Here is a 113,017-nt window from a genome sequence, read left to right as displayed (position 1 = left end):
CTCGCGCAACAACCTCGCCGGCGCCTACCAGAGGGTGGGGCGGTCGGATGAGGCGATTGGCCTGTACCAGCGCACTCTGGCCGATCGTGAGCGGGTGCTCGGCTCGGACCATCCCGACACCCTGATCTCGCGCAACAACCTCGCCGCCGCCTACCAGAGGGTGGGGCGGTTGGACGAGGCGATTGGCCTGCACCAGCGCACTCTGGCCGACTGTGAGCGGGTGCTCGGCTCGGACCATCCCGACACCCTGATCTCGCGCAACAACCTCGCTTACGCCTACCGAGCGGTGGGCCGGCGAAGAAATTGGTTGTTCAAGCTCTGGCGCGCTCTTGGTCTGAGCCGAGACAGTAAGTGACAGCAATCCCGGCAGAAGCTGAGCCAGCCAGAGCCAGCCGAGCGCCCCTTCGGCACCTACGGTGAGCCGAGGGAACCACGCCCGACTGTGGCCAAGATCGTGACTCTTAATGCGCTGGTTCGGTGTGAGTGCTTCGGTCGAGGATCTACTGATCCGGCTTGCTTCGATGGGGACCACCCGGGGACCACACGTCCTGCCGGTACGCCCACGGGCAGCGCCCCAGCCGACGCCTCGCACATGGGCAGATCGTGGCTGACGTGCGCGAACGTCTAACGCGGCGTCCTGGGGGTCAAGGGGTCGTCGGTTCGAATCCGGCCGTCCCGACGCAGGTGAAGGGCCATCTCGGAAGATCGAGACGGCCCCCTTGTCGTACCTGGGTGACTGACTGAGTGACTACGCCTCGGCGTCGAAGATCCGGTCCATGACGACTGCGCCGCCCAGGAGCACCGGCCGAAGTTGATGCCGGTAGACGCTCTCGGTGACAGTCGTACCGGAGTGGCCGCAGAGGTCCGCGATCTGTTCAAGGCTCATGCCACTGTCCGTGCGACCTTGCGCCGAACGAGGGCTTGACCGGTGGCACCCGGCGGACCCGGCCGGAGGCGGTGACCTGTTCCACCGCAGGCAGGCCGAGAGCGTGGGCGCGGGCGCGCAGGTGGCGGGTGATGGCGATGGTGGTGCGGCGCCACAGCTCGGGGGCGGCGTGGTTCCACACGACCTGGGCGTCATGGTCGTAGCAGTCCAGGCACAACGGCTGCCCGAGCCGGGGATCGTCGTCCTCGTGCCGCGCCCAGCAGACCGTGGGCTGGCCGTGCTGGCAGGGTCGGGCGGTGGGGTCGGTGGCGCGGCGGGGGTGGCAGGGTTCGGCCCGGCAGTCGCAGCGGCGGCGGTTGCCGCAGGTGTGCCGCTTCACGATGCGGGTGTGCACGGTGCCGAACGACGGGGCGGTGAAGGTCGGGAACACCGCCGGATGCCCGGCGACCGTGGCGGGGACGCCCTTGCCGCCGGCGAGGCCGGCACGCAGGAGCTGGTAGGCGTCGCGTTGATACGTGCGCGCGCAGGACGGGCAGACCGGGTGGCGGCGGTTGCCGCACGGCTTGTAAATCTCCCCGTCCGGCATGTCCTCGGTCCTAGCGGCCGACAGGAGTTGCCCGGTGGCCCGGTCGATGGTGGCGACCTCACCGGCCAGGCGGATCGGGTGGGAGCATCCCGCGGCTGCCTTCACGTGATCCAGCCAGTCGAACACCCGCGGATCGGTGGCGCGCAGGAAGGCGGACTCGTCCCAGCCGCTGCTGTCAGTTGCCGTGGCGATCGCCAACGCGCTACAGATCTCCGTCGGCGAGCTGGCCGGCATCCCGAGCCACCGGGTCAACCTCTCCGGCATTTGGTGGGCGTCGTGGCAGACGTCCAAGGATGGCGAGGAGGTGATCACCGCCCAAGAAGTGCAGTTCCGCCAAGAGGGCGAGTTGATCCAGCTTCAGACCGTCACCCGTGGCATCGACGTGGAGGACGGCGGTTACCACTGGCGGGGCGAACTCCGCCTGTGGGACAACGAAATTCTGATGGGCTGGTACACGGCGAACGACGGCTCCGTCCGGTCCAAGGGAACGATGTACTTCGTGCTCCACCCGCACGGACAGGAGATGACCGGTCGCTGGGTCGGGCTGAGCTACGACGGGAAGATCGTCAGCGGCTTCGGCGGCATGGCGCACAGCGAGCAGGAAGCACGCTCCATCATCGACAAACTCAAGAGCCAGGAGAGCGGCAGTGACTGACGTAGTCGAGGTGATCATCACCGGCCCAGACGCAGAATGGCTTGCCGCCTTCACTCGTCGCTTGGTCGACGACCGTCTTGCCGCCTGCGGGCACAACGTCGCTCCGATCCGCTCGATTTACCGCTGGCAGGGCAGCGTGCACGACGAGCCGGAGGCCCGGGTGGCACTGCACACCCGTGCGAGCCTGGTCGAGGCCATCACGGCACGCGTTAACGAGGAACACCCCTACGAGGTGCCCTGCGTCATCGCCCTGCCCGTGGCGGACGGTAACCCCGCCTACCTGCAATGGGTCTTGGACGAGACCACGGCGTAGGCCCCGGAGCGAGCCGTTAACCGGCCGGCTGCCGGCGGTGTCGGGTCTCAGGACCTGCGTGACAGATCGGTCTCAGAACGTGGGTGACACGTCCGGCTAGAAGATCTAAAGGTCCTGGGTCCAGACGCCCGCCGGATGGTCGTCGGGGCGGTTCCAGAGTTGAGGCTGACGTCGATGGAGTTGCTCGTCGCTGTTGTCGTGCCAATGAAAGCGGCCCTGCCGATCGGGCCAGACGACTTGCAGGAAGGGGATGGGCGGCCGGCGGTAGAAGGCGATGGCGCGACCGAAGAACGCCTTGTACCAGCGGTAGTCGATCGACTTGAGATGGACCTGGTATCCCTTGATGACATCGTCGCGTGCCTGCTCGGCCTCCAGGGAGACGCCGTCGCTTGCCTTGTCTCCCAGCTCGTTGAGGCACGTCTGCGCTAGCTCAACATCCAGGCCGAACATGGCGAGTTCCGGCATCCGGTGCGTGTGCCAGAGTCCGATCGTGTAGGCCCAGCCAGGTCCCTTGTCGTCCTCAGGAATCGTCATGACGCTCCAGCCGTGCTGCTGGACGTGCCTGATCGTGGTCAGTTCCATCGGGTGCCGCTCGTCGGAGTCGCCGTAGTCGTGGCAGAGGATGCAGCGGCAGGGCGACCCGGCTTGATTCACGCCGCGATCGTACGGGCTGCCCTCGTGGCATAGGTGTCACGGAGGTCCTGAGACCGATCTGTCACGCAGGTCCCGAGACCGGACAGCCGGCTGCCGGCGAGGTGGTGAGAACTTTCTGTACGTCTTCAAGGCGGCCCTGAACGGGCCGCACGCGCCGCCGCCAGGGCGCGCGTCCGTCGCTCCGCTGGCGCTCCGACTCCGGCCACGCAACACGCCCGGCGGCTGGCGCGGAAGCGGAAAGCCCAAGGGCCGCCGCAGAACGACAGGCCGTCAACTGGTGGGGTGGTGGGCCGGCAGTCGGCCGGGCCGCGCGGCCAGCACCGCGCGGGGCGTAGGGGAGCGCACGCCGGCCGCGTCGGCGAGCTGACGGCGGTCGCGGGGTTGCGGTTACTGCGCCTCCGGCGGGGGCGCTCCGGCTCCAGGATGGTCGGGGCTGCGTCGGCGGGTCGCGGCCCGTGGGTGGTTGCGGTAGGCCATCCCGCCTGCCATCGACCCGGGCAAGCCGAGCAGACCACCGCCCGACCCGCCAGCGTCCGAACCTGCGTCAAGGTCCGCTTGAGGTGGCGGACCGGGCGGCGGCCCGCTCCCCAGAAGGGCGGGTCGGCGGCAGACAGTGAGGATGGTGGGGTGGGTCGCCGGGTTGGTCTGACTCACCGGCAGACCGACGTTGTTGTCCTGATCCCGATTCGTCGGCCGGCTCGGTGGCTCCGGGGAGCTGCATGTCACCGGTCAGGCGTCGTGACCTGATAGGAGCTTGTGCGAGAGGCGCCCACCACTGTGTTGTCCGCTCGCTTGACCGGTGACGTGTCCACGTGTTCTCGACGCGACCGAGAAGGGCGGACCTCACCAGCATGGCAGCCAAGAAGCGAGTTCTCATCGGTGGTGTCGACACCCACCGCGACACCCACCACGCCGCCATCATCGACAGCACCGGCGGGTTCCTGGCCGACGCCGAGTTCCCCGCGAACACTGCCGGTTACGCGGATCTGTGGTCGGGCGTGACCAGATCCCAGCGGAACGGCAAGCCCACATGGATCGGCTCGTGCATCCGGCGATTGTGCCAACCAACTCGGAGACATGCGAGATCAATTAGGCGACCCCGCCGCCACGAACCGCGCAACGCATCAAGTGAAGCCACCGTGTAACGCATCAAGCGGAGTCGGACAGCCGGCTGCCAGCGGAATGGACGCTCCTATTTCCGTCATGTGGTTGAGGTGAACTGATCGTCCGTGGGTGAGTAGATGATCAAGGGGTGCTGCGGGCTGTTCTCCGGTGTGAGGCGCACCGGCTTTCCGAGCTGGCGTCCGAGGCTGCGCATGAAGGAGCAGAGGATGTCCAGTTGGTGCTGACCTTGCAGCTCGGTGCGGTCGAAGTCGAACTCGACTTCGTCTTCACTGAAGAAGTGGGTGTTGACCATGACGTGGGGCGCTGGCCAGATGTGCATGGTGACGGCCGCCTCGGAGCGGCGGCGGGCGAAGATGTCGGTGACCTGCTGCGGGAGTGGCAGGGGCTGGCCCTCGGCCGTGAGGTCGAACCGCCATCCCTGGGAGCGCACGAGGTCGATCACCCGCTGCCAGTCGTCTTCATTGGCGTCGAGGACGTAGGCGTCGAGCAACGAGCCGTCGGGCTCGAACCATTCGGCGACGTCGTCCCAGGTCAGTTCGCGCACTTGGACATGATCGTCCCTGCGGAGGCTTCAGGCACGCTCAATTCGGGCGGCCAGCTGTGAGCAGCCGGTAGGTGTCTCGGGCGATGTAGCGCTTCAGGCAGCGCATGATCTCGGTCTTGGTCTTGCCCTCTGCGGTGCGGCGGGTGACGTAGTCCTTGGTGGGTTGGTGGCAGCGCATGCGGACGAGGGTGATGCGCCAGAGGGCGCGGTTGGCGTCGCGGTCGCCGCCACGGTGTAGGCGGTGGCGGTCGGTGCGGTTTCAGCCGGGTGATGCACCGGTCGGCCGCGGCCGGGAGAGTACGGTCCATGGACGCAGCAGCGGTCAGGTCAGTGGTGCGGTAGTAGGTGGCGGCGGCGGTGAATTCGGGGGCGGAAGCTTCCAGCAGGCCGGCCAGGCGTTTGAGCGTGGCCTCGATGACGTTGACGGCATGCTCGTGGCTCGCCTTGGCGACGTTGTACGCCTCTCCGCCGGTTCCCGCCTCGGCGTACCGGCGGAAGTAGTCACGGATCTCGCCAACGTCTCCGGCCGCCCGGGCGACCTGCCGCGCGAAGCCCGCCAGAGCCGCAGGCTCCACGACGAGGGTCACTGCGCCACCTGCGACACGATGACGGTGCCAACTAAGCCCACCACGGCAAGCACAACTGCGCCGATGAGCAGGTACCGAGCGAAAGGCTGCCGCCGTACGACGTAGGTGCTCACACCGAGCACTCCACCGACGATGGACACTGACATGGGCACGAGTGCAGCGGGTTCGGCATCGCCGGTCAGCATCATCCAGCCCGACACCACCCCAAAAAGATCGCGACGTTCGCGATGGAGGTACGCAGGTTCCGGAAGGCCGAGTGTTGCAGGCGGCCCACCGCCTCGCTGTACTCCTCAACCGCCCTCGCGCGTTCCTCCTCGGACACCGGCCGCCGCTTCAACCGGCCACCACCCCGCACCCTGCGACTCATGCCGGCGAAGATACCAACGACGATCATGAGATCGCTGCCCTGCGTAATGTTCGATCATTGACAGCAACGCCGACGACAACGGTTCGGACAGCGCCGGCCGAAGCAGGCTGCGTCTGAACGATGCCCGAAGGGAGCAACAAAGCACCGACGGGGAGCGCCACCCACACAGAACCGCACCTAGCCGCTCCAAGGGTGCGAAGAGCCTTGCCGCGGGGGCGGACCTTCCGCACAGGGCGTGTGAGCGAGGCGTCAGGACTCTGTGGAGCGGCTGCACCAGCGAGCAAGGACGTACCTTCGCGGACCGCGATACTACGTGCGGGACGAGGCTAGTGGAGCGGTCAAGTTCTGCAGCCGACGGTAGCCCTTGCCTCGATCGCCCGTGTCCGCTCGGTGCCTCTGCTGTAAGCACGCTATTTCTCGGGCGAAACTTTGCCAGGTACCAGGTCATCCCTTGCTGCCGCCCTGAACCCCAAGATCTTTTCTACCCAATGCTCGTCGTCATAGGCCGCTCCGGCGATCACCTCATCAACGAACGTCAGCACTGATGAGGCGCGATGACGAACCGGTTGTGCGCCGATTAGCTGGATCATCGAGAACGCATCGAACAGGTCATTTCTCAATTGCGTAAGATTGGTGCCGAGGGCATCCGCAGGCTCGGTATCGCGTGCCCTCATTAGCATTCCCTGGCGAGCCTTGCCTGCGGCAACAGCAAACGTCCCGTATGCTTCTCGTCGCTCACGATGCCAACGAAGCTGGTCTTCTCGGTGCTCCGTGTCCCTGCGGAGCCGGATCTCGTGTTCGCGGGCCGCGGCAGCCTCGTCGCGCTGATACGCCAAGGTCTTGCTCGTATTGCGCATGGCAAAGATTAGGCCGCCTAGACCGACAGTCGTCGACCCCAATGCGGAAACCATGCCTGCGATGAAGGTGGCGGTTGGCTGGTCCATGCTGGCGCATCATCCTCGCAGCATGGGCTGCAGCAACCACCTTATCGGGTAATTGACTCAAAATCTCAGAGGGCCGCTGGCCATTGCACGTAGCCTCGGCCGGCGTATGCCTCCGCCGAGATCAACCAGTCCATGTCCCGAGCCGCCACTCGGGCCATGCTTCCGGGTGGCCTTTCTGATTCGGCCAGAGACTAGCGACCTCGGCGGTGTAGTCCTGCCCGGCATCATCTTTCGCCAGGATCCGGACATCGATCATCTCTGCCGTTCTGCGGTTCGCTAGTACAACCCGCTCATCCTGCTGCCACCCATTGCGGGTCCCACTGATCCCCATACTCAGCCTGCCGCACGTCGTTGGCGTGGAGGCAGTCGGACTACCCCTAGCGCCGCACCGCTTCCGCTCCTCGCCGCTGTGCGGCTGCGGGCGCGTTCTAGCCGGGGTCGACAGACCGCCCGGGCGGCACCCGCACCGTCTGTCGAGGCGAGTGCCACCCGAGTTGCCGGGACGACGGTGGCCGGCGGGCACGACGTCGCCTCTGTTCGGGGCTGGCCAGCCAACGACACACCCCCGTGAAGTGTCGGTGACGACCAGCATTCGAGCGGTGCGCCGGCTGCGTACCGCACAGCGGGCGTTGTCTTCATCGATCCTCAAACCACCCTTGGTAGGCACCGGTGCGTACCAGGCGGTGGCCTTGAGCACGGGGGCGGCAGCACGAATGCCGGACGGTCCCCTGCGAGTCGCCCTACCCGAACAATGCCCGCAGACCCGCCCGTCGTACAGGCGCTGGGTGATGGCGATTCGGTGGAGATTGATAAGTTTTTCGTTATGGATCGTCAGTGTGTTGACGGGCGGCTACAACCCCGGTTCCCATCCGCCTCGCGTGAACCCAGCCTTCATCAACTGCGGCTGTTCCTGGTCCTGGCCGAGGAGTTGCATTTCGGTCGGGCCGCCCAACGACTCTTCCTGAGCCAGCCGGCCCTCAGCCAGCAGATCCGCGCACTGGAGGACCGGCTCGATGTCCACCTGCTGCACCGTTCCTCCCGCCAGGTGCAGCTCACCCCTGCGGGTCAGGCTCTGCTACCCAAGGCACGCGACTCGGTCGACGCCATGACCCGGCTACAAGACCTCGCCGCCGCGTACTCTCGGACGACCCAGGGCAAGCTGCGGATCGGAGCCATCGGCGGGGAGGCCTTCATGCCCTACGCGACCGCCATCCTCACCGAGTTGTCCACCCAGCACCCCGGGATCACCGTCGAGATCCGCTCGGTCCACTTCGTCGAGCAGGTCTACGCCTTACCCCGGGGCGACGTGGACGCGGCGTTCCTACGTCCGCCGCTGCCGCCAGGGCTACGGAGCCTGCACCTGTCGACTGAGCCCCGGGTCGCCTGCGTGCCCGCTGACGATCCGCTGGTGACGCAGGCGCCGTTGACCCTGGCGCAGATGTCTGACCGGGTGATGGTCGACGTCCCGATCCCGGAACTACGACAGTGGTGGGACTTCTGGACGGTCAACCCTCGCCCCGACGGCAGTGCCGTCCGGTACGGGCCGATGGCCGGGGACATGGAAGCGCTGCTGTCGGCGGTCGCTCGTGGCCAGGCCATCGCCTTCCTGCCCGCCGAAGCCCGCCACGCCTACACCCGTCGGGGCGTCGCCTACGTCGATGTCATCGACCTACCGCCGTCCACAGCGGCCCTGGCCTGGCTCCCTCGCGGCGACAACCCTGCCCTCACCGCCCTGCTCCAGGCCGCACGCACCGTGGTAGGCCGTGCTGACCATGATTGGGGGGCGAGGGGCCGGCCTGATTCTGCCTTGTCCAGCGAGGGGTGACTGGTACAGCATCCCGACCGCCCGGACCCGATGTCAGGGCGGGTTCTTGACCGGCCGCCGTCTCAGTCCGGTGACGGATCGAGTAGCCGCCAAATCCGGCGGCTCGCTCATGTCGGCCGAGTGCCCCTGCCGCAGGCAGATTCACCTCCACCCGTTCGGTCATGGGAGAGACCGTAACCCCAGTTGATCACCTGCGTATCGTCCTGATTGCGACGGTGACTATCCTTCAGCGATGCTGACGCAGCGCCTGGCGGTGATCTGGTGACGACGTACCGGCGTCGCGGGCATTGGCGGACCGGTTCGGGCGGCACTCGGCACTGGGTGAGCACTCACAAGGTGAACCGTTCGTCTGGTGGGTCCTCCGCGTCGCTTCGGCGGAGCTACGCGAGACCATCCTTCACAGCGTCAGCGACGCCACCGCGAGGCCCCGCGAGCACCTCTAGCAGCGTGGTGGGGTGGATCAGCCCGAATGCTCGCTGCCCGATCTGCGGCGCGGCGGTCTACTTCTACGCCAATGAGCTCGGTAGCCGCGTCTTCTTCGATGACCTGGGGCCGCCGTGGCCCAAGCATCCGTGCACTGACAATCCCATGCGGCAGGTGACGACGGTCACTGGTCGCCGGGCACCCCACGTCCGTGACTTCAGTGTCGGACAGCGCCCGGGCGATCTGCGCGACCGTCGATGGAAGACGCACGTGGTCGACGGCGTCACGATCGAGGGCGGGCAGTCGCGGATCACTCTCGAGCCGCTGGGTAAGTCCGGGCGGAAGCCCACTTGGACTGTGTCGCGGCCGTTGCCCCTGCGGGCGGGCGACCTCGTGTTCGTGAGGGCACGGCAGATGTCGTATTTTGACACCGGCACGTGCGAACCCGTGGTCGTCGAGGATGCCGGGCGGCCCCCTGCGATCGCTCAGCGGCTGATCACCGAACGGGACAGGCAGCACGTCCTGGCGACGCTCATGCTGCGAGTGGCCGCAGGGGAGCTGAGAACCGACGAATTGGCGGACGTGAAGGTCGCCGTTCAGGCCGCCCGAACTCGCGGCGAGCTGGCCGATGCACTCAAGATCAAAGCCGAGGACCTGAAGGTCGCGCCGCCTCGCCCTGGCGACCCGTGGCTCCTCGCGATCGCGTTCGTGCTCATGGTCGGGGCGACCAGCACCGCCGAGGGTGGACGCTCCTTCCTGATGATGCTTCCCGGACTCCTGCTCATGGCGACGGCGGTCTACCGCCTCAACCCGGACATGAAACGTGGGCCCCGGGTCGTCCTCGCTGTGATGGCAGCCCTAGTGGCGATCTGTCCCGCCGGTGCGCTCGGCGGTGCGATCCAGGTCGAGATCCTCCACCACTGACCGCGAACCGGGCCGGTCGATCTCCTCTATCGCCAGCCCGCCGGCTTCTTTCGGCAGCACCCCCTGCGAGGCCACCGCTGCTAGTCTTCGCCCGCCTGCGTGAGTGGGCAAGGTTGTGGCGGGTGGTCGGGTCCGAGGCCCGTGTTGTCGGGGCGAGTCCTGCTGACGGTCGGGTACCAACAGGGCGCGGTGCCGCGACCGGACGCACGGACAAGCCGGCTCCACACACCTAGTAGCTGATCAAAACCGGTCCCGCGCCCCGGCGTTAGCCTGCGGGCGCGGGACTGCGCGGTGTGGTGACGACGGGTGGCCGAGCGAGGGCTCGACCACCCGTGCCCGGTCAGGGAACCAGGACCACCTTGCCGCCGGCGTGGCCGCTGTCGCTGAGCCGGTGCGCGTCGGTGGCCTGGGAGAACGGGTAGACCGCGGCGACGGCGGTCTGCACCTCGCCTGCAACCAACTGGTCGGCGAAGGTGGCGAGATCGTCGGCGGAGCGCTCGTCCGGGCCGGCGGCGAAGACGACGCCGAGGCGGTAGGCCTCGGGATCGGCGAGGGTGATGATGCGGTCAGTGCCGCCGCGCAGCTCGATCGAGTCGGGGAGCACGCCCTTGCCGGCCGCGTCGAGCACCGCGTCGACGCCGTTCGGGGCGAGGGCGCGTACCCGGTCGACCAGGCCCGGGCCGTAGACGGTCGGCAGGGCGCCGAGGGCGCGTACCCGATCCTGGTTCTTCTCGCCGGCGGTGGCGATCACCGTGACGCCACGGGAGACGGCGACCTGCACGGCGACCTGGCCCACGGCGCCGCTCGCGCCGTGTACGAGCAGGGTCTCTCCGGCCGCGACCTTGAGCTGGTCGAGTACGCGGTTGGTGGTCTCCACCGCCACCGGCAGGGTCACCGCCGCCGGGAAGTCCAGGCCGTCGGGGAGCCGGGCGTAGGTGGTGGCAAGGGCGTACTCGGCGTATGAGCCGGTCGGCGGGTCGGCCCAGCCGAAGACCCGGTCGCCGACGGCGAGGCCGGTCACCCCGTCGCCGAGCGCGTCCACCGTCCCGGCCAGTTCGATGCCGGGTACGGCGGGGAGCGGCGTGGGGAAGACGGCCTGCATCGCGCCGCTGCGGATCTTGCCATCGACGGGGTTGACGCCGGCGGCGCGGACCTTCACCCGGATCTGGCCCGGTCCGGGCTCGGGAAGCGGCACCTCGGCGATGTGCAGTACCTCGGGGTCGCCGAACGTGTCGAACGTGATTGCCTTCATCGCTGTCTCCTCAGACCTTCGTGAGAGTGGGGTAGTCGGTGTATCCCCGGTGGTCGCCGCCGTAGGCGGTGCTGTAGTCGGGGACGTTGAAGGGGCCGCCGGCCCGTAGCCGGTCGGGTAGGTCGGGGTTGGCAAGGTAGAGCGCGCCGAAGGAGACCAGATCGGTGGCGCCGGTCTCGACGAGCTTCAGCGCCTGGTGCGCGGTGTAGGCGCCCGGGGTGTACGGGTTGAGGATCAGCGGCCCGTTCCACCGCTGCCGCAACTGGCCGGTGAACTCCGTGTCCGGCCCCTCAGCCACGTGCAGGTAGGCCAGGCCGAACGGATTCAGCCTGTCGAGCAGGGCCAGGTAGGTCTCCCGGTGCCCCTCCTCCACGATGTCGTTGTAGGGGTTGGCCGGGGAGATCCGCAGCCCGACCCGGTCGCCGCCGATCACGTCGGCGACGGCCCTGGCGACCTCGACGGTGAGCCGGACGCGCCCGGCGATGCTGCCGCCCCAGTCGTCGTCGCGCCGGTTGGCGTTGGTGGAGAGGAACTGGTGCAGCAGGTAGCCGTTGGCGCCGTGCAGTTCAACCCCGTCGAAGCCCGCGGCGATGGCGTTCCGGGCTGCCGACGCGAAGTCCTCGATGGTCTGTGTGATGCCGGCGCGGTCCAGCGGCCGCGGGGTGACGAACTCCTTCGGGCCGCCGGGTGTGAACACGGTGCCGGCCGCCTTCACCGCAGACGGGCCGACCGGCGTCAGCTCCTGCTCGTAGAGGCTGGGGTGGCCGATCCGGCCGGTGTGCATGAGCTGCGCGAAGATCAGGCCGGCCCGTTCGTGTACCGCGGTGGTCACCGGCCGCCAGGCCGCGACCTGCTCGGCGCTGTGCAGGCCTGGGGTGTTCGGGTAGCCCTGCCCGACCGGCGAGGGCTGCACACCCTCGGTGATCATCAATCCGGCGCCGGCGCGCTGGGCATAGTAGTCCGCCATCAGCTCGGTCGGGCCGGCCCCGGGCCCGTACGCCCGGCTGCGCGTCATCGGGGCCAGCACCACCCGCGTGCGGGCCGTGTAGCGGCCGATGCTGACCGGTTCGAATGCTCCAGGCATGTCCCGTCTCCCTCGTACTGAAATTAGCTGTCCTGCACAGGTAAATGCGCGGGAGCCGGTCTGTTATTTCGGAGGAGTAGGTGACGGACACCACACCTGCCCTGAACAGGTAATCTGGCAGCGTGAGGGCAGAGGATGTGCCGATCGAGCGGCGGCGGCCGGGTGCCGCAGTGGGCGGGCCGATCAGCCACGCCATCTTCCGGCTGGCCCGGACGCACCGGATGCTCGCCGGTCAACTGCTCCGCGAGGTCGGGCTCCACCCCGGCCAGGAACTGCTGATGATGCGACTGTGGGAGTCGGGGCCGCAGCGCCAGACCGACCTCGCCGACGAGTTCGACACCGACTCGGCCAGCATGACCCGCACCGTGCAGCGCCTCGAACGGGCCGGCTACGTACGCCGCGTCCCGGACCCCGACGACCGCCGCGCCACCCGCGTCGAACCCACCCCGGCCAGCCTCGTCCTGCGCAAGCAGGTCGAGCGCATCTGGGCAGACCTCGAACGCCGTACGGTCGGCGAGATGACCCCCGACGAACAGCGCGAAGCACTCCGGGTCGTGCACCGGCTGGAGGACAACCTCACGGCGCCCGAGCCGGACCACGAGCCCAGCTCCGGTCGCTAGCCGCCTCGCGTCCACGTCAGCCTGGCGTGGCGGTACACCGCCACGGAGGTCCCGACCGGGCGAGCGGGATCGCCAACCTCGGGTGACGGCTCGCGCCCGACCGCGACCGGTCGCTCCGCCGCTCGGCTGGCGCCGGCGAACTCCCTGCCGCGGACAGCCCTCGACCGGCCCAGGGCGTCGGAACGGACACCCCATTGCGGCATTGTTATCGGTCGATTAACGTCCGGTCGTTGCCGCTCACCAGGGCGGACATTGCTTGGGAGGAAACGTGACACGAACGCGTCCAGTCCTCGCCGTGGCGGGTGCGGCCGCGGCGGCCCTCGCGGCCACCACCGCGCTGACCGTCCCGGCGTCGGCGGCTCCCGCGCCGTCACCGGCACCCGCCGACAGCTCGACGAACCAGTACATCGTGAAGTTCACCGCCGGCGCCGACCGCGGCGGGGCCCTGCGCCAACTCGGCGGACGCTTCGGAGTCAGCCTCACCGAGACCCGCCGGCTGGCGACCGGCGCGCACGTCGTCCGGGCCAGCGCCCGCACCTCGGGCCTCCTGCAGGCGCTCGCCGCACGCGGCGACGTCGAGTACGCCGAGCCGGACACTCCCATGTACGCGCTGTCGACGCCGAACGACCCCAGTTACCCCGCCCAGTGGCACTACTACGAGACGACCGCCGGCATCAACGGGCCGGCCGCCTGGGACACCACCACCGGCAGCGGGGTCGTCGTCGCGGTGCTGGACACCGGGCGCACGGCGCACCCCGACCTGGACACCAACACCGTCGCCGGGTACGACTTCATCAGTAGCTCGACCAACGCGCGCGACGGGAACGGCCGTGACGCGAACCCGCAGGACGAGGGCGACTGGAACGCCACCGCCGGTGAGTGCGGCACCGGTTCGAAGGTGAGCAACTCCAGCTGGCACGGCACCCACGTGGCCGGCACCATCGCCGCGGTCAGCAACAACGGCGTCGGGGTGGCCGGGGTGGCGCCCACCGCGAAGGTGCAGCATGTCCGCGTCCTCGGCAAGTGCGGCGGCACCACGTCCGACATCGCCGACGCGATCGTCTGGGCCTCCGGTGGCTCGGTCTCGGGCATCCCGGCCAACACGACGCCGGCGAAGGTCATCAACATGAGTCTGGGCGGCAGCGGTGCGTGCAGCCGGACGTACCAGAACGCCATCACCTCCGCGGTGCGCCGCGGCACGACGGTGGTGGTCTCGGCCGGCAACAGCAATGCCGACGCCAGGGGCTTCAGCCCGGCGAGCTGCACCAACGTCGTCACGGTGGGTGCGCTCGACCGGGACGGCAACCGTGCCTTCTACTCCAACTACGGCACCAGTGTGGACGTGTCCGCGCCCGGTGGCGAGGTACGCCTGGAGACCGATCCCGCGGGTTCCCGGACCACCCCCGAGAACGGGGTGCTGTCCACCATGAACGCCGGTACGACCACGCCCGGCAGCCCCAGCTACACGGCGTACATGGGCACCAGCATGTCGGCGCCGCACGTGGCCGGGATCGCGGCGCTCATGCTCGCCAAGACGCCAACCCTGACCCCGGCGGGCGTCGAGTCGGCCCTCAAGGCCAACGCCCGAGCCATCCCGGGGACCTGTTCCGGCGGCTGTGGTGCCGGTCTGACCGACGCGGCGGCCACCGTCGGGGCCGTCTGACCCGGCAGATCTCCGCGTCGTGGACCTCGCCATGACGTGGGGCCAACGCTGACACGAGGACCCGTACCTGCGCACGGGCAGGACCTGATGTCACAGCAGGCGAAGGGGAGACCGGTCGACGGCCGGCCTCCTCTTCGCCAGCTGTTTGCCAGGGGGGGGCAGGCGGCCTGCCCCATCGACGGAAACGCCCGCCTGCAAACTGACAGATCCGGCACCACGGGGAGGCAGAGGAGGTGGGGCGGCGTGTAGAGGAAGTGCCGGCTGCCTTCAGCTGGTGGGCCGCTCCATCCGCTCGACCCACTGGGCCCGCCAGGCCGGTGGTTCCCAGGGCTCCCCGAAGTAAATCCGCTCGCGGACGACCTTGCCGTCGCGGAACTCCATGATCCCGACGGCCATCATGGGCCGGTCGTCGTACCGGATGGTGTACTCGTTGACCCACAGATTCCCGCAGCCGATGGTCCGGTGCAGTTGGAACTCCTGTCGGGCGGGGTAGCGGGACCGGAAGGCGGTGATGTTGGCCCTGCCGCGCAGGCGCTCGCCGCCCTGGGGCCACTCGACCACCGCGTCGTCGGCGTAGATCTCGGACGCGCGGGCGATGTCGTCTCCCGGCCCGCCGCCGGGTGCGCTGACGTTGGAGGCCGCGAAGTGGGCTTTGATCATTGCCCGTGCGACGGTCTCGTCCATAGCTCAACCTTCCGTCCGAACGGAGGTTTGCCTGTCGACCTGCGTATCTGGACGCTAGCACCGGCGCGAGCCGCCGGGTGCCGGACGACGCGGACGCACCCTGCCGGACCGGGGTCAGGGCCAGGTCGTCGCCCCGGAGTCGAAGACCTCCGGCGCGCTCGCCACGGGCAGCACGCAGACCAGGTGCCCGCCCGGCACCCGCAGGACGTGACAGTCCCGCCACCGGGCCACCTGTGTGGCGCCGAGGGCGACCAGCCGTGCCGTCTCGGCCGCCACGTCGTCGGTCTCGAAGTCGAGGTGGAAGCGGGGCGCGTCGTCGACGGCCTGCACGGCGGTGACCAGTCCGGGCAGGGCGCCGTGGAGGTCGACGAACTGGGGATGCTCCGGGTCGGCCTCGGCGGGGACGCCGAGCGCGGCCGACCAGAAGGCCGCCGCCCGGGCGGCCTCCGCGCGCGGGGCGTCGATCAGGACGGCGTGGACGCGGCTGCGATGCATGCCGCGCAAGCTAGTGCCTCCGCCGGCTCGGCGCATCCGGACGCAGGGGCGCCGGTCGCGGCCAGGGGGGAACGCCGACCGCGATCGTGCCGTCCCAGCCCCCACCTCAGCCGTGGTGCTGGGCGCGGAGCCGGTCGGCGAGTTCGCGTACGGCGGCGGCGAACCGCTCGTCCGACTCGCACGGCCAGTGCCCCTGCACCGGAGGTGGGACGCTGTCGCTCGGGGGCGCCAGCAGGTCTTCCGGGTCCCGTAACCGGCGGTCGACCTGCCCGCTCGGGTCGGCGTGCGCCGGCGGGTCGCCGGGCCGGTGCGCGGCGAATATCCAGCCCCCGATGGGGTCGGTCTCCCGCCACAGGTTCAGCCAGCGCCAGTCGAGCCGCTCGCCCACCTCGTGCAGCACGTCCCGGCCCAGGTAGGCGGGGAAGAGGCGGGCGTACAGGCGGTCGAGGGGGGAGCCGTAGGTCAGCAGCGCGACCCGTGCTTGCACCTGGGGCGGCAGTTGCAGCACCGTGGCGGCCAGCAGCACCGAGCCGTGGCTGTGCCCGGTGAGCAGGACGCCGCGGTGCCGCTCGGCCAGGTAGCAGATCCGCTTCGCCAGCTCCGGCACCGCCCGTTCGGCGTAACAGGGCGGCGCGAACGGGTGGGCCGCCCGGGGCCAGAACGTGCCCAGGTCCCAGACCACACCGACGTACCGGCGGAACTCCGCCGTCCGGTAGGCGAAGAGGCCGCCCACCACCAGGGCGACGACGACGCCGGCGATGAGGTAGCTGCCGATGGTGAGCCCGAAGTTCACGAACCCGCCCGGCACTCCCAGCAGACGCTCGGCCAGCGGGCTGGGCTGCAGGCCGAACAACCCCAGCAGCCCCGTGACCAGGCCGAGGGCGGTAAGGCAGGCGTACGCGAGGGCCAGCGGGCCGAGCCACTCGGTGAACCGGGCCCGCGCGATCATCTTCTCGATGCGGCGGATCCGTTCAGCGGCCTGCGGTGGGGCGTCCGGGAAGTCCCGGGCGACGATCTCCGCCGCCGCCCGGCGGCGCGCCCGCCGGGAGAGCAGGGTCAGCGCCGCCACGATCAGCACCGCCACGATCGTGGTCAGGAAGAAGGTGAACAGCGCCCACTTGTAGGCCAGCGGCGGGTCCGCCAGGTCGTTCGCGCGTCCCGTGATCGCCCGCCGGTTGAGGAAGTAGGCCGTCCGGTACACCAACTCGGCGGAGAACGCTCCGGACAGACCGACCGCGAAGGCCGCGATGACCGGCGCGCCGAGGCCGTGCAGCAGCGCCGGTCGGCGCTCCCGGTCTGCGCTGCGCCACAGGGCCAGCACGGCCAGCACGGCCAGCAGCACCATCTGGCTGAGGAAGGCCCAGCCGACGATGCGGCCGTACCCGGGCAGCCCGTCGGACGCCGGCCACCGGCTCCGGTCCAGCACGACGACGCCGAGGGCCGTCACCGTCAGGGCGCAGGCCACCGCCCGCAGCCAGGTGGCCAGCCGGTCGACGGTACGGGCGGTGCCCGCCCGTTCGAGCAGGTCGGGCGCGCAGAGCAGGGCCGCGCAGGCGATCAGCACGAGTACGGCGAGGCCGGCCAGGGCGAGCGTCACGACCGACGGATCGGTGGCGCCGTGCGCGGCGAGCAGGGTCAGGTCGAGCATCGCGAACGCGGCGGCGATGTGGATCGCCCGCAGCCGGCCCACCATCGGCATGGCGTCCCACTGGCCGACGGCGCTGAGCCGGTCGCCCTCCGGCCCGCCCACCTGCATCCGAAAGGCGTCGTACGAGCGGCCGGGGCGGGCGCCCAGCAGCCAGACCAGTACGACCGCGGCGATCGGCAGCAGGGCCAGCACCGCCAGGCGCAGGCCCACCGGTCGACCGCCGAGCCAGGACAGCCAGGCGCGGCCCATCAGGCAGCGCGACGAGTCCATGCACTTCCAGGCGATCAGGTCGAGGGCGACGCCGGCGGCGGAGAGGACGTACAGCACGGTGAGGTTGAGCCCGAGGAGCCGGCACAGCACCTTGACGCCCGAGCCGGGCCCCCGCCGGGCCGGGCGCATCCAGATCGCCACGTTGCTCAGCATGAACGGCAGCAGGAAGACCAGGGACAGCGTCCGGGTGGCGGTGCCCGAGGGCAGGTCGCTCCACCGGTACGCCTCCAGCACCACGCCGCCCGGCCCGGTGCTGTCCGGATAGCCCGGTCGGGGCCGGTAGAAGCCGCCGCTGCGGTCGCCGGCCACCTGGTGGGCGTGCGGGCGGTCGAGCACCTGTTCGGCGGCCGCGCCCGAGACCCCGTGGACCCGCAGTTCGATGACGTCGTCCGGCGGGTCCTGCTTCCCGGACGGCGGTGAGGTGTCCGACATCGGCCTGCGACCCCCGGCGGCGCGGCCAGCAGCTCGGGACGGTTGCCGGACGGACGGGCCGCACCGGCACCGGCTGGCGCGGGGGAGTACCCGTGCAGCGGGCCGTCAACCAGGGCGCTCGTCGCATCCTCCCGGTCCGCCGGGGACCCGTGAACCGCGCCTTGCCGCAGCTCAGCGGTACTAGCGTGGATGGTTGGTACGCCGGGCCAGCGGGAGCCGACGGCTTGAGACACACGGCTCGCCTCGATGTCGGCGCCGGTCCCGACGCCGGGTGCCGGCCACCACGAGAACCGGGAGCTGACGTGCACGAACTGTTGGAGCAGGTCATCGCCGCGCACGGCGGCATGCAGCGGTGGAACGAGCTGACCTCGGTCAGCGCGCGGGTGCGGGGCGGCGGCGCGCTGTGGGGCCTCAAGGGCCAGGAGGGCGTGCTGGACGACGTGGTGACGCAGGCCGAGCTGCACCGTCAGGTCGCCCGCACCACCCCGTTCGGCCGGCCCGACCTGCGCAGCGTCGTCACTTCGGATCGCGTCGTGATCGAGACCGGGACGGGCGAGGTGGTCGAGGAACGGGACCGGCCGAGGGACTCCTTCGCGGGCCACGAGATCGCCACCCCGTGGGACCGCCTGCACCTGGCGTACTTCAACGGGTACGCGATGTGGAACTACCTGACCGAGCCGTTCCTGCTCGCCGCCCCCGGGTACCGCATCGAGGAGCTGGCACCGCACCACGAGGACGGCGAGGTCTGGCGAGCCCTGCGGGTGGTGTTCCCGGACGAGGTGGCGACGCACAGCCGGGAGCAGACCTACTACGTCGACGCGGAGGGGCACGTCCGCCGGCACGACTACGTGCCGGAGGTGTTCGGCCCGGGTGCGCCCGTCGCCGCCAACTACAGCTTCGACCCCCGCGGGTACGACGGCATCCTCGTCGCGACCCGCCGCCTGGTCTACCTGACCGATGCCGAGCGCCGCCCCGACAAGAGCACGGTGATCGTCTCGATCGATCTGCAGGACGTCCGGTTCCAGTGACCCGCGCAGCCCTCCCGGTGACGTCACGACCGTCCCGGCGCCGGGTCTGCTGGTAGTCTCGGCGGCCGGTGATCGGAGCAGGGGGCCAGACATGGCGGGTGACGACGACATCTCCGGGTGAGACCGGACGTGTGCGGCCACCGGCAGGCGCGCGGCAAGCGCCCCGCCGCCGGCAGGCCGTGCCCTCGTCGACCACTGCCCGCCCGGGCGGCTCTGGCACGCCCGCATCACCGTCGAGGTTCCTCTCATGTCCGACGCGTACATCGTCTGTTCCCATTTGTCGTTCTCATGGCCGGACGACACCCCGGTCTTCACCGGCCTGTCGTTCACCGTCGCCGGTGGTCGTACGGGTCTCGTCGCCCCGAACGGCGCCGGCAAGAGCACCCTGCTCAAGCTGATCGCGGGCCAGTGCCGGCCCACCGCAGGCTCGGTGACCGTCACCGGGGTGCTCGGCTACCTCCCGCAGAGCCTGCCGCTGGCCGGTGACCTGTCCGTCGCCGAGGTGCTGGGGGTCGCCCCCGCGCTGCGGGCCCTGCACGCGATCGAGGCCGGCGACGCGAGCGAGGAGCACTTCACCACGATCGGCAACGACTGGGACGTCGAGGAGCGCAGCCGCGCCCAGCTCGACCGGCTCGGCCTCGCCGACGTCACCCTGGCCCGCCGCCTGGACACCCTCAGCGGCGGCCAGGTCGTCTCGCTCGGCCTCGCCGCGCAGCTGTTGAAGCGCCCCGACGTCCTGCTGCTCGACGAGCCCACCAACAACCTCGACCTCGACGCCCGGCGCGTGCTCTACGACCTGCTCGACGATTGGTCGGGCTGCCTGCTGCTGGTCAGCCACGACCGGGCGCTGCTGGACCGGATGGACCGCATCCTCGAACTCGACCGGGGCGAGGTCCGCTCCTACGGCGGCAACTTCACCGCGTACGCCGAGGCGGTGCGGGTCGCGCAGGAGGTCGCCGAGCGCAACGTCCGCCACGCCGAACAGGAGGTCAAGCGGGAGAAGCGGGAGATGCAGCAGGCCCGCGAGCGGGCCGAACGGCGGGCCGGCAACGCCAGCCGCAACCTGAAGAGCGCCGGGCTGCCGAAGATCTTCGCCGGGACGATGAAGCGGGGCGCCCAGGAGTCGGCGGGCCGGGCCGGTGAGACGCACGCCGCCCGGGTCAGCCAGGCGCGGGCCCGGCTCGACGAGGCCGGTCGCGCGCTCCGCGACGAGCAGCGGATCGTGCTGGACCTGCCCGGCACGAACGTTCCCGCCGGACGCACCGTCTTCCTCGGTGAGCGGATGCAGGTCCGCTACGACGACCGGGCGCTGTTCGCCGGCGACGGTGCCGACCTGATGATCCGGGGGCCCGAGCGGATCGCGTTGACCGGGCCCAACGGCGCCGGCAAGTCCACCCTGCTCCGCCTGGTCCAGGGTGACCTGGAACCGGAGGGCGGGCAGGTGCGGCGGGCCGACGGGCGAATCGCGTACCTGTCGCAGCGGCTGGACCTGCTGGACCTCGATCGCACGGTGGCGGAGAACCTGGCCGCGTTCGCGCCCGGGACACCCGAGGCGGAGCGGATGAACCTGCTCGCCCGGTTCCTGTTCCGGGGCTCGCGCATCCACCTGCCGGTCGGGGTGCTCTCCGGTGGGGAGCGGCTGCGCGCCACCCTGGTCTGCGTGCTGTGCGCCGAGCCCGCGCCGCAACTGCTGCTGCTCGACGAACCGACCAACAACCTCGACCTGGTCAGCGTCGCCCAGTTGGAGAGCGCGCTCGCCGCGTACCAGGGGGCGTTCGTGGTGGTCAGCCACGACGAGCGGTTCCTCGCCGAGATCGGGGTCAACCGCTGGTTGCGGCTCGCCGAGGGGCGGCTGCGGGAGATCGGGGCGCCCGAGGCCGACTGACGCGCTCACCCGGCGCGCCGGCCGATCCTCGGCGGCGGGCGTGCCGGGTCAGCGGCGGGCTCACCAGGGGACGGGCCGGCCGTCCCGGAAGAAGCCGCCGGTGGGGCCGTCGTCCGGCAGGTCGACGGCCCACAGCACGCCGGCCGCGCCCTCGGCGACCGGGCGGCCGCCCCGGCCGCCCATGTCGGTGGCGACCCAGCCCGGGCAGACGGAGTTGACCAGGATGCCGTCGGATGCGAGCTGGGCCGCGAAGAGCCGGGTGACCGCGTTCAGCGCGGCCTTCGAGATGGCGTACGCCGGGGTGCCGGCGCCCATGGTGCTCAGCGAGCCGGCGCCGCTGGAGACGTTGACGATCCGCCGCCCCGGGGCCCGGTGGCGCATCAGCGGCAGCACTGCCTGGCACACCCTCAGCGCCCCGAGCGCGTTGACCTCGAAGGCCTCCCGGACGACGGCCACGTCGGCGCCGGCCGGGTCCTGGCCGGTGTCGTAGTGGATGCCGGCGCGCATTCCCGGCGGTGTGGAACCCGCAAATGCGGGAAGGCCCAGCCGTTACGTGGCGCGGGGGTGCGACGGCGGCGGGAGGGACATGGGCGCCAGGACGTTCGTGGTGGTCGGTGGCACCGGTGGGCCGGGGTCGTCGGCGGCCCGCCCGCTGGTGTGCCCGGACGATCGCCACGTCCGCGGTGAGCGCGTGCCGCGCGCGGACGGGCGGTGGTGACGGCGGGAGGCGACCCCGCCGAGCGTCCGGTCTCGGCGTGGGCGCCGTTGCGCACGGCCGTCTACCGCAACCTGTGGCTGGCCCTGCTCGCGGCGAACGTCGGCACCTGGATGCAGAGCGTCGGCGCCCAGTGGCTGCTGATCGACGAGCCGAACGCCGCGACGCTGGTCGCCCTGGTGCAGACCGCAGGCCTGCTGCCGGTGCTCCTGCTGGCCCTGCCGGCCGGCGCGCTGGCCGACGCCTTCGACCGTCGGCACCTGCTGATCTGGGTGCAGCTCTTCCTGGTCGTGGTGGCCGTCGCGCTCGCCCTGCTCACCGCGACCGGCCGGATGCCACCGGCGCTGCTGCTCACCCTCACCTTCGCCTTCGGCGTGGGACAGGCGCTCACCCTGCCGGCCTGGACGGCGGTGATCCCGGAGCTGGTGCCGCGGGAGCAGGTGCGGGCGGCCTCCGCGCTCGGCTCGATCAGCGTGAACGTGGCCCGGGCCGTCGGACCGGCCGTGGCCGGCGTGCTGATCGCCCGGACCGGTGTCGCGCCGGTCTTCGCCCTCAACGCGGCGGCGTTCCTGGTCTTCGCGCTGGCCCTGGCCCGGTGGCGGCCCGGCAACGCGCGCGCCGTCGAGGTGCCCGAGCGGTTCACCGCCGCGCTGCGCGCCGGGGGCCGGTACGTGCGGCACTCGCCGATCGTCCGTCGGCTGCTCCGGCGCGCGCTGGTCTTCCTGGTGCCGGCCAGCGCGCTGTGGGCGCTGCTGCCGCTGGTCGCCAGCCGGCGGCTGGGCATGGACTCCAGCGGGTACGGCCTGCTGCTCGCCGTTGTCGGGGTGGGTGCCATCGTGGGTGGGCTGCTGATGCCGTGGATCCGTACCCGGATGTCGGCCAACCAGTTCCTGCTGGTGGCCGGCGCGCTGTTCGGTGGAACCCTGCTGGTGGTCGGCTCGGCGCGGGCGGTCCCGGTGGTGCTCCTCGCCCTGCTGCCGGCCGGGTTGGCCTGGGTGACCGTGCTGGTCAACGTCAACGCCGAGATGCAACTGTTCCTGCCCGGCTGGGTGCGCGCCCGGGGTCTGGCCGTCTACCAGGTCGTCTTCGCCGGTGGGCAGGCGGTGGGGGCGCTCGTCTGGGGCCTGGTGTCGGACATGGCGGGCCTGTCGACCGCCTTCGTCGCGGCCGGCGCGTTGATGCTGGTCGGCGCCGTGACCAGTCAGATCTGGCCGCTGCCGGAGCTGCGGGGTATGGACGGGGACCCGGCCACCTACTGGCCCCGGCTGGAGCTGGCCCACGAGCCGGACCCCCGGGTGGGCCCGGTGCTGGTGGTGGTGACCTACATCGTCCGGCCCGAACGCGGGCGGCAGTTCCTGGACGCGATGGACCAGGTCCGGGGGTCGCGGCAGCGCACCGGGGCGATGCGGTGGGGGCTGTTCCGGGAGGGCGAGGCCCCGGACCGCTTCGTCGAGGTCTACCTGGTGCCCTCCTGGGACGAGCACCTGCGCCAGCACGGCGGCCGGCTGACCGGCGCCGACCAGGCGGCCGAGGAACGGGCCCGGGAACTCGCCGACGGCGCGCCGGAGGTGCGCCACCTGCTGCCGGCCGCCGCCGGACCGACCGGCTCCGATCATCCGGAAGCGGGCTGAACGAACCCGCCCCACGCGGAGGGGCGGGGCCGCACGCGACGGCGGGCCGGCGGCCGGGAACCGGCCACCGACCCGCCAATCGGGCGCCCGCTCAGGCCGTACCCTGCCGGTGCACGCGCCCCTCGTGTGCGACCTTGGACCGGCCGTGGTCGCGTTCGCTGCCGGACGTGCCGGTCGCGGTCCGTTCGTGGCGGCGCTTGGGCGAGCGTTCGACCTCCGAGCCCTGTCGGCCGGGAGCGCCGCTGCCCGGGTGTCGGTGGCCTCGTGCCGATTCGCCGCCGGGGTCGTGTTTGTTCTGCTTGTGGCTACCCATGGGCTGCGCGTACCCGCTGAGGTCGGGGCTATACGCCCGCCGCGCGGCCGCCCGGGGGCCGGCTTCGCACGGCAGGGGCCCGGGTCCCGCCGGCGCGCGGAAACCGGGCGGCGGGGACGCCGGGGGAGTCCCGACCTTCGGCGCGGACGCGATCGGCAGGCTGGGCTCGACCTGCCCGACGGGGTCGCCGTCGTGCCGCGGCACCGGCGGCAGGCCGACGACCTCAACCGGGAGAAGGATCCGCCGCTACCGGTCGTCGCGCTCCGGCAGCTCCGTCGTCCGTCCGAGGTAGGTGACCGGTCCGGGGTCGGGCACCGGAATCTCGTGGAAGCCCAACCGGTCGTAGAAGCCGCGCGCCCGCTCGTTCGCGGTGACCATGCCGACGTGCAGCCCGGGAGCCCCGGCGCGGGCGGCGGCGCGCAGGAACGTCTCGACGAGCCGCCGGCCGTGCCCCCGGCCCTGGTATCCGGGCAGCAGGTCGACGTGCAGGTGGGCGGGGTAGGCGGCCAGGTCCGGTAGCAGCATCCGCTCCGGCCGGTGGTGCAGGGCGATCATCTCGTCGTCGGGGGTGGCCGGCGGGCGGGTCGGTACGGGGTACCGGTGGGCCAGCCGGGGTATCCACTCCCGCCGGTACGCCCGTACGAAGGCCGGCGTGTCCGCCGTGCCGATGACGTAGCCGACGACCCGGTCCCCGTGCGTGAGCACGAACGCCAGCTCCGGCTCCAGGTGCAGGTACGGCCCGGCGAAGAGGTCGGGCATCAGGTCGTCGTCGGCGTACCGGCCGCGGGCGTCGCCCCCGGCGTCGGCCGTGCGCACGCAGATGTCGTAGACCGCGTCGTGGTCGCGGTCGGTGTAGCGGCGGATGGTGGCGATGCTGTCCATGCCGGGACGGTACGAGGTGGAACCGCTTGCACCGCAAGCCGTTCAGGCGCTGCGCCGACGGACGAGGACCGACGGGTGGACCACCGGCCGGTCGGCGTCGGCGCTTCCGGTGAGCAGGGCGCGTACCGCCCCGGCGGCGATCGCCTCGACCGGATGGGTGCCGGTGGTCAGCGCGGGCCGGGCCGCGGCGGCGAGTGGGCCGTCGTCGAAACCGATCACGGCGACGTCGTCGGGCACGCGCACCCCGTCGTCGGCCAGGGCGCGCAACGCCCCGATCGCGACGGCGTCGGTGATCGCGACGACGGCGTCGGTGTCCGGCCAGCGGCGCATCAGCCGCCGCAGTCCGGCGCGGCCGGTGGTGTCGGTGAGACCACCCGCAGTGGTGCGGCAGGCCAACCCGTGCGCGCGCATGCCGGCCCGGTAGGCGGCCAGCGGCCGACGCAGGCTCGCCGCCCAGGCCGGGCCGGTCAGCATCGCGATGCGCCGGCGGCCGGTGGCGGTCAGGTGCCGGATACCGGCCGCCATCGCGGACGCGGTGTCCACGTCGTACGCCGGCATCCGGCCGAAGCCCGGGCCGACCGCGACGACCCGGCCGCGCAGCGCGGCGGGCAGCGCCTCGACCAGGTCGGCGCCATGGTTGACCAGGATCAGCCCGCGCACGCTGCGGTCCCGCGCCAGCTCGTCGAGGGCGGCGCGGTCGCCGGGGCGTAGCCGGCGTGCCGAGACTCCCACGGCGTACGGGTCGGCCGTCCGGGCCGCCGCGGCGACGAGGCGGGTGGCGTACTGGTCGGTGAGCAGCCGGGGTGACGGGGCGACGACGCCGACCACGACCCGGTGGCCCTCGCCCCGGGCCAGCGACACCGCCACCGGGTGCGGCGCGTACGCCAGCGCCGCGGCGGCACGGAGCACGTCGGCCCGCGCACCGGCGGAGACCGGGCCTCGGCCGCTGAGGGCCCGGGACGCGGTGGCGGTGGAGACGCCGGCGGCGCGGGCCACGTCGGCCAAAGTGGGGGTACGACTCACGTTTCCTCCCGGTGCGGCGCGGGTGGCTCGCCTCGGCGATTCTCCCGGCACTGCCAGGGCCGCGTCACCCGGTGGTCGGGCCGGCCGGCGGTCGTCGGTCCGGGCGGCCCGCCGCCGCTTCGTTGCCTCGGTGCGGTGGTGCCTCGGTGCGGTGGTGCTCCCCGGCCCGGGGGGTCACCAGGCGTAGGTGACCGAGACGGTGGTGGCGGGGCAGTTGTTCGCCCAGCTGGTCAGGGCGCTCTTCTCGGCACTGTCCACGGTGAGCCGCCAGCGGATCTTGGTGGCGACCCACTCCGTGACGTAGCGGCAGCGGGCCGAGGCGTACGGGGGCAGCCAGGTGGCGGGGTCCTGGTCGCCCTTGGCCTGGTTGACGTTGTCGGTGACGGCGGCCAGCGGGCGGCTGTCGCCGAGGTCGTTGGCGTACGCCTGGCGGCGGCTGGTGGTCCAGCCGCGGGCGCCGGAGTCCCAGGCCTCGGCGAGCGCCACCATGTGGTCGATGTCCAGGTCGCTGGTGAGGGTCCAGTACGCGTTGTCGTAGTAGGAGTACCAGCGCCCGCCGGACAGCGTGCAGCTGCCGCTGACCGTCGGCGCGGAGACGGCCTCGGCGAGGAGCACCTCGTTGCGGGCGTGGCAGCCGTCGCCGTCGGCGTCGACCCAGTGGGGGAAGAGGTCGCGGCTGTAGCCGGTGCGGACCTCGGTGGCGACCGGAAGTCCGGCGACCGCGGTGGTCAGCGAGGCGGAGTAGCCGGCGGCCGGGGCGGGGTGGGCGAGGCCGAGGGTGACGGCCAGGGTGGCGGCGAGGATGGTGGCCGTCGCGCGCAGGGTACGGGTCATGGTGCTCCGTCCGATCAGGGTGGGCAAGATCGCCTGCGTTCATATGGACAGAGATGACGGCCGATATCCAGATCAACTTTGTGAACGATGGGCGACGCAGCGTAGCCGATCCGATGACGAGCGGGGTGTGGCGGGGCGGGCGGTCGACGGGGCCGCGACGAGCGACGGGCTCCACTAGGGTGGGCCGGTCGCATCACCGACCCGTGGGAGACGTCCTTCTTGCCGGACGCAGCAGCCGAGACCGAGCCCTACCTGCGCAGCACGAACCCCGAGATCCTGCCCTGGTGGCTGACCTGGCCGCAGGTGGATCCGGCCCGGCAGCCGTTCGATCCCGATGCGGCGCCGGACGTCGTCCGGTCGCTCGCCCCGGCCGCCTCGGTGCCTGCCCGCCCACCGGGCCGGTCCGGCCGGGACGACGTGTACGAGTGGCAACGGCGGGTGGGCACCCGGTGGGCCGACGAGATGAGCGTCGCGCTGGTCGGCCACTACGGCAGGTGGGCCTCGGGCTGGCGGTGGGGGGTCGGTGAGGCGGACCTCGGCGGCGGCCCGGTCCACGCCTGGTGCTGCCCGAGCCACAGCATGGGTAGCCCCGAGCAGACCCTCGCCGTCGTGACCGAAGCCCTCGTCGAATGGCGGGGCTGGCTGGAGGAACTGGCCGAACGCTTCGACCGCTTCCTGCCGCTGGTCACCGACGACCACGCCGACGTGGCACTGGACGCCTGGGAACGGGCGGTGGCGCACCTGGTCATGGTGGTGGTGGATCGGACCTGCGCCGACGGCGGCTGGGAGCACCACTGCCGCCAGGTCCTGGGCTGGTTCCTCACCCTGGCGGGCGTGCCCGCCGAGCGGCACGCGCCCCTGGTGGAGCACGCGATCGGCGGTCGCTTCGACAGCTTCGTGCCCCCGCCGGACCGGCTCATCCGGGACGTCGCCGAGCGGTTCGCGCGAGAGGTCGCCCCGTCAGGGCAGGGGATGCGCGAGGCCGCCGAGCGGTTCGCCGTGGAGGCCGAGCGTCGTGCGCGATGACCTGCTGACCTGGCTGTGGGTACGGGAACAGGTGCGCTGGGCCGACATCGCCCGGCCGGGCGGCGGGCCGGTGCGGGGCGGACGGGACGGGGTGGTGGACTTCGTGCGTACCGACGTCGCCGCCCGGGACCCGGAGCGGGCCGCGCGGCTGCTGACCGCGCTGGACCGGGTCCGGGTGGCCGCCGACCGGGGCGCCGGGCTGACGTACGAGCTGCTGGCCGACTGGCAGCGCGTGGTGCTGGGGTCGCCGGAGGCCGGATTCCGCGCCGGGCCCGCGTACGCCAAGGGCGGCCGGGAACGCTACGGCCACGCGCCGGACACTGTGGACCGGTTCCGGCGCTGCCTGGGGCAGGCGACCGAGCCGGGTGTGCCGGTCGCGGGGCGCGCCGCCCGCGCCTACCTCGACGTGGCGTTCTTCCACCCGTTCCCGGACGGCAACGGGCGGGCGGCGATGCTGGCGCTGTACTTCCTGCTGGTGCGCGATCAGGCGGTGCCCGACCTGGCCGCTCCGGCGCTGCGCACCGTCCGGCGGGCCGACGACCCGGACGGCGCGGCCGACCTGGTGCGCCTGCTCGACGTTCTGATCGCCGCCACCCGACGCCGCTCGGGCCCGCCACCGCCGAAGGGGCCGGCGCAGCCACCCGGTACGGCCGGCCGGTTCACTCCGCCGGCAGGAAGGCCAGCGCCAGGGTCAGCTCCAGCACCGTCGCCGGGTCGTTGAGGCGCTCGCCGTACAGCTCGCGCAGCCGGCCCATCCGGTAGCGCACCGTCTGCGGATGGACGAAGAGGTCCGCCGCGACGTCGTCGCGCCGCCCCTGGTGCAGCAGCCACGAGCGCAGCGTCTCGGCCAGCCGCTGGGCGGTGGCCGGAGGCAGCGCCGCCAGCGGTTGCAGCACCTGGGCGCGCAGGTCGGCCAGGGCCTCCGGGTCGGTGCTGAGCATCAACCGGGCCAGGTGCTGCTCGGTGTCCAGCGGGGCGCCGTCCTCCGGCCGGTCCATGCCCAGCGCCAGCGCCCGCAGCACCCGCTGGTACGACTGGGCCACCCGGGTCCACGTCCGGGCCGGCCCGACGACCGCGCGGTGCCCCTGCAACGCGCCGGTCAGCCGCCGTCGGCGCCCGCCGTGCACGTCGGGCACGAGCAGCACCGCCGACTCCTCGGCCAGCTCCACCCCGGGCAGCTCCTCGCCGCTCTCCAGGGTGTGCGGGCTGAGCATCGCGAGCACTCCGCGCAGGTTGCTGCGCGGCAGCACCGCGACGGTGAGGGTCTGCGGGGGTGGCCACTCGGCCCGCTCCGCGCTGCGCCGCAGCACCTCCTCCGGCTCGCCGGCGAGCAGTTGCTGGGCCAGCCGTTCCAGGTAGCGCCGGCGCATCCGGCCGGCGCTGGCCAGCTCGTCGGCGTGCCCGGCCACGCTGGCGGCGGAGAGCTCGTCGATGTAGGCGAACATCAGCTCGGCGAACTCGGCCACCCGCTCGGCGGAGAGCCCGCCGCGTACGGTGGTGGCGGAGACCTCCCGCCAGGCCACCCGGGCCCCCACCCGGTACGCGGCCAGCAGCGCGTCCATGCTCCGCCCCGACCGCGCCTCCCCGCTGCCGAGCGCGTACGCCGCCTCCAGCGCCCGGCTCAGCGGGGTGCTCGGGTCGGCGGCGTCGGCCCGCTCGATGAGCTGGAGGAACGTGCCGAGCGCGACGCGTACCGCGTTCTCGATCTTCTCGCGCATCTGCGCGGTCAGGGCGCCCGAGTAGTCGGGGACCTCGCCGGTGATCGCGGTGACCGTCCGCTCGGCCACCACGGAGAGCTGGCCGCGCAGCCGGTCGGCCACCCGTTCGTCCAGCTCCAGATGCGCCGCCCGGTGGCCGGTGGCCCCGGAAGGATCGGTCATGTTGTTCTCCCCGAACAAGAACCCGTGGTCAATTCACCTTTAATGGTCAAGATGTTATCCGAACGGGCGACCACCCTGGAGACATGACCACCACCGTCCCGCGTCCCCCGACGAGGCTCTCCGTCCGGGACCGGCTCCTGCGGCTCGCCGAGACGGTCACCACCCCGCTGCTCCCCGAGGACTACCTCGACCTGGTCGCGCCGCTGCGCGCCGGGGCCGCGCTGCGCGGGCGCGTGGTCGCCGTCGACGCCGAGACCCGCGACGCCGCCACGCTGACCATCCAGCCCGGCCGCGCCTGGCGCGGCCACACCGCCGGGCAGTACGTGCGCCTCGGCGTGGACGTCGACGGGGTACGGCAGTGGCGGGCGTACTCGGTCACCTCGGCCCCCGGGCGTCCCGACGGCCGCATCTGCGTCACCGTGAAGGCCATCCCCGACGGCAAGGTCAGCAACCACCTGGTCCGGCGCGTCCGGCCCGGCGCCATCGTCCAGCTCGACCAGGCGCAGGGGGACTTCGTCCTGCCCGACCCCGCGCCGGCCCGGGTCCTCTTCCTCACCGCCGGCAGCGGCGTCACCCCGGTCATGGGGATGCTGCGGGCCGGCGCGCACACCCGCTCGGACGTCGTGGTGGTGCACTCCGCGCCCACCCCGGCCGACGTGGTCTTCGGCGCCGAGCTGCGGGCGCTCGCCGCGCAGGGCGCGATCCGGCTGGTCGAGCGGCACACCGACACCGACGGGCTGCTCGGCGTCGACGAGCTGGCCGGGCTGGTCCCCGACCACCTGGAGCGCGAGACCTGGGCCTGCGGCCCGGTCGGGATGCTCGACGCGGTCGAGGAGCACTGGCGGGCCGGCGGCGCCGCGCAGCGGCTGCACACCGAGCGGTTCCGGCCGACCGTGATCTCGCCCGGGGAGGGCGGCACCGTCACCTTCACCAGGGCCGGCCTCAGCGTGCGGGCCGACGGTGCAACCCCCATCCTGGACGCCGGGGAGGCCGCCGGCGCGCTGATGCCGTCCGGCTGCCGGATGGGCATCTGCTACGGCTGCGTCCTGCCGCTGCGCCAGGGGGCCGTGCGCGACCTGCGCACCGGGGACGTCACCACGGCCGTCCCCGGCGACGGCGTACTCATCCAGACCTGCGTGTCGGCGGCGGCCGGTACCTGCGACATCGACCTGTAGACAGGAGGCCGGACGTGACCGTGATCCAGAAGAAGCCGGACAACCCGATCGCCCACCTGAGCGCCGAGGACATCGAGATCCTGGGCAAGGAGCTGGACGCCATCCGGGACCGGGTGATCGCCGAGCGCGGCGAGTCGGACGCCCGGTACATCCGCAAGGTCATCAAGACCCAGCGGACGCTGGAGATGAGCAGCCGCGCGGTGCTGCTCTTCTCGCTCTTCCCGCCGGCCTGGGTGGTCGGCACCGCCGGCCTCGCGGTGGCCAAGATCCTCGAGAACATGGAGATCGGCCACAACATCCTGCACGGCCAGTACGACTTCATGCGGGACCCGAAGATCCACTCCACCACCTGGGAGTGGGACCACGTCTCCCCGGCCGACCAGTGGAAGCACTCGCACAACCAGCTGCACCACACGTACACCAACGTGCTCGGCAAGGACAACGACCTCGGGTACGGCATCATGCGCGTCGACGAGGACCAGAAGTGGCACCCGATGCACCTGGGCCAGCCGCTGTGGAACTTCCTCAACGCCTGCTTCTTCGAGTACGGCATCGCCGCGTACGACCTGGAGCTGGGCCGCAACCTGCAGAAGGGCCGGCGCAAGGACCCGGACTTCCGGGCCCGCGCCCGCGCCGTCGGCCGCAAGATCCGCCGGCAGGTGCTCAAGGACTACATCGTGCACCCGCTGCTGTCCGGCCCGTCCTTCTTCAGCACCCTGGCCGCCACCTTCACCGCGAACCTGATCCGCAACCTGTGGAGCCACTCGGTGATCATGTGCGGGCACTTCCCGAACGGTGTGGAGACCTTCGCGAAGACCTCCATCGAGGGCGAGACGCGCGGCGAGTGGTACCTGCGGCAGATGCTCGGCTCGGCCAACATCAGCGGCAGCCGGCTGATGCACATCATGACCGGCAACCTGTCGTTCCAGATCGAGCACCACCTCTTCCCCGACCTGCCGAGCAAGCGCTACCAGGAGATCGCCCCGCAGGTCCGGGCGCTCTTCGACCGGTACGGGCTGAAGTACACCACCGGCCCGCTGCCCAAGCAGGTCGCCTCGGCCTGGTGGAAGGTCATCCGGCTGTCGCTGCCCAACCGCACCCCGGCGGCGCCGAAGTCGGTCGACGACCTGTCCACCCGTACCCTCGCTCCCTCCGGGGCCTGAACGGTCACGACGGCGCTGCCGCCCACCCGGAATGCGGTGGGCGGCGGCGCCGTCGTCGCGGTACGGTCGGGACATGCAGATCAGGCGCACCACCGCCGCGGCCGCGCGAGCTTCCCGCTCGCCGGTTGCCGCCGCCTGATCACCTGACCCCACGCCGGCGACCGGAAACGGTTCGCCGGCGTTGTCGCGTCTGCACCCCCGCGTCCGCGTGGCGGGCCGAACCGGTCGCACCCGACCCGGAAGGCCGCGCGCCATGACGCCCGAGCAGATCGTCCGTACCTTCGTCGACCACTACCACCGGCGGGACCACCGGTCCGCGCCGGAGAGCCCGCTGGTCCCGCCGCCCGGCGACCCGGTGCTCTTCACCACCTCCGGCATGCACCCGCTGACCCCGTACCTGGCGGGCCGGCCGCATCCGTCCGGCCGCCGGCTGGTCAACGTCCAGCGCTGCCTGCGCACCACCGACCTGGACGAGGTCGGCGACCCGACCCACCTGACCGTCTTCGACATGCTCGGCACCTGGTCGCTCGGCGACTACGGCATCGGGCAGAGCCTGCGCTGGGGGTACGAGCTGCTCACCGACGGCTTCGGCGTCGACCCGGGCCGGCTGCACGCGACCGTCTTCGGCGGCGACGAGCAGGTGGGCCCCGACGAGATCGCGCTGGCGACGTGGATCGAGCTCGGCGTGCCGGTGGAGCTGACCCGCGAGGAGAACTGGTGGTCCAACGGTCCCACCGGGCCGTGCGGGCCGGACTCGGAGATCTTCGTCTGGACCGGCGACGGGCCGCCCACCGGCACCCCCGGCGGCGACGAGCGGTGGATGGAGGTCTGGAACCACGTCCGGATGGGTTACCACCGGCACGACGACGGCCGGCTGGAGCCGCTGCCCCAGCCCAGCATCGACAGCGGGATGGGCCTGGAGCGGCTGGAGATGGTGCTGCGCGGCGGCCGGTCGGTCTTCGACGGCGACGGACTGACCCCCTGGGTGACGGCGGTCCGCGACCGGTGGCCGCTGGACGCCACGTCGCAGCGGATCGTCAGCGACCACCTGCGCTCGGCGGTCGTGGTGCTCGGCGACGGCGTCCGGCCGGCCAACACCGGCCGGGGCTACGTGCTGCGCCGGCTCCTCCGGCGGGCGCTGACCGCGCTCTGGCGGGACGACCCGGCGCGGACCCTCACCGACCTGCCCGATCAGCCGTACGCGGACACGCTGCGCCGGTTCCGCCAGCGGGGCGACACCGCTCCGCTGCGTGCGGTGCTCGCCGACGAGGAACGGCGCTTCCGAAGCCTGCTCCGGCGGGGCCGGCCGGTGGTCGAGCGGTGCCGGTCCCGGGGGCCGCTGACCGACGCCGACTACGCGTGGCTGCACGACACCCACGGCCTGCCCCGCGAGCTGGTCGACGGGCCGCTGGGGGAGCGGAGGTCGACCTGACGCTGGTCACCTCGTGCCGCGGGGCGGGCCGGGGCCCCCGGTCCGCCCCGCTCGATGCCCGGTCGCCGGCCCGGGTCCACTCGACCCGGCCGGTGGCCTAGCCGAGCAGCAGGTACGTCGGCACCGCGACCAGCACCCCGGCGGCGGTGCCGGCGAGCACCTGGGCGGTGGTGTGGTCGCCCAACCGGACCCGGGACCAGCCGATCAGGGCCACCAGCCCGAACGCCGGCAGCAGCGCAAGCCCGAAGACGAGCACCAGCACCCCGACCGCCCCGGCGGCCACGGCCGCGTGCGCGCTGAGCTTCCAGACCTGGTTGACCGCGGTGACCACGAGCAGCACCGCGAACATCACCACCACCATCGCCACCAGCGGCCGGGGCGCCCCGAGCAGGACCAGCGCGGTGATGCCCGCCGCCACCGAGAGCAGCCCACCGACCAGCGGACCGCGCCGCTGCTCGCGCACCCCGATGTGGTGGTCGGTGAGCCGGCCGCGCCGCACCCCGAGCCAGATGATCCCGTACGGCACGACCGCGCTGAACAGCACCGCCAGCAGTGCCCAGCCGAGACCGGCCGGCCAGTCCGGCGCGGTGGCGTGCAGCGCGAGCACCACCGGCATCACCGCCGCCCACACCGCCGGGGCGAACACCTCGGTGACGATCCGCGCCGCGCCGGGCCCGGCGGGCGCGACGACCCTGGTCTCACTGGACACGCTGTCTCCTCTCCACGTTCTCCGGGCCGGTCGCCGGGCGCAGCCCGGCCCGCAGCCGGGTGACCTCCGGCGAACGGTAGGCCCTCGCCACTCGGACGAGCCAGGCGACCTGCTCCGCGACCTCCCCACCGTCGGCACGCGCCGCCGGCAGGTCGGGCAGCCCGTCGTGGTCGGCGGCCGGCGGTGCCCCGGCGGCCCGCGCCTCCAGCGCGGTGGCCAGCACCGTCGCCTCGGTGGCGGCGGCGAGCCGGTCACCGGTCCAGCCGGCCCGGCGGCCGGCCGCCTCGGCGGCGTCGAGGAGCGCGGCGGACATCCAGGGGCGCAGGGTGGCGTACCCGTCGAGGATCTCCACGGTGGCGCGGACCCGCCGCAGGTACGGGTCGCGCAGCACCGCCAGCAGCCCGGCGGGCCCGCGCGGCTCGGGCAGCAGCGCGATCTCCGGCAGCACCCGGTGCACCGCCGCCTGGAGCGGACGCAGCCGGTGGTGGTCGAGGACCGCCCGCGCCCGCGCGCCGAGCCGGTCGAGGCCGACCAGCGGGCCCCAGGACGGCAGCGTCGAGCCGATGAGGATGAGCAGGATGGAGACGGTGAAGCTGAACACCACCACCGCGTCGGAGGCGAGCGCGGAGCCCGGCCAGAGCGCGCCGACGGCCACCGCGGTCAGCTTCGCCAGCACGTAGACCAGGCCCCAGGCGGCGCCCGCCACGATCAGTCGCAGCCCGAGGCGGAGCAGCGGCCGGGCGGCCTGCCGCGCGTACCGGTGGGCCAGGGCCACCACCTGCGTCATCGACCAGCCCAGATAGGTGAGGTAGACGTAGAGGAAGGGAGCGTCGAACGGGTCGCCGTAGTAGCGGCCGCCGGCCACCCGGGGGTCGTCCAGCGCGGCCCGCGCCGGGGTCAGCGCGAAGAGCACCGCCATCGCGGCGACGCTGACCAGCAGGGCGACCGTACGGCGGCGGATGCGGCGCCGGGTGCGCTCGTCGTCCCCGGTCATGTACAGCAGGAAGGCCTGCGCGGCGGTGGCCGAGACCAGGGTGAGGCAGTTGGACACCAGGCGGGTGAGGTCCAGCACGCCGAACGCGCGGTCCAGCCCCGGCATGAACGGCTGGACGGTCAGCGACACCGTGATGCCGACCAGGGCCAGGCAGAGCGCCCGCAGCGGCCGGTAGCGCGGGTTGCGGGCCAGGTCGCGCAGCTTGTAGAGGCTCAGCACCCAGCAGCACAGCGTCACGGCGATCATCAGGTCACGGACGAGGCTGATCACGGGTGGCGGCGTCCTTCGAGGGTGGCGGCGAGCCGGTCGGCGAGGGCGACGTCGACCGGTGCGGTGACCGGAAGTTCCGACCAGCTCTCCGCGCGTTGCACGGCGAGACTGCCGAAGAACTCCGCCCGCCGCTCCTGCGGCACGTCGTAGGAGCTGCGGGCCAGCGGCGTCGGCGCCGCCGACGCGGCGGCCTGGTCCAGCTCGGACGGCGGGGGGACGTCGAAGAGGGCGTGACCGTACTCGTGGCCGATGATCAGGCGTTGGCGCACCGGCGTGGCGTTGGCGGCGTAGAAGACGTAGTCGGCGTGTTCGCCGGCCACCCACAAGCCGTGCGGGGCCAGTGCGGGCAGCACACGGGCGATGAGGTGCACCGGTCGGGCGCGCCGCCGTTCCACCCGCTCGTGCAGCTCGGCGAAGGTGAAGCCGCCGGTCAGCCCGAGCGCGTCCAGGGCCTGCTCGGACTGGCGGCGCAGCTGCCGGAGCTGGGCCTCGTCGTCGCGGCGTCGTCGACGGATCATCGGCAGCCGCCCCCCGGGGCGCGGTCCGCGGTCACCGGGCCGCCGCGGGGCGCTCGCCGGAGCGCCGGGCCCGGGCGGCCGCCTCCAGGCGTTCCACCTGCTCGATCATGGCCACCACGGCGGCGTGGCCCTCGGGGGAGAGCCGGGCGTCGGCGAGCCGCATGGCCACCTGCTTGATGTGCGGGTCGGCCAGGGCGTGCGCGAGGTCGCGGCCACCGTCCGGGTCGTCCTGGCCGGGGGCGAAGAAGCTCGACGAGCGGCCGAAGAAGGCGGCGATGGCGTCCACCACCGACTGTCGCGGGTCCGGCGCGCGCCCCTGCCGCAGGTTGCTCAGATGGGTGTGCGAGATCCGGCAGCCGCGCCGGGTGAGTTCCTGGGCCACGTGCCGGACGCTGTAGGGACGGCCCTGCGGATCGGTGACCGTCCGGAACAGCCAGTCCAGGCGGGCGGCGAAGGAGCGGTCCTGCGGCTCGGTGACTGGGGGCAAGGGGACTCCTCCGCACACATGCGGTGGCACCGGCCGGGGACGGTGGCACCGACCGTTGACGCCGCTACCGCGAGTATGTATAGCATTACCACCCTTGGCACGGCGAGTGGACACTTTGGTGCGACGTTGGCACCGCTCAATGCCAGGAGCGTCCTCGCAGGTTCGACGGGAGCGCGCAGCCATGCGCCATCGGGGGTCCGTCGCCAATCACCGCGGGACGCGGGCGGGCGGGCAGATGCCCGGCCCGCCGCAGGGGTGCGGTACGGCGTGCCGCACCCCTGCCCAGGACGTCCGCCCGGTGGCAGCCGGGGTGGCCGGGTGTCAGACTTGCCGGCGGGGGACCGCAGCGGCGAGGGACGTGGACGCATGACGGGACACGGGTACGCACTCCGGCCGGACACCGAGACCGTGCCGCTGCTCGGCGCCCTGGTGACGTTCGTCGACCCGGCCACGCTGCTCGCGGCGGCCGGCGCTGGTCCCGTCGAGTTGCTGGCCGACGCCACCTTTCCCGACCCGGTGCGCCGGGTGCGGTTCACGGTGCGTGCCGAGGCGGGCCGGCACCGGTTCGAGGCGTCGGTGCGCGCCGGGGTGCCGCCGACCGCGGCGGGACTGCTCGCGCTCGGCCTGGCCGGCCCGGCCGGGATGCTGCTGGCGCACCGGCTCGCCGCCGGTGATCCCCGCGCCGACCGGGTGGTCGCCGTCGCCGGCCGGGTGGCGGCCGGGGCGTCGCGCCGGCTCGGGTTCCGCCCGCCCGCACCGGCCGGGCCGCCGCCCGACGCCGCCGGTGCCGCCGTGCTCGACCGGGCCCGGGAGCTGGGGCTGCGCCCGGAGATCCGGCACCACGCCGAGCCCGGTGGGCGGCGGGTCACCGTCTGCGGCACGGTGCCCAGCGCCGAGGTCACCCCGGCGCACCTGCGGGCCATGGTCGCCCTGGTGCTCCAGGCCGTCCGCGAGCTGACCGGCGACACCGGCGATCCCACGGTGCTGCACAATCGGGCGTACCTGATCGGGGTGCGGCCGCAGCCGCCCGCGACGCCGCCGGGCACCGCGGCGGTCACCCTCGACCAGGTCGGCGGCCTCGACGACGTGGTCGCCCGGTTCCGGGAGATCGCCGTGTCGTTCCGGCACCCACAGGTGATGGCCCGCTGGGGCGCGCGCCGCCCGCAGGGCATCCTGATGTACGGCCCGCCCGGCACCGGCAAGACCATGCTGGCCCGCGCCCTGGCCAACGAGATCGGCGCGGACTTCCGGGAGATCCGCACCCCGGAGATCCTCGACAAGTACCTCGGCGGCTCGGAGCGCAACATCAAGCAGATCTTCCGCGAGGCGCGCGGCTATCGGCAGCCCACGGTGCTGCTCTTCGACGAGTTCGACAGCATCATCAGCTACGCGGGCGCGGGCGGGGACGCGGCCAGTCAGGCGGTCAACGCGGTCGCCGGGATCTTCAAGCAGGAGATGAACACCCTCATCGAGGAGAACCCGGACGTCATCGTGGTGGCGACCACCAACTTCCCGCAGCGGGTGGACGCCTCGCTGATCCGCTCCGGCCGCTTCGACGTCAAGCTGGCCGTCCCGCTGCCCGACGAGACCGGGCGGGCCGAGATCATCGCCAAGATGATCCGTGAGCTGATCGACCGGCACGAGCAGCCCGGTTTCCGGATGTTCGCCGACGACGTCGACCCGCGCGGGCTGGCCGCGCTCGCCCCGGGACTCACCGGGGCGGACATCCGTGAGGTGCTGCGCCGGGTGCAACTCGCCAAGGCGATGCGCGAGGCCACGGAGCGTGCGCCGGTCGGCCCGATCAGCCAGGATGACCTGCGTGACGCCATCGCCGGGCTGGGGCGCGGCTGAGGCGTACGACGGAAGGAGACCCGTGTCGTCCACCCTGCTGTCCCGTCGTGACCTTCGTTTCCTGCTCTACGAGTGGCTGGACGCGCCCCGGCTGACCGAGCGCCCCCGATACGCCGAGCACTCCCGGGAGACCTTCGACGACGTGCTCGACCTGGCCGAACGGGTGGCCGTCGAACACTTCGCCCCGCACAACCGGGCCGCCGACACCAGCGAGCCCGTCGTCGACGGCGGCCGGGTCCGCATGATCCCGCAGGTCAAGGCCGCGCTGCAGGTCTTCGCCGGCACCGGGCTGCTCGCCGCCAGCATGGACGAAAGCGTCGGCGGGCTGCAGCTGCCGCACGTCGTCTCCGCCGCCGCCTTCGGCTTCCTCCAGGCCGCGAACGTCAGCACCGCGGCGTACCCGTTCCTGACCCTGGGCAACGCCAACCTGCTGCTCGCCCACGGCAGCGCCGCGCAGGTCGACCGGTTCGTCCGGCCGATGGTCGAGGGCCGGTTCTTCGGCACCATGTGCCTGTCGGAGCCGCAGGCCGGCAGCTCACTGGCCGACATCACCACCCGCGCCGAGCCGCAGACCGACGGCAGCCACCGGCTCTTCGGCACCAAGATGTGGATCTCCGGGGGCGACCACGAACTCGCCGAGAACATCGTGCACCTGGTGCTCGCCCGGATCCCCGGCGGCCCACCGGGGGTGAAGGGCATCTCGCTGTTCATCGTGCCGAAGGTGCTGGTCGGCGAGGACGGCACGCTGGGCGCGCGCAACGACGTGGTGCTGGTCGGCCTCAACCACAAGATGGGCTACCGGGGGACCACCAACACCCTGCTCAACTTCGGCGAGGGCGTGCACCGGCCGGACGGCCGGGCCGGGGCGGTCGGCTACCTGGTGGGGGAGCCGCACCAGGGGCTGGCCCAGATGTTCCACATGATGAACGAGGCGCGCATCGGCGTCGGGGCCGGCGCGACCGCGCTCGGCTACACCGGCTACCTGAAGTCCCTGGCGTACGCCCGGCAGCGCGCGCAGGGCCGGCCCGTCGCCGACAAGGACCCCACGGTGCCGCAGGTGCCGATCGTCGCGCACCCCGACGTGCGCCGGATGCTGCTGGCCCAGAAGAGCTACGTGGAGGGCGCCCTGGCGCTGGTGCTCTACTGCGGGCGGCTGCTGGACGAGGAGAAGACCGCCCCCGACCCGGCCGACCGGGCCCGGGCGCACCTGCTGCTGGACATGCTCACCCCGATCGCCAAGAGCTGGCCGTCGCAGTGGTGCCTGGCCGCCAACGACCTGGCCATCCAGGTGCACGGCGGCTACGGCTACACCCGCGACTACGACGTCGAGCAGCACTGGCGGGACAACCGGCTCAACCCGATCCACGAGGGCACGCACGGCATCCAGGCGTTGGACCTGCTGGGCCGCAAGGCCACCATGGAGGGCGGGGCCGGGCTGGAGCTGCTGCTGGAAACGATCCGCGCGACCGTCAGCCGGGCCTGGAAGGCCGACGGGGAGGCCGCCGAACTGGCCGGGCAGCTCGGCACGGCGGTGGACCGGATCGCCGCGGCCACCCGCCGGTTGTGGGGCAGCGGAGACCCGACGCTCGCCCTGGCCAACGCCGGCGTCTACCTGGAGGCGGTCGGGCACGTGGTGGTCGCCTGGATGTGGCTGGAACAGCTGCTGGTCGCCGACGCCGCCGGTGGCGGCGCGGACGCCGACTTCTACGCCGGGAAGCGGCAGGCGGCGCGCTACTTCTTCCGGTACGAGCTGCCGAGGACGGGACCGCAGTTCGACCTGCTGGACGGCCCGGACCGGACCACGGTGGACATGCGGGACAGCTGGTTCTGAGCGCTGCCGAATGGTCGTTGATCGCGCGTCAGTCGATGGGGATCCGGTACACGAGGTCGTATCGGCCGCCCGGAAGCACGATGTCGGCCGTTTCGACCGGCATGCCGCCAGCGAGGTAGGTCCGCTCGATGGTGTGCACGAACGTCCGCGCGGGCAGTCGGAGGGCGTCGACTTCGCCAGCAGTCGCCGCCCGCAGACTCACGCGCTCCACGACCTCGTCGACAGGCACACCGATGGAATCCATGCGGGCGACCACGCCCAGCGCAACACCGTCTTCCGGCCACTCCACGGGCGTGCCCTGCGTGATGGCCAGCGGCTCGTACGACGTGGAGAGCTGGATCGGCTCCCCGTCGGCGAGGAAGCGGTACGCCGTGCACATGACCGCGGCGCCCGGTTCGACGCCGAGTCGGGCCGCGATCCGCTCGTCCGCCCGGTCGTGGCGGCTGTCGTGCTCCCAGGTGCTCTGCTGTCCGGCCCGAGCGGCGTCCCGGGCGAAGGGTGAGGTCGGACCGCTGCCGCTGCGTAGGTCGCGCCCGCAGGCGTGGCGGACCAGCCGGCGGTTGTCACGGACGTAGACGCCGGAACCGGCGCGGCCCTCCACGATGCCCTCACCCTTGAGGACGGCGACCGCCCACTTGGCCACGGTCCGGCTTGTGCCGTATCGGCGCATGAGGGCGGTCTCGGACGGGAGCTTGGCCCCGGCGGGAAGGTCACCGGACATGATCGCGGCGCGCAAGTCTGCGGCGATCTTCAGGTAGGCAGGCGGGGTCGGCATGTAGAAGGCACCTCCGGTCAGCCTGCCCAGTCGATCACAGAGAACCTAGTGCGCCAAGTTTGCGCGCGTCCCCTGCTCGCCGCGAACCTAGTGCACTAGGTTTTGGATGGCGCCCCGTTACCGCCCGGCTCCGGTCAGCAACCATGCCTGCCGGTGACGGGGCGTCCCCAACAGTCGCGGCGGTTGTTGTCCCTAGAGGGCGGCCTGCGACAGTCGAAGCAGGGGAGGCCCCGTGGCACCGTCCATCCGCGACTTGGTGCGGCACCTGTTGCATCGGCCCCCAACCGCGCGGCCGACCATCGGGCAGATCATTCAGCAATGCGAGCAGGCGGAGGCCCGGCAGCGCCTCCTCGACCAGGCGGATCGGTTGCGGGGGCTCGCGGTGGCACAGCGAGCCGGCTGTCGCGCTGACCGCGTCGTTGGCACCGGCCCGTCTGGTCCTGGCGCAGGTGGCGACGGGTCTGTCGCTGCGGTGCCGACCTGCCCTGCCGGGTCCGGCACCGAATCCCGATCAACCGGGGTCACTGGCCGGACGGAGACGCCGGGTGAGCAGTGACCATGAGCTGCACGTGTCGGGGCTCGACAGGAGGTGCGCGGGTTGCCGGACGTGGTGGTCGCGGCTGACCCCGTACCGCCGCTGGCACGTGGAGTGGGTGACCAGCCGGCAGGCGCGGGTGAGCATGGCGGCAGTCCCGGAGGCCGGCGCGTGACCACGCACGGTCCGGTGCCGCCGGTGTGGAGCTGCGGCGGCTGCGGTGCGCCGTGGCCGTGCCCGACCCGGCGGCGGGAGCTGCGGGCCGAGTACGCGGATGCCCCCGTCTCGTTGGCGCTCTACCTGGGGGCGCAGCTCGTCCGGGCCACGGAGGATCTGAGCGGGACGCCGGCCGGCGCGCTGCACCGGCGGTTCCTGGGCTGGCTGCGGTGAGCATCCTGCGGGCGGGCGACGAGAAGTTCCACTACAGCGACGGTTCGCACCGGTGGATCCCGCCGGACCCGGACTACGACCAGGCGGTGTGGGACGAGCAGGTCCGCCAGCACAAGCTGGGTCACCTGCGCGGCGAGCGCCCGAAGGTACGCCTCCAGCGCCTCGTCTGAGGGGCGGATCAGTCGGCGAACTCGACCCCGGTGAGGGGGACGCCCCGGTACGCGGCGAGGCGTTCGGCCTGCGCGACGACGGCCTTGCGCCGGGAGGCGGACAGCTTCTGCCAGGGTTGGACGGCGACGGTGAACGTCCGGCCGGACTTGCGAGGACGCCAGGTGCCGACCAGCTCACCGTCGGCCAGGACGGCGCCCGGTCGGCCCAGCACCGGCCACAACTCCTTGGCCCGGGCCGCCTCCGCCACCAGGGTCTCCCGGTCCCGGGCCTGCAGGAGCAGGTCGTACGGGCCGAGCAGGCGGGTCGCCGTGCCGTCGGCCGACCGTAACGCCTCCTCGTCGGCGGCCAGCAGGGAACGCGCCTCGCCGTCGACCGTCACCTCGACCACGTCCTCCGGCCAGTGTGCCTTGACCTCCTTGACCGGGGCGTCGAGGTAGCCGGCGACGTGCTTCGGGGTGGCCGGGCCGAGCATCCGCAGGTACCCGCGGATGAGGTCGAACCGGTCTCCCACCGCGGTCGCCTTACGGAAGCCGGGGATGCGCCGCAGGACCGGTGGGGACGTGTCGGGTTGCAGCTCCAGCCCGGCCCGGACGGCGGCCAGCCGGAAGGGCATCTCGTGCAGGTGGGTGGCGTCGCAGGGCCGGCAGAAGCGAAGGTACGGCTCGGGCAGCTCCGCGGCCAGGCGGCCGGAGACCTCGCCCTTCACCGTCGGTGCGGTGACGACGGCGCGCATCCGGGCGGCGACTTCGTCGAGGGCGGCCAGGATGCCGATGCCGGCCGCCTTCAACGGCTTGGCGGCGTCGTAGATGCGCTTGCCCGCGTCGGCGTCGGAGAACGGCTCGACCGCGGCGGCCACCTCCGGGAGGTCGACGCGGCGGTACAGGTGGGGAGCGCCGCGCACGGTCCAGAGCAGGGCCAGGTCCTCGGTGGCGAGCGCACCCACGTCGACCCCGCGCACGGACAGCGCCCACCGGCCGCCGTCCGGACCGGTGTCCTGCACCCCGAGGTCGAGCACGGCGGTGTTCGCCAGCGTGCCCTCGGCCCGATTGAGCTGCTGGGCCCGCACGCGGAAGTTCATCACCTGACGCCGGTCCACCACGCTCCCACCCTACGCACCGCACCGCCGTCCCCGGTGGACGCGCGGAGGAGCCGGGTCGCGCCTGGTGCTTGCCCCGGGCGGCTATCGTGCGACGGATGGAACCGGGTGACGCCACCACCTCCGGTCCGCTGCGGCCGGATGACCGGATGGCGACGTTGCGCCGCTGGTGGGCACTGCCCGGACCGGTGCGGGCCGAGGTCCGGCGGCGGAGCCGGGAACGGCGGCACCACCCCGACGAGGAGATCGCCTGGACGGCGTGGCGCTGGGCTGAGGTCGTCCTGCCGCCGGGAGCGCCCGAGCCCGGGCGGGCGCGCAACATCCTCAGCGCCCTCGGTTTCTGGACCCAGGTCCTGGTCGAACTGCTGACCGGCACCGACCCGACGGACCCACCGGCGCCGCACTGGCTCGACCGGCGGCGGGCCCGCCGGATCCTGCGCCTGGGGCCGCCGGTCCGCTGACGGGTACGTCAGGCCGCCGGTCGGTCCGGCCTGAGCAGCCGTTCGCGTACCTCGCGGCGCAGGATCTTGCCGATCTGCGAACGGGGCAGCTCCTCGACCACCACCACCCGGCGCGGCACCTTGTACGCCGTCAGGTGCCGGCGGCAGGACGTGCGCAGCTCCTCCGGGTCGGTGGTGCAGTCCTGGCGCAGCACCACCGCCGCGACGACCTCCTCGCCGCCGTGCTCACCGGGCAGGCCCACCGCGGCGGCGTCGGCCACCCCGGGCACCCGGCGCAACGCGTCCTCCACCTCGGACGGATAGACGTTGAAGCCGCCGGTGATGATCAGTTCCTTGATCCGGTCGACCACCCGGACGAAGCCGTCGTCGTCCATCACCACCACGTCGCCGGTCCGCAGCCAGCCGCCCGGCAGCAGCACCATCGCGGTCTCCTCCGGACGGTTCCAGTAGCCGGAGAACACCTGCGGGCCCCGGATCAGCAGCTCGCCGGCCTCGCCGGGGGCCCGGTCCACGGACGGGTCCTCCGGGTCGACGATGCGGACCTCGGTGGACGGGAACGGCACCCCCACGGTGCCCGGCCGGCGGGCGGGGGAGACCGGGTTGCCCAGCGCCACCGGGCTGGTCTCGGTCATGCCGTACCCCTCGACCAGCAGCCCGCCGGTGACCGACTCCCAGAGCTCGACCGTGGACGGTGGCAGGGCCATCGCGCCGGAGATCGCGTACCGCACCGAGGTCAGGTCGACGCCGCGCTCCCGGGCGGCGGCGGCGAGCTTCTCGTAGATGGGCGGGACGGCGGGCAGGAACGTCGGCGGGCGACGGCGGACCGCGTCGAGCACCTGGTCGACGTCGAAGCGCGGCAGCAGCACCAGGGTCGCGCCGATGCTCACCGAGAAGGTCAGGCAGAGCGTCAGCCCGTACGCGTGGAACAGCGGCAGGACGGCGTACACCGTCTCCTCGCCGTCGCGCAGGCCCGGCACCCAGGCGCGGCCCTGCGCGGCGTTGGCGCGCAGGTTGCGGTGGGTCAGCACGGCGCCCTTCGGGATGCCGGTGGTGCCGCCGGTGTACTGCAGCAGCGCGGTGTCGTCCGGGCCGGGCGCGGGATGGTCGGCGGCCAGCGGCGTGGCGGCGGCCAGCAGCGCGTTCCAGCCCAGGGTGCCCGGCGCCGGGGCGGTCATCGCCGCGCGGGCGGCCCGCGCCTTCGCCACCGGCAGCCGCAGCGCCCAGCGCTTCGCCCGGGGCAGCGCGCGGGTGAGGTCCACCGCGACCACTGTCTCGACCGCGCCCGCGCCCCGCACCAGGGGCGCGGCCTTGTCCCAGACGACGGCGACCCGGGCGCCGTGGTCGGCGAGCTGGTGGGCCAGCTCCTGCGCGGTGTAGAGCGGGTTGTGCTCGACCACCACCGCGCCGAGGCGCAGCGTGGCGTAGAAGGCGACCACGTGCTGCGGGCAGTTCGGCAGCACCAGGGCCACCCGGTCGCCCGCGCCGACGCCGAGCCGCCGTAGCGCCTCCGCCGCCCGCGCCACCTGGGCGTCCAGCTCGGCGTACGAGGTGGTGGCGCCGAAGAAGTCCAGCGCGACCCGGGAGCCGAACCGGCGGGCCGCTGCGTGCAGCAGGTCGACCAGCGACTCCTCCGAGGGCGCGATGGTCGCCGGCACCTCCGGGGCGTAGCTGCGCAGCCAGGGCCGCTCGGTGGTCAGGTCCATCGGGTCTCCCCTCGCCGGGCACGACGGTCCGCCCGACCGGCCGGGGACCGGGGGCACCGGCGTCCAGCCTAACCTACCTATCGGTAACCTACGCCTCCGTAGGTGTGTGTGCCGTGGCCGGCGGATCGGCGGGGCGTGGCCGCCCGGCCGGGCCGCTCGGCGGGTCACCTCGCTCCGATCCCCCTCGCCGTCGACGGTGCGGGCGGGACACCCGCACCGTCGACGGCCGCCACCGACGCCGCCGGTGCCGGCGGCGCGACCGGTGGGGTCAGCAGCCGCTCCAGCGCACCGGGGTGACCCGGCCGTCGTTGCGGAAGCCGACCACCGTGCCGGTGTCCGAGACGGCCCGGGCGCCGACCGTCACCCGCTCGCCGCCACCGGGCAGCAGGCGGGAGGTGCCGTTGCGGGCGATGCGGTCGCCGCCGACGACCGCGCCGCGGGAGTTGACGTCCTGCACCCAGGGCAGCTCGTCGGCGAGCCGCGACCACGAGCCGTCGCGCAGGTTCCAGCGCACCTTCACCTCGGCGCCGCCACCGAGGTCGACCCGGCCCACCACCCAGCGGCCCTGCGCCGCGTCGACCAGGGTCGTACGGGCACCCGGCACGGTGAGGGCCTCGACCCGGCCGTCCGGGTGCCGCACCCAGCCGGTCCACTGCGCCCAGTCCCCGGCGGTGCCGACGATGGTGCCGTCCTCGGTGATGTCCTGCGGGACGGCGCCGGCCGGGGCGTCGAGCACCTCGACCGTGCCGGGCCGGGCCGCCGGCCAGCGCAACGCGACCTTCCGGCCGGAGTCGGCCTCCTCGCGCCAGCCGGCGATGTCTCCCGCCCCGTTGATCGCCGACGCCGCGGCGGCGCCGGGCGGCACCGGGAGGAGTTCGACGGCCCCGCCCCGGTAGACCCACGGCCGGCTGGTGCCGTCGACCCATCCGTTGCCGACGACCACGCCGTCGGTGTTGACGCCGGTCACGTCCGCGGCGATCGACGACTCGACCGCGGTGAGCCGCCGGCGGTCCCAGACCAGCAGCAGGGACTCGTTGCCGTCGTCGCCGAACCGCATGGCGGTACCGGCGACGAACCGGCCGGTCGGGTCGACGGCGTCCGCCGTGGCGCGGTCCACGTCGGCCGGGAAGGGCAGGGTGGACATGGTGCAGGCGCTGGCGGTCCTCGGCGCGGCGGTCGCCGGTGCGGAGGTGGCCACGCCGAGCGAGGCGGTGAGCAGCCCGGTGGCGGCTGCCGCGAGCATCCTGCGTCGAGCGAGGTGGGTCATCGGTGTCTCCCCGTGGTCGGTCCGGGTGCTCCGGACGTTGATGACCAGATCACCCTCGACGGCCGATGCGGGTTGCGACCTGTCCGATGCCCGACTGCTTCCTTGCGGCGGCTACCGGCGGCCGGGGGAGTGCCGGCGCAGCAGCTGCCGCCCCCGCACGAACGCCAGCACGATCACCACCACCAGCGCGACCGCCCCGATGAGGACCAACCAGCGGACCGCCTCGAGGAGCAGCCCCAGCAGGACGAGCGCGCCGCCGACGATGCCGACGATCCAGAGCACGGTACGCATGTCGCCTCCTTGATCGATTCTCCGCGGGCTTCCCCCTGTGGGGCCGGACATGCCGGACGGGCGCGGAAACATCGGTCAGCGGCGGGCGACGTAGACGGTGTTGGCGCTCTCGCCGCCGGTGAACGGGTTGGCGAAGCTGACGACGTGGGCCTGCGAGGTCGGGAACACCTCGGCGAGGACCCGGCCGAACTCCTCGTCGGGCGGGTCGTCGGACCAGAGGGCGAAGACCCCGTCCGGGTGCAGCAGGTCGGCCAGCCGGCGCAGGCCGTCGGCCTGGTAGAAGGGGGCGTGGCTGGGGTGCAGGACGTGCCGCGGCGAGTGGTCCACGTCCAGCAGCACGGCGTGGAAGCGGCGGCCGGGCTCCGCCGGGTCCAGGCCGGTCCCGCCGGCGACGGCGGCGAAGAAGTCGGCCCGGACGAACCGGGTACGCGGGTCGGGCGCCAGCCCGGCGGCGAAGGGGAGGAGCTGACGGCGGTGCCAGTCGATGACGTCCTCGATCGCCTCGACCACCACCAGCGAGCGCACCCGGGGGTCCTCCAGCGCGGTCCGGGCGGTGTATCCGAGGCCGAGCCCGCCGACCACCACGTCGAGGCCGTCGCCGGTCAGCGCGGCCAGGCCCAGCCGGGCCAGCTCGATCTCCGCCACCGGGAAGAGGCTGGACATCAGGAACTCGTCGTCGAGCTTCACCTCGTACACGTCGACGTCGAGCGCCGGGTCGCGGCGCCGACGCAGGCTGATCTCGCCGATCGGGGTCTCCCGCCAGGCCAGTTCCTCGAATCGCGCGCCCACCCGACCCGGCCTCCTCGCCGCCACCGTCCGTGCGGGATGCTACCGGTCAGGCCATACCCCGAGCCCCGCCGTGCCGCGCACTCTGTAGATCAGCCACTGCGGAGGAGGGAGCCTCAGCGAACGCGTCCCCGGTCGTGCGCGGCGAACAGGCGGACCAGCCGGCGGAACTGAGCAGGCTGCTGCCCCGTGAACGGGAAGATCCATTCAGCGCGGGCTGCGGTGATTACCTGCACCTAGGCATCCTGACCGACCATCCGTCCTCGACCGGCAGACACCAGGGTTACGACACATCCCTTAGGGCGCGAGGAATATAGCCCTTTGACCATTGCGCTGCCTGACACCGCGAGACAGGCTGGGCATTCAACGGCGTGAAGTCGACGGGCTCACGGGAGGGAGTGGACATTGCTCCACTTGGCCGCTGTGCAGATGGATTTCGTCCCGAGCGCGATCACCTTCAGCCACGACATGTGGCGCCCGTCCGAGCCACTTTCGTGGAGAACCGGGAGGGTTGAGCGCTTTGCCGCGCTCTCGTTCCTGAGACAACAGGTGGCGGCCTTCGGTGCAACGCGTACAAAGATCGATGCCGACCTCATCGACTTCCAGAACCTGCGGCTGGAACAGATACTCTCTTTTCTGGACAAGGCATCGGTGAACCTGTGCGTGTTTCCCGAGTACGCCTTCCTTGCGGATCCGTCGACACTTCAGCTTTTCTCCGGCTTCGCCCCGCGAATGACGATCGTCGCCGGCATCGGCCTGCCTCGCTCCGGGGGTGTCGAGGCTCTGTCCGAATATTCCGCGGACCCTGTCTCACCGAATCACAACGTGGTGGCGGTGTTCAGCGGGGAGGACTGCCATCTTGTCACCAAGCAGCATGCCGCCGAAGGGGAGTCGATCACCCCGGGCAGTGGCTATCGCTCGATCGAGCTCGAGTGCGGCGGCCGGAAGATCGTGCTGGGCGTGGTGGTGTGCAAGGACTACCTTGTCGCTGGCCCGAGCCTCGGAGGCGTTGGGCCGGTTCCCGATGTCCTAGCCATTCCCGCCTATACGAGCAATCTCGCAGCTTTCCGTCCCGAAGCTCCAAGGGACTTTCCCAGGATCCTGGCGAACAGTGCCGAAAACGGCGGTTCCACCATCTACGCGGCTGGGTGTGACGACCGCTTCGCCAGCCAGGGCGTGCCTCAGCCGATTCCCGCGCAGGCTGAAGGCATCATCTCGGTTAAGTGGCACGGTCCGCCGGAGAGGCCGACGTCTCTGTTGAAGCCCCGCAATAGAGTGGTGCTGCGCAGTGCGATGCTGCCGGCCTCCGATGACGAGTCGGCCATCAAGATCGCACAAGCCTTCCAGAGGCTCGCGCAGAGCGGTTCTGATGGATTGGACGAAGCAGGCGAGTTCCCCCGCTGGATGGACTATCTCGAGGGGAAGCCACGCCTGGCGCTGCTCGCGGACGCCGTACGTCTTTACTGGCAGGCGAAGAGCGACGACTTGGTGACACCGGACCTGGCCGAACAGTTGTCCCGGCATCTGGTATCGCAGGAGACGCCCTCCTTTGAAGAGCATTGGCATCGCGCTCTAGACCGCGTGATTAAGCAATTGAAAGCGGCTGTCTCGGCTCACTCGGACAAAATTGACCTGTGGCGTACGCTGTTAAGCGTACTCGAGCAGTACCTGCTGGTACGCGGCGCTGGCAACGAGGCTACGTACGGGGTCGAGCAAGACGACCCGGTCGAGGATAAGCTCGTCCGGCATTTTTCGATCGGGCTGGGGCAATTCGACTCGAAAAATGCGCTGGCGACACTTTCCGATCAGCAGGATCTACTGCAGACATTCGCTCGATCGGCACCGGATAAGTCTCGGTTGTCGTACCGGCTGGAGACCAGGCAGGACCCGGCGACAGGGAACGTCTTCCCGCACTTCTGTGCCGACTTTTATGGGCCAGCAGGCGAAGAGGCGGACCGTTACTTTACCTCGTTGCAGCGGATTTCACGCTCGGTCTACTTGCGAGGCTGGAGCACGTACACGGCGGGCCCAGCCTCCATCACCGGGCACCGCGTCGCGATCGTTCCACGCAGCGGGACGTATCCGAAGATCAGGGAAGACTTGGGGTTCCTCGTCGACGTCCTGAGAGCAACCGGCGGAAACTGCATGCTTGAGATCTCCGGCCGGCGGGTCAAACAGGAGACCGACGATTTGACCAGCAAGTTGCCGGGCAGCCTCACCATCGTCGAGTCCGCCGCCGGCGAGGGGGCGAAGTGGTTCGCGATGCAGGCGGTAGGAGGCATCTCACTGGGTCTTGAGGTCACTCTTGTTACCCCCGAGCGCAACGATCCACTGGCGAATCTGATCGGCGCAGCGCTGTTCAGTGGTAGCGCCTTCGATGTCGTCGAGCTGCACGCCGACGCGCAGCCGGAGCCAGTCGTCTACCCCGTCGAGGTGGCCCACCGCATCATGCATCCGCCCCACGGATACATTGAAGGCCGAGGACTTGGTAGCCGCCGGCCCCTCCTACTTACAGTGAGAGGCTGGACCGGGGTGGGAGAAGGAGCGGTTCTCGGCACAGCGCGGGCCGCGCGGCCTTTCGTGGACGACGACCTCGAAGTGCGTATCCCGGACGCCAGCCGCCTGCTGCACACCTATGTAATCGGTCGTACTGGGGTCGGTAAGACGAACACGCTGAAGAATCTCGCACGCCACGATTTGACACGCCACGATCAGAGCCGACAAGCCCCAGTTATCATCATCGACCCGCACGGGGAACTGTTCGATTACGCGGTTCGACATGCTACTCACCGCGACAACCTCATCGCCCTCGACTTCTCGAAACCCGCTGTGCCCAGCATCAACCCCATTTACATGGACGCGACCGACGAAGATGGCATCCTTCGCAACGTCGAGAGTCTGATCGAGATGGTGGTCGGCAGCATGTACTACGAGTGGGCAGGCCCTCGTTTCTCGGACCTGATGAGGCTCTGCCTGCAGACACTGGTGGCCGTAGCGAACGAGGATGCCGGCAAGTGGGCTGAGTTCGGCGACATCCTGGCTCTCATTGAGGATAGGAAGCGGCGCACCGAAACAATATCCACGCTGCGAAGGTATGGGCGTACGGAGTTGGTGCAGCGCTGGGAAATGCATGAGCGGATGAAACGTGAGGAACAGGCGGAGGTGGAACAGTGGTTCATCTCGAAGTTCGGTGACTTCCGCCGCCCCGGACCCCTGGTGGAGGCCACCCGCGGCAAACCTAGCGTCAACCTTGCGGAAAGCCTGCGTGACGGCGCTGCGGTCTTGGTCAAGGTTCCTCGCACCACTCTCGGCACTGGCGCCAGTCAATTCTTGGGGTCACTCATCGTGGACCGGGTCCTCCGGTACACCATGGAAGGCGATTTCCTCGGTTTCGACGAGCCCGCGTCCATCATCGTTGACGAGTTCCAGAACTTCGTCGGCACGTCCTTCACCACGCTTATCCCGGAGGCGCGCAAATTCAACCTAGGGATCACCGTCGCGAATCAAACGCTCAGTCAATTGACGGCCTTTGCCGCCCGCGAGGGACATGTGAGTGACAGCCTTTCTCAGGTTGTGCTTGGCAACGTGGGGAACATGATCGTCCAAGGCGTGGGCCGACACGACGCCGATCTAATCGGTCCAGAGGTCGGCATCTCCTCCGCTGACCTGACCCGCATCGGCAAGTACCAGGCCGTGGTACTGCTAACGGTGAACGGCGAACGTCTCGAGCCCTTTACCGTGCGCATGAGCGATTCCGACGAGAGGCCCGGCGTGGCGGCTGGTGCCGTCGCGGCCGCCCGTGCGGACGATGCCCTTAAAAGGGCCGGTGAGCAGGTGCGCGTCCCGGTGGTGCGTCGTCCTTCGATGCAGGAGAGGGCGGCGGCATCGACAATGCCCACTGCGCCTGCTCAGAGGCCGCCGAGTAGTTTCCTGGACGAGTGGATGGCGAAGCGAGCCCGTAAAGAAGCGCCTATCACCGCGTCTGGCAACGATGAGGGTGAGGACATGGACCTCGACTCGTTAGACGAACGGACATCGGAGAGCAACGACGACCGGCCAAGTGACCTGCCGGATCCGCGGAGTGCAATGTGACCGCGAACTGGCTCAGCCCAGCGATTGCGGGCGTCGCGGCCGCGCTTTCCCTGGTCAACGTCATCCTGATTTCCCGCCTCAGCTCGCGGACCGAGCACCGAAAATGGCTCCGGGATGAGCGGGTGCAGGCAGCCATGGCCGTCAAACTCGAGGTATCGCGTCTGCGCGCCCGGCACTCCCGGCCGAACGACCGACAGGAAACGTCACCGGACCGCGAATCTCAGTACGACTTCTCCGACATCAACGCTGCCATGGCACGTCTCGACATCGTCGGAAGCAACGAGGTGGTCGTTGAGGTGCAGCAGCTCCGCGCACAGCTTCGCGATTTCGTCAGATCGGTGAGCGAGGACAAGAACGCGTGGCGGCAGAAGCGGGAGGCGGTCGACCGCACCGTGGACAGGATTGTCGCTTTGATTAGAAGGGATGTGCTGTGAAGATTCAATCGCTAGAGGAGCGCAGTGCCGAAATTGAGGAAGTTTTGAATGAACACCCGAGAGAAGAGCAGGAACGGTTGAAGCGCCGGATCGGCGCAATGCTGGTGGCCCGCGCGAGGCTGCTTTCGACTCTAGAGGGTCGCCGTGAGGCCGCATCGCGCGGACACGGCTGAGACGAGACGGTGTCATGAGTAACAAGCATCATGTTCCGCCCCGATGGGACTACGAACTCCTTCGCGAGCTCGGCTTGTTGTTGATGGCGCCTGATGTAGCGTCCGCGTTCCTCGATCACATGCGCGAGACGCTGGAGCTGCGCGTCGGCGAGGAGATCGCGCGTGCTCTCACCAACGAGGAGATGAGCGAATTCGAGGACGCGTTGGAAGAGGGCGAAGAGGTCGCCCTCAGATGGCTCGGAGATCACATCCCGGAGTACCCCGATGTCGCGAGTGCGCATTTTCAGGTTCTGAAAGAAGAGATTACCGGCATGACATCGCAGATCATGTCGGTCCCACCGAGCGTCGCGCGTCCTAATACTTGACGGTCACTGCACCTAGGGGATGTCTCGTAACCCTGGTGTTTGCCGGTTGAGGGTGGTCGGTCAGGATGCCTGGGTGCGGTGATCACCGCAACCGACTCTGGTGGATCTTTCCGCGTCTCCGTGCGGCCCATCCGGCGGTCACGCCGCCCGGGTCGCGACCACCACCGTGTCGAGCGCGTCCACGGTGCCGCCGTCGACGGCCACCGGCCGGCGGGCCGTCTCCGCGCGCCGCACCCGCAGCCCGTCGAGACCGGCGACCACCCGCTCCGGGGTGAGCAGGATCGCCGGGTCGCGCGGGCCGCCCACCCCGGCGTCCAGGTTGGCCCGGTCGTGTCCGACCACCACGACCGCGCCGCCGGGCCGCAGCGCCTCGCGCGCGCCGGCCAGCACGGTCGCCAGCGCGGCCGGGGGCAGGTGCAGGTAGGCGACCAGTACCAGGTCGTACCGGCCCGGCTCGGGGGCCTCGGCGGTGACGTCCGCGACGCGCCAGTCCACCGGTACGCCCCGGCGCGCCGCGAACTCCCGGCCGCGCGCCACCGCCACCGGTGAGAAGTCCGTCGCCGTCACCCGCCAGCCCCGCTCGGCCAGCCAGATCGCGTTGCGCCCCTCGCCCGCGGCGAGGTCGAGGGCGTCGCCCGGGGGAAGGTCGGCGACCTCCTGCACCACGAAACGGTTCGGCTCGGCGGTCCACACCAGCTCCGCCGAGGCGGCGTACCGGGCGTCCCAGTCGCTGCTGTCCACGGTCCGGTTATACGCCGACGCGGTGCCCGCGGCGCGAACTCCCGGCCGGCGTGAGCGCGCCTGCGGCCGGCGACGACGCAGGGTCTCCGTGGCATCGACGGAGCGCATATCCTGTGCGGCGACGACTCGCCGGAAGGGACGCCATGCCGTCGCGGCAGGACCAGCTCCACTCGTACCAGTTCACCGTGCAGCGGGCGGTCGCCGCGCTGGTGATGCGGGAGACCGACCCGGCGCGGTCGCCGTTCCGGCGGCTCGCGGGCGCCGGCCTGGCGAGCGTGCTGGTGGCGGCGATCGGGCTGGGTGGCTTCGCCCTGTACGGCCTCTTCGCCGGCGGCGGCAGCAAGTGGCGCGATCCCGGTGCGGTGATCGTGGAGAAGGAGTCCGGCGCCCGGTTCGTCTACCGGGACGGCAAGCTGCACCCGGTGCTCAACTACGCCTCCGCGTTGCTGATCATCGGCGCCGAGCGGTCCAGCACCGTGCTGGTCTCCCGCCGCTCCATCGAGGGGGTGCCCCGGGGCCTGCCGCTGGGCATCGCCGACGCACCGGACTCGCTGCCCGCCCCGGGGCGGCTCTCGACCGCCGCGTGGACGGTCTGCTCGGTCGTCCCGGCCGAAGCCGAGCGGGCGACACCCCGATCGGCCCTGCTCATCGGCCGGGAGGCCGACGGCGGGCGGCCCACCGGCGAGGAGGGGGTGCTGGTCCGGCACCCGGACGGCAGCCTGCACCTCGTCTGGCGGGAGCGGCGCTTCCTGCTGCGCGACACCAACCGGGTGCTGGCGGCCCTGGCCGCCACCCGGGAGCGGGCGGTGCCGGTGGCGCCCGCCCTGCTCAACACCCTGCCCGCGGGCGCCGACCTGGCCCCGCCGGCCCTGCCCGACCTGGGCCGGCCGTCGGCCGCGGTCTCCGGGGCCGCGGTCGGCGACGTCTACCTGGTCCGCAACTCCGGCGGCGGTCGGCAGTACGCGGTCGCGGAGTCCGACGGCCTCGCCGGCATCACCGAGCTGCAGGCGGCCCTGCTGATGGCCCGCACCGGGCAGGGCGAGCCGGAGCCGATCACCCTCGGCCGGTTCGCCGCGCTGCCCAAGCTGCCGGACCTCGTCCCCGGTGGTCCCACCGCCCCGCCCGCGTCGCCGCCCCGCCTGGCCGCGGTGGACGGTGGCGGGCTCTGCGCGCGCGTCGGCGACGACGGCGAGGTCCGCGATGTCCGCGTCGGCGCGACCGTGCCCGACCTGACCGCGGTGGCCCGTACCGGCGCGGCCACCGGGCGGGGTGCGGTGCTCGCCGACCACGTGCTGGTCGAACCCGGCCGGGGCGCCGTGGTGGAGTCCGTCGCCGCGCCCGGGGCGACCGGGGGCGCGGTCTCCGTCGTCACCGACCTGGGCCGGCGCTACGTGCTGGCCGGCACGGGGGTGCTGGGCATGCTGGGCTACCGCGACGTGCGGCCGGTACGCCTGCCCGCCGGTCTGGTCAGCCTGGTGCCGGCCGGCAGCCCGCTCGATCCGGCCGCCGCGCGGGCGGTCGCCGCCCCCGCCTGAGCCGGCGTCGCGGCGACGACGCCGCCCGCGCGGCGAGCGGCAGCGACCCGGGGTGGGCGGCGGTCCGGAGCCCGGGCGGGGCGCATGGTCAGGGCGTGAGGCGGCGCGTGGTCAGGAGGAGGGGCGGCGCAGCATGCTGACCGCGAAGTCCGCGTCGTCGCGCCAGGGACGCAGGTCCCAGGTGGCGAAGCGGTGCTCGGGGCGCAGCCCGGCGGCGACCGCGTCGCCGTCGAAGTCCGCCAGGCGGTAGCCGCGGTCGGTGCCGAAGCCGACCAGCACCACGCCGTCGGGGCGCAGGTGCGCGGCGATCCGGGCCAGCACGTCGCGTTCGGTGCCGGGGGCGACGAACGCCATCACGTTGCCGGCCACCACGGCCGCGTCGAACGGCTCCGGCTCGCCGGCCGCCGCCAGGTCCAGCTCGGCGAGGTCGCCGACCAGCCAGCGCGGGCCGGGGTGATCGGCCTGGGCGGCCTCGACCAGCGCCGGGTCGGCGTCCACCCCGACCACCCGGTGACCACGGGCGGCCAGCGCGGCGCCGACCCGGCCGGTGCCGCAGCCGGCGTCCAGGATCCGCGAGCCGGGCGACACGACCGCGTCCACCAGGCGGGCCTCGCCGGCGAGGTCGGCGCCCTCGGCGGCGAGCTTGCGGAACCGGTCGATGTACCACTGCGAGTGCCCGGGACCGGTCTCGGTCGCCCAGCGGGTCGGGTTGGTCATGCCGCCACGGTAACCGGCGTCCGGCCGGGTGGCGCGGCGGTCAGGGCAGCCGGGCGACGGTGACGAACTCGTTGTAGGTGAAGAGCTTCCCGAGCATCCGGGGGAAGGGGAAGGAGTACTGCCGCACCACGGTCATGCCGAGGTCGCGGGCCGCCTCCGCCGCCTCGGCGAACCCGACGAACCGTACGTGGGTGGCGTCGCTGGCGTACCCGCGTTCCTGCGGGGTGATGAACACGGCGGTGCCGCCGGAGCGGACGAACGGCAGGTACGAGGAGATCACCTCCAGCGCCTGGCCGGCGGGGAGGTGCTCCAGCAGGTGCGCGGCGAGCAGCGAGTCGAAGGCGTCCGGCCGGGCGTGCTCGGAGCGGAAGAACTCCTCCACCGTGTACGCCTCGTGCCCGGCGGCCCGGGCGTGCGCGATCGAGGTGGCGTTGTGGTCCACCCCGACGGCGCCGTCGCCGAGGTTGGTGAGGTTGCGGCCCAGTCCGCAGCCCACGTCGAGGGTGCGGCCCAGGTGGAGCCGGCGCAGGTTCCAACGGTACGGCGCCTGCACGTCGAGCAGTTGCTTCCAGCGCGCGCCACCCAGGCGTTGCAGCCGACGGGTGTAGTCCTCGCCCTCGGTGCCCGTCGGAGCGTCCTGCCGTGCTCGACCCATCGCCGGCCCCTTTGCCTGTCGCGGATACGGATGTGGTGCAGGCGCACCCTCCGGCGGCACGCGCAGGCGCTCCGCCGGTCTTCCCCCGTACCCGCCGGGGCGGGTTCCCGAACGATGCTAGTGACGACCGGGGGGTTCGGCACCTCTTCCGAGCAGGTGTTTCGCGGTGTGATCGTGGTGTCGACGGACGGTGACCGGTGATCCCGGTCACCGTCCGTCGCGCGGTCAGCCCTTCTCCGCGCCGGCGGTGAGGCCCTCGGTGAGCAGCCGCTCGCTGGCGAAGAAGAGGATCACGATGGGCAGGGTGAGGATGACCGACCCCGCCATCAGCACCGTCTTGGGCACCTCGACGCCGTCGGCGAGCAGGGACAACCCGAGCGACACCGTCCACCGGTCCGGCTTGTCGACCAGGAAGAGCAGCGCGAAGAGGAACTCGTTCCAGGCGATCATGAAGTCGTAGAGCGCGACCGCCATGATCGACGGGGCGGCCAGCGGCAGGCTGATCCGGCGGATGATGCCGAACCGGCCGGCCCCGTCGATGGCCGCGGACTCCTCCAGGCTGATCGGGATGGTCTCGAAGTAGTTCTTGAGCATGTAGACCGAGACCGGCAGGGTCTGCGAGATGTACACCAGGACCAGCCCGAACAGCGACCCGCGCAGCCCGGCCCGGGTGAAGACCACGAAGAGCGGGATCGCGATGACGATCGACGGGAACAGGTAGACCGCCAGGAACAGCGCGTTGACCTGGCGGCGGCCGAAGAAGCGCAGCCGGGAGACGGCGTACGCGCCGGGGATCGCCACCACCAGCGTCAACAGCGTCGCGGCCAGGGCGACCAGGCCGCTGTTGCGGATGAAGGTGAGGAAACCCTGGCCGCCGTCCTCGGCGGCCTTCAACACCTCGGTGTACGTGGACACGGTCAGCTCGCCCAGCGGCACCCACAGCGAGCCGGGGTCGAGCAGCAGTCGTTCGATGGGGCGTACCGAGAGCACCAGCATGTACCAGAACGGCAGCACCGTGATCAGCAGGAACGCGGTGAGCACCAGCCGGCGCAGCCAGCGCAGTGAGACGGTCTCGATCCGGTCGCGGTCCATCAGGCCTCCCGTCGTCCGGTGAAGAAGCGCAGGTAGATCGCGACGAAGACGATCAGCACCACCGCCAGCACGACGGCCTGGGCCGCCGCCGCCCCGATGTCGGTGCGCGCGGTGAGGAACTGGTAGACCCGGACGCTGACCACCTCGGTGCCGGCGGAACCACCGGTGAGCAGGTAGACGTCGTCGAACTTGTTGAACGTCATGATGAACCGCAGCACCCCCAGCAGGGCGATCACCGGCATGAGCTGGGGCAGCAGGATGTGCCGGAACCGTTGCGTCGGGGTGGCCCCGTCCACCCGGGCGGCCTCCTCCAGCTCGCCGGGGACGGCCTGGAGCCGGGCCAGCAGGAACAGGAACGCGAACGGGAAGTAGCGCCACGCCTCGAAGGCGACCACCGTCGCCAGGGCGGTCGAGTCCTGGGACAGGAAGGGGATCGGGGCGTCCCAGCCGAGGAACCGCTGCCCCCAGTCGTTGACGAGGCCGAGCTGGGGGTCGAGCATCACCTGCCAGACGAAGGCCACCGCGACCACCGGCGCCACGTACGGCAGCAGCATGGAGGCCCGGACCAGCGTCCGGCCCCGGAAGGGCCGGCGGACCACCAGTGCCGCGACCAGGCCGAGCGCGATCGACCCGGCGGTGCCGCCGAGGCTGTAGAGCACGGTGGTCCAGAGCGTGTCGGCGAAGCCCGGGGTGCTCAGCACCCGGTCGATGTTGTCGAGGGTGAACTCGCCGAACAGCCCGGTCTTGCGCAGGGTGGCCAGGCGGACCCGCTGGAAGGCCAGCAGCACCGTCCAGACGATCGGGATGCCGATCACCGCGATCACCACGAGCAGGGTGGGGGCGACCAGCGCGAGCCCCTCCCGGGACTCGCGGCGACGCAGGGTCAGCGGACGCCGGCGGCCGGGACCGGGCCGCTCCCGGGCGGGGGAGCGGCCGGTCTCCGGCGGGGCAGCGGTCAATTGACGCCCGCCTTGATCGCCTCCACGTCCTTCTTCGCCCGGGCGGCCGCCGCGCCGGCGTCGCTCTTGCCGCCGACGACGTCCGCGAGGGCCTTGGGTACGGGCAGTTCGCCCAGGATCGCGCCGACCAGCTTGCCCTGGCCCTGGGTCAGGCCCCAGCGCTGGAAGGTGTCCGGGCTCGTGCGCAGGCTGGCCAGCACCTCGTCGCCGTACACCTCGGACAGTGGCTTCTTGGCGTCCACGCCGGCCTGGCTGGTGTTCCAGGCGGTGAGGAACTTCTCCCGGTCGTCGGCGGTGCCCTTGCGGACCGGGAAGCGCCCCTCGGGGGACATCCCGAACCAGCGCGGGTAGCCGTCGGAGAGCATGTGCTCCACGAACGACGTCGCCGGGTCGGCGGCGGCGCCGTCCAGCACCGCCCAGGAGCTGATCTCGCCGTACTGGGCCGGCTGGGTGCCGTTGGGTCCCTTGATCGCGGTGACGAAGCCGCTGTTCTTCGCTAGGAACGTCGGGTCGGCCTGGCACTGCGGGCAGGTCGGCCGGGCGTCGGCGCGCAGCCCGGCCAGCTCGTCGAGGATGAACGGGGACCAGATCAGCATCGCCGCCTTGCCGGCGAAGTAGGTGGCCCGGGTGGTGTCGACGTCCTGCGCGCCCTTGACCGAGGAGGTGCGCATCAGGTCGCCGTAGAAGCGGAACGCCTCCACGCACTCCGGCGAGTCCAGCTTCACGGCTCCGGAGTCGTCGGTGAGCTGGCAGTTGTTGGCCAGCGCGAGGTGCTCGAAGGTCTGCTGGGTGAAGACGTCGCCGGGGGCGGTCGCCGCGGTGATGCCGGCGACCCCGCCGGTGTTCAGCTTCGCCGCGGCGGCGGCGATCTTCTCGTACGTGTCGGGGGCGGGCAGGCCGGCGGCGTCGAACAGGTCCTTGCGGTAGACCAGCAGTTGCCCCCACCCGTCGCTCGGTACGGAGAGCTGCTTGCCGTCGTCGGAGGTCAGCTCCAGCGCGCGCGGTGAGAAGGTGTCGCGTCCCAGCCTGTCGACGATCTCCTTGTTGGCGTCGGGGTGCAGCAGTTCGTTGCCGGCCAGCGTGCGGATGCCGGCGAGCGAGACGGAGCCGACCACGTCGGGCAGCTCGCCGGCGGCGGCGCTGGAGGCGATGAGGGAGGGAAACTGGTCCTCGTTGACGGTGACGAGGTTGACCTTGACCCCGGTCCTGGCGGTGTAGTCGGCGATGATCGCGCGGGTGGCGGTGACCCGGTCGGCCACGTCCTCCAGGCTCCACACCGTTATCTGCGAGTTGTCACTTTCCGGTTCGTCGTCGCCGCAGGCCAGCAGTCCGACCCCGGCAACTGCCATGATCAGGGTGGACGCGAGGATCCGCATCGAGGGTGATGGCATCGGTGGCACTCCTCTCGAAGGGTACACAAAGGGATTCAACGCCTTCGATTGATCAATAACAAGACATATAGCGATTTTTTGTTAAGATTGAGCCCGGTACGTCCCGGGAGTGGCGCCATGGGCAACTGGGTTGTCTCGCTGGCCGGGCCGCGGCGCGTGAGCCTCGAGCCCTGCCCCACCGATCCGCTCGGCCCGGGCCAGGTCCGGGTCCGCACCTGCTTCTCCGGCATCTCCGCCGGCACCGAGCTCACCATGTTCCGGGGCAGCAACCCCCGGCTCAGCAAGGACTGGGACGACGCCAGCCGGATGTTCGTCCCCCGCCAGACCCCGGTGCCGTACCCGCTGGTCGGGTTCGGCTACGAAGAGGTCGGCGAGATCGTCGAGGTGGCCGGCGACGTCGCCGACCGGCATCCGGGCCAGCTCGTCTGGGGCATCTGGGGGCACCGGGCCGAGGCCGTCCTGCCGGCCGGCGCGGTCAACCCGCTCGCCCCCGGGCTCGACCCGCTCGCCGCCGTCTTCGCCCGCCCCGGCGCCATCGCGTTGACCGCCGTGCTCGCCGCGGACCTGCATCTGGGCGACTGGGTCGGGATCTTCGGGCAGGGCGTGATCGGGCTGCTCGCCACGCGGCTGGCCAGCCTCTCCGGCGCCCGGGTGGTCGCCGTCGACCGGGTGCCGGCCCGGCTGGAACGCGCCGCCCGCCTCGGTGCCCGCCGTACGGTCGACGCCGGCGTCGACTCCGCCGCCGCCGTGCTCCGCGAGGCCACCGGCGGCCGGGGCGCGGACGTCTGCCTGGAGCTGTCCGGGGCGTACCCGGCGCTGCACGAGGCGATCCGCGCCACCACCCACGCCGGCCGCGTCGTGGCCGCCGGCTTCTACCAGGGCCAGGCCGACGGGCTCGGCCTCGGCGAGGAGTTCCACCACAACCGGATCCAGCTGGTGGCGGCCCAGGTCTCCGGACCCGCCCCGGCGCCCGGCCTGGCCGGCCGGTGGTCCGGTGACCGCATCGCCCACACCTTCATGGACCTGGTGGCCGAGGGCAGCGTCGACCCGCTGCCGCTGGTGAGCCACGTCGTGGACGCCCGCGCGGTGGCCGACGCGCTCGCGTTGCTCGACCGCGGTGCCGGTGACGTCCTACAAGTCGTGCTGAGGTTCTAGATGACCATCCCGCTCGCCTGCCAGGAGCAACTGCTCCCGGGCACCAACCTGTCCCAGAAGTTCGCCCTCGCCACCGCTCTGGGCTACCAGGGCATCGAGCTGCGCGGCCGGGGCGACCTCGCCCTCGCCCGCCGGCTGCCCGAACTGCGCCGGGCCCGCGCCGAGGGGGTGGTCATGCCCACCGTCTGCGTGGAGATGGACCACTTCATCGGCGACTTCGACCCGGCGCGCTCCCGCGACGCGGTGGCCAACCTGCGCTCCCAGCTCACCGTGATCGCCGAACTCGGCGGCGTCGGCGCGATGACCCCCGCCGCCTGGGGGATGTTCTCCCGCCGGCTGCCGCCGTTCGAACCGCCCCGCTCGCCCGGCGGCGACCGGCAGGTGCTCGTCGACGCCCTGGGTCACCTCGGCGAGCACGCCCGCACCGAAGGCGTCACCCTCTTCCTCGAACCGCTCAACCGGTACGAGGACCACATGGTCAACCGGCTCGACGAGGCGGTCACGCTCTGCGCCGCCGTGGGCCTGCCCTCGGTGCGGGTGGTCGCCGACACCTTCCACATGAACATCGAGGAGGACGACGTGCACGCCGCCCTGCGCGCCGCCGCGCCGTACCTGGGGCACGTGCAGGTCAGCGACTCCAACCGGTTCCAGCCCGGCGCCGGGCACCTGGACTGGCCGGCGCTGCTGGGCACCCTGCGGGAGATCGGCTACCCCGGCTGGCTGGCGCTGGAGTGCCGGCTGCGCGGCGACCCGGTCCGGGCGCTGCAACAGGCGGCGACCGTGCTGCGCCACGCCCAGCCCCGGCAGGCGGCGGCATGAGCGCCGGCGCCAGCGGCCCCTCCGGCCTGGGCGCGCCCCCCACCGACCACCCCGGCGGCGGCCCCGCCCCACAGGCCGGCGCGGCGGCCCGGCCGGCGCCCGGCGCGCTCCTCGCCGACCTGCGGCGGCTGGCGATCACCACCCTCGACGCGAACTGGGAACACGACCACACGGTGCCCTCGCGCACCCTCTACCCGCACCAGTGGAGCTGGGACTCGGCGTTCATCGCCGTCGGGCTGGCCCACGTCCGCCCGGACCGGGCGTGGCGGGAACTGCGCACCCTGTTCGGCGCGCAGTGGGCCGACGGGCGGGTGCCGCACATCGTCTTCAACCCCGCCCTCCGGGTCGGGTCGTACTTCCCCGGGCCGGAGTTCTGGGGCTCCGCCGCCGCCGAGGGCGCCCCGGCCGCCGCCACCTCGGGCATCGTCCAGCCGCCGGTGCACGCCCAGGCGGCCTGGCTGGTGCACCGCCGCGCCCCCTCCGAGGCGTCGGTGCAGGCGCTGCGCTGGCTCTACCCGAGGCTGGTCGCCCAGCAGCGCTACCTCACCGGCCGGCGGGACGTCGGCGGGGCCGGGCTCGCCGCCATCGTGCACCCGTGGGAGTCCGGCCTGGACAACAGCCCGGCCTGGGACGCGCCGATGGCCGCGGTGCCCGCCGACGCCGCCGTCATGCGGGCGTACCGGCGGCACGACACCGCGCACGCCGACGCGGCGCACCGCCCCACGGACCTGGACTACGCGCGCTACGTCGCGATCGTCGCCTCCTACCGCGAGCATCGCTACCGCGACCACGCGCTGGCCGGGTGGCATCCGTTCCTGGTCGAGTGCCCGCTGTTCAATGCGGCGCTGGGCGCGGCGGAGCACGCGCTGGCCGGTATCGCCGCCGTGGTGGGCGCCGATCCCGGCCCGCACCGCGACCGCGCGACCGCCATCACCGAGGCGCTGGTCCGGCGGCTCTACGACCCGGTCACCGGCACCTTCCACCCGCGCGACCTGCGCACCGACCGGCTGGTCCCGGCCCGTACGGTGCTCGGGCTGATGCCGCTGATCCTGCCCGACCTGCCGGCGCGCCAGGTGGGGGCGGTGCTGGCCGAGGCGTGCTCGGCGCGGTTCGGCCTGGCCCGGCACATGCCGCGCCCGCTGCCCACCCACGACCGGGGCGCGCCGGACTTCGAGCCGCTGCGCTACTGGCGCGGCCCGAGCTGGATGAACACCAACTGGCTGCTCTGGCGGGGGTTGCGCGCGCACCACCGGCCGGACCTGGCCGCCGGCCTGCGCGAGTCGATGCTGGAGCTGGTCGCCACCGGCGGCTGCCACGAGTACTTCCACCCGGACACCGCGGCGGGGCTCGGCTCGGCGGCGTTCAGCTGGACGGCGTCGCTGCTGCTCGACGTCCTCGCCGAGGAGTGAGGGGACTCCAACGCGCGCCGCCGGACCGGCCCGTCGGTGCTGCCGTCTACAGTGGGTGCCCGCCGCACCGGAGGACCGCCGTGGACCCCATCGACAAGATCGCCTGGATCCGGATCGAGGACGGCCGGATCCTCAGCACCCGCACGCGGGGCAGGGACGTCTGGTACCTGCCCGGCGGCAAGCGCGAGCCCGGCGAGACCGACCGGGAGACGCTCACCCGCGAGATCGCCGAGGAACTGGGCGTGGTGATCGACCCGGAGACGGCCGTGCACGTCGGCACGTTCACCGCCCGGGCGCACGGCCACCCGGCGGGCACGCTGGTGCGGATGACCTGCTACACCGCCGACCACCACGGCGATCCCCGGCCGGATCACGAGATCGAGGCGGTGGCCTGGCTCGGGTACGCCGACCGGGACCGGGTCTCCCCGGTCGACCAGATCATCTTCGACGACCTGCACCGGCGGGCCCTGCTGGCGTGAGCGGGGCTCGGCGGACGGCCTGACCGTTTCGGTTCCGCCCGCAGTGGGGGACGGCCGACGCGCCCGGCCGGCCGCTGCGCGCCGGTGCAACGCAGCGACCGGCCGTGCCTTCACCCACCGGACGGCAGCCGTTTGCGTCCCGCCCGGGCGGGTAACCGCGGTCGGATTCCCGACCGGGACCGGCCGGACGCCGAGGGTCGAATTCCTGACGGACGGCCCTTCGCCGGCCAGGGTCGGGAATCCGACGGATCGGCGGAGCGTGAGGAGGACCGGGTGCGTTTTCCCCTCTTCGTCGACGCGGTGGCGCGGCGGGCGGAGCTGCCGCCGGAGCGTGCCGCCGCGATCGCCCGGGCCGTGCTGGTGACGGTGGCCGAGCGGGTCCAGGCGGGCGAGGTCGAGGACCTGACCGCCCAGCTGCCGAACGACCTCAGCGAATACCTGGCCGAGCCGCCGCCGGACGCCACACCGGGCGCGGCGGAGACCTTCGGGCCGGTCGAGTTCCTGCGCCGGGTGGCGGACCGGGCCGGTGTCGAGCCGGCCACCGCCCAGGTCGGTGTGCGGGCGGTCTTCGCCACCCTGCGCGAGGCGGTCACCGTCGGCGAGTTCCAGGACCTGGTGGCGCAGCTGCCGAAAAGTTTCACCAGGGGTGTCGATACGTCGCCACCGCACCCGTACGATGAGTGACGTCGCCGCCGCTGCACACCCCGCCTGAGCTGCCGATAAGGGAGCCGCCGGGGCGAAAAATCCTCGGCTTGCGACCACTTTCGCCGGAAAATTACTCGCTGTCGCCCCTCTATGCTGAAACTCCTCGCCGCGCTAGGGGGATGATCGGTCGATTTTCCACGGCCGATCTCCGCCGCGCCGTGGACCCTTCGGGCTGACTCCCATCAATGGACTTTTCCAGCGGGCATCGAGGCCTATCCTGGCCCCATTGTGAAGTTCTGGGGGGGATCATGATCACAATTGTCGATGCCTGCGTGCCTGTCCACAGTGGAGTCGAGACGACTTCCTGAGATGGCGCACTCAATGATCATCCAGCGTTTCCTGGACGTCGCGGCCACCCATCCCGATCGGCCGGCGATCCTGAGCGAGACCCACGAGGTCGACTACGCCGAACTGGCCGGCAGCGCCGGTGGCCACGCCGCCGCGCTCGCCGCCGCGGGCCTGCGGGCCGGCGACCGGGTCGCCGTGCTCACCGGGCACGGCACGCCCACCGTCGCCGCCGTCCTCGGCGCCCTCGCCGCGGGCTGCGCGTACGTGCCGTTGGACCCGGGGTTCCCCGTCACGCGGCTGCGGCACATGCTCGCCGCCGCCGACGTGCGCGCCGTCGCCTGCGCCGCCGCCCACCGGGAACTGGCGCAACGGCTCTGCGCCGACCGGCCCGGCACCACCGTGGTCGTCCTGGACCGGGTGCCGCCCGCCCCGCTGCGCCCGGTCCCCGTCGACCCCGACGCGCCGGCGTACGTGCTGTTCACCTCGGGCTCCACCGGCACGCCCAAGGCGGTCGCGCAGACCCACCGGAACCTGGCGCACGTCGTGGACAACCAGATCCGCGCCCTGGCCCTCGGCCCGGACGACCGGCTCAGCCTGCTCGCCTCGTTCAGCTTCGACGCCGCCATCCCGGACCTCTACCCGGCCCTGCTCACCGGCGCCGCCGTCGTCCCGGTGGACCTGCGCCGGCACGGGCTGGCCCACGCCGCCGAGCAGCTGCTCCGCCGCCGGGTGACCGTCTACCACTCGACCCCGACGGTCTACCGGTTCCTGCTCGACGCCCTCGGCGCGCGCCGGCTCGACTCGGTACGGGTGGTGCTGCTCGGCGGCGAGCAGGCCACCGGAGTCGACGCCGCGCGCGGCCGGGACCGGTTCGCGCCGGACTGCGTGCTGGTCAACGGCTACGGCGCGACCGAGATGACCTTCGCCGCCTGCTACGCCCTTCCGCTCGCCGCCGCCGACCCGAGCGCCACCGGGCCGCTGCCGATCGGCACCCCGCTGCCCGGGTACGCGCTGTCCCTGGACGGGTCGACCGGGGAGATCGTGGTGCGCAGCCGGCACCTCGCCCCCGGCTACCTCGGCCAGGACAGCGACCGGTTCGCGCTCGACGACGACGGCGTCACCCGGACGTACCGCACCGGGGATCTCGGCGCGCGGCTGCCGAGCGGCGAGCTGGTCTGCCTGGGCCGGCTCGACCGGCAGGTCAAGGTGCGCGGGTTCCGGGTCGAGCTGACCGAGATCGAGGCGGTCCTCGCCGCCCAGCCCGGCGTCGCCGCGGTCCGGGCGATCGCCCGCGACGGCGAGCTGCTGGCGTACGCGACGCCCGCCGGCGGGCCCCTCGACCCGGCGGCCCTGCGCGCCGCCCTCGCCCGGCGGCTGCCCGAGTACGCCCTGCCCCGCGCGGTGGTCGCGCTCGACGCCTTCCCGCTCACCGTGACCGGCAAGATCGACGAGCGGGCGCTGCCCGAACCGCCGCGGGACGTGCCGGCCGGGCAGGGCCCAGGCACCGAGACCGAGCGGGCGGTGCACGACATCTGGTGCGCGGTGCTCGGCCGCGACGCGGTCGGCCGGCAGGAGAGCTTCTTCGACGCCGGCGGCCAGTCCCTGCTCCTCGGCCAGGTGCAGCAGCGCCTCGCCGAGCGGTTCGGGGTGGCGCTGCCGATGGTGCGGCTCTTCGCCCACCCCACCGTCGCGGCGCAGGCCCGGCTGCTCGACGCGGCGGCCGTCGACGACCGGCCCGGCGCACCCGCCCCCGCACCGACCCTGCCCGCCCCGGCCGCGCCGACCCTCGCCGCCCGCGAGTACACCGGCGACGAGATCGCGGTCGTCGGGCTGGCCGGGCGCTTCCCCGGCGCGCCGGACCTGGCCACCTTCTGGTGGAACCTCTGCGCCGGGGTCGACTCGATCCACGACCACAGCGACGCCGAGCTGGCCGAGCTGGGCATCGGGCCCGGCCTGCGCGCCGACCCCCGGCACGTCCGGGCCGCCGGCCGGCTCGACGGCGTCGCCGACTTCGACGCCGAGTTCTTCGCCATGGGTGCGCAGGAGGCCGCCCGCACCGACCCGCAGCACCGGCTCTTCCTGGAGACCGCGTGGGAGGCGCTGGAGGACGCCGGACACGACCCGGCCCGGTTCCCCGGGCTGGTCGGGGTCTACGCGGCCACCTCGGCCAACCGGTACTTCCTGTTCCACCTGCTCGACAACCCGGCCGTGGTGGGCGACGTGGACCCGGACGACTGGGAGGCCCGGCTGATCGGCCGGCAGTTCACCGACCACCTGCCCGGGCAGGTCGCGTACCGGCTGGGGCTGACCGGGCCGGCGGTCGCCGTGCAGAGCGCCTGCTCCAGCTCGCTGGTCGCGGTCTGCCTCGCCGCGCAGAGCCTCGCCGACTACCAGTGCGACCTCGCCCTCGCCGGCGGGGTGAACGTCACCTGGCCGCGCTACCGGCACATCCCCGGCGGGCTGGCCTCGCCGGACGGGCGCTGCCGGGCCTTCGACGAGGCCGCCGACGGGGCCGGCTTCGGCTCCGGCGTCGGGGTGGTCGCGCTGCGCCGCCTCGCCGACGCCCAAGCCGACGGCGACCGGATCTACGCCGTGCTGCCCGGCTGGGCGGTCACCAACGACGGGCCGGACCGGGCCGGCTTCGCCGTGCCCGGCCCCGCCGGTCAGGCCGCCGCCGTCGCGAACGCCCTCGCCGCCGCGGAGGTCGCCCCCGGCGAGGTCCGCTTCATCGAGGCCCACGGCAGCGGTACGCCGCTCGGCGACGCCATCGAGGTGGCCGCGCTGCACGAGGTGTACGGCGGGGCCGCGTCCGCCGAGTCCTGCGCGCTCGGCTCGGTGAAGACCAACATCGGTCACCTGGACGCCGGGGCCGGCGTGGCCGGGCTGATCAAGACGGTGCTCGCCGTGCAGCACGGGGTGATCCCGCCGAACCTGCACTTCACCCGGCCGCACCCGGAGATCGACCTGGCCGGCGGTCCGTTCTACGTACCGACCAAGGCGCGTGACTGGCCGCCGGGCCCGCGCCGGGTCGCCGGGGTCAGCTCGTTCGGCCTCGGCGGGACCAACGCCCACGTGGTGGTCGAGCAGCCGCCGCCGAGGGAGCCGGTCGAGGCGCCGGAGGGCCGGGCGTACCTGCTGCCGGTCTCGGCGCGTACCCCGCAGGCGTTGCGCGCGGCGCTGGCCCGGCTGCGGACTTACCTGGCCAGCGCGGCCCCGGCGCTGCCCGAGGTGGCCGCCACCCTGGCGCTGGGCCGGCGGGCCTTCGACTGCCGGGCGGCGGTGGTCGCCACCGACCTGGCCGGCGCGATCGCCGCGCTGGACGAGCTGCGCGCCGCCGACACCCGGATCGCCGGTCCGGCCGGCCCGCTGCGCGACCTCGCCGCCGACTGGGTGGCCGGCCGCGACGTCGACTGGGCCGCGCTGCACCCCGCCGAGGGCGTCCGCCGCACCGGGTTGCCCGGCTACCCGTTCCAGCGCCGGCGGTACTGGATCGATCCCGTTCAGAAAGGCGTGCGGTGAACTGGTTCGTCTCGCCCGGAAGCCGACCCCAGGCGCCGGTGCAACTGTTCTGCCTGCCCTATGCCGGGGCCGGCGCGAGCGCCTTCCGGCGCTGGCAGGAGGGGATCGGCCCGGGCGTCGAGGTGCTGGCCGTGCAGCTGCCCGGCCGGGAGAATCGGATCAGCGAGGACCCCCGGTTCACCGTCGCCGAGGTCGCCGACGCCGTCGCCGGGCGCGCCGACCGCCCGTACGCGATCTACGGCCACTCCATGGGTGGCCGGGTCGGCTTCGAGGTGGTCCGCGAGCTGCGCCGCACCGGCCGCCCGCTGCCACTGCGGCTCTACGTCGGCGGCGCGCGAGCCCCGCACGTCGCCGCCCCCAGCCTCTTCGACGGGCTGTCCCGGGTGGACGACGACGAGCTGCTGCGCCGCCTCGGCGCGGGCGGCGGTCTCCCCGCCGAGCTGCTGGCGCACCCGGAGCTGGTGCAACTGCTGCTGCCGCTGCTGCGCGCCGACTTCGGCCGGGTGGACGACTACCGGTACGTCCCCGGCGAGCCGCTGCCGGTGCCGATCGTCGCGTTCAGCGGCCGGCACGACCGGGCGGTGACCCGGGAGCAGAGCGCCGCCTGGGCCGCGCACACCGCCGCCGGCTTCACCCTGCACGAGATCGACGGCGGGCACTTCTTTCTCGCCGACCGGCTGCCTGAACTGCTCGCCGCCATCCGCGCCGACCTGGCCGACGCCGTCGGCGGCAGCGCCGCCACCGCCCCGTCCACCGCGTCCGCCGATGCCGGCTCCGGTGGTGTCGAGCGCGCCTCGGTGGCGTCCGGTCCCGGCGCGCCGCCCGCGCACCGGGTGCCGCTGGGGGAGACCGGCTGGTCGGTGTGGCGGGACGGCCTGCTGCGTACCACCGGCTTCCCGGCCGACGGGCTGACCCTCTTCGCCGCGCCGCACGCCGCCGCGGTCGCCGACGAGCTGCTGGCCATCGGGGCCGGCGCCGACCGGTTCGACAAGGAGTTCGACGAGGCCGTCCGGTCGTCGGCGCACCGGCTCAGCGAGCTGGCCGGCCAGCCGCTGCTGCGCGAGGCGGTCACCTGGCAGAACCGCGGCGCGCTCGTCGCCCTGGACGGTCTGGCCCGCGGCGGCGGCGACGCGGCCCGCAACGTGCGCCGCCGCGACCGCGAGCGGGCCCTGCTCAAGTACTGGCAGCGGTACGCGGGCAAGAACGAGACGGTCGGGTTCTTCGGGCCGAGCTGCTGGGTCACGCTCGACCCGGAGCAGCCGGAGGTGGCCCGGATCAGCCAGGGAGCCGGGCTGACCCGCCGCCGCTGGGTCTGGTTCGAGTCCTGGGCGCTCTCCGCGTACGCCGACCGGATCGGCACGGACCTGATGGTGCGCCGCTGGTGGCCGCCGATGCTCTGCCCGCACCTGAGCGTGCGCGGGCGCAGCGTGCTGCGCCCCGGCCGGCCGCCGGTGCCGCTGTCTCCGGTGGAGGCGGCGGTGCTCGCCGCCGTCGACGGCCGCCGGCCGGCGTGCCATCTGGTGACCGATCCGGCGCTCGGGCTGCGCCGGCCGGAGGACGGCTACGCCCTGCTGGACCGGTTGGTGGCCCGGGAGCTGATCACCTGGGACGCCGCCCTGCCGGTCAGCCCGGAGGCCGAGCAGGTGCTCACCACCCGCATCGAGGACATCGGCGACGAGCCAGCTCGGGCCACCGCGCGGGCCGGCTGGGACCGGCTGCGGGCGGCCCGCGACGAGGTCGCCGCCGCGGCCGGGGACCCGGACCGGCTCCGTGCCGCCCTCGACGACCTCGACGCCACCTTCACCGCGCTGACCGGGGCCGCGTCCCGGCGCCGGGAGGGCCAGATGTACGCCGGGCGGACCATCTGCTACGAGGACACCAGCCGTGACCTCGATGTCGTCTTCGGCGCGCCACTGCTGGCCGACCTCGCCGCCCCGCTCGACGTGCTGCTGCGCGCCGCCCGCTGGATGGTCAACGCCCTGGCCGAGGGGTACGGGGCGGTGTTCCGGGGGCTCTACGAGGAGCTGCGCGCCGAGGCGGGGGACTCTCCGGTCGCCCTGTCCGACCTCTGGTTCCTGGTGCAGGGCCTGTTCTGGGGCGGGGGCGAGCGTCCGGTCGACGCCGTGGCCGCCGAGTTCGCGGCGCGCTGGGCCGGGCTGTTCGCGCTGGACACACTGCCCGCCGGCACCACCGAGGTCCGGCTGCGCGTCGCCGACCTCGCCGGGCGGATCGGCGAGGTCTTCCCCGGAAGGCGGCCGTCCTGGTCCAACGGCATCGTGCACAGCCCCGACCTGCAGATCTGCGCGGCCGACGCCGACGCGCTGCGCCGGGGCGAGTTCACCGTCGTCCTCGGCGAGCTGCACGCGGCCTGGTCGTCATTCGACTGCGCGGTGTTCACCCCGTCGCACCCGGACGTGGAGCGGCTGCGCGCGGCGCTCGCCGAGGACCTGGGCGAGCGCCGGATCCGGCTGCTCTTTCCCAGCGACTGGCCCCGGCGGACCAGCCGTACCGCCGAGGCGCTGACCGGTCCGACCGACCGGCACCTGGCGTTCCAGCCGGCCCCGGGCGCGGACCCGGCCCGGGTGCTGCCCACGGTGGACCTCACGGTGACCGACGAGAACGGCCAGCTGGTGGCCACCGCCCGCGACGGCCAGCGGTGGCCGCTCACCGACGTCTTCGCCGAGATGCTCAGCGCGCATGCCGTCGACGGCTTCAAACTGGTCGCCGCCGCGCCGTACACACCCCGGATCATCCTGGACAACCTGGTGGTGGCCCGGCAGACCTGGCGGACCACGGTCGGGGACAGCGGGCTCGCCGAGGTGACCGCGGAGCGCGACCGCTACCTGGCGGCACGGGCCTGGCGGCGGCGGCTGGGCCTGCCGGAGCAGGTCTACGTCAAGCTCGGGACCGAGATCAAGCCCTGCTTCGTCGACCTGAGCAGCCCCGCCTTCGTGACCATGTTCTGCGCCATGGTCCGGGCCGCCCGCACCGACGGCGGCGACGAGGTGTCGCTGGTGGTCAGCGAGATGCTGCCCACCCCCGACCAGGCGTGGGTGCCGGACGGCGCCGGCCGCCGCTGCTTCAGCGAGCTGCGGCTGCAGATCGTGGACGCCCCCGAGAGCGAGGATCGCCGATGAGTCACCTGCTGCCGCTGGGCGACACCGGCTGGTCGGTGTGGCGGGACGTGGTCCTGCGCAGCGCCGGTTTCCCCGCCGCCGGCCTGGATCGCTTCGCCGCGCCCGACGCGGCGGCCGCCGCCGACGCGCTGCTCGCCGGGGAGGGCACCCCGGAGGTAGTGGACAAGGTGCTGGCCGAGGCGTTCGCCGACTCCTCCGCGGTGGCCGGCGAACTGGCCGCCGACCCGCTGCTGCGCGAGGCGGTCACCTGGCAGAACCCGGACATGCTGATCGCGCTGGACGGGCTGCTGCGCACCGACCCGACGGTGCGCAACGTGCGCCGCCGCAAGCGGGAGCTGAGCCTGCTGCGCTACTGGCAGCGCTACTGCGGCAAGGCCGAGACGATCGGCTTCTTCGGCCCGGTGTGCTGGGGCAGCTTCGACCCGGACGACCCGCGTACCCGGTTGACCCCCGGCCCCGGCCTGGTCACCCGCCGGCACGTCGGGTTCGAGGCCTGGGCCCTGATCGCCTACGCCGACCGGCTCGCCGACGACCTGGCGGTACGCCGCTGGTGGGCCCCCGCGCTGCAACCGCACCTGACGGTGGAGGGGCGGCAGCTGCGGTGGCCGCTGCACCCGCCGATCCCGCTGTCGGCGGTGGAGGCCTGGCTGCTGGCGTCCTGCGACGGGCGTACCGCAGCCGGCGAGCTGGCCGAGCGGGCGTGCGCGGACGGCGTGGTCCGCGCGGTCGACGACGTCTTCCTGCTGCTGGACCGGTTCGTCGAACGGGGCCAGCTGACCTGGGACGCCAACCTGCCGAACAGCCCGGACGCCGAACGCGTCCTGGGCGAGCGAATCGCCGCGATCGGCGAGGACACGGTGCGGGCGGCGGTCGCCGCGGACTTCGACCGGCTCTGCGCCGCCCGGGACGCGGTCGCGGCCGCCGCCGGCGACCCGGACCGGCTCGGTGCCGCGCTGGCCGCGCTCAACACCGAGTTCACCGCGGTCACCGGCCGCCCCGCCACCCGGCAGAGCGGGCAGATGTACGCCGGCCGGACCGTCTGCTACGAGGAGACCGCCCGCGACCTCGACGTCACCATCGGCGCCACCGTGCTGGACGCGCTGGCCGCCCCGCTCGCGGTGGTGCTCCAGGCGGCCCGCTGGCTCACCGCCGAGATCGGCGCGGGCTGCGCCGAGGTCCTCGCCGACCTCTACGACGAGCTGGCCGCCGAGGGTCCGGTGCGGCTGGCCGACATCTGGTCGCTGGCCCAGGGGATCCTGATCGCCCCGGAGGGCCCGGTCGCCCGCGCCGGTGCGAGCTTCACCGAGCGGTGGGCCGAGCTGTTCGGGCTGCGGCACCTGCCGGCCGGCACCGTCGAGCTGCGGTTGCGCGCCGAGGACCTGGCCGGCCCGGTCCGCACGCTCTTCGCCGCCGACCGGCCCGGCTGGCCGTCCGCACGGATCCACAACCCCGACCTCCAGATCAGCGCGGTCTCGGCCGAGGCGATCGACCGGGGCGAGTTCCTGCTCGTCCTCGGCGAGCTGCACCCGGCCACCGTCGCCTACGACAGCGCGGTGCTCAGCCCGTTCCACCCCGACCCGGCGGCGCTGCGGGCCGCGCTCGACGCCGACCTGGGCCCGGCCCGGATCCGGGTGCTCTACCCGGAGAGCTGGCCCCGGCTGACCACCCGCACCACGTACGCGCTCACCGGCCCGGCGGACCGCCAGCTCGGCATCGACACCGCTCGCGGCGGCGACGTCGACCGGCTGGTGCCGGCCACCGCCGTCACCGTGGTCCGCGACGACGCCGCGCTGAGCGCGGTCTTCCCCGACGGGTCCCGCTGGCCGCTGATGGAGATCTTCGCCAACCTGCTCGGCTCGCTGCTGGTGGACACCTTCAAACTGCTGGACCCGGCCCCGCACACGCCCCGGATCACCATCGACCGGCTGGTGGTGGCCCGGCGGACGTGGCGCACCACGGTGGCCGGCAGCGGCCTGGCCGGGCACCGCGACGAGACCGCCCGCTACCTGGCCGTACGCCGCTTCCGGGCGGATCTCGACCTGCCCGAGCGGGTCTTCGTCAAGGTCGGCACCGAGGTCAAGCCCTGCTACGTCGACCTCACCGGCCCGCTGTACGCCCAGTCGCTGTGCGCCATGGTCGACGCCGCCGCGAAGACCGGCCCCGACGTGGCGGTGGTGGTCACCGAGCTGCTGCCCACGCCGGCGCAGGCCTGGGTGCCCGACGCCGCCGGGCGCGGACACGTCAGCGAACTGCGCCTGCAGATCACCGATTCCGCCACCTACCGGGGAGAGCACGGGTGACCGACATCCTTTCCATCAGCGCCGCCGCCGGGCCGCAGCTGCCCTGGCCGGACGGGACGCTGGCCGAGCTGATCGCCGCCCGGGCCGCGCGCTGCCCGGACGCGGTGGCCGTCCGTCAGTGGGACGACCGGCTCACCTACCGGGAGCTGATCGGCCAAGCGGCCGGGGTGGCCGCCGCGCTGCGGGCCCGGGGCGTCGGCCGGCACAGCCGGGTCGGGGTCTGCGGCCGACGCCGCCCTCAGCTGGTCGTCGACGTCCTGGGGGTGCTCCTCGCGGGTGGCTGCTACGTGCCGCTGGAACCGGACGGCCCCCGCGAGCGGCTGCGCGAGATCCTCACCGACGCCGGGGTGTCGCTGCTGGTCGGCGACGCGGCGGCCGAGCTGACCGACCTGCCGGGCGTCGAGGTGGTGCAGGCCGACGGTCCGGCCCCGCTGGCGCCCTGCCCGGCCCGGCCCGGTGACCCGGCGTACGTGCTGTTCACCTCCGGCTCCACCGGCCGGCCCAAGGGGGTGCTGACCTCCCACCGCAACCTGGTCGAGTTCGTCACCGGCTGCGCCGCGGTCAGCGGCGCCGACGCCGGGGTGCGCAGCCTCGGCATCGCCTCGCTCGGCTTCGACGTGTCCGTCATGGACCTCTTCCTGCCGCTGCTGCTCGGCGGGGCGGTGCAGCTGGTCGGCGCCGAGGACCGGGCCGACTCGGTCCGGCTCGCCCGGTTCATCGTCGCGCACGAGGTGAACTGGGGTTTCATCACCCCGATCGTGCTGTCCATGCTGGACCCGGCCGACGTGCCGGGCTGGCGTACGGTGTTCTGCGGCGGCGAGGCGGTCCCGGCCGAGCTGGCCGCCCGCTGGGCGCCGGGGCGGCGCTTCCTCAACGGCTACGGCCCGACCGAGACCACCGTGCTGGCGGTCACCGGTGAGCTGACCGGGGCCGAGAGCGACCCGGTGCCGATCGGCCTGCCGCTGCCCAACCACCGCGCGTACGTCGTCGACGCCGAGCTGCGGGCGGTGCCGCCGGGGCAGACCGGCGAGCTGCTGATCGGCGGCCCCGGCCTGGCCGACGGCTACCTCGCCCGGCCCGGCCTGACCGCCGAGCGGTTCGTCCCCGATCCGTTCTCCGGCCTGCCCGGCGAGCGGCTGTACCGCACCGGCGACCTGGTCCGGCAGGCGGCCGACGGGCGGATCGTCTACCTCGGCCGCGCCGACCGGCAGGTGAAGATCCGGGGCCAGCGCATCGAGTTGGGCGAGGTGGAGGCCGTACTGGCCGGCGCCCCCGGCGTCGACCGGGTCGTCGTCGAGGCGGTGCCCGGGCCGACCGGCGCGGAACTGGTCGCGGTCCTCACCCCGGCCGGAGCGCCGGACGACGAGACGATCCGCGGGTACGCCCGCGAACGGCTGACCGCCGCGATGCTCCCGGCCCGGCTGCTGCGCCGCGACGACCTGCCGGTCAGCCCGGTCACCGGCAAACTGGACCGCCCGGCGCTGCGCGCCCTGGCCCTGGCCGCGCTGAGCACCGGCCGCACCGACGGCGAGCCGCTCGGCCCGGCCGATCCGGTGACGCAGGCGGTCACCCGGATCTGGACCCGGCTGCTCGGCGTGACCCCCGGCCCGGACACCGACTTCCTCGCCGTCGGCGGCAACTCCGTCGCCGCGATGCGCCTGGTCGCCGCGCTCCGGGCCGAGCTGGGCCGGCACGTCGACACCCGGGACGTGCTCGCCGGGCGCACCCTGAGCGGCCTCGTCGCCCGGCTGCGCGCCGCCGCCCCGGCCGACGCCGAGGAACTGACCACCGGCAACCCGCCCACCCTCTCTCCGCCGCAGCGCCGGCTCTGGTTCGTCGATCAGCTAGCCCCCTCCAGCGCCCCGTACAACATCGCCGTCGCGCACCGGCTGCGCGGGCCGCTGGACACCGCCGCGCTCGGCGTGGCGCTGCGGGCCGTCGCCGAGCGGCACGACGTGCTGCGCTGGCGCATCCCGCAGACCGCCGGGGTGCCGTACGCGGTCTGCGAGGAACCCACCGACGTCGCCGTGCCGGTGGTCGACCTGACCGGCAGCGCCGACGCCGAGGCGGAGCTGGCCGGAATGCTCGCCGCCGGCGCCGCGCACGCCTTCGACCTGGCCACCGGACCGCCCTGGCAGGTGACCGTCTACCGGCTGGGCGTCGACGAACACGTGCTGGCGATGACCATGCACCACGCGGTCTTCGACGGCTGGTCCGAGGCGGTCCTCTACCACGACCTCGCCGCCGCGTACGCCCGCGCCGTCGCCGGGGCGCCCCCGACGTTGCCGCCACCGGCCGCCACGTACGCCGACTACGCGGTGTGGCGGGCCGAGCGGGACCGCCGCCGGGGCGCGGCCGACCTCACCTGGTGGGCCGAGCACCTGCGCGGCGTGCCCACCGTGCTGGAGCTGCCCCGCGACCGGCCCCGCCCGGCGGTGCAGACCTACGCCGGCGCCGAGGCCGCGGTCACCCTCTCCGCGACCGCCGACCGGGCGGTGCGCGCCCTGGCCGCCCGGCGCGGCACCACGGTCGCCGCGGTGCTGCTCGCCGGCTTCGGCGAGCTGCTGCGCCGGCTCACCGGCGGCGACGACCACCTGGTCGGGGCGATCGTCGCCGACCGCCGGCTGGCCGCCTTCGACGACGTGGTGGGCTTCTTCATCGACACCGTGCCGGTGCGGCTGCGTACCGGCGGGGCCGGCTTCGCCGAGCTGGTCGACCGGTGCGCCGCCGAGCTGCACGAGGTCACGGCCCGCCCGGGCGCGCCGCTGGAACGCCTCGTGGAGGCCCTCGGCGTCGGCCGGGACACCTGCCGCGCGCCGCTGGTGCAGGTGCTGTTCAACGTGCTCAACTTCGCCCCGCCCCGGCTGGCGCTGACCGGGCTGACCGGCGCGCCGGTCCGGGTGCCCAAGCCCGGCTCGCCCTTCGACATCACCGTCTACGTGGTGGAACGGGACGGCCGCATCGGCGTCGAGGTGGTGCACAACCCGGACCTGTTCGACGCCGAGCGGATCGACGCGCTCCTGGCCGACCTGGCCGAGCTGGTCGGCGCGCTCGCCGCCGACCCGGACACGCAGGCCGACGCGGTCGCCGCCGCGCTGCCCCGGCCCACCGTCCGGACGCCGCAGCTCGGCGCGATGACCGTGACGGCCACCGAGCCGCCCCGCACCACCCCGGTCCCGGCCGGGCCGGACGGGCTCACCGACACCGAGGAGCTGATCGCCGGCATCTGGCGGGAGGTGCTGGAGACCGACCGGGTGGGAGTCGCCGACAACTTCTTCGACATCGGCGGTCACTCGCTCGCCCTGGCCGCGGTGCACGCCCGGCTCACCGCCGCCACCGGCCGCTCGATCACCATGCTCGACCTGTTCCGCCACCCCACCGTCCGGGCGCTCGCCGCCAGCCTCGACGGCGCCGCCGACCGGCCGGAACTCGCCCGCGCCGCGCTGCGGGCCGCCGCCCGGCGGGGCCGTACCCGCCGCAATCCACCTCGCCGCCCCGGCGGCACCGCGCAATGAAGGACACGCTGATGGACAACGCGATGGCACCCGACCTCCCCGCCGACGACGGCATCGAGCCGATCGCGATCGTCGGGCTCGCCGCCCGGCTGCCCGGCGCTGCCGACGTCCGGCAGTTCTGGCGCAACCTGGTCGACGGCGTCGAGTCCGTCACCGAGCTGACCCGCGAGGAGCAGTTGGCCCGGGGCGCCGCGGTGGAGGAGGTCGACGACCCGGGGTGGGTCGCCCGCGCGCCGCTGGTCGACGGGTACGACGAGTTCGACGCCGAGCTGTTCGGGATGACCGCCCGGGAGGCGGAGATCACCGACCCGCAGCACCGGCTGTTCCTGGAGAGCTGCTACACCGCGTTGCAGGACGCCGGCTACGACCCGGCCCGTTACGACGGTGCGGTCGGCGTGTACGCCGGCACCGGCGGGAACACCTACCTGCACCGCTACGTGCTGCGCAACAAGCGCGTCGGCGGCAGCCCGCACGGCACGGTCTCCCGCGCCACCGGCAACTCGCCGAACTACGTGGCCACCAACGTGTCGTACCGGCTGGACCTGCGCGGGCCGAGCCTGACCGTGCACACCGCCTGCTCCACCTCGCTGGTCGCCTTCCACCTGGCCTGCGAGGCGCTGCGCAACGGCGAGTGCGACATGGCGCTCGCCGGTGGGGTCAACGTCGAGCTGCCGCACGTCGGCTACCTCGGCATGGACGGCTTCACCTCGCCGGACGGGCACTGCCGGCCGTTCGACGCCGCCGCCAACGGCACGGTCTGGGGCAGCGGAGCCGGCGTCACCCTGCTCAAGCGCCTCTCCGACGCGATCGCCGACGGCGACGCGATCCGCGCGGTGGTGCTCGGCAACGCCGTCAACAACGACGGCGCGGGCAAGGTCGGCTTCACCGCGCCCAGCATCGACGGGCAGATGGAGGCCATCGCCCAGGCCGTCGGGATGGCCGGGATCGACCCGCGCAGCATCAGCTACGTCGAGGCGCACGGCACCGGCACCGCGATGGGCGACCCGATCGAGGTGGCCGCCCTCACCGCGGTCTACACGAAGGACACCGACGACCGGGGCTGGTGCGGCATCGGCTCGGTGAAGTCCAACATCGGCCACCTCAGCCAGCCTTCCGGCATCGTCAGCGTGATCAAGACGGTGCTCGCGATGGAGCACGGCCTGATCCCGCCGACCATCAACTACGAGACCCCGAACCCGGCGATCGACTTCGCCGACACCCCGTTCTACGTGGCGAACACGCTGACCAAGTGGGACACCGACGGCGGGCCGCGCCGGGCCGGGGTCAGCTCCTTCGGCATCGGCGGCACCAACGCCCACGTGGTGCTCCAGGAGGCGCCGGCGGCGCACCGGGCCGACCCGACGGTCCGCCCGGCGCAGCTGCTGCACGTGTCGGCGAGGACCGCCACCGCCCTGGACGCCGCCGTGCTCCGGCTGGCCGAGCACCTGGAAAGCACCACCGACGGCGGGCCGCAGCTGCTCGCCGACGTGGCGCACACCCTGCGGGTGGGCCGCCAGGAGTACCCGCACCGGCGCGCGGTCGTCGCCACCGACCTGCCCTCCGCGGCGACTGCCCTGCGTGATCCGCGCGGCGGACATCGCGGTGCGACCGACCGTCCAGCGCCAACCGTCTGCTTCCTCTTCTCCGGCCAGGGCTCCCAGTACGCCGGGATGGGCGCGCAGCTCTACGCCGAGGAGCCGGCCTTCGCCGCCGCCGTGGACGAGTGCGCCGAGCTGCTCCGCCCCGACCTGGGGCTGGACGTCCGCGATCTGATCCTCGGCCGCGACCCGGAGGCGGGGGAGAAGCTCACCCAGACCCGCTACACCCAACCGGCCCTCTTCGTCGTCGAGTACGCCCTCGCCACGGCCTGGCGGCGGGCCGGGGTGCAGCCCGCCGCGATGATCGGCCACTCGATCGGCGAGTACGTCGCCGCCACCGTCGCCGGGGTGCTGAGCCTGCCCGACGCGCTGCGGGTGGTCGCCGCGCGGGGACGGCTGATGCAGTCGCTGCCCGCCGGCGCGATGCTCGCCGTCGCGCTGGACGAGTCGGTGGTCGCGCAGCGCCTCCCCGAGGGGCTGTCCATCGCCACCGTCAACGGCCCGGGCACCTGCGTGGTGGCCGGTGAGAGCGCCGCGGTCGCCGCGTTCGCCGAGACGATCAAGGGCAAGAGCAAGGCGCTGCGCACCTCGCACGCCTTCCACTCGCCGATGATGGAACCGATCCTGGCCGAGTTCACCGCGCTGATGGCGACCGTGCCGCTGCGCCCGCCGGCGATCCCGTTCCTGTCCAACGTCACCGGCACCTGGATCACCGCCGAGCAGGCCACCGACCCGGGGTACTGGGCCGCGCACCTGCGCCGGCCGGTGCGCTTCGGCGACTGCGTGGCCACCCTGCTCGCCGAGGGCACCTGGGCGCTGCTGGAGTGCGGCCCGGGCCGGCAACTGGCCAACCTGGCCCGGATGCAGGTCGCCAAGGCCGCCCCGGCCCAGCGGGCGCTGACCCCGCTGGGCAGCCTGCCCGGTCCGGGTGAGCGCACCGGTGACCTGGCCACCCTGCTGACCAGCGCCGGCGCGCTCTGGTGCGCCGGCGTCGGCGTGCAGCTCGCCGCCGATCCGGCCGCCCGGCGGGTGCCGCTGCCCACGTACCCGTTCGAGCGCCGCCGCTACTGGGTGGACCCGGACCCGGTGGACCGGGCCCCCGCGCCGGTCGAGCGCGGCCCGCGCCCGCTGCCGGAATGGTTCGCCGTGCCGGTGTGGCGGCAGGCCGCCGCCGAGCCGGGCAGCGTACCGCTGGGCCGCTGCCTGGTCCTCGCCGACGGCCCGCGCGGTGACGCGCTGGTCGCCGCGCTGCGGGCCGCCGGCGCCACGCCCGTCGTGGTACGCGCCGGCGAGCGCTTCGCGGCCGTCGACGGCGGATACCGGCTGCGCCCCGGCGCCCGCGAGGACCACGACGCCCTGGTGGCGGCGCTCGCCGCCGACCCGCCGCAGCGGCTGGTGCACGCCTTCGCCCTCGACGGCGACCCGGCCGGCACCGACGTCGCCGCCGCCTGGGCCGCCCAGGACCGGGGCTTCTTCAGCGCGTTGCACCTGGTGCAGGCGCTCGCCGGAGCCGGGCTGACCGCCGACGAGCGCGACCTGACCCTCGACCTGGTCACCGCCGGGATCGGGGACGTGACCGGCGCCGACCTGGTCCGCCCCGAGCACGCCACCCTCGCCGGGCTGGCCCGGGTGCTCCCGGCCGAGCTGCCCGGGCTGACCGTCCGGCTGGTGGACGCCGACCCGGCCTCCTCCGACGTGGCCGCGCTCGTCGCCGAGCTGCGCCGGCCGGTCGACCCGGAGCGCGCCGAGCTGGCGCTGCGCGGCCCGCGCCGCTGGGTGACCGGCTACGAGCAGGTCACCGTCGACGCCGAGGGCGAGCCGGGCGCGCTGCGCGAGGGCGGCCGGTACGTGATCACCGGCGGCCTGGGCGGGATCGGCGTCACCCTGGCCGAGGACTTCGCCCGGCGGGCCCGGGCGAAGCTGGTGCTGCTGGCCCGTTCGGGCCTGCCGCCGCGCGAGCGGTGGGACGAGCACCTGGCCGTGCACGGCGGCGCGGACCGGGCGGGCCGGGCGATCGCGGCGATCCGCCGGATGGAGGCGGCCGGCGCGTCGGTGCTGGTGCTCGCCGCCGACGTCACCGACCCGGCCGACCTGCGCCGGGTCCGCGCCGCCGCCGAGGCGCAGTTCGGCGGGATCGACGGCATCGTGCACGCCGCCGGCCTCCCCGGTGGCGGCATGGCCGAGGTCAAGGAGCGGGCCGAGGCCCAGCGGGTGCTCGCGCCGAAACTCGCCGGTACCCTCGCCCTCGCCGAGGTCTTCGGCGACCTGCCGCTGGACTTCGTGGTGCTCTGCTCCTCGATCACCGCGGTGATCGGCGGCTTCGGCCAGGTCGACTACTGCGCCGCGAACAGCTTCCTGGACGCGTACGCCCGGTCCGGCGCGGGCTTCCGGGCGCCGGTGGTGTCGCAGAACTGGGGCGGCTGGGCCGAGGTGGGCATGGCGGTGGAGACGGACGCGCCGGCCGGCTTCCGGGGCGCCGGCCGGGACACCGTCACCGCCGCGGTGCCGCACCCGGTGCTCACCACGAAGGTGACCGGCCCGGACGGCGTCGTGCTGCACGGCCTGGTCTCGGCCGCCACCCACTGGCTGCTCGACGAGCACCGCATCGGCGGCGTGCCGGTGGTGCCCGGCACCGCCCACCTGGAGTCGGTCCGGGCGGCGGTCGCCGCCGCGCTGCCCGCCCCGGCCGGGGACCCGGCGGTGGAGCTGCGCGACGTGGTCTTCCTGGAGCCCTTCTCGGTGCCGGACGGCACGGTCGCGCAGTACCGGGTCGAGCTGACCCCGGCCGGGGACGGCACGGACTTCGCGGTGTGCAGCCTCGCCGCCGGCCGGCTGCGCACCCACGTCCGCGGCACGGCCGGCTGGACCGACGAGCCGGCCCCACCGGCGCGGGTGCCGGCGGTGGCCGGCCGGCGGGTGGACGACGACGCCTCGTTCGGCCGGGGGCGCACCAGCATGCTCAGCTTCGGGCCGCGCTGGGCCGCGCTGGCCGAGCACCACCTGGGCGCGGGGGAGGAGCTGGCCCGGATCGCCGCGCCCGCCGAGGCGGTCGCCGACCTGCCCGCCTGGGGGCTGCACCCGGCGCTGCTGGACGTGGCCACCGCGTTCGGCCGGGGCCAGGGCAGCGGCACCTACCTGCCGCTGTCGTACGGGCGGATCGTGGTGCGCGGCGCCCTGCCGGCGCAGTTCCACAGCCACCTGCGGCACCGGGCCGGCGCCACCGACGAGGTGGTCGCCGCGGACCTGTCCCTGGTGGACGCCGACGGCCGCGAACTCGTCGCGATCACCGACTTCGTGCTGCGCCGGGTCGACCAGGGTGCGGTGACCGGGGGGCTGGCCACGGCGGGCACCCCGGCCGAGGCGGCCACCCCGGAGCCGGGCGTGCCGACCGAGGACATCCGGCCGGTCGACGGGGCCGAGGCGTTCCGCCGCAGCCTCACCGCCGGGCTCGGCGCCCAGGTGGTGATCGCCACCCGCAGCGTCGAGGACATCCGCCGCCGCGCCTCCCGGGTCACCACCGAAAGCCTGGAGGGCGCAGACGAACCGGCCGTCACCGCCCCGGCCGGCACCGGCGGCGGCTCCGCCGCGCCGCGTACCGAACTGGAGAGCACCATCGCCCAGGTGTGGCGGGACGGGCTGGGAGTGGCCGAGGTGGGCGTGGACGACGACTTCTTCGCCCTCGGCGGCAACTCCCTGGTCGCGGTCCAGCTCATCGCCACGATGCGCACGGCGACGGGGGTACGGCTGCCGATGCGCAGCCTCTTCGAGACCCCCACCGTCGCCGGCCTGGCCGCCCGGATCGAGGAGCTGCGGGCCACCGCCGCGTCCGCCGCCGAGCCCGCCCCGGCCACCATTCCCGCCATCCCGCGGCTACCCCGCGACTGAGCGTCGACAAACAGGAGTGACAGAGCAATGAGCGACACGATCGCGACGCTGCCGGTGGTCGTCGAGAACGACGGCACACCACTGACCGAGCTGATCGACCGGCGGCGGGCGGAGCTGCGCGCCGCCCTGGTCGAACACGGCGGGCTGCTGTTCCGCGGCTTCGACGTGGGCGGGGTGGACGGCTTCGACCGGGTGGTACGCGAGTTCTCCGGCGAGCCGCTGCTCTACACCGAGCGGTCCTCGCCCCGGCACGCCATCTCCGGCCGGGTCTACACCTCGACCGACTACCCACCGGACGAGGAGATCTTCCTGCACAACGAGAACTCGTACCAGGCACGCTGGCCGCTGACGCTCTTCTTCTACTGCATCAGCCCGCCGGACACCCTCGGCGCCACCCCGCTCGCCGACGTCCGCCGGGTGTACGCCGAGATCGACCCGGCGGTCCGCGAGGAGTTCGTCCGGCGCCGCTGGCTGCTGGTGCGCAACTTCCACGCCGACTTCGGCACCCGCTGGCAGGACGTGTTCGACACCGACGACCGCGCCCAGGTGCAGGCGTACGCGGCGGCGAACCGGATCGAGCTGGAGTGGGTCGGCGCGGACGGGCTGCGCACCCGGGCGGTCCGCGACGTGGTGCACCACCGGCCCGGCTCGGACGTCCCGCGCTGGTTCAACCACGCCACCTTCTTCCACGTGAGCACCCTGCCGAAGGACTACCAGGAGGGGCTGCTGGACATGTTCGGCCCCGACGGGCTGCCGGCGAACACCTACTACGGCGACGGCGGCGAGATCTCCGCCGACGTGCTGGAGCACCTGCGGGCCGCCTACCGGGCCGCCAGCGTCCGCTTCGACTACCGGCGCGACGACGTGCTGGTGGTCGACAACATGACAGCCGCGCACGGCCGGGAGCCCTTCACCGGGCCGCGCCGGATCGCCGTGGCGATGGCCGAACCGCACACCCCCGAGAGCGCTGGAGAGCACTGATGGCCGAATCCCGATTCCTGGTCGTCCGCAACGACGAGGAGCAGTACTCGATCTGGCCGGCCGACCGTGCGCTCCCCGCCGGGTGGCACGACGCCGGGTTCGCCGGTACCCGCGAGGAGTGCCTGGCCCACGTGGACACCGTCTGGACCGACATGCGCCCCCGCTCCGTACGGGAGGTCTCCTCATGACGCGGGAGTGGACCTTCCCGGCCTCCTTCGCCCAGGAGCGGGTGTGGATGGCCAACCAGCTCGACCCCGCCTCGCCGGTCTACAACGTCTCCGTCCCGTGGCGCTTCCCGGCCGGCATCGACGCCGACACCGCGAGCGAGATCGTCGGCCGGGTCGTCGCCCGGCACGAGTCGCTCCGCACCCACCTGCGGTCCGACGACGGCGCCCTGCTCCAGGTGGTGCGGGAGTACGAGCCGGTCCGGCTGCCCGCCGACGACCTGCGCGACCTGCCCGAGGCGGAGCGCAGGAACCGGTACCTGGCCCTGGGTACCGAGCTGGCCCGTACCCCCATCCCGCTGGACGCGGCGCCGCTGTGGCGGGCCCGGCTGGTCCGCCTCGACGACGCCTGGACGCTGCTGTTCGTGGTGCACCACGCCGTCTTCGACAGCCACTCGGCGGTGCTGCTGGCGGCCGAACTGGCCGCGTTCAGCCAGGCCGCGCTGACCGGCGCGCCTGCCGCCGTGCCCGAGCTGCCCATCCAGTACGCCGACTTCGCGGTCTGGCAGCGCGACCAGCTCACCGGCGCGGAGCTGGACCGGCAGCTGGCCTTCTGGACCGGGCACCTGGCTGGGGCGCCGGCGGTCACCGGGCTGCCGCTGGACCGCCCCCGCCCGGCCCAGCTCGGGTTCGCCGGCGACGAGGTGCGCTTCGCCCTGTCCGACGGGCTGCTCGACCGGGTCGGCCGGCTCGCCGCCGGGTCGGCGGCCACCCCGTACATGGTGCTGCTCGCCGGGTTCGCCGCCCTGCTGTCGCGGATCTCCGGCGACACCGAGGTGGTGGTCGGCGTCTCCACCGCCGGCCGGGACACCCCGGAGCTGACTCCGCTGATCGGCATGTTCGTCAACCCGGTGGCGCTGCGCTGCGACGTCGGCGGCGACCCCAGCTTCACCGAGCTGCTCGGGCGGGTCCGCGCCGGTCTGGTGGACGCGATGGAGCACGGACAGACCCCGTTCCAGCGGATCGTCGAGGCGGTCGCCCCGCAGCGCGACCCGTCCGTGCAGCCGATCTTCCAGACCGCGCTGAACTTCATCCCCGACTCGGGCCTGGACCCGGTGGAGCTGGGCACCACCAAGGACGACCTGGCCTTCGACGTCACCACCGGCGAGAGCCGCCTGGTCTACCGCACCGACCTGTTCGACCGGGCCACCGCCGAGGCGGTGGTCGCCCGGTACGTGCGGCTGCTCACCGCCGCCGTCGACGAGCCGGGACGGCCGGTCTCCGCGCTGCCGCTGCTGGACGACGCCGAGCGGGACCTCGTCCTGCGGGCCTGGAGCGGCGGGCAGGACGCCCCGGCGTTCTGCTCCGTGGTGGAGCGGGTGCAGCGGCAGGCCGCCGCCACCCCGCAGGCCGTCGCCCTGGTCTGCGAGGGCGTGTCGCTGACGTACGCCGAGCTGAACGCCGCCGCCAATCGGCTCGCCCGGGTGCTGGTGGCCCGGGGCGCGGCCCCGGAGACCCGGGTGGCGCTCGCCCTGCCCCGCTCGCCCGAGCTGCTGGTCGCGATCCTCGCCGTGCTCAAGTCCGGTGCCGCGTACGTCCCGGTCGACACCGGCTATCCGGCCGGCCGGATCGCGTACCTGCTCTCCGACGCGGAGCCGGCGCTGGTGCTGGCCCTGCCGGAGACCGCCGCCCTGGTGCCGGCCGGCGCCGTGGTGCTCGACGGGGAGGTCGGCGCCGACCAGGCCGACACCGACCTGACCGACGCCGACCGGGCCGCCCCGCTGCACCCGGAGCACCCGGCGTACGTGCTCTACACCTCCGGCTCCACCGGCCGGCCGAAGGGCGTGGTGGTGGCGCACCGGGCCGTGGCCGCGTACCTGGCCTGGGCCCGGGACACCTACCCGGGGCTGGCCGGCACCGCACTGCTGCCCTCGCCGGTCTCCTTCGACCTCACGGTGACCGGCCTGCTCGGTCCGCTCACCGCCGGCGGCACGGTGCGGCTGGCCGGGATCGACGCCTCGCACGCCCGGGCCGGCGGCCCGCCCAGCTTCCTCAAGGTCACCCCGAGCCACCTGCCGCTGCTCGACGCCGCGCTGTCACCCACCACCGACCTGGTGATCGGGGGCGAGGCCCTCACCGGTGAGCAGCTTCAGAGCTGGCGGGCCGCCCACCCGGACGTGGCGGTCGTCAACGAGTACGGCCCGACCGAGGCGACCGTCGGCTGTGTCGCCGCCCGGATCGCACCCGGGCAGCCGGTCGGCGCCGGAGCGGTGCCGATCGGCCGCCCCACCGCCGGCGCGCGGGTGCACCTGCTCGACGCCGCGCTCCAGCCGGTGCCGCCGGGGGTGGTCGGCGAGCTGTACGTCGGCGGCGACCAGCTGGCCCGGGGTTACCTGCGCCGGCCCGGCCTCACCGCCGAGCGCTTCCTGCCCTGCCCGTACGGTCCGCCGGGCGGGCGGATGTACCGCACCGGCGACCTGGCCCGGTGGCGGGCCGACGGCACCCTGGAGTACCTGGGCCGCCGCGACGACCAGGTCAAGGTGCGCGGCATGCGCATCGAGCTGGGCGAGATCGAGTCGGCGATGCTGGCCCACCCGCAGGTCCGCGAGGCGGCGGTGGCGGTGCGCACCGACTCCGGCGAGCCGGCCCTGGTCGGCTACCTGGTCGGTGCCGCCGACGAGGCCGCCCTCGCCGCCGCGCTGGCCCGCGAGCTGCCGGCCCACCTGGTGCCGGTCGCGTTCGTCCGCCTCGACGCGCTGCCGCTGACCGCGAACGGCAAGCTGGACCGCGCCGCGCTGCCCGCCCCGGCGGCCACCGTCGCACCCGACGGCTACGTCCCGCCGCGCACCGACGCCGAGACCCTGGTGGCCGAGGTGTACGCCGAGATCCTCCAGGTGGAGAAGGTCGGCGCGCTGGACGACTTCTTCACCCTCGGCGGCAACTCGCTGCGCGGTATGCGGGCGATGGCCCGGATCCGCGCCGAGGTGGACGTCGACCTGCCGATGCGGGCGCTGTTCAGCAGCCCCGTGGTCGCCGACCTGGCCGCCCAGATCGAGCAGCGGATCGCCGCCGAGCTGGACGAGCTCTCCGAGACCGAGGTCGCCGCGCTGCTGGCGGCGGAGAAGGACACCCCCACATGACGGACCTGAAGGATCCCGCCCGGGAAGCCGCCCGCGCGGCGCTGATCGCCCAGCGGCTTCGTCGGCGGCAGGCCGCGCCCACCGCCCGGATCACGCCGCGTCCCGAGGGTGCCGAGGTGCCGCTGTCGTACGCCCAGGAGCGGGTCTGGTTCATGGACCAGCTGGCTCCGGGCGAGGCGGCGTACCACATCGCGGTGCCGCTGCGGGTGCGCGGGCCGCTGGACGTCACGGCGCTGCGCGCCGCCCTGGCCGGGCTGACCGCCCGGCACGAGTCGCTGCGTACCCGTTTCCCGGCCGACGCCGACGGCCGCCCCACCGTCGTGGTCGCCGACACCGTGCAGGTGCCGCTGACCGTGGTGGACGCCGCCGACGAACAGGCCGCGCAGGCGCTGGTGGACGCCGCCGCGGCCGAGCCGTTCGACCTGGCGGCCGGGCCGCTGCTGCGCGCCCTGCTGATCCGGCTGGCTGACGACGATAATCCGGCCTCCGCGCCGCAGGACGGCACTCCGGACCGGATGAACGTCGCAGACGACCACGTGCTCTTCCTCGGCCAGCACCACATCGTCGGCGACGGCTGGTCGGTGGACGTGCTGCTGCGCGACCTGATCACCCTGTACCGGGGTGGCGAGCCGCCCGCCCTGCCGGTGCAGTACGGCGACTTCGCCCACTGGGAGGCCCGGGAGCTGGACGGGCCGCAGGCCCGGGGGCACCTGGACTGGTGGAAGCGGCGGCTGGCCGGGATCGCCCCGCTGGAACTGCCGCTGGACCGGCCCCGCCCGGCCACCCAGACCTACCGGGGCGACTTCGTCGAGTTCCAGGTGGACCGGGAGGTCACCGACGGGCTTGCCGCGCTCACCCGCGCCTCGGGCGGGACCCTGTTCATGACCCTGCTCGCCGCGTACCAGGTGCTGCTGGCCCGGCACGCCGGGCAGGACGACTTCGCCGTCGGCGCCTCGGTCGCCGGCCGGTCGGCCCCGGAGCTGGAGGACGTGGTCGGCATGTTCGTCAACATGCTGCCGATGCGCGCCGAGCTGGCCGGCGACCCTACCTTCCGCGAGCTGCTGGCGCGCACCCGCCGGGCCGTGCTGGACGGTTTCGAGCATGCGGAGGTGCCGTTCGCGAAGGTGGTGCACGAGCTGGGACTGCCCCGCGACGTCAGCCGCTCGCCGGTGTTCCAGGCCATGTTCGTGCTGCAGAACTACGAGATGGGCCGCTTCGCCGGGGTCTCCGACGCCGACGAGGTGAGCTTCCGCTGGACGCCGATGGAGCTGCGGGCCACCCGCTTCGACTTCGAACTGCACGCCGTGGAGGTACCCGACGGCGTCTGGGGCAAGCTGGTCTTCAACACCGACCTGTTCACCCGAGACACCCTCGAGCGGATGGCCGAGCGGTGGAAGGCCCTGCTGGCGGCGGTGGTCGCCGCCCCGGACACCCCGGTCTCCGCGCTGGACCTGCTCGCCCCGGCCGAGCGGGCGCTGCTGGCGAGCTGGAACGACACCGCCGCCGACTTCCCCGTCACCCAGACGCTGCACGCGCCGATCGAGGAGCGCGCCGCGGCCACCCCGGACGCGGTCGCGGTCACCATCGAGGGCCGGTCGGTGACGTACGCCGAGCTGAACGCCGCGGCCAACCGGGTCGCGCACCGGCTCCGCGCGGCCGGTGTCGGCCCGGAGACCCTGGTCGGCGTCTGCGCCGAACGGTCGGTGGAGCTGGTCGCCGGCCTGCTCGGGGTGCTCAAGGCCGGCGGCGCGTACCTCCCGCTGGACCCGGAGTACCCGGCGGACCGGCTGGCCTTCATGGTCGACGACGCCGCCGCGCCGGTGGTGCTGGTGCAGGAGCACCTGCGCGACGTGCTGCCGCCCACCGGCGCCACCGTGCTCGCGCTGGACGACGCCCGGGTCTGGGCCGACCAGCCCGCCCACGACCCGAGGCCGGCGGCCGGCCCGGAGCACCTGGCGTACGTCATCTACACCTCCGGCTCGACCGGCCGCCCGAAGGGTGTGCCGAACACCCACCGGGGCATCGTCAACCGGCTGGACTGGATGCAGCGGACCTACCGGCTCGGCACCGACGACGCGGTGCTGCAGAAGACCCCGGCCAGCTTCGACGTCTCGGTCTGGGAGTTCTTCTGGCCGCTGCGCGAGGGCGCCCAGCTGGTGCTGGCGAAGCCCGGCGGGCACAAGGACGCCGGTTACCTGCGCGACCTGCTGGTCGCCGAGCGGGTCACCACCGCGCACTTCGTGCCCTCGATGCTGACGGTCTTCCTCGCCGAGGACGGTGTCGAGGCGGCGACCGCGCTGCGCCGGGTGATCTGCTCCGGTGAGGAGCTGGCGCTCGCCACTGCGGTCGACTTCACCACCCGGCTGCCCGCCTGCGCGCTGCACAACCTGTACGGCCCGACCGAGGCGGCCATCGACGTCAGCGCCTGGCACTGCGACCCGGCGCTGCTGCCGGGCCGGACCAGCGTGCCCATCGGCGGCCCGATCGCCAACCTGCGGCTGCACGTGCTGGACCCGCACGGCAACCCCTGCCCCGTCGGGGTGGCCGGCGAGCTGCACATCGGCGGGGCCGGGCTGGCCCGCGGCTACCACCGCCGGCCGGCGCTGACCGCCGAGCGGTTCGTGCCGGACCCGTTCTCGGGTGAGCCGGGAGCCCGGCTCTACCGCACCGGCGACCTGGCCCGCTGGGTCACCGCCCCGGCCGCCGTACCCGCCGATCCGGCCGCCGCCGGGGACGGCCCGGCTGCCGCCGCCGGGCGGCCCGCCGGGGTGATCGAGTTCCTGGGCCGGATGGACCACCAGGTGAAGCTGCGCGGCCTGCGGATCGAACTGGGCGAGATCGAGAGCGCGCTGCGCGAGCAGCCCGCGGTGACCGAGGCGGCGGTGATCGTCCGCGAGGACACCCCCGGCGACAAGCGGCTGACCGCCTACCTCGTCGGCGCGGCCGAGCACGCCGCGCTGAAGGCGGCGCTGAAGGAGACCCTGCCCGAGTACATGGTGCCCGCCGCGTTCGTCACCCTGGACGCGCTCCCGCTGACCCCCAACGGCAAGCTGGACCGCCGGGCGCTGCCCGCCCCGGTGGTCACCCGGGAGGCGTCGGTCGCCCTGGTCGCGCCGCGCGACGACACCGAGCGGCTGCTCGCCGGCATCTGGTCGGAGGTGCTCGGCGTCGCGACGCTCGGCATCGACGACGACTTCTTCGACCTCGGCGGGCACTCCATGCTCGCCACCCAGGTGGTGGCGAAGATCCGCAAGACGGAGCACGGCGGGCGCGCCGTCGGCGTGATGGACCTGTTCCAGCAGCGGACCATCCGCGACCTGGCCCGGTTCATCTCCGGCGGCGACGACGACGGCGGCGGGCCCCGCCGACTGCTCTACGAGCTGACCAAGCCCATCCCGGCGGCGAAGCGGCGGCTCAGCTACGTCTGCGTCCCGTACGGCGGCGGCAGCGCCATCGTCTACCAGCCCCTGGCGGACGCGCTGCCCGACGGCCACGCCCTGTGGTCGCTGGCCATCCCCGGGCACGACGTCGGGCTCAGCGAGGACGGCCTGCCGTTCGAGGAGCTGACCAGCCGGGTCGCCGAGGAGATCCTGGAACGTGTCGAGGGCCCCCTCGCGCTCTACGGCCACTGCGGCGTGGGCAGCGCGATCGTCGCCGAGGTGGCCCGCAAGGTGGAGGCGGCCGGCCGGGACCTGGCGGCGGTCTACATCGGCGCAATGTTCCCGTTCGCCCGCCCCCGGGGCGCCTTCGCGGCCCTGCGCAACCGGCTCGAACGACTGCGCAGCAACCGGCACTACGCGAGCTGGCTCAAGTCGATGGGAGTGGACACCGGCGAGCTGGACCCGGAACAGGCCGACCGGATCATCAGCAACATGCGCGCCGACTCGCGTGCCTCCGAGGAGTACTTCACCGGCCTGCTCGACCGGGGCGCGACGAAGCTGCGGGCGCCGATCGTCTCGGTGGTCGGCTCGGAGGATCCGGTGACCGACTACCACGCCGAGCGATACGCCGAGTGGCAGTTCCTCAGCGACACCCTCGGCCTGGTGGTCCTCGACCAGGCCGGGCACTTCTTCCTGAAGTACCGCGCCGAGGAACTGGCGGAGATCCTCACCCGGGTCCACCCGGCGGTCGCCGCCGGGGACGTCTCCGCGCTCACCCCGCAGGCCCGGGGAGCCGACGCCGGCTGGGCGGTCGCCGCCCACCAGCGGGTGGGCGGGCCCGGCGGGCCGGAACCGGCCGTGGTGAAGCCCAGCATGGCCCGCTTCGTCGCGGTCACCGCCGGACAGCTGGTCTCCACCACCGGCTCCGCGCTGACCGCGTTCGCGCTGCCGATCTGGCTGTTCACCCGGACCGGGTCGGTGGCCGACCTGGGTCTGCTCTGGGCGCTGGCGCTGATCTGCGGCGTGCTGATGCTGCCGGTGGCCGGCGCGGTCACCGACCGGGTCAGCCGCCGCAGGATCATGATGATCGCCAGCTGCACCGCAGGGTCGCTGCAGCTGGTGCTCGCCGCGCTGCTCTGGACCGACAACCTGGTCCTCTGGCACATCTACGCCCTGGTCGCGTTGAGCCAGGTCGCCGGCTCGTTCCAGCGGATCGCGTTCCAGTCGGCGGTGCCGCAACTGGTGCCGAAGCGCTACCTCGGGCACGCGATGGGCATCACCCAGCTCTCCAGCGGCTTCGCGATGCTGCTCATGCCGGTCTTCGCCGCCGGCCTGCTCGCCGCCATCGAACTCAAGGGCATCCTGCTCATCGACGTGGCGAGCTACCTGGTGGCGGTGCTGACCCTGGCCGTGGTGCGCTTCCCCGACCTGCTCGGCTGGCGGCCCCGGGAGCGGCTGCTGGTGGCGATCGCCAACGGGCTGCGCTACTCCTGGCAGCACCGGGGCTTCCGGCTGATGCTCGGCTACTTCGCCCTGGGCAACATCTTCCTCGCCCCGGCGCTGGTGCTCACCACCCCGCTGGTGCTCTCCTTCGGCAGCGCCACCCAGGTCGCGCAGGTGGCCCTGGCCGAGGCCTGCGGCGCGGTGGCCGGGGGCGTGCTTATGTCCCTGTGGGGCGGGCCCCGGCGCCGGCGGATGGTCGGCGTGCTGGTCGGCAACCTCGGCACCGCGCTCGGCTGTGTGCTGGTCGGCCTGGACGCCTCCGTGACCATGGTCTGCGTCGGCATCTTCTGGCTGGCCATGGCGATGACCACCGCGCAGTCGATCTACGCGACCATCGTGCAGGTCAAGGTGCCGCAGCGCTTCCACGGCCGGGTGTTCAGCCTCAACCAGACCATCTCCTGGTCGACCCTGCCGATCGGTTTCGCGCTGCTCGCCCCGGCGGCGACCGGCCTCTTCGAGCCGATGCTCGCCCCGGGCGGTTCGCTGGCCGGGTCGGTGGGCGCGGTGATCGGCACCGGCCCGGGCCGGGGCATCGGGTTCGCGTACGTCTGCTTCGGGCTGGCCCTGGTCCTGATCACCCTGGGCGGCTTCGCGATCCGGATGCTGCGCCGCTTCGACATCGAGGTGCCGGACTCGCTGCCCGACGACCTGATCGGTGCGCAGGAGCGCCGGCGGCGGCTCGCCGAGCGGGCGGCGGCGCAGGAGCGGGAGCCGGTCGCGGCGTGACCCGGCGTGGGCCCTCTGGAGCAGGGGGCCCACGCCGGCCCGTCGGGGCGGTCGCCGGGTCAGAACTCCGCGGGCGGGTCCGCCAGGTCCGTCGCCGCCGGCTCCTCCGGCTCGGCCACCCAGGCGGAGAAGACCGGCACCCCGTGCCACGGCCCGCCGACGCGGTCGGTGGCCACCGCGACGACCGCGTACGGGTGACCGAAGCGCAGCTCCGCGGTGCGGGCGACGCCCTCCGGGGGGAGGCTGGCCAGCGCGAACGCGGCGGTCACCGCGGCCGCCTCGAAGCCGTACCGGCCGTAGCGCGCCATCGCCGCCTGCCTCGCCTCCAGCCGCAGGTCCGCCTCGCCGAGCAGCCCGCCCAGTGTGCGGACCACGGCGGGGAAGCCCAGCGCGGGAGCGGTCAGGTCGTGCTCGTCCCGCGCCGACCAGCAGGGCAGCACCGCCGTGTGACGCTCCTCCCGGCCGTTTCGGGCGGTGGTCCGTACCCGTTCCTCCCGCAGCGTCCACGCCGGCCCGTCGCCGAGCGGCAGGTCGAACAGCGCGCGGCGGCCGGCCGGCGCCCGGTCGTCGGCCGCCGTGGCGGCCACCTCGTACGCGGCCGCGAGCACCTCGGCGGCGGGCACCGACGGGTCGGCGGCGACCGACACCACCACCAGCCCCGCCCCGTCGCGCTCGACGGCCGGCGCGGCGTGCACGGCGACGTCGCCGGCCGGGCCGGTCGCGGCGATCCAGGCCCGGTGACCGTGCGCGGGGGTTCGCAGCACCCGGTCGAGGCGGCCGGCCCAGGCGCTGCCGGCCCCGAGCTGCCCGGCCGGTGCCAGGTCGAACGGGTCGGCCCAGGAGATCCGGGTGGCCAGGGCGCTGGCCAGCGCCACCAGCACGTCCGCCGACCGGGTCAGCGGAAACCGGTCGATCAGCCCGAGGGTGTGCTCGCGGGCCCAGGCGTCCAGCCCCGGCTGGTCCGGCAGCGGCCCGGTCGTGGTGATGCCGGGCAGCCCGGCCCGCCAGTCCGCCAGCTTCGCCGTGTCCTGACCGGCCTGGTGCCAGACGGCGGTGGCCGACGGCACCAGCGGGTGCGGCCGGTCCACCAGGGCCGCGGCCAGCGCCGCCGCGGTGGGCGCGGGTAAGCCCAGGACCTCCTCCAGCTCGTTGCGCGCGGGGCCGGTCGCGGCCGGCGCGGCCAGTGCCAGCAGCAGCCAGGCGCCGAGCGGCGAGGCGACGTGGTGCCGGTCGCCGGCCTCGGCGTGCAGCCGGGCGGCGTAGCGGGCCAGCGGAGTGTGCAGGGTCGTCGTCATGTCTCCACTGTGCCCATCCCCGGCCGGACCGGCACCCCGGTCAGGACCACAGCTCGAACGGCTCGTCGATCTCCTCGCCGGCGAGGAGGCGGGGGAGCAGCTCCGGCAGCCGCCCCGGGTAGAAGCGTTCGCCGCTGCCGACCACCTCGTCGACCGTCCACCAGCGGAACCCGAAGTAGTCCTCCACCTCGTAGTCCAGCCGCTCGGCGCCGTCGATCTCCGGCGCGACGGCGTCGAGCCGTACCGTCATCACCACCTCGTCCTGCAGGTGCCGGCGCTGGCGGTGGACGAAGCTGGCCCGCCGCCGCCAGGACGGCGGGCCGAGCTGGGCGGCGGTGACCACGAAGCCGGTCTCCTCGCGCAGCTCCCGCACCGCCGTCTCGGCGTACGTCTCGCCCGGGTCCGTCCCCCCGCCCGGCAGCTCCCACCAGGTGCCCAGGCGCGGATGGTCCGGGTCGCGGGTGTGGAAGAGCAGGACGCGGTCCCGCGTGTCGCGCACCACCAGCCGCACGGCGGTGCGCTCGACGACCGGCAGGTCTCCCGGCAGTTCGATCATGTTTCTCCTCGGACGCGCGTCGACCGGTGGCAGGGGGGTCGTCGTGGCCGACGGCCACGACGAGGGAAACCGGACCACCCGCCCACGATCGCTGAGGCCATCCTCGCCCACCAGCCGGGTGCTGCGGTGGCGGTGGGGTTAGGCTGCCGCCCGTGGCAGGTCTGTTGAGGAACGTCGTGGCCCGGCTCGGCCGGGTGACCCCGGGTGCCGCCGCGCCGGCCGGCACCGGCGGCCGGATCCCGGCCCAGGTGGCCCGTCGACGCCAGGTCGGCGCGTTGCAGCGCCGGGAGCTGACGTACGCCCCGGAGCCGGACGGCCAGGCCGACCCGGGCGAGATCGTCTGGACCTGGGTGCCGTACGAGGACGACCCCCGGCAGGGCAAGGACCGCCCGGTGCTGGTGGTCGGGCGGCACAGCCGCACGCTGTTCGGACTGATGCTCTCCAGCCAGAGCGAGCGCGACGGTCAGCGGCACTGGCTGGCGCTCGGCCCGGGGGAGTGGGACCGTGACCAGCGCCCGAGCTGGGTACGCCTGGACCGGGTGCTCACCATGCGCGAGGACAGCATCCGCCGCGAGGGCGCGGTGCTGGACCGGCGCCGTTTCGACCGAATCGGGCAGGCCCTGCGGGCCGGCTACGGCTGGCGCTGACCCGCGGCGGCCGGCTCCGCTGATTTCCGCGAACGTCCTTGACAGGGCACCGCTGACGAGTACATTCAACTTATCGGTTTATAAGCCAGGTGGTTGATTACAGTGACCTCAGCAGATCAGATCGGCGCCGTCTTCGCGGCCCTCGCGGATCCGACCCGACGGGCCATCCTGGCCCGCCTGGCCGCCGGCGAGGCGACGGTCAACGAGGTGGCCGCGCCCTTCCCGATCTCCATGCAGGCGGTCTCCAAGCACCTGAACGTGCTGGAGGCGGCGGGGCTGATCGTGCGTACCCGCGAGGCGCAGTGGCGGCGGTGCCGGATCGAGCCGGCCGCGTTGCGCGTCCTCGCCGAGTGGGTCGATCAGTACCGCCGGCTCTGGGACGACCGGTACGACACGTTGGACGGTTACCTGCGAGAGCTGAAGGAGAACAGCCATGAACCCGACCGATGACCTGACCGTCGCGCTGCCCACCGACCGGGAGGTGGTGCTGACCCGGGTCCTCGACGCGCCCCGCGAGCTGGTCTGGGCCGCGCACACCGAGGCCGCGCACCTGGCGCGGTGGTGGGGCCGGGGCAACCCGCTCGACGTGGAGATCGACCTCCGGGTGGGCGGCCGGTACCGGTTCGTCGAGCACGCCCCGGACGGCAACGCCTACGCCTTCCACGGCGAGTTCCTCCAGATCGAGGCGCCGGAGCGGATCGTGCAGACCTTCGAGTTCGAGGGCGCGCCCGGTCAGGTGGCCGTGGAGACGCTCGTCTTCACCGAGCAGGACGGCCGCACCGTGGTCACCGGCACGACCCGCTTCGACAGCACGGCCGCCCGGGACGCGATGGTGGGCGCGGGCATGGCGGACGGGGCGCGCGAGTCGTACCGGGCGCTGGAGAAGTACCTGACCACCCAGGTCTGAGCGACCCCGCCGCGGGTGCTCAGCACTCGGCCAGGCGCGGGGCGTCCAGGAGTTGCCGGGGGGACCGCCGGCCGGTCACGCCCTTCGCCCGGTACATCGCCGCGTCGGCGGCGCAGAGCGCCTCGGCCAGCTGAGTGGGGCCGCTGACCGGGGCCAGGCCGACCGACGCGGTGACCCGTACGCTGCGCCCGCCGAGCGGGATCGGCGCGGCCATCGCCTCGCAGAGCCGCCGGGTCGCGTGGTCGATCCAGCGCCGGTCGACCGCCGGGCTGCGCAACAGCCCGGCGAACTCGTCACCGCCGAGCCGGGCGACCAGGTTGTCCCCGGCGAAGGCGGTGAGGCGCTGCGCCACGCTGATCAGCACCTGATCGCCGGCGGCGTGCCCGTAGCGGTCGTTGACCTGCTTGAAGTCGTTGAGGTCGAGCACCACGGCGATCAGCGGCCGGCCCCCGGCGCTGGTGAGCAGGGCGGCGGCGATCTGGTGGAAGGCGCGCCGGTTGGGCAGGCCGGTCAGCGGGTCGTGGCTGGCGGCGTGCCGCTCCGCGGCCAGTTCCGCCTGCAGGTGCTCGATCTCCGCCTCCGCCCGCAGCGCCCGGCGGCGCAGCTGCCACACCGAGACCAGCGCACCCGCCGCGGAGATGCCGGACGCGACGCTCAACGGATCCGGCACGAGACCTCCCTCGCGGCGTCGGCGGACGGCCCGGGGCGCCGGCCCGGGCGCGCCGCCCGGCCGTCGTCTCCCCGGTGGCTGCCCGGGTCGGGGGTAACCCTACGTGAACGGATGGGTACCGCGCACGTGCGTTATCATGCTCGCTGTCCAATGCAGATGCAATAGCAGATGCACGTGCAGCACGGCCCGATCCGGCGTTGCCGCCCGCTCGCCGCGAAACGTCCACTTGCGACACCGGGCGGCTCCACAACAGAAAGACCCCACATGCAGCAGCCCGAGAACGGCGTACCCGTCACCCAGCTCCCCGAGCTGCGGTGGCAGAAGAGTCGGCGGAGCAACCCGAGCGGCAACTGCGTGGAGCTGGCCGAGCTGCCCGGCCGGGCGGGCATCGCGGTACGCAACTCCCGCCACCCCGAGGGGCCCGCGCTGATCTACACCGTGGACGAGATCGCGGCGTTCGTCCTCGGTGCCCGCGACGGCGACTTCGACCACCTGATCGACTGAGCGCCGGTCCCGCCGACGGGACGACCTCGTCCGCGCGGAGGAGTTCATCTCACCCTCGGTCCATGGCATGCTTACACGTCGGCCGGAGGTGGGGGCGTCCGGCCGGCGTGCGGCGAGCGGGCGGAGGGCGACGTGACGATGGCTACCGCAGAGGGGGGTCCGGCCACCGGGCCCACCGTGCTGCGCATGCTGCTCGGCGCCCAGCTGCGCCGCCTCCGCGAGGCCAGCGGAGTCTCCCGCGAGGGCGCCGGCTGGGAGATCCGGGCCTCCGAATCCAAGATCAGCCGGATGGAGCTGGGCCGGGTCGGCTTCAAGGAGCGCGATGTCGCCGACCTGCTCACCCTCTACGGCGTCAGCGCCGCCGACGAGCGGGAGGCGCTGCTCAAACTCGCCCGCGACGCCAACAGTCCCGGCTGGTGGCACCGGTACGGCGACGTGCTGCCCAGCTGGTTCCAGTCGTACCTCGGCCTGGAGGCCGCCGCCTCGCTGATCCGGACCTACGAGGTGCAGTTCGTCCCCGGCCTGCTGCAGACCGCCGGGTACGCCCGCGCCGTCGTCCTGCTCGGTCACCGCAACGCCTCCGCCGAGGACGTCGACCGGCGGGTGGAGCTGCGGCTGCGGCGGCAGGAGCTGCTGCGCCGGGCCGCGCCGCCGCAGCTGTGGGCCGTGGTCGACGAGGCCGCGCTGCGCCGGCCGATCGGCGGGCCGCAGGTGATGCGCGGTCAGCTCGACGCCCTCATCGAGGCCACCCGGTCGGCGCACGTGCGACTCCAGATCATCCCGTTCGCCGCGGGCGGACACGCCGCCGCCGGCGGGGCGTTCACCATCCTGCGCTTCGGTGACGACGACCTGCCCGACATCGTCTACATCGAGCAGCTCACCAGCGCGATCTACCTCGACAAGCGCGAGGACCTCGACTATTACGCGGTGGCCATGGAGCGGCTCTGCGTCGAGGCGGCGCCGCCCGAGCGCACGCCGGAGATCCTGTCCCGGCTCCGCGACGAGCTCTATCCGGCCTGACCGTCGCCCGGGGCGCCGCCGCGCCCCCGGATGCCTCTACCATGGGTGCGACCGGCGACAGTGGACGGACGCCATCGCCTCGATGGCGCAGAGTCATGGAGGCGACTGTGACCACCGATGCCCCGGGCACCACCACGCAATCCGCCCATCCGAGCGACCGGATCGACACCTCGGTGGCGCACCCCGCCCGGCGCTACAACTACTGGCTCGGCGGCAAGGACAACTTCCAGGCCGACCGGGAGTCCGGCGACGCCATGGCGGCCCGGTTCCCGACCATCCGGACCAGCGCCCTGGAGAACCGGCGCTTCCTCCAGCGGGCGGTCCGCCACCTCGCCCGTGAGGCCGGGATCCGGCAGTTCCTCGACATCGGCACCGGCATCCCGACCGCCGACAACACCCACGAGGTCGCCCAGGCGGTCGCGCCGGAGGCGCGGGTGGTCTACGTCGACAACGACCCGATCGTGCTGGCCCACGCCCGGGCGTTGCTGACCAGTTCGCCCGAGGGCGCCACCGCCTACATCGACGCCGACCTGCGTGACCCGGAGAAGATCCTGAGCCACCCGGACCTGCTGCGCACCATCGACCTGTCCCGGCCGGTGGGGCTGATGCTGGTGGCGATCCTGCACTTCGTCCCCGACACCGACGACCCGTACGCGGTGGTGCGCCGCCTGCTCGAGGCGCTGCCGTCGGGCAGCTACCTCGCCGCGTCGCACGCCACCCACGAGTACCTTCCCCCGGCGGTCGCCGAGGAGGCCAAGGCGGCGGCCCGGGGCGGCGGCCCGCACGGCGTGATCAACCTGCGCACCCTCGACGAGTTCACCGGCTTCTTCGAGGGGCTGGAACTGGTCGAGCCCGGCCTCTGCTCGGTGGCCGAGTGGCGGGCCGACGCCGAGCCGCAGCCGCGCCCCTCCGTGGTCGAGGTCAGCATGTACGGCGGGGTCGCCCGAAAGCCCTGAGCCCGGTCTCCTGAGCGACGGCGTCGGCTGCGGCCGACGCCGTTCGTCGTGCGGTGTCCGATTCCCTTGACCGTGCCGAGCCGGTCCGGTTAGTCTCTGAATCGATCCAGACTGAATCGATCCAGAAGGGGGTCCGGGTGCGACCGACACTGCAGGACGTGGCCACCGCGGTCGGGGTGTCCCGCAGCACCGTCTCCAACGCCTACGCCCGTCCCGACCAGCTCTCGGCGGCGCTGCGCACCCGGATCCTCGACACCGCCCGACAGCTCGGCTACCCGGGCCCGAACCCGACGGCGCGGTCGCTGCGGCGGGGCTTCGCCGGCGCGATCGGCGTCCTGTTCACCTCGCAGCTGTCGTACGCCTTCACCGACCCGTTCGCCGTCCGGTTCCTGGCCGGGGTCGCCGCGGCGACCGAACGGCACGGCACCAGCCTGCTGCTCGTGCCGCTGCCCACCGGGGAGAGCCAGGCCAGGAAGGCCGTGGAGAACGCGGCCGTCGACGGGTTCTGCGTCTACTGCGTCGCCGACGAGGACTGGGCCCTGGAGGTGATCCGCGGTCGCGGGCTGCCCTTCGTCACCACCGCGCCCCCCGCCGACCCCGGCGCCGAGCGGTACGTCGGCATCGACGAGCGAACCGCCGCCCGGTCCGCCGCCGACCACCTCGTCGGCCTGGGGCACCGCCGGGTGGCGCTGCTCGCCGACACCGTGCTGCCCGACGCGCCACCGGGGCTGCTGCACCTGGCCGGTGCCGACGCCGCGCGGCACCCCACCACCCGGGGTCGCCTGACCGGTTTCGCCGACGCCCTGGCCGCGGTCGGCGTCGACTGGCCCGACATCACGCTGCTCAACGCCACCGGCAACAGCCGCGCCGCCGGGGCCGAGGCCGTCACCGGCCTCTTCGCCGGCCTCGCCGCCGGCGACGAAGCGCCGACGGCCGTGCTGGCCGCCTCCGACGTGCTCGCGCTCGGCGCCCTGGACGCCCTCGGAGAGCGGGCCGCCACGGTCTCGGTCACCGGCTTCGACGACGTCGCCGAAGCGGCCGCCGCCGGCCTCACCACCGTCCGGCAACCGGCCGAGGAGAAGGGCCGGATCGCCGCCGAGCTGCTGCTCGACCCGCCGGCCGACGACGCCGCCGGGCAGATCCTGCTCCCCACCGAACTGGTCGTTCGCACCTCCACCCGTCCCGTACCCAGGAGCTGACCATGGAACAGCCGACCGGCTTCACCCTCGCCATCGACGCGGTCACCCGCCACGTCAACTCGGCCCGCCCGAACGCCCCGGTACGTCCCGACCCGGTCCGCCGCCACCGCCTCGCGCCCGTCCGGCTCGCCGCCGCGCACGCGCTGCGCCGGCTCGCCGACCTCACCGAGCCGGCACCCGCGCCCGCCCCGACCTGCCGCCCCTGACCCGGGTGGCCGAGGCCACCCGGTAGGGTGCTTTTCCGGCCAGACGACGCCCAACCGGGCACGACGGTTGGTGTCCGACCGGGCGGGCCGGGCAGACTGGGAGCATCATGTCGTCGCTCACGCCTGCCACGCGCCTGCACGATCGGTACGTCCTGCGCGCGCCTATCGGCCTCGGCGGAATGTCCGAGGTGTGGCGCGCCGACGACGAGGTGCTGCACCGCCCCGTCGCGGTCAAGGCCCTCGTCGCTCAGCTCGCCGCCGACCCGCAGCTGCGCGCCACCATCCAGCGCGAGGCGCGGGCCGCCGCCCGGCTCACCCACCCGCACGTCACCCAGGTGTACGACTACGGCGAGGCGGCCCTGTCCGGCGGCCTGGTCGTGCCGTACCTGGTGATGGAGCTGGTCGAGGGGCACAGCCTCGCCGACCGGCTCGCCGCCGGCCCGCTGGCCTGGCCGGACGCGGTGCGCACCGCCGGTCAGGTGGCGGCCGCCCTCGCCGCCGCGCACCGGATCGGCGTGGTGCATCGGGACATCAAGCCGGGCAACGTCATGCTCACCGAGACCGGCGCGAAGGTCCTCGACTTCGGCATCGCCGCCCTCGCCGGTCCCCGGCACCCGCTCGCCGGGCAGACCGGTGAGCTGATGATGGGCACCCCCGCCTACTTCGCGCCGGAACGGCTGACACCCGGCCCGCCGGACCCGGCCAGCGACGTGTACGCCCTCGGCGCGCTGCTCTACCGCACGCTCACCGGCCGGGCGCCGCTGCCGGTGCAGACCTGGGAGGACGCCCTGGAGGTACACGCGCGGCGTACGCCGGTGCCGCCGCTGCGGATCCCCGGGCTGCCCGCGGACATCGCCGAGCTCACCATGGCCTGCCTCTCCGTCGACCCGAGCCGCCGGCCCACCGCCGCGCAGCTCGCCGCCCGACTCGGCGCCGGCCGACCGGCCGATCCGCCCACCGCGCTGCTGCCGACGGTGCCGACGCCCACCTCTTCGCCCACCCTGATCGACCGGTCCGGGGCGGTTCTCCGCCCGCCCGCCGGCCGTTCCGCGCCCCCGGTCGCCGCCGCGCCGCGCCGCCCGAACCGGGCGCTGGGCGTGCTCGTCGCGGCCGGTGTCGCCCTGCTGCTGGGTACGGTCGGCGTGCTCGCCATGGGCGACGGACCGGACCGCCGCACCCCGGCCGCCCCCGTCGTCCCGGTCGAGGAGAGCAGCCCGGAGTCGACCCCGCCGGTGGAGCCGTCCAGCGCCCCGCCGTCGCGCGACGAACGGCCCGCCCCCCGCACGGCGGGGCAGCTCGCCGACGAGTTCGCCGCACTGCTCGACCGGGCGGAGGCGGCCGGCGACATCGACCCGAGGACCGCCGACCAGCTGCGCGAGACGCTCCGGGAGCTGGAGGAGGGCAAGCCCAAGGAGCGGCTCAAGCGGCTGCGGGAGCTGGCCGGCCGGCTGGCCGAGGCGGTCGAGAAGGACCGCATCGACGACGACACCGCCTCCGACCTGCGCGACCTGCTGGCCGGCTGGCCGCGCCTGCGCGGCGACGACTGACCCCGCTCAGCGCCTCGACCGGGTGACCGACCCGGCTGCTGGCGCGGACGGTCAGTGCAGCGTGGCGCGGACGACCTCGCCGGGCGTGGCGCCGGCGCGCGCCACCGGCGTGCCGTCGGGCCGCCACACGCCGGAGCCGCCGGCAGTGTGTGGGTAGTGACTGCCGGACGCCCCGGCGAAACTCGCCGTCGCCACCCAGACGCCGTGCGCGGCGGCGACCCGCCGGGCCCGCGTGTCCGGCACCGCCGCGTCCGCCGGAGCCTCCAGCACCCCGGCCAGGTAGGCGTCGGCACCGAGCGCCACGGTGCGCGCCGCGTGCTCCACCACCCCGGTGTCCTTGCAGACGGCCAGGCCCAGCTGCCAGCCGTCCACCTCGACGACCGCCGGAGCGCGGCCCGCGACGAACCGCGCGGCCTCCGCGCCACCCAGGAACATCTTCCGGTACGCCACCCGCGCGCCGCCCGCGTCCACGGCCAGCATCCCGAGGTACGCGGTGTCGACGTCGCCGACCGGCGCCCCGGCCAGGGCCAGCGTGCCCGTCGCGGCGCACGCCTCGACCAGCGGCGCCAACCGGGCGTCGGCCGGGTCGAGCGGGGCGGCGTCCAGTTCGTACCCGGTCAGCGAGAGCTCGGGGAAGAGCACCACGCGGGCGTGGGCGGCGCGGACCAGCGCGGCGTGCGCCGCCACGTTCGCGGCGACGTCGTACGGGACGCAGCGCGGCTGGGCGACCGCGAGGGTGAGCGGCGTACGCACGACAGGCCTCCTTCACCGGATCGGCGCGCGGACGGGGCGGAAGCGTGGTCGATGCGCCGACCGCCTCGTAACTTTGTCCCATGATCCCTGGCTCCCTCGCGCTCAGCCCCCGCACGGCCGTGTCCGCCTCCGCACCGTCCGCGGACGGGCTGGTCGGCTACGTCACCGGGCTGGTGGAGCGGCTCGGCGGTCCAGGGGCCGGGCTGGCCGTGGCGCTGGAGAACCTCTTCCCGCCGATCCCGAGCGAGGTCATCCTGCCGTTGGCGGGCTTCGCCGCCGCGCAGGGGAAGATGAGCCTCGTCGGGGCGATCCTGTGGACCACCCTCGGCTCGGTGGCGGGCGCGTGGGTGCTGTACCTGATCGGCGCCGCCCTGGGCCGCGACCGGATGCGCGCCATCGCGGCACGGCTGCCGCTGGTCAAACTGAGCGACGTCGACCGGACCGAGGCATGGTTCCTCAAGCACGGCGTCAAGGCGGTGTTCTTCGGCCGGATGATCCCCATCTTCCGCAGCCTCATCTCCGTCCCGGCCGGGGTGGAACGGATGCCGATCGGCACCTTCCTGCTGTACACCATGCTGGGCAGCCTGATCTGGAACACCACCTTCGTGATGGCCGGCTACCTGCTCGGCGAGAACTGGCACGTCGTCGAGTCGTACGTCGGGTCGTTCCAGAAACTCGTCATCGCCGCCTGCGTGGCCGCCGCGGCCTGGTTCGTGGCCACCCGCGTCCGCCGTGCCCGCCAGGCCCGCGCCTCCGCCGCCTCGCTGCTCGACGCCGTGCCGCCGGCCGGGCCGGTGCAGGTGGGCGAGACGGGCGGGCGCCGGGGCACGGTGTACCGCGCCTCCTCCTGGCGGCGCGACGACTGACCTGACCTGTACGGCCCGGTTGTCACCGCTGGGGTGAATGTCCGGGTCGGCCGCGGCGGCGATCGTTCCTTCGGGCCGGTGCTGCGTGCCCGGTTCGAGCCGGATCGGACTCGGGAGGGTTGCCGCGGCGCGGGACGCGCGGGGAACGCCCGAGCCCTGGGCCATCCGATGTCCCAGTCTGGGCCGTCGAAAGCCCGGCCGTCCCGTGACCGGGGGCACTCTGGGGGCGGAATGGCGGCCGGGCGGGTGTCGTTACATCACCTGGACGATCGCAGCAGCAACCCCGCTGGCTGGCCCGGCGACGTGGCAGGCGGCGGGTGGTGAGCCCCGGAATGTTGGTGGGCGGCCGGTCGTTGCACATGGTCCCGGCGCCGTGAGCCCCCCGGCTCGCGTTGATCTGCCGGACGAAGACTTTCCCCGTGAACTGTGTGAGCGCCTGCTCGTGGTGCTTGCACCCGGCTCGACCCCCCGTCGAGCCTGGGTGCCGACCCCCTGAAGGAGCTTCCTGATGAACACGACCATTCTGCGTAAGAGCGTGCTGGGTATCGCTGGTCTGGCTTTCGCCGGTGGCGTCTTCGCCGGCCCGGTGACCGAGGCTCACGCCGCGCCGACGGTGGAGGCGAAGGCGGTGGCGGTGGTGCAGGCCGACAAGGCCGACAAGAAGCTGATTCCGCATGGTGTGCAGGGCAAGCAGTCGCGCATCGACCTCAACGACGAGCAGGTCAAGAATGTGAAGGCGATCATCGCCGCGACGAAGAAGTCGGACATGGACGAGCGGGCGGCCGTGGTCGCGATCGCGACCGCGCTGCAGGAGTCGAAGCTGGAGAACCTCGGCCACTTGGGTGAGCGCAACGATCACGACTCGCAGGGCCTGTTCCAGCAGCGTCCCTCCAGCGGTTGGGGCACGGTGGAGCAGATCACCGACCCCGAGTACTCGACCAAGGCGTTCCTGAAGGGCCTGAAGCAGGTCGACGGGTGGCAGGACATGCCGCTGACCGAGGCCGCCCAGACCGTGCAGGTCTCGGCCTACCCCTTCCACTACGCGCAGTGGGAGAAGCAGGCCGCCGACCTCGTCGCCCAGCACTGGAACAACTGACCACACCTGACCGACCCGCTGGCCGGCACCCCATGAACGGGGTGCCGGCCAGCGCTGTTTCGTTTCCGGCTCCGAAACGAACCCTCGTCCGAGCCAATCTTGGACAGTTGCCGTTCCGTCCGAACGGCAACTGTCCAAGATCTCAGCGGACCACACCCGACCAAGCCGGATCACCGGGGCGAGGGCGAGGGCGGGGGCCGGGTGGAAGCGGGTACCTCGCGGGGGAGTGATCCGATTCGCGTCGGGTTACGTACTGCCGGGCGGGGACCGTGAAGGGGGAGCACATGGCGGACGCGGACCGGCACGACCGTCCGACGACGGACAGCGAGCAACCGGCCGTCGAGGTTGCGGGGGAGCGGCCCGAACCGATCGTGGTGGTGACCGGCGAGCCGGCCGGCGAGCCACCGCCGGACCGCCCGGCCTGGCCGCGCAGTACCCGGCTGCTGACCGCCGCCGCGATCGTGGTGCTGGCGCTCGGCGCGCTCGCGGTGACCGTCACCCTGGCCAACCCGGACCGGCTGGGCGTGGCGTTCTCCGGTGGCCGGGGGGCGGCGCCGCCCTCGGTCACCTTCGCCGCCGAGCCGGGCGGCGCGGGGGCGGCCGAGGCGGCCGCCGAGGAGGCGCTCACCGCGCCGGTGGCCGGTCGCCGCCGGGCGACGTTCGAACTGGCCGACGGGGTGAGCGCGTTCCGGCTGCGTACCGAGGACCTCGGCGAGGAGCTCTACCGGATCAGCAGCCCGGGCGACTCCGCGGTCGTGCCCCGGCCCGAGGTGCTCGGGGACCGGGTGCGGTTGCGCCTGGCCGACAGCGGCCGGGCCGGGAACGGCTCCGTCGACGTGGTGCTCAACGCCCGCCTGGTGTGGCGGCTGCGCCTGGTGGGCGGGGTCAGCGCGCACCAGCTCGACCTGGGGCGGGCCCGGCTGGCCGGGGTGGACCTGATCGGCGGCGCGGCCCGCGTCGATCTCGACCTGCCGCCCACCGTCGGCACCCTGACGGTACGGATGACCGGTGGGGTCAACCAGTTCACGATCCGAACGCCGGGTGGCCCTCCGGTGCGGGTCCGCGCCGCCGTCGGTGCCGGTGGCGTCACCGTGTACGACGACCGGCGCGACGGGGTCGCCACCGGGGAGATCATCAGCTCGCCGAACTGGGACCGCTCGGTCCACCGGGTCTACGTCGACCTGGTCGGCGGCGCCAACCGCGTCACCGTCCGCGCGGAGTAGCGGCTCCCGGGTGCCGGGCTGGCGGGCGCCGCGCGGGCCGGCCGAACGACGATCACGGTGGCACAGCGGCGGCATCCGTGCAGGTCATGGGCTCGATGAGGGGCGAACCGGGCCACCCTGGGCGGGCGGGGCCGTGGGCGGCATAGAGTCGGGCCGTGGACCGTACCGAATCGTTGCCGGCACAGACCCGACCACCCGGCGTGGCCCCGGTCGATCCGGGCAGCGTGCTGCTGCCCGGTCACGACGTGCCGCTCGGGCGCTACACGACCGTGCGGCGGCTGCTGCCGCAGCGGCAGCGCCGGCTGGTCGGGGCGTGGTGCTTCGTCGACCACTTCGGCCCGGACGACGTCGCCGAGCGGCCGGGCATGGAGGTGCCGCCGCATCCGCACACCGGCCTGCAGACGGTCACCTGGCTGCTCGACGGAGAGATCGTGCACCGGGACAGCCTCGGCAACGTCCAGCCGATCCGCCCCGGTCAGCTCAACGTGATGACCTCCGGCCACGGCATCGCCCACTCGGAACGGTCGCCGGCCACGCATCCGCCGGTCATGCACGGCGTGCAGCTGTGGGTGGCGCTGCCGGATCCGGCGCGGGCCGGCGCTGCCGACTTCGCCCACCACGCCGATCTGCCCCGCTGGCGCGACGGCGAGCTGGACCTCACCCTCCTCGTCGGCGAGCTGCGCGGCGAGCGCTCGCCGGCCGTGGTGCACACCCCGCTGCTCGGCGCGCAGCTCGAGGCCCGCGGCACCGCGCAGGCGACGCTGCCGCTGCGACCCGACTTCGAGTACGGCCTGCTGGCGATGTCCGGGGCCGCGCAGGTCGACGGCGTGGACCTGGCCCCGGGCGCGCTGCTCTATCTGGGTGCCGGGCGGGACCGGCTGGACCTGCGGGCCGATGCGGGCAGCCGGCTGATGCTGCTCGGCGGCGAGCCGTTCGAGGAGCCCCTGGTGATGTGGTGGAACTTCGTCGGCCGGTCGCACGAGGAGGTGGCGACCGCCCGGGAGGACTGGATGGCCGGCCGGCGGTTCGGCGTGGTCGCCGACGACGCCGCGCCGCCGCTGCCCGCCCCGGAGATGCCGACGACCCGGCTCAAGGCGCGCGACCGGCGAGGTGACGTCCGCGGCTGACCGGCAGGCGTGTCCACCGGCCGGGCGGGTAGTCGCGGGGCATGACCCGCAGTGTGACGACAGAGGACAGGAAGCGGCTGGTACGGCGGCTCGCCGGTGACGGTCGTGGCTTCGCCGAGCAGTACGGCTTCCGGGTGACCAACAACCCGTCGAGCCTGTTCCAGCTGCTCTGCCTGGCGGTGCTGCTGGCTCGCCGGGGTGACTTCCGGCGGGCCCTGGACAGCGCCCACGCCCTGCCCGACAGCGGGTGGGACAGCGCCGCCCGGCTGGCCCGCTCGCTGCACGCCGACCGGGTGCGCGTACTGCGCGAGGCCGGTCAGCGCGGCGACGTCGACGAGCTGGCCAACCTTCTCGGCGACCTGGCCCGCGTGGTGGTCGAGCGGTACCGGGGCGACCTGCGCCGGCTGCGCGCGTCGGCAGGGCACGACCCGGGCCGGGAACGGGAGCTGCTGACCACCCTGCCCGGGGTGGACGACCAGGTGGTCGACCTGTTCCTGCGCGAGACGCAGGCGCTGTGGCGGGAGGTCGCACCGGTGGCCGACAAGCGGGCGTTGACCGCCGCCCGCCGGCTGGGGCTCGGCCGCTCCGCCGACGACCTGGCCGAGCTGGCCGGCAGCGGCGAGTCGGAGCGGCTGGCCTGGCTGGTGGGCGCCCTCGCCCGGGTGGATCTGGAGCAGCGGTACGCCGAGGTGACCCGCTGAGCGTGGGTGCGCTGGCCCACACTCTCGGCAAAATCAGCCGTACGGGTGATGTCGTATCGTATGATGATCGTGGCAGCGATGCCCGCCCGGTTCGGGCGAACATCCACCGCTTGGCGGTACGCGACCCGGTTCGGGCGTGGACCCGCCAGGGACAGGTACGCGTGCGCCCCAGGTCGCGGTTCGTGACCCGGGGCGCCCGCCTGTTTCCGGGCGTCGCGGGTCGGTGTCCGAGACTGGCCGGTGTAGACCGTGGGCATCATGCACCAGGACAGCAGCACGCGGACCATGGCCGACGCGCTGAAGGCATCCCGGTAGGCCCGGCTGCGCGTACACACGCGCCGGTCGGCACCAGCGCGACCGCCGGCAGATTGGCAGGCGGTTAGCAGCAGGACGTCCCGGGCCGCCGGGTCCGGGTCGTCGTACACCCCTCGGCGCCGCGTGCGGGGGGCGTCCAGCAGGCAGAGCGTCCGCCGGACGAGCGGGAGCCGGCCCACCGCCACGGCGTCCCAGCCGCAGTGGAGCAGGCCGGGGCAGACCGGCGCGGCTGAACGGCCCGCCGGCGCGGAGCCCGCCCACGCCCGTCTCGGTCAGCTGGACGCGGCCGGGGTGTGCGGCCCGGCATGCGCGCGGTCCCGGGCCGCTCCTCGGCGACCCGGCGGCTGCCCGCAACCGCGCGTCGGCGGTTCAGATGCGGCGCAGGTGCTGCGAGACGCGGGTGTGCGGCTCCCGGGCCTGGGCGGCCCGCTGCGACCGGCTCAGCTCCGGGGCGGCGTCGATGCCGGCGGAACGCGCCACCTCGTTGCCGTTGGCGTAGTCCACCGGCGGCAGCGCGCGCAGCGCCTTGAGCACCTCCGGCGGGGCGCCCTCCCGTTCGGCCTCGCGTACCACGTCGTCCTTCTCCGCCGGGTAGTCCAGGCTGGACAGGTACTGCAGGACGTCGGTGTAACTCGCCATGGCGTGAGCTCCCTCGCCGCCTCGATCCGGTCACGACCGGCGGCGGTTACCCGTCTGGCCCCGGGTCACGCACCCACCCGCCGGGTAATCGCGGTCGTTTCCGGTGGCCCGGGCCGGGTACGCGTCCCCTCCGACGCCGAAGGGGGAGCCCCGATGAACTACGACACCTTCGTCGACCAGGTCGCCCGGCGGACCCGGACCGGCTCCGAGCGGGCCGTGGAGCTGACCCACGCGACGCTGGAGACCCTCGCCGAGCGGTTGACCGGGGGTGAGATGCTCGACCTCGCCACCCAGCTGCCCACCCCGTTGCAGCTGGTCGTCAAGCCCAGTCCCAGCCTGGAGGCGGCGCAGCGTTTCGGCGCCGCCGAGTTCGTCGCGCGGGTCGGGCAGCGGGCCGGGGTCGACGAGACGGCGGCCCGCAAGGCCGTCCAGGCGGTCTTCTGCACCCTGCGGGAGGCGGTCACCGGCGGTGAGTTCGACGACCTGGTGACGCAGTTGCCGCGCGACTACCGGGAGATGGTGGAGCCGGCGCTCACCCCGGGCGCGAGCGTGCTGCGCCGCGCCTGACCGGCGCAGGCGAAGGATCGGCGGGCTCAGGTCACCGCGCCGGCGGCCCGCAGGGCGGCGATCCGTTCGGCGTCGAAGCCGGCCTCGGCCAGCAGCTCGTCGGTGTGTTCACCGGGCCGGGGCGGGGGCCGGCGCACCGAGGTGGGGGTGGCGGAGAACCGGGGCGCGGGCGCGGGCTGCACCACCCCGTCGTGCGTCACGAACGTGCTGCGCGCCCGCAGGTGCGGGTGCTCCGGCGCCTCGCGCCAGTCCAGCACCGGCGCCGCGCAGGCGTCCGAGGTGGCCAGCAGCTCGGTCCACTCGTCCCGGGTGCGGGTACGGAACAGCCGCGCCCACGCCTCGCGCAGCGCCGGCCAGTTGGCCGGGTCGTGCCGGTCCAGGGCCTCGTCGCCGGGGAGCGGGAAACCGGTGAGCCGGACCAGCTCGTCGTAGAAGCGCGGCTCCAGCGCCCCGACCGCCAGGTGCCGCCCGTCGGCGCACTCGTACGTGTCGTAGAACGGCGCGCCGCCGTCGAGCAGGTTGACCCCGCGCCCGTCCTGCCACATGCCGAATCGGCGCAGCGCGTGGACCTGGGTGCTGAGCACCGACACGCCGTCCACGATGGCGGCGTCGACCACCTGGCCGGGGGCGCCGGCGCGGACGGCGTAGAGGGCGGCGACGATGCCGAGGGCCAGCATCATGCCGCCGCCGCCGAAGTCGCCGAGCAGGTTGATCGGCGGCACCGGGCGCTCCCCGGCCCGGCCGATGCCGTGCAGCGCGCCGGTCAGCGCCAGGTAGTCGATGTCGTGGCCGGCGGCGTGCGCGTACGGGCCGTCTTGGCCCCAGCCGGTCATCCGCCCGTACACCAGGCGCGGGTTGACGGCCAGGCACTCCTGCGGGCCGAGGCCGAGGCGTTCGGTCACCCCGGGCCGGTAGCCCTCGATCAGGGCGTCCGCGTCGCGCACCAGGGCGAGCACCACCTCGCGCCCGGCGTCGGACTTCAGGTCCACGGCCAGCGAGCGGCGGTTGCGGTTGAGCAGGTCCTCTGGGGGGCCGGTGAAGTCGGCCGGGACGGTGCGGTCCACCCGGACCACGTCGGCGCCGAGGTCGGCGAGCATCATCGCGGTGAACGGGCCGGGGCCGATGCCGGCCAGCTCGATCACGCGGACGCCGGTGAGGGGGCCGACCGGGGTGGTGGGGGCGTCGTCGGTCATCGCGTCACGATAGGCCCCACCGGGTCCCCGCGTCCCGTCGCGATCCCCGTCGGAGGGCCGGCGCACAGTGGTTGGTCAGGGCAACCAGCCCCGGCAGGACTTGGCGGACGGAATGAGCGTGACCTAACCTTGTCGCACGAGGGGAGTACTTCCCACGAGCCATTCCGGTCAATACGGCGTCCCGGCACGCCTCGGGTGGTTGCCCGCGAAACAGCGGGTGAAGGAGACCTCGAGCATGTCACCGTGTTCGAGGAGGCTCCATGAGCGAATTGTCGTACCTGTCTGCCGCCGAGTTGTCGTCGGTCGGCTCGCCCACCCTCTGGACCGTCACCATCGTCGGCGTGCTCGCGCTGCTGGTGCTGGACTTCCTGGTGACCCGGCGCCCGCACGAGGTGTCGATGCGGGAGGCGCTGGGCTGGTCGGCCTTCTACGTGGCGCTGCCGCTGGCCTTCGGGGTCTGGATCTGGTCGCGGTTCGGTTCGCAGCAGGGCGTGGAGTACCTGACCGGTTACCTGGTCGAGAAGTCCCTCTCGGTCGACAACCTCTTCGTCTTCATGCTGCTGCTGGCCGCGTTCGCCGTGCCCGCGGCGCTGGCCCAGCGGGTGCTGCTCTACGGCATCGCCGGGGCGCTGGTGCTGCGTGCGGTCTTCATCGCCCTCGGCGCCGCCGCCCTGAAGACCCTCGACTTCGCCTTCCTGCTCTTCGGCCTCATCCTGGTCGTCACCGCGATCAAGCTGCTGCGCGACGCCCTCTCCGGGCACGAGCAGGAGGTCGACATCAACAAGATGCGGTCGGTACGGCTGCTGCGCAAGGTGATGCCGGTGGTCGACGACTACCACGGCACCCGGATGACCGTCCGGCAGCACGGCCGCCGGGCGCTCACCCCGTTCGCCCTGGTCGTGGTGGCGGTGCTGGCGACCGACATCGTCTTCGCCGTCGACTCGGTGCCCGCCGTCTACGGCATCACCGAGGACCCGTACCTGGTCTTCGCCACCAACGCCTTCGCCCTGCTCGGCCTGCGCGCGCTCTACTTCGTCCTGCACGCCGCGCTGAGCCGGCTGGTGCACCTCAGCTACGGCCTGGCGATCATCCTCGCCTTCATCGGCGTGAAGCTCGGCCTGCACTGGGCGCACGGCATCTGGTCCGGCGTACCGGAGATCCCGACCCTGGCCTCCCTCGGCGTGATCATCGGCGTGCTGGTCGTCGTCACCGTCACCAGCCTGCGGGCCACCCGCGACCGGGCTCCCGGGGAGCGCGAGGTCGTCGCCGAACGACGGTGAGCCGCCTGCGCCGGCGGCGGCCACCGCGGCTGCCGCCGGCTGGGCACCCCGCCCCGTCCGGGCAGGGGTACGGCCGAACGGCCCCACCCGCGACGTCGACGGTGGTACGACTGACGGGTGGGAATCGTGTCACCGGGCTTCCAGGGCCGGCCCCGCGCGAGCGGGCCGGAGCTGCCGCCTGGTCAGTACCTGACGGAGGACTTCCCGGTGCTCTCGGCGGGCCCGACGCCGAGAGTGCCGCTGGACACCTGGGAGTTCGTGCTCAGCACCGAGACCGGCGTCGAGTACCGCTGGACCTGGGACGAGATGCTCGGCCTGCCGCAGGAGACGCCGACGGTCGACATCCACTGCGTCACCCACTGGTCCAAGCTCGGCACCAGCTGGCAGGGCGTCTCGCTGGACACGATGCTCGACGGCGTCGACACCAGCGCCCGGTACGCGCTGGCCCACTCCTACGGCGGCTACACCACCAACCTGCCCCTGGACGACCTGCGCGGCGGACGGGCCTGGGTGGTGCACACGTACGACGGTGCGCCGCTCCCGGCCGAGCACGGCGGCCCGGCCCGGCTGCTGGTGCCGCACCTGTACTTCTGGAAGTCGGCGAAGTGGGTGCGCGGGATGCGCCTGCTCGTCGACGACAAGCCGGGCTTCTGGGAGACCGCCGGGTACCACGACTACGGCGACCCGTGGCGCGAACAGCGCTACGCCGGCGATTGAGCGCGCCGCTGACGTGGCGGGTGGCTCGGCTGGTGGAGCGCCGGGTCGAGACCCCGTCCGCCCACACCCTGGTCCTGGAGGCGCCCGGCTGGCCCGCGCACCTGGCCGGGCAGCACGTCGACATCCGGCTGACCGCCGAGGACGGCTACCAGGCCGCCCGGTCGTACTCGCTGGCCGCCCCGGCCGACGGCGACCGGATCGCGCTGACCGTGCAGCGGGTGGACGACGGCGAGGTGTCGCCGTACCTGCTGGACACCTACGCCGAGGGCGACCTGATCGAGTTGCGTGGCCCGCTCGGCGGGTACTTCGTCTGGCGGACCGACGAGACCGCGCCGGTGCTGCTGGTCGGCGGCGGCTCCGGGGTGGTGCCGCTGATGGCGATGATCCGGGCGCGGCGGGACGCCGGCAGCCGGACACCGTTCCGGCTGATCTACTCCGTGCGCACCCCGGCCGACGTCATCTACGCCGACGAGCTGCGCCGCCGGGCCCGCGACGACCACGGCCTGGACGTGGCGTACGTGTACACCCGGGAGGCGCCCGACGGGTGGCGGGGCACGCCGCACCGGATCGGCCTGGCGGACGTGAACACCCACGGCTGGCCACCCGATCTCGAACCGCGCTGCTACGTCTGCGGCCCCACCGGCTTCGTGGAGACCGTGGCGGACCTGCTGGTGGGCCTGGGTCACCAGAGCCGACGGGTACGCACCGAACGGTTCGGCCCGACCGCCTGAACCTCCGAGGAGGCCCGATGACCGACATGTCCTACGTGGACGGCAACATGCTCGACGGTCCACTGCGCGAGCTGTTCGCCGTCGACCTGAGCACGGCGACCGCACGCTGCCAGTCCTGCGGGTCGCTCGGCCCGATGGCGGGGCTGCACGTCTTCTCCCACGCGCCGGGGCTGGTCGCCCGCTGCCCGGTCTGCGCCGAGGTGATGCTGCGCCTCGTCCGGGCGCCCGACCAGGCCTGGCTGGACCTGCGCGGCGCCACCTTCCTCCAGGTGCCGCTGCCGGCCGAACCCACCTACCACCGCCCCGCCTGACCCCGCGCCGTCCCGCACCCACGCACCCGCC

At 73.4% G+C, this 113,017-nt stretch carries 96 protein-coding genes and 3 pseudogenes; 60 read left to right on the top strand and 39 right to left on the bottom strand.

Annotated elements, in window-relative coordinates; genetic code table 11:
- Positions 1 to 355: tetratricopeptide repeat protein (locus ACSNN7_RS04695; protein ID WP_436679385.1), on the top strand; the 355-nt coding region annotated here is incomplete at its 5' end.
- Positions 356 to 748: 393 nt separating this feature from the next.
- Here the strand turns inward: ACSNN7_RS04695 and ACSNN7_RS04690 are convergent.
- Positions 749 to 898: pseudogene (locus ACSNN7_RS04690) on the bottom strand (tyrosine-type recombinase/integrase); the annotation flags it as partial.
- A gap of 10 nt (positions 899 to 908) precedes the next feature.
- Positions 909 to 1,682, bottom strand: a pseudogene (locus tag ACSNN7_RS04685) (replication initiator); the annotation flags it as partial.
- Between ACSNN7_RS04685 and ACSNN7_RS04680 the strand changes: the two are divergent.
- Both ACSNN7_RS04680 and cutA read left to right on the top strand, forming a co-directional pair.
- Positions 1,657 to 2,127, top strand: coding sequence for a hypothetical protein (locus ACSNN7_RS04680; protein WP_436679383.1), 471 nt, complete (start codon positions 1,657 to 1,659; stop codon positions 2,125 to 2,127). The pseudogene ACSNN7_RS04685 and the gene ACSNN7_RS04680 overlap by 26 nt on opposite strands.
- On the top strand, positions 2,120 to 2,440 hold the full coding sequence (gene cutA, locus ACSNN7_RS04675; protein ID WP_436679382.1) for a divalent-cation tolerance protein CutA: 321 nt from the start codon (positions 2,120 to 2,122) through the stop codon (positions 2,438 to 2,440). Before ACSNN7_RS04680 ends, cutA begins: the two co-directional genes overlap by 8 nt.
- Before the next feature lie 105 nt (positions 2,441 to 2,545).
- On the opposite strand, the gene ACSNN7_RS04670 is transcribed toward cutA, so the two are convergent.
- Positions 2,546 to 3,094 carry a DUF4262 domain-containing protein gene (locus tag ACSNN7_RS04670; RefSeq protein ID WP_436679381.1) on the bottom strand — a complete coding sequence of 183 codons (549 nt, stop codon included), beginning with the start codon at positions 3,092 to 3,094 and terminating at the stop codon, positions 2,546 to 2,548.
- An 851-nt stretch (positions 3,095 to 3,945) separates the two neighbouring features.
- Between ACSNN7_RS04670 and ACSNN7_RS04665 the strand changes: the two are divergent.
- Positions 3,946 to 4,083 (top strand): annotated as a pseudogene (locus ACSNN7_RS04665) (IS110 family transposase); the annotation flags it as partial.
- A gap of 212 nt (positions 4,084 to 4,295) precedes the next feature.
- Here ACSNN7_RS04665 and ACSNN7_RS04660 read toward each other — a convergent pair.
- The 4 genes from ACSNN7_RS04660 to ACSNN7_RS04645 all read right to left on the bottom strand — a co-directional run bounded on the left by ACSNN7_RS04660 (position 4,296) and on the right by ACSNN7_RS04645 (position 6,661).
- A complete protein-coding gene (locus ACSNN7_RS04660) occupies positions 4,296 to 4,763 on the bottom strand; it encodes a hypothetical protein (RefSeq protein WP_436679379.1) in 468 nt (155 codons plus the stop codon).
- A 37-nt stretch (positions 4,764 to 4,800) separates the two neighbouring features.
- Positions 4,801 to 4,941, bottom strand: a complete 141-nt coding sequence (locus ACSNN7_RS04655) for a hypothetical protein (RefSeq protein WP_436679378.1) — start codon at positions 4,939 to 4,941, stop codon at positions 4,801 to 4,803.
- A gap of 405 nt (positions 4,942 to 5,346) precedes the next feature.
- The gene (locus ACSNN7_RS04650) at positions 5,347 to 5,538 is read right to left on the bottom strand and encodes a hypothetical protein (RefSeq protein ID WP_436679376.1); all 192 of its coding nucleotides are present in this window, start codon (positions 5,536 to 5,538) and stop codon (positions 5,347 to 5,349) included.
- Positions 5,539 to 6,127: 589 nt separating this feature from the next.
- Positions 6,128 to 6,661, bottom strand: a complete 534-nt coding sequence (locus tag ACSNN7_RS04645; RefSeq protein ID WP_436679375.1) for a hypothetical protein — start codon at positions 6,659 to 6,661, stop codon at positions 6,128 to 6,130.
- A 751-nt stretch (positions 6,662 to 7,412) separates the two neighbouring features.
- On the opposite strand from ACSNN7_RS04645, the gene ACSNN7_RS04640 reads away from it, so the two are divergent.
- Together ACSNN7_RS04640 and ACSNN7_RS04635 are read left to right on the top strand one after the other, a co-directional pair.
- Complete coding sequence (locus tag ACSNN7_RS04640; protein ID WP_436679373.1) at positions 7,413 to 8,486, top strand: LysR family transcriptional regulator; 1,074 nt, start codon at positions 7,413 to 7,415, stop codon at positions 8,484 to 8,486.
- Between the two features lie 447 nt (positions 8,487 to 8,933).
- On the top strand, positions 8,934 to 9,833 hold the full coding sequence (locus tag ACSNN7_RS04635) for a hypothetical protein (protein ID WP_436679371.1): 900 nt from the start codon (positions 8,934 to 8,936) through the stop codon (positions 9,831 to 9,833).
- A gap of 340 nt (positions 9,834 to 10,173) precedes the next feature.
- Here the strand turns inward: ACSNN7_RS04635 and ACSNN7_RS04630 are convergent, their stop codons facing one another.
- Positions 10,174 to 11,085 carry an NADP-dependent oxidoreductase gene (locus ACSNN7_RS04630; protein ID WP_436679370.1) on the bottom strand — a complete coding sequence of 304 codons (912 nt, stop codon included), beginning with the start codon at positions 11,083 to 11,085 and terminating at the stop codon, positions 10,174 to 10,176.
- 10 nt (positions 11,086 to 11,095) lie between these two features.
- A complete protein-coding gene (locus ACSNN7_RS04625) occupies positions 11,096 to 12,169 on the bottom strand; it encodes an alkene reductase (protein WP_436679369.1) in 1,074 nt (357 codons plus the stop codon).
- A gap of 122 nt (positions 12,170 to 12,291) precedes the next feature.
- On the opposite strand from ACSNN7_RS04625, the gene ACSNN7_RS04620 reads away from it, so the two are divergent.
- Together ACSNN7_RS04620 and ACSNN7_RS04615 are read left to right on the top strand one after the other, a co-directional pair.
- Entirely contained in the window at positions 12,292 to 12,789 is a 498-nt protein-coding gene (locus ACSNN7_RS04620; protein WP_436679368.1) for a MarR family winged helix-turn-helix transcriptional regulator, read from the top strand.
- Positions 12,790 to 13,057: 268 nt separating this feature from the next.
- Positions 13,058 to 14,452, top strand: a complete 1,395-nt coding sequence (locus ACSNN7_RS04615) for a S8 family peptidase (protein WP_436679366.1) — start codon at positions 13,058 to 13,060, stop codon at positions 14,450 to 14,452.
- A gap of 267 nt (positions 14,453 to 14,719) precedes the next feature.
- On the opposite strand, the gene ACSNN7_RS04610 is transcribed toward ACSNN7_RS04615, so the two are convergent.
- From ACSNN7_RS04610 to ACSNN7_RS04600, 3 genes are all read right to left on the bottom strand, one after another.
- Positions 14,720 to 15,136, bottom strand: coding sequence for a nuclear transport factor 2 family protein (locus ACSNN7_RS04610; RefSeq protein ID WP_436679364.1), 417 nt, complete (start codon positions 15,134 to 15,136; stop codon positions 14,720 to 14,722).
- 114 nt (positions 15,137 to 15,250) lie between these two features.
- The gene (locus ACSNN7_RS04605) at positions 15,251 to 15,631 is read right to left on the bottom strand and encodes a VOC family protein (protein WP_436679362.1); all 381 of its coding nucleotides are present in this window, start codon (positions 15,629 to 15,631) and stop codon (positions 15,251 to 15,253) included.
- A 106-nt stretch (positions 15,632 to 15,737) separates the two neighbouring features.
- Positions 15,738 to 17,981, bottom strand: coding sequence for a hypothetical protein (locus ACSNN7_RS04600; RefSeq protein ID WP_436679361.1), 2,244 nt, complete (start codon positions 17,979 to 17,981; stop codon positions 15,738 to 15,740).
- 302 nt (positions 17,982 to 18,283) lie between these two features.
- Between ACSNN7_RS04600 and ACSNN7_RS04595 the strand changes: the two genes are divergently transcribed.
- Entirely contained in the window at positions 18,284 to 19,009 is a 726-nt protein-coding gene (locus ACSNN7_RS04595) for a hypothetical protein (RefSeq protein WP_436679360.1), read from the top strand.
- 247 nt (positions 19,010 to 19,256) lie between these two features.
- Positions 19,257 to 20,894, top strand: coding sequence for a ribosomal protection-like ABC-F family protein (gene abc-f / locus ACSNN7_RS04590; protein WP_436679358.1), 1,638 nt, complete (start codon positions 19,257 to 19,259; stop codon positions 20,892 to 20,894).
- 60 nt (positions 20,895 to 20,954) lie between these two features.
- Here the strand turns inward: abc-f and ACSNN7_RS04585 are convergent, their stop codons facing one another.
- On the bottom strand, positions 20,955 to 21,401 hold the full coding sequence (locus ACSNN7_RS04585) for an SDR family NAD(P)-dependent oxidoreductase (RefSeq protein WP_436679357.1): 447 nt from the start codon (positions 21,399 to 21,401) through the stop codon (positions 20,955 to 20,957).
- Between the two features lie 204 nt (positions 21,402 to 21,605).
- Between ACSNN7_RS04585 and ACSNN7_RS04580 the strand changes: the two genes are divergently transcribed.
- A complete protein-coding gene (locus ACSNN7_RS04580; protein WP_436679356.1) occupies positions 21,606 to 23,240 on the top strand; it encodes an MFS transporter in 1,635 nt (544 codons plus the stop codon).
- Positions 23,241 to 23,799: 559 nt separating this feature from the next.
- Here the strand turns inward: ACSNN7_RS04580 and ACSNN7_RS04575 are convergent.
- From ACSNN7_RS04575 to ACSNN7_RS04565, 3 genes are all read right to left on the bottom strand, one after another.
- Complete coding sequence (locus ACSNN7_RS04575) at positions 23,800 to 24,435, bottom strand: GNAT family N-acetyltransferase (RefSeq protein ID WP_436679355.1); 636 nt, start codon at positions 24,433 to 24,435, stop codon at positions 23,800 to 23,802.
- 42 nt (positions 24,436 to 24,477) lie between these two features.
- A complete protein-coding gene (locus ACSNN7_RS04570; RefSeq protein ID WP_436679354.1) occupies positions 24,478 to 25,458 on the bottom strand; it encodes a LacI family DNA-binding transcriptional regulator in 981 nt (326 codons plus the stop codon).
- 174 nt (positions 25,459 to 25,632) lie between these two features.
- Positions 25,633 to 26,292, bottom strand: coding sequence for an HNH endonuclease family protein (locus ACSNN7_RS04565; protein ID WP_436679353.1), 660 nt, complete (start codon positions 26,290 to 26,292; stop codon positions 25,633 to 25,635).
- A 219-nt stretch (positions 26,293 to 26,511) separates the two neighbouring features.
- Here ACSNN7_RS04565 and ACSNN7_RS04560 point away from each other — a divergent pair, with 219 nt between their 5' ends.
- Entirely contained in the window at positions 26,512 to 27,318 is an 807-nt protein-coding gene (locus tag ACSNN7_RS04560) for a hypothetical protein (RefSeq protein ID WP_436679352.1), read from the top strand.
- Positions 27,308 to 28,039 (top strand): Fic family protein, encoded by a 732-nt coding sequence (locus ACSNN7_RS04555; RefSeq protein WP_436679350.1) that lies wholly within the window; start codon positions 27,308 to 27,310, stop codon positions 28,037 to 28,039. The genes ACSNN7_RS04560 and ACSNN7_RS04555 overlap by 11 nt, the downstream gene beginning before the upstream one ends.
- Here ACSNN7_RS04555 and ACSNN7_RS04550 read toward each other — a convergent pair.
- Complete coding sequence (locus ACSNN7_RS04550) at positions 27,978 to 29,198, bottom strand: PucR family transcriptional regulator (RefSeq protein ID WP_436679348.1); 1,221 nt, start codon at positions 29,196 to 29,198, stop codon at positions 27,978 to 27,980. The genes ACSNN7_RS04555 and ACSNN7_RS04550 overlap by 62 nt on opposite strands.
- 83 nt (positions 29,199 to 29,281) lie before the next feature.
- Here ACSNN7_RS04550 and ACSNN7_RS04545 point away from each other — a divergent pair, with 83 nt between their 5' ends.
- The 3 genes from ACSNN7_RS04545 (at position 29,282) to ACSNN7_RS04535 (ending at position 32,968) form a co-directional block, all read left to right on the top strand.
- Positions 29,282 to 30,373, top strand: a complete 1,092-nt coding sequence (locus tag ACSNN7_RS04545) for a ferredoxin reductase (RefSeq protein ID WP_436679346.1) — start codon at positions 29,282 to 29,284, stop codon at positions 30,371 to 30,373.
- A 14-nt stretch (positions 30,374 to 30,387) separates the two neighbouring features.
- Positions 30,388 to 31,536, top strand: a complete 1,149-nt coding sequence (locus ACSNN7_RS04540) for a fatty acid desaturase family protein (protein ID WP_436679344.1) — start codon at positions 30,388 to 30,390, stop codon at positions 31,534 to 31,536.
- A gap of 253 nt (positions 31,537 to 31,789) precedes the next feature.
- A complete protein-coding gene (locus ACSNN7_RS04535) occupies positions 31,790 to 32,968 on the top strand; it encodes an alanine--tRNA ligase-related protein (RefSeq protein WP_436679343.1) in 1,179 nt (392 codons plus the stop codon).
- 97 nt (positions 32,969 to 33,065) lie between these two features.
- On the opposite strand, the gene ACSNN7_RS04530 is transcribed toward ACSNN7_RS04535, so the two are convergent.
- The 4 genes from ACSNN7_RS04530 to ACSNN7_RS04515 all read right to left on the bottom strand — a co-directional run bounded on the left by ACSNN7_RS04530 (position 33,066) and on the right by ACSNN7_RS04515 (position 35,946).
- On the bottom strand, positions 33,066 to 33,584 hold the full coding sequence (locus ACSNN7_RS04530; RefSeq protein WP_436679389.1) for a phosphatase PAP2 family protein: 519 nt from the start codon (positions 33,582 to 33,584) through the stop codon (positions 33,066 to 33,068).
- A gap of 82 nt (positions 33,585 to 33,666) precedes the next feature.
- Positions 33,667 to 34,941 (bottom strand): MAB_1171c family putative transporter, encoded by a 1,275-nt coding sequence (locus tag ACSNN7_RS04525; protein ID WP_436679342.1) that lies wholly within the window; start codon positions 34,939 to 34,941, stop codon positions 33,667 to 33,669.
- On the bottom strand, positions 34,938 to 35,459 hold the full coding sequence (locus ACSNN7_RS04520; protein WP_436679340.1) for a hypothetical protein: 522 nt from the start codon (positions 35,457 to 35,459) through the stop codon (positions 34,938 to 34,940). Before ACSNN7_RS04520 ends, ACSNN7_RS04525 begins: the two co-directional genes overlap by 4 nt.
- 31 nt (positions 35,460 to 35,490) lie before the next feature.
- The gene (locus ACSNN7_RS04515) at positions 35,491 to 35,946 is read right to left on the bottom strand and encodes a hypothetical protein (RefSeq protein ID WP_436679338.1); all 456 of its coding nucleotides are present in this window, start codon (positions 35,944 to 35,946) and stop codon (positions 35,491 to 35,493) included.
- Between the two features lie 366 nt (positions 35,947 to 36,312).
- Here ACSNN7_RS04515 and ACSNN7_RS04510 point away from each other — a divergent pair, with 366 nt between their 5' ends.
- The gene (locus tag ACSNN7_RS04510) at positions 36,313 to 37,797 is read left to right on the top strand and encodes an ATP-binding protein (RefSeq protein WP_436679336.1); all 1,485 of its coding nucleotides are present in this window, start codon (positions 36,313 to 36,315) and stop codon (positions 37,795 to 37,797) included.
- Positions 37,798 to 37,819: 22 nt separating this feature from the next.
- Entirely contained in the window at positions 37,820 to 39,628 is a 1,809-nt protein-coding gene (locus ACSNN7_RS04505) for an acyl-CoA dehydrogenase (protein ID WP_436679335.1), read from the top strand.
- Positions 39,629 to 39,656: 28 nt separating this feature from the next.
- On the opposite strand, the gene ACSNN7_RS04500 is transcribed toward ACSNN7_RS04505, so the two are convergent.
- Complete coding sequence (locus ACSNN7_RS04500; protein WP_436679333.1) at positions 39,657 to 40,403, bottom strand: GntR family transcriptional regulator; 747 nt, start codon at positions 40,401 to 40,403, stop codon at positions 39,657 to 39,659.
- A 545-nt stretch (positions 40,404 to 40,948) separates the two neighbouring features.
- Between ACSNN7_RS04500 and ACSNN7_RS04495 the strand changes: the two genes are divergently transcribed.
- The 3 genes from ACSNN7_RS04495 to ACSNN7_RS04485 are packed head-to-tail and all read left to right on the top strand — an operon-like array spanning position 40,949 to position 41,498.
- On the top strand, positions 40,949 to 41,113 hold the full coding sequence (locus ACSNN7_RS04495; protein ID WP_436679331.1) for a hypothetical protein: 165 nt from the start codon (positions 40,949 to 40,951) through the stop codon (positions 41,111 to 41,113).
- Entirely contained in the window at positions 41,110 to 41,328 is a 219-nt protein-coding gene (locus tag ACSNN7_RS04490) for a hypothetical protein (RefSeq protein ID WP_436679329.1), read from the top strand. Before ACSNN7_RS04495 ends, ACSNN7_RS04490 begins: the two co-directional genes overlap by 4 nt.
- The gene (locus ACSNN7_RS04485; RefSeq protein ID WP_436679327.1) at positions 41,325 to 41,498 is read left to right on the top strand and encodes a hypothetical protein; all 174 of its coding nucleotides are present in this window, start codon (positions 41,325 to 41,327) and stop codon (positions 41,496 to 41,498) included. Before ACSNN7_RS04490 ends, ACSNN7_RS04485 begins: the two co-directional genes overlap by 4 nt.
- A gap of 8 nt (positions 41,499 to 41,506) precedes the next feature.
- Here the strand turns inward: ACSNN7_RS04485 and ACSNN7_RS04480 are convergent, their stop codons facing one another.
- Complete coding sequence (locus ACSNN7_RS04480) at positions 41,507 to 42,598, bottom strand: winged helix DNA-binding domain-containing protein (protein WP_436679326.1); 1,092 nt, start codon at positions 42,596 to 42,598, stop codon at positions 41,507 to 41,509.
- Positions 42,599 to 42,693: 95 nt separating this feature from the next.
- On the opposite strand from ACSNN7_RS04480, the gene ACSNN7_RS04475 reads away from it, so the two are divergent.
- Positions 42,694 to 43,056 carry a hypothetical protein gene (locus ACSNN7_RS04475; RefSeq protein ID WP_436679325.1) on the top strand — a complete coding sequence of 121 codons (363 nt, stop codon included), beginning with the start codon at positions 42,694 to 42,696 and terminating at the stop codon, positions 43,054 to 43,056.
- 8 nt (positions 43,057 to 43,064) lie between these two features.
- Here the strand turns inward: ACSNN7_RS04475 and ACSNN7_RS04470 are convergent, their stop codons facing one another.
- The 4 genes from ACSNN7_RS04470 to ACSNN7_RS04455 all read right to left on the bottom strand — a co-directional run bounded on the left by ACSNN7_RS04470 (position 43,065) and on the right by ACSNN7_RS04455 (position 47,106).
- A complete protein-coding gene (locus tag ACSNN7_RS04470) occupies positions 43,065 to 44,759 on the bottom strand; it encodes a long-chain-fatty-acid--CoA ligase (protein WP_436679324.1) in 1,695 nt (564 codons plus the stop codon).
- Between the two features lie 268 nt (positions 44,760 to 45,027).
- A complete protein-coding gene (locus tag ACSNN7_RS04465; protein WP_436679323.1) occupies positions 45,028 to 46,026 on the bottom strand; it encodes a hypothetical protein in 999 nt (332 codons plus the stop codon).
- Positions 46,027 to 46,137: 111 nt separating this feature from the next.
- Positions 46,138 to 46,317, bottom strand: coding sequence for a hypothetical protein (locus ACSNN7_RS04460; protein WP_436679321.1), 180 nt, complete (start codon positions 46,315 to 46,317; stop codon positions 46,138 to 46,140).
- 75 nt (positions 46,318 to 46,392) lie between these two features.
- Positions 46,393 to 47,106, bottom strand: a complete 714-nt coding sequence (locus tag ACSNN7_RS04455) for a spermidine synthase (protein WP_436679320.1) — start codon at positions 47,104 to 47,106, stop codon at positions 46,393 to 46,395.
- A 420-nt stretch (positions 47,107 to 47,526) separates the two neighbouring features.
- Between ACSNN7_RS04455 and ACSNN7_RS04450 the strand changes: the two genes are divergently transcribed.
- From ACSNN7_RS04450 to ACSNN7_RS04435, 4 genes are read left to right on the top strand one after another with little or no spacing between them, the layout of a single operon-like run.
- Complete coding sequence (locus ACSNN7_RS04450; RefSeq protein WP_436679388.1) at positions 47,527 to 51,195, top strand: type IV secretory system conjugative DNA transfer family protein; 3,669 nt, start codon at positions 47,527 to 47,529, stop codon at positions 51,193 to 51,195.
- Complete coding sequence (locus ACSNN7_RS04445; RefSeq protein WP_436679319.1) at positions 51,192 to 51,629, top strand: hypothetical protein; 438 nt, start codon at positions 51,192 to 51,194, stop codon at positions 51,627 to 51,629. The genes ACSNN7_RS04450 and ACSNN7_RS04445 overlap by 4 nt, the downstream gene beginning before the upstream one ends.
- Positions 51,626 to 51,802: a hypothetical protein gene (locus ACSNN7_RS04440; protein ID WP_436679317.1), complete on the top strand. Its 177-nt coding sequence runs from the start codon at positions 51,626 to 51,628 to the stop codon at positions 51,800 to 51,802. Before ACSNN7_RS04445 ends, ACSNN7_RS04440 begins: the two co-directional genes overlap by 4 nt.
- Positions 51,803 to 51,816: 14 nt before the next feature.
- On the top strand, positions 51,817 to 52,167 hold the full coding sequence (locus ACSNN7_RS04435) for a DUF5663 domain-containing protein (protein WP_436679315.1): 351 nt from the start codon (positions 51,817 to 51,819) through the stop codon (positions 52,165 to 52,167).
- A 138-nt stretch (positions 52,168 to 52,305) separates the two neighbouring features.
- Here ACSNN7_RS04435 and ACSNN7_RS04430 read toward each other — a convergent pair whose 3' ends face one another.
- Positions 52,306 to 52,908, bottom strand: coding sequence for a class I SAM-dependent methyltransferase (locus ACSNN7_RS04430; protein ID WP_436679313.1), 603 nt, complete (start codon positions 52,906 to 52,908; stop codon positions 52,306 to 52,308).
- Between the two features lie 143 nt (positions 52,909 to 53,051).
- Here ACSNN7_RS04430 and eccB point away from each other — a divergent pair, with 143 nt between their 5' ends.
- Positions 53,052 to 54,443, top strand: coding sequence for a type VII secretion protein EccB (eccB, locus tag ACSNN7_RS04425; RefSeq protein WP_436679312.1), 1,392 nt, complete (start codon positions 53,052 to 53,054; stop codon positions 54,441 to 54,443).
- Positions 54,444 to 54,554: 111 nt separating this feature from the next.
- On the opposite strand, the gene ACSNN7_RS04420 is transcribed toward eccB, so the two are convergent.
- The 5 genes from ACSNN7_RS04420 to ACSNN7_RS04400 all read right to left on the bottom strand — a co-directional run bounded on the left by ACSNN7_RS04420 (position 54,555) and on the right by ACSNN7_RS04400 (position 59,257).
- A complete protein-coding gene (locus ACSNN7_RS04420; protein WP_436679310.1) occupies positions 54,555 to 55,160 on the bottom strand; it encodes a class I SAM-dependent methyltransferase in 606 nt (201 codons plus the stop codon).
- 40 nt (positions 55,161 to 55,200) lie between these two features.
- Positions 55,201 to 55,815 (bottom strand): methyltransferase domain-containing protein, encoded by a 615-nt coding sequence (locus ACSNN7_RS04415; protein ID WP_436679309.1) that lies wholly within the window; start codon positions 55,813 to 55,815, stop codon positions 55,201 to 55,203.
- Positions 55,816 to 56,040: 225 nt separating this feature from the next.
- Positions 56,041 to 56,907 carry a carbohydrate ABC transporter permease gene (locus ACSNN7_RS04410; protein ID WP_436679308.1) on the bottom strand — a complete coding sequence of 289 codons (867 nt, stop codon included), beginning with the start codon at positions 56,905 to 56,907 and terminating at the stop codon, positions 56,041 to 56,043.
- Entirely contained in the window at positions 56,907 to 57,866 is a 960-nt protein-coding gene (locus ACSNN7_RS04405; RefSeq protein WP_436679306.1) for a carbohydrate ABC transporter permease, read from the bottom strand. The genes ACSNN7_RS04410 and ACSNN7_RS04405 overlap by 1 nt, the downstream gene beginning before the upstream one ends.
- Positions 57,863 to 59,257 (bottom strand): ABC transporter substrate-binding protein, encoded by a 1,395-nt coding sequence (locus ACSNN7_RS04400; RefSeq protein WP_436679305.1) that lies wholly within the window; start codon positions 59,255 to 59,257, stop codon positions 57,863 to 57,865. Before ACSNN7_RS04400 ends, ACSNN7_RS04405 begins: the two co-directional genes overlap by 4 nt.
- 117 nt (positions 59,258 to 59,374) lie before the next feature.
- Between ACSNN7_RS04400 and ACSNN7_RS04395 the strand changes: the two genes are divergently transcribed.
- The 14 genes from ACSNN7_RS04395 to ACSNN7_RS04330 all read left to right on the top strand — a co-directional run bounded on the left by ACSNN7_RS04395 (position 59,375) and on the right by ACSNN7_RS04330 (position 91,960).
- The gene (locus ACSNN7_RS04395; protein ID WP_436679304.1) at positions 59,375 to 60,412 is read left to right on the top strand and encodes a zinc-binding dehydrogenase; all 1,038 of its coding nucleotides are present in this window, start codon (positions 59,375 to 59,377) and stop codon (positions 60,410 to 60,412) included.
- Positions 60,413 to 61,231, top strand: coding sequence for a sugar phosphate isomerase/epimerase family protein (locus tag ACSNN7_RS04390; protein ID WP_436679302.1), 819 nt, complete (start codon positions 60,413 to 60,415; stop codon positions 61,229 to 61,231). It begins immediately after the preceding gene.
- Positions 61,228 to 62,640 (top strand): MGH1-like glycoside hydrolase domain-containing protein, encoded by a 1,413-nt coding sequence (locus ACSNN7_RS04385; RefSeq protein WP_436679300.1) that lies wholly within the window; start codon positions 61,228 to 61,230, stop codon positions 62,638 to 62,640. Before ACSNN7_RS04390 ends, ACSNN7_RS04385 begins: the two co-directional genes overlap by 4 nt.
- 80 nt (positions 62,641 to 62,720) lie before the next feature.
- Positions 62,721 to 63,119: an NUDIX hydrolase gene (locus ACSNN7_RS04380; protein ID WP_436679299.1), complete on the top strand. Its 399-nt coding sequence runs from the start codon at positions 62,721 to 62,723 to the stop codon at positions 63,117 to 63,119.
- Positions 63,120 to 63,392: 273 nt separating this feature from the next.
- Complete coding sequence (locus ACSNN7_RS04375) at positions 63,393 to 63,803, top strand: DUF2267 domain-containing protein (RefSeq protein WP_436679298.1); 411 nt, start codon at positions 63,393 to 63,395, stop codon at positions 63,801 to 63,803.
- 342 nt (positions 63,804 to 64,145) lie between these two features.
- Positions 64,146 to 67,631, top strand: a complete 3,486-nt coding sequence (locus tag ACSNN7_RS04370; RefSeq protein ID WP_436679297.1) for an AMP-binding protein — start codon at positions 64,146 to 64,148, stop codon at positions 67,629 to 67,631.
- Positions 67,628 to 70,768, top strand: a complete 3,141-nt coding sequence (locus tag ACSNN7_RS04365) for a thioesterase domain-containing protein (RefSeq protein WP_436679295.1) — start codon at positions 67,628 to 67,630, stop codon at positions 70,766 to 70,768. Before ACSNN7_RS04370 ends, ACSNN7_RS04365 begins: the two co-directional genes overlap by 4 nt.
- On the top strand, positions 70,765 to 73,068 hold the full coding sequence (locus tag ACSNN7_RS04360; RefSeq protein ID WP_436679294.1) for a lantibiotic dehydratase: 2,304 nt from the start codon (positions 70,765 to 70,767) through the stop codon (positions 73,066 to 73,068). Before ACSNN7_RS04365 ends, ACSNN7_RS04360 begins: the two co-directional genes overlap by 4 nt.
- Positions 73,065 to 76,583, top strand: a complete 3,519-nt coding sequence (locus ACSNN7_RS04355) for an amino acid adenylation domain-containing protein (RefSeq protein WP_436679292.1) — start codon at positions 73,065 to 73,067, stop codon at positions 76,581 to 76,583. Before ACSNN7_RS04360 ends, ACSNN7_RS04355 begins: the two co-directional genes overlap by 4 nt.
- An 11-nt stretch (positions 76,584 to 76,594) precedes the next feature.
- On the top strand, positions 76,595 to 82,066 hold the full coding sequence (locus ACSNN7_RS04350; RefSeq protein WP_436679291.1) for an SDR family NAD(P)-dependent oxidoreductase: 5,472 nt from the start codon (positions 76,595 to 76,597) through the stop codon (positions 82,064 to 82,066).
- A gap of 27 nt (positions 82,067 to 82,093) precedes the next feature.
- Positions 82,094 to 83,047 (top strand): TauD/TfdA family dioxygenase, encoded by a 954-nt coding sequence (locus ACSNN7_RS04345; RefSeq protein WP_436679289.1) that lies wholly within the window; start codon positions 82,094 to 82,096, stop codon positions 83,045 to 83,047.
- A complete protein-coding gene (locus ACSNN7_RS04340; protein ID WP_436679288.1) occupies positions 83,047 to 83,235 on the top strand; it encodes an MbtH family protein in 189 nt (62 codons plus the stop codon). The genes ACSNN7_RS04345 and ACSNN7_RS04340 overlap by 1 nt, the downstream gene beginning before the upstream one ends.
- The gene (locus tag ACSNN7_RS04335; protein WP_436679287.1) at positions 83,232 to 86,351 is read left to right on the top strand and encodes a non-ribosomal peptide synthetase; all 3,120 of its coding nucleotides are present in this window, start codon (positions 83,232 to 83,234) and stop codon (positions 86,349 to 86,351) included. The genes ACSNN7_RS04340 and ACSNN7_RS04335 overlap by 4 nt, the downstream gene beginning before the upstream one ends.
- Entirely contained in the window at positions 86,348 to 91,960 is a 5,613-nt protein-coding gene (locus ACSNN7_RS04330; protein WP_436679286.1) for an amino acid adenylation domain-containing protein, read from the top strand. Before ACSNN7_RS04335 ends, ACSNN7_RS04330 begins: the two co-directional genes overlap by 4 nt.
- Positions 91,961 to 92,019: 59 nt before the next feature.
- On the opposite strand, the gene ACSNN7_RS04325 is transcribed toward ACSNN7_RS04330, so the two are convergent.
- Entirely contained in the window at positions 92,020 to 93,255 is a 1,236-nt protein-coding gene (locus tag ACSNN7_RS04325; protein ID WP_436679284.1) for a hypothetical protein, read from the bottom strand.
- Between the two features lie 40 nt (positions 93,256 to 93,295).
- Positions 93,296 to 93,811 carry an NUDIX hydrolase gene (locus ACSNN7_RS04320; protein WP_436679283.1) on the bottom strand — a complete coding sequence of 172 codons (516 nt, stop codon included), beginning with the start codon at positions 93,809 to 93,811 and terminating at the stop codon, positions 93,296 to 93,298.
- 152 nt (positions 93,812 to 93,963) lie between these two features.
- Here ACSNN7_RS04320 and ACSNN7_RS04315 point away from each other — a divergent pair, with 152 nt between their 5' ends.
- From ACSNN7_RS04315 to ACSNN7_RS04305, 3 genes are all read left to right on the top strand, one after another.
- A complete protein-coding gene (locus ACSNN7_RS04315) occupies positions 93,964 to 94,458 on the top strand; it encodes a type II toxin-antitoxin system PemK/MazF family toxin (protein WP_436679281.1) in 495 nt (164 codons plus the stop codon).
- A gap of 102 nt (positions 94,459 to 94,560) precedes the next feature.
- Positions 94,561 to 94,908: an ArsR/SmtB family transcription factor gene (locus ACSNN7_RS04310; protein WP_436679280.1), complete on the top strand. Its 348-nt coding sequence runs from the start codon at positions 94,561 to 94,563 to the stop codon at positions 94,906 to 94,908.
- Positions 94,892 to 95,365 carry an SRPBCC family protein gene (locus tag ACSNN7_RS04305; protein ID WP_436679279.1) on the top strand — a complete coding sequence of 158 codons (474 nt, stop codon included), beginning with the start codon at positions 94,892 to 94,894 and terminating at the stop codon, positions 95,363 to 95,365. The genes ACSNN7_RS04310 and ACSNN7_RS04305 overlap by 17 nt, the downstream gene beginning before the upstream one ends.
- Before the next feature lie 19 nt (positions 95,366 to 95,384).
- Here ACSNN7_RS04305 and ACSNN7_RS04300 read toward each other — a convergent pair whose 3' ends face one another.
- Entirely contained in the window at positions 95,385 to 96,035 is a 651-nt protein-coding gene (locus ACSNN7_RS04300) for a GGDEF domain-containing protein (protein WP_436679278.1), read from the bottom strand.
- A 264-nt stretch (positions 96,036 to 96,299) separates the two neighbouring features.
- On the opposite strand from ACSNN7_RS04300, the gene ACSNN7_RS04295 reads away from it, so the two are divergent.
- The 6 genes from ACSNN7_RS04295 (at position 96,300) to ACSNN7_RS04270 (ending at position 101,467) form a co-directional block, all read left to right on the top strand.
- The gene (locus ACSNN7_RS04295) at positions 96,300 to 96,539 is read left to right on the top strand and encodes a DUF397 domain-containing protein (protein WP_436679277.1); all 240 of its coding nucleotides are present in this window, start codon (positions 96,300 to 96,302) and stop codon (positions 96,537 to 96,539) included.
- Between the two features lie 138 nt (positions 96,540 to 96,677).
- A complete protein-coding gene (locus ACSNN7_RS04290) occupies positions 96,678 to 97,559 on the top strand; it encodes a helix-turn-helix domain-containing protein (RefSeq protein WP_436679275.1) in 882 nt (293 codons plus the stop codon).
- Between the two features lie 95 nt (positions 97,560 to 97,654).
- On the top strand, positions 97,655 to 98,515 hold the full coding sequence (locus tag ACSNN7_RS04285) for an SAM-dependent methyltransferase (RefSeq protein WP_436679273.1): 861 nt from the start codon (positions 97,655 to 97,657) through the stop codon (positions 98,513 to 98,515).
- Between the two features lie 137 nt (positions 98,516 to 98,652).
- Positions 98,653 to 99,714, top strand: coding sequence for a LacI family DNA-binding transcriptional regulator (locus ACSNN7_RS04280; RefSeq protein WP_436679271.1), 1,062 nt, complete (start codon positions 98,653 to 98,655; stop codon positions 99,712 to 99,714).
- Between the two features lie 2 nt (positions 99,715 to 99,716).
- Complete coding sequence (locus ACSNN7_RS04275; RefSeq protein ID WP_436679269.1) at positions 99,717 to 99,920, top strand: hypothetical protein; 204 nt, start codon at positions 99,717 to 99,719, stop codon at positions 99,918 to 99,920.
- Between the two features lie 179 nt (positions 99,921 to 100,099).
- Entirely contained in the window at positions 100,100 to 101,467 is a 1,368-nt protein-coding gene (locus ACSNN7_RS04270) for a protein kinase domain-containing protein (protein WP_436679268.1), read from the top strand.
- A gap of 51 nt (positions 101,468 to 101,518) precedes the next feature.
- Here ACSNN7_RS04270 and ACSNN7_RS04265 read toward each other — a convergent pair whose 3' ends face one another.
- Positions 101,519 to 102,220, bottom strand: a complete 702-nt coding sequence (locus ACSNN7_RS04265; protein WP_436679267.1) for a carbon-nitrogen hydrolase family protein — start codon at positions 102,218 to 102,220, stop codon at positions 101,519 to 101,521.
- An 80-nt stretch (positions 102,221 to 102,300) separates the two neighbouring features.
- Between ACSNN7_RS04265 and ACSNN7_RS04260 the strand changes: the two genes are divergently transcribed.
- The 5 genes from ACSNN7_RS04260 (at position 102,301) to ACSNN7_RS04240 (ending at position 107,233) form a co-directional block, all read left to right on the top strand.
- Positions 102,301 to 103,086 (top strand): DedA family protein, encoded by a 786-nt coding sequence (locus ACSNN7_RS04260; protein ID WP_436679265.1) that lies wholly within the window; start codon positions 102,301 to 102,303, stop codon positions 103,084 to 103,086.
- Positions 103,087 to 103,594: 508 nt separating this feature from the next.
- Positions 103,595 to 104,182, top strand: coding sequence for a hypothetical protein (locus ACSNN7_RS04255; RefSeq protein ID WP_436679263.1), 588 nt, complete (start codon positions 103,595 to 103,597; stop codon positions 104,180 to 104,182).
- 284 nt (positions 104,183 to 104,466) lie between these two features.
- Positions 104,467 to 105,405: a hypothetical protein gene (locus ACSNN7_RS04250; RefSeq protein ID WP_436679261.1), complete on the top strand. Its 939-nt coding sequence runs from the start codon at positions 104,467 to 104,469 to the stop codon at positions 105,403 to 105,405.
- Positions 105,406 to 105,560: 155 nt separating this feature from the next.
- Complete coding sequence (locus tag ACSNN7_RS04245) at positions 105,561 to 106,532, top strand: pirin family protein (protein ID WP_436679260.1); 972 nt, start codon at positions 105,561 to 105,563, stop codon at positions 106,530 to 106,532.
- Positions 106,533 to 106,573: 41 nt separating this feature from the next.
- Entirely contained in the window at positions 106,574 to 107,233 is a 660-nt protein-coding gene (locus tag ACSNN7_RS04240; protein WP_436679258.1) for a hypothetical protein, read from the top strand.
- A gap of 684 nt (positions 107,234 to 107,917) precedes the next feature.
- On the opposite strand, the gene ACSNN7_RS04235 is transcribed toward ACSNN7_RS04240, so the two are convergent.
- The gene (locus tag ACSNN7_RS04235) at positions 107,918 to 108,187 is read right to left on the bottom strand and encodes a DUF2795 domain-containing protein (RefSeq protein WP_334458106.1); all 270 of its coding nucleotides are present in this window, start codon (positions 108,185 to 108,187) and stop codon (positions 107,918 to 107,920) included.
- Positions 108,188 to 108,340: 153 nt separating this feature from the next.
- Between ACSNN7_RS04235 and ACSNN7_RS04230 the strand changes: the two genes are divergently transcribed.
- A complete protein-coding gene (locus ACSNN7_RS04230; protein WP_436679255.1) occupies positions 108,341 to 108,754 on the top strand; it encodes a DUF2267 domain-containing protein in 414 nt (137 codons plus the stop codon).
- 26 nt (positions 108,755 to 108,780) lie between these two features.
- Here ACSNN7_RS04230 and ACSNN7_RS04225 read toward each other — a convergent pair whose 3' ends face one another.
- Positions 108,781 to 109,947: a CaiB/BaiF CoA transferase family protein gene (locus tag ACSNN7_RS04225; protein WP_436679253.1), complete on the bottom strand. Its 1,167-nt coding sequence runs from the start codon at positions 109,945 to 109,947 to the stop codon at positions 108,781 to 108,783.
- A 260-nt stretch (positions 109,948 to 110,207) separates the two neighbouring features.
- On the opposite strand from ACSNN7_RS04225, the gene ACSNN7_RS04220 reads away from it, so the two are divergent.
- The 4 genes from ACSNN7_RS04220 (at position 110,208) to ACSNN7_RS04205 (ending at position 112,986) form a co-directional block, all read left to right on the top strand.
- A complete protein-coding gene (locus ACSNN7_RS04220; protein ID WP_436679251.1) occupies positions 110,208 to 111,227 on the top strand; it encodes a TerC/Alx family metal homeostasis membrane protein in 1,020 nt (339 codons plus the stop codon).
- A 126-nt stretch (positions 111,228 to 111,353) separates the two neighbouring features.
- The gene (locus ACSNN7_RS04215) at positions 111,354 to 111,944 is read left to right on the top strand and encodes a sulfite oxidase-like oxidoreductase (RefSeq protein WP_436679386.1); all 591 of its coding nucleotides are present in this window, start codon (positions 111,354 to 111,356) and stop codon (positions 111,942 to 111,944) included.
- Positions 111,941 to 112,675 carry a ferredoxin reductase gene (locus ACSNN7_RS04210; protein WP_436679250.1) on the top strand — a complete coding sequence of 245 codons (735 nt, stop codon included), beginning with the start codon at positions 111,941 to 111,943 and terminating at the stop codon, positions 112,673 to 112,675. Before ACSNN7_RS04215 ends, ACSNN7_RS04210 begins: the two co-directional genes overlap by 4 nt.
- A gap of 17 nt (positions 112,676 to 112,692) precedes the next feature.
- Entirely contained in the window at positions 112,693 to 112,986 is a 294-nt protein-coding gene (locus tag ACSNN7_RS04205) for a DUF6510 family protein (protein ID WP_436679249.1), read from the top strand.
- Positions 112,987 to 113,017 lie beyond the last annotated feature (31 nt).

Origin of the sequence: Micromonospora sp. URMC 105 (assembly GCF_051386295.1) — a bacterium.
Lineage (GTDB): Bacteria > Actinomycetota > Actinomycetes > Mycobacteriales > Micromonosporaceae > Micromonospora.
The sequence above is the reverse complement of the archived record's forward strand: the minus strand, read 5'-3'. Positions and strand labels throughout refer to the sequence as shown.

What these genes read in the sequence shown, in the direction of transcription:
- ACSNN7_RS04230 (WP_436679255.1), top strand. Translation starts at nt 108,341, where the DNA reads ATGAACTACGACACCTTCGTCGACCAGGTCGCCCGGCGGACCCGGACC.
- ACSNN7_RS04535 (WP_436679343.1), top strand. Translation starts at nt 31,790, where the DNA reads ATGACGCCCGAGCAGATCGTCCGTACCTTCGTCGACCACTACCACCGG.
- ACSNN7_RS04290 (WP_436679275.1), top strand. Translation starts at nt 96,678, where the DNA reads ATGGCTACCGCAGAGGGGGGTCCGGCCACCGGGCCCACCGTGCTGCGC.
- ACSNN7_RS04650 (WP_436679376.1), bottom strand. Translation starts at nt 5,538, where the DNA reads ATGATGCTGACCGGCGATGCCGAACCCGCTGCACTCGTGCCCATGTCA.
- ACSNN7_RS04250 (WP_436679261.1), top strand. Translation starts at nt 104,467, where the DNA reads ATGGCGGACGCGGACCGGCACGACCGTCCGACGACGGACAGCGAGCAA.
- ACSNN7_RS04475 (WP_436679325.1), top strand. Translation starts at nt 42,694, where the DNA reads ATGGAACCGGGTGACGCCACCACCTCCGGTCCGCTGCGGCCGGATGAC.
- ACSNN7_RS04655 (WP_436679378.1), bottom strand. Translation starts at nt 4,941, where the DNA reads ATGCGCTGCCACCAACCCACCAAGGACTACGTCACCCGCCGCACCGCA.
- ACSNN7_RS04400 (WP_436679305.1), bottom strand. Translation starts at nt 59,257, where the DNA reads ATGCCATCACCCTCGATGCGGATCCTCGCGTCCACCCTGATCATGGCA.
- ACSNN7_RS04470 (WP_436679324.1), bottom strand. Translation starts at nt 44,759, where the DNA reads ATGGACCTGACCACCGAGCGGCCCTGGCTGCGCAGCTACGCCCCGGAG.
- abc-f (WP_436679358.1), top strand. Translation starts at nt 19,257, where the DNA reads ATGTCCGACGCGTACATCGTCTGTTCCCATTTGTCGTTCTCATGGCCG.
- eccB (WP_436679312.1), top strand. Translation starts at nt 53,052, where the DNA reads ATGCCGTCGCGGCAGGACCAGCTCCACTCGTACCAGTTCACCGTGCAG.
- ACSNN7_RS04645 (WP_436679375.1), bottom strand. Translation starts at nt 6,661, where the DNA reads ATGGACCAGCCAACCGCCACCTTCATCGCAGGCATGGTTTCCGCATTG.
- ACSNN7_RS04390 (WP_436679302.1), top strand. Translation starts at nt 60,413, where the DNA reads ATGACCATCCCGCTCGCCTGCCAGGAGCAACTGCTCCCGGGCACCAAC.
- ACSNN7_RS04260 (WP_436679265.1), top strand. Translation starts at nt 102,301, where the DNA reads ATGATCCCTGGCTCCCTCGCGCTCAGCCCCCGCACGGCCGTGTCCGCC.
- ACSNN7_RS04510 (WP_436679336.1), top strand. Translation starts at nt 36,313, where the DNA reads ATGACGGGACACGGGTACGCACTCCGGCCGGACACCGAGACCGTGCCG.
- ACSNN7_RS04360 (WP_436679294.1), top strand. Translation starts at nt 70,765, where the DNA reads ATGAGTCACCTGCTGCCGCTGGGCGACACCGGCTGGTCGGTGTGGCGG.
- ACSNN7_RS04605 (WP_436679362.1), bottom strand. Translation starts at nt 15,631, where the DNA reads ATGCATCGCAGCCGCGTCCACGCCGTCCTGATCGACGCCCCGCGCGCG.
- ACSNN7_RS04585 (WP_436679357.1), bottom strand. Translation starts at nt 21,401, where the DNA reads ATGCGCGCCGGCATCCACTACGACACCGGCCAGGACCCGGCCGGCGCC.
- ACSNN7_RS04415 (WP_436679309.1), bottom strand. Translation starts at nt 55,815, where the DNA reads ATGGGTCGAGCACGGCAGGACGCTCCGACGGGCACCGAGGGCGAGGAC.
- ACSNN7_RS04305 (WP_436679279.1), top strand. Translation starts at nt 94,892, where the DNA reads ATGAACCCGACCGATGACCTGACCGTCGCGCTGCCCACCGACCGGGAG.
- ACSNN7_RS04530 (WP_436679389.1), bottom strand. Translation starts at nt 33,584, where the DNA reads ATGCCGGTGGTGCTCGCGCTGCACGCCACCGCGCCGGACTGGCCGGCC.
- ACSNN7_RS04345 (WP_436679289.1), top strand. Translation starts at nt 82,094, where the DNA reads ATGAGCGACACGATCGCGACGCTGCCGGTGGTCGTCGAGAACGACGGC.
- ACSNN7_RS04420 (WP_436679310.1), bottom strand. Translation starts at nt 55,160, where the DNA reads ATGACCAACCCGACCCGCTGGGCGACCGAGACCGGTCCCGGGCACTCG.
- ACSNN7_RS04625 (WP_436679369.1), bottom strand. Translation starts at nt 12,169, where the DNA reads ATGCCTGGAGCATTCGAACCGGTCAGCATCGGCCGCTACACGGCCCGC.
- ACSNN7_RS04600 (WP_436679361.1), bottom strand. Translation starts at nt 17,981, where the DNA reads ATGTCGGACACCTCACCGCCGTCCGGGAAGCAGGACCCGCCGGACGAC.
- ACSNN7_RS04610 (WP_436679364.1), bottom strand. Translation starts at nt 15,136, where the DNA reads ATGGACGAGACCGTCGCACGGGCAATGATCAAAGCCCACTTCGCGGCC.
- ACSNN7_RS04330 (WP_436679286.1), top strand. Translation starts at nt 86,348, where the DNA reads ATGACGGACCTGAAGGATCCCGCCCGGGAAGCCGCCCGCGCGGCGCTG.
- ACSNN7_RS04225 (WP_436679253.1), bottom strand. Translation starts at nt 109,947, where the DNA reads ATGACCGACGACGCCCCCACCACCCCGGTCGGCCCCCTCACCGGCGTC.
- ACSNN7_RS04325 (WP_436679284.1), bottom strand. Translation starts at nt 93,255, where the DNA reads ATGACGACGACCCTGCACACTCCGCTGGCCCGCTACGCCGCCCGGCTG.
- ACSNN7_RS04385 (WP_436679300.1), top strand. Translation starts at nt 61,228, where the DNA reads ATGAGCGCCGGCGCCAGCGGCCCCTCCGGCCTGGGCGCGCCCCCCACC.
- ACSNN7_RS04575 (WP_436679355.1), bottom strand. Translation starts at nt 24,435, where the DNA reads ATGGACAGCATCGCCACCATCCGCCGCTACACCGACCGCGACCACGAC.
- ACSNN7_RS04410 (WP_436679308.1), bottom strand. Translation starts at nt 56,907, where the DNA reads ATGGACCGCGACCGGATCGAGACCGTCTCACTGCGCTGGCTGCGCCGG.
- ACSNN7_RS04460 (WP_436679321.1), bottom strand. Translation starts at nt 46,317, where the DNA reads ATGCGTACCGTGCTCTGGATCGTCGGCATCGTCGGCGGCGCGCTCGTC.
- ACSNN7_RS04565 (WP_436679353.1), bottom strand. Translation starts at nt 26,292, where the DNA reads ATGACCCGTACCCTGCGCGCGACGGCCACCATCCTCGCCGCCACCCTG.
- ACSNN7_RS04435 (WP_436679315.1), top strand. Translation starts at nt 51,817, where the DNA reads ATGAGTAACAAGCATCATGTTCCGCCCCGATGGGACTACGAACTCCTT.
- ACSNN7_RS04465 (WP_436679323.1), bottom strand. Translation starts at nt 46,026, where the DNA reads ATGACCCACCTCGCTCGACGCAGGATGCTCGCGGCAGCCGCCACCGGG.
- ACSNN7_RS04350 (WP_436679291.1), top strand. Translation starts at nt 76,595, where the DNA reads ATGGACAACGCGATGGCACCCGACCTCCCCGCCGACGACGGCATCGAG.
- ACSNN7_RS04370 (WP_436679297.1), top strand. Translation starts at nt 64,146, where the DNA reads ATGATCATCCAGCGTTTCCTGGACGTCGCGGCCACCCATCCCGATCGG.
- ACSNN7_RS04550 (WP_436679348.1), bottom strand. Translation starts at nt 29,198, where the DNA reads ATGACCGATCCTTCCGGGGCCACCGGCCACCGGGCGGCGCATCTGGAG.
- ACSNN7_RS04255 (WP_436679263.1), top strand. Translation starts at nt 103,595, where the DNA reads ATGAACACGACCATTCTGCGTAAGAGCGTGCTGGGTATCGCTGGTCTG.
- ACSNN7_RS04240 (WP_436679258.1), top strand. Translation starts at nt 106,574, where the DNA reads ATGACCCGCAGTGTGACGACAGAGGACAGGAAGCGGCTGGTACGGCGG.
- ACSNN7_RS04640 (WP_436679373.1), top strand. Translation starts at nt 7,413, where the DNA reads ATGCCCGCAGACCCGCCCGTCGTACAGGCGCTGGGTGATGGCGATTCG.
- ACSNN7_RS04500 (WP_436679333.1), bottom strand. Translation starts at nt 40,403, where the DNA reads ATGCCGACCCCGCCTGCCTACCTGAAGATCGCCGCAGACTTGCGCGCC.
- ACSNN7_RS04545 (WP_436679346.1), top strand. Translation starts at nt 29,282, where the DNA reads ATGACCACCACCGTCCCGCGTCCCCCGACGAGGCTCTCCGTCCGGGAC.
- ACSNN7_RS04205 (WP_436679249.1), top strand. Translation starts at nt 112,693, where the DNA reads ATGACCGACATGTCCTACGTGGACGGCAACATGCTCGACGGTCCACTG.
- ACSNN7_RS04340 (WP_436679288.1), top strand. Translation starts at nt 83,047, where the DNA reads ATGGCCGAATCCCGATTCCTGGTCGTCCGCAACGACGAGGAGCAGTAC.
- ACSNN7_RS04320 (WP_436679283.1), bottom strand. Translation starts at nt 93,811, where the DNA reads ATGATCGAACTGCCGGGAGACCTGCCGGTCGTCGAGCGCACCGCCGTG.
- ACSNN7_RS04275 (WP_436679269.1), top strand. Translation starts at nt 99,717, where the DNA reads ATGGAACAGCCGACCGGCTTCACCCTCGCCATCGACGCGGTCACCCGC.
- ACSNN7_RS04235 (WP_334458106.1), bottom strand. Translation starts at nt 108,187, where the DNA reads ATGGCGAGTTACACCGACGTCCTGCAGTACCTGTCCAGCCTGGACTAC.
- ACSNN7_RS04220 (WP_436679251.1), top strand. Translation starts at nt 110,208, where the DNA reads ATGAGCGAATTGTCGTACCTGTCTGCCGCCGAGTTGTCGTCGGTCGGC.
- ACSNN7_RS04395 (WP_436679304.1), top strand. Translation starts at nt 59,375, where the DNA reads ATGGGCAACTGGGTTGTCTCGCTGGCCGGGCCGCGGCGCGTGAGCCTC.
- ACSNN7_RS04295 (WP_436679277.1), top strand. Translation starts at nt 96,300, where the DNA reads ATGCAGCAGCCCGAGAACGGCGTACCCGTCACCCAGCTCCCCGAGCTG.
- ACSNN7_RS04630 (WP_436679370.1), bottom strand. Translation starts at nt 11,085, where the DNA reads ATGAAGGCAATCACGTTCGACACGTTCGGCGACCCCGAGGTACTGCAC.
- ACSNN7_RS04335 (WP_436679287.1), top strand. Translation starts at nt 83,232, where the DNA reads ATGACGCGGGAGTGGACCTTCCCGGCCTCCTTCGCCCAGGAGCGGGTG.
- ACSNN7_RS04520 (WP_436679340.1), bottom strand. Translation starts at nt 35,459, where the DNA reads ATGATCCGTCGACGACGCCGCGACGACGAGGCCCAGCTCCGGCAGCTG.
- ACSNN7_RS04270 (WP_436679268.1), top strand. Translation starts at nt 100,100, where the DNA reads ATGTCCGAGGTGTGGCGCGCCGACGACGAGGTGCTGCACCGCCCCGTC.
- ACSNN7_RS04285 (WP_436679273.1), top strand. Translation starts at nt 97,655, where the DNA reads ATGGAGGCGACTGTGACCACCGATGCCCCGGGCACCACCACGCAATCC.